General features: G+C 55.7%; 112 protein-coding genes, 2 tRNA genes, 1 other RNA gene and 1 pseudogene (1 of these 116 cut by a window edge). 59 read left to right on the top strand and 57 right to left on the bottom strand.

All coding sequences use genetic code 11. The annotated features are described in order from the left end of the window. Positions 1 to 1609, top strand: the 3' portion of a protein-coding gene (locus tag FFS28_RS16900; protein ID WP_137903522.1) for a glycerone kinase. It extends 32 nt beyond the left edge of the window; the window shows 1609 of its 1641 coding nt (coding positions 33–1641); its start codon lies beyond the left edge, outside the window; the stop codon is at positions 1607 to 1609. Positions 1610 to 1653: 44 nt separating this feature from the next. Here FFS28_RS16900 and ahr read toward each other — a convergent pair whose 3' ends face one another. From ahr to pepA, 5 genes are all read right to left on the bottom strand, one after another. Continuing rightward, positions 1654 to 2673 carry an NADPH-dependent aldehyde reductase Ahr gene (gene ahr / locus FFS28_RS16895; protein WP_006178803.1) on the bottom strand — a complete coding sequence of 340 codons (1020 nt, stop codon included), beginning with the start codon at positions 2671 to 2673 and terminating at the stop codon, positions 1654 to 1656. A gap of 83 nt (positions 2674 to 2756) precedes the next feature. Beyond that, complete coding sequence (locus tag FFS28_RS16890) at positions 2757 to 3260, bottom strand: GNAT family N-acetyltransferase (protein ID WP_042322128.1); 504 nt, start codon at positions 3258 to 3260, stop codon at positions 2757 to 2759. Between the two features lie 123 nt (positions 3261 to 3383). Beyond that, positions 3384 to 6239 carry a valine--tRNA ligase gene (locus FFS28_RS16885; protein WP_101736893.1) on the bottom strand — a complete coding sequence of 952 codons (2856 nt, stop codon included), beginning with the start codon at positions 6237 to 6239 and terminating at the stop codon, positions 3384 to 3386. Continuing rightward, positions 6239 to 6682 carry a DNA polymerase III subunit chi gene (holC, locus tag FFS28_RS16880; RefSeq protein WP_006178800.1) on the bottom strand — a complete coding sequence of 148 codons (444 nt, stop codon included), beginning with the start codon at positions 6680 to 6682 and terminating at the stop codon, positions 6239 to 6241. Before holC ends, FFS28_RS16885 begins: the two co-directional genes overlap by 1 nt. 118 nt (positions 6683 to 6800) lie before the next feature. After that, positions 6801 to 8312, bottom strand: coding sequence for a leucyl aminopeptidase (pepA, locus tag FFS28_RS16875; RefSeq protein ID WP_137903521.1), 1512 nt, complete (start codon positions 8310 to 8312; stop codon positions 6801 to 6803). Between the two features lie 265 nt (positions 8313 to 8577). Here pepA and lptF point away from each other — a divergent pair, with 265 nt between their 5' ends. The 5 genes from lptF to mtgA all read left to right on the top strand — a co-directional run bounded on the left by lptF (position 8578) and on the right by mtgA (position 14841). Beyond that, positions 8578 to 9678, top strand: a complete 1101-nt coding sequence (lptF, locus tag FFS28_RS16870) for an LPS export ABC transporter permease LptF (RefSeq protein ID WP_137903520.1) — start codon at positions 8578 to 8580, stop codon at positions 9676 to 9678. Beyond that, positions 9678 to 10760, top strand: coding sequence for an LPS export ABC transporter permease LptG (gene lptG / locus FFS28_RS16865; RefSeq protein WP_137903519.1), 1083 nt, complete (start codon positions 9678 to 9680; stop codon positions 10758 to 10760). Before lptF ends, lptG begins: the two co-directional genes overlap by 1 nt. A gap of 137 nt (positions 10761 to 10897) precedes the next feature. After that, on the top strand, positions 10898 to 13234 hold the full coding sequence (arcB, locus tag FFS28_RS16860; RefSeq protein WP_006178795.1) for an aerobic respiration two-component sensor histidine kinase ArcB: 2337 nt from the start codon (positions 10898 to 10900) through the stop codon (positions 13232 to 13234). Between the two features lie 231 nt (positions 13235 to 13465). Continuing rightward, the gene (elbB, locus tag FFS28_RS16855; RefSeq protein WP_137903518.1) at positions 13466 to 14119 is read left to right on the top strand and encodes an isoprenoid biosynthesis glyoxalase ElbB; all 654 of its coding nucleotides are present in this window, start codon (positions 13466 to 13468) and stop codon (positions 14117 to 14119) included. Further along, positions 14116 to 14841, top strand: a complete 726-nt coding sequence (mtgA, locus tag FFS28_RS16850; protein ID WP_137903517.1) for a monofunctional biosynthetic peptidoglycan transglycosylase — start codon at positions 14116 to 14118, stop codon at positions 14839 to 14841. The genes elbB and mtgA overlap by 4 nt, the downstream gene beginning before the upstream one ends. 39 nt (positions 14842 to 14880) lie before the next feature. Here mtgA and npr read toward each other — a convergent pair whose 3' ends face one another. From npr to FFS28_RS16795, 11 genes are all read right to left on the bottom strand, one after another. Beyond that, positions 14881 to 15153, bottom strand: coding sequence for a PTS phosphocarrier protein NPr (gene npr, locus FFS28_RS16845; protein ID WP_003861872.1), 273 nt, complete (start codon positions 15151 to 15153; stop codon positions 14881 to 14883). Beyond that, positions 15150 to 16004: an RNase adapter RapZ gene (gene rapZ, locus FFS28_RS16840; protein ID WP_006178792.1), complete on the bottom strand. Its 855-nt coding sequence runs from the start codon at positions 16002 to 16004 to the stop codon at positions 15150 to 15152. The genes npr and rapZ overlap by 4 nt, the downstream gene beginning before the upstream one ends. A gap of 45 nt (positions 16005 to 16049) precedes the next feature. After that, positions 16050 to 16541 carry a PTS IIA-like nitrogen regulatory protein PtsN gene (gene ptsN / locus FFS28_RS16835; RefSeq protein WP_137903516.1) on the bottom strand — a complete coding sequence of 164 codons (492 nt, stop codon included), beginning with the start codon at positions 16539 to 16541 and terminating at the stop codon, positions 16050 to 16052. A gap of 82 nt (positions 16542 to 16623) precedes the next feature. Then, the gene (gene hpf / locus FFS28_RS16830; RefSeq protein ID WP_006178790.1) at positions 16624 to 16911 is read right to left on the bottom strand and encodes a ribosome hibernation promoting factor; all 288 of its coding nucleotides are present in this window, start codon (positions 16909 to 16911) and stop codon (positions 16624 to 16626) included. Positions 16912 to 16933: 22 nt separating this feature from the next. Further along, complete coding sequence (gene rpoN / locus FFS28_RS16825; RefSeq protein WP_137903515.1) at positions 16934 to 18367, bottom strand: RNA polymerase factor sigma-54; 1434 nt, start codon at positions 18365 to 18367, stop codon at positions 16934 to 16936. Positions 18368 to 18414: 47 nt separating this feature from the next. Next, positions 18415 to 19140 (bottom strand): LPS export ABC transporter ATP-binding protein, encoded by a 726-nt coding sequence (lptB, locus tag FFS28_RS16820; RefSeq protein ID WP_006178788.1) that lies wholly within the window; start codon positions 19138 to 19140, stop codon positions 18415 to 18417. A 6-nt stretch (positions 19141 to 19146) separates the two neighbouring features. Beyond that, positions 19147 to 19701, bottom strand: coding sequence for a lipopolysaccharide ABC transporter substrate-binding protein LptA (gene lptA / locus FFS28_RS16815; protein ID WP_006178787.1), 555 nt, complete (start codon positions 19699 to 19701; stop codon positions 19147 to 19149). Beyond that, positions 19670 to 20245, bottom strand: a complete 576-nt coding sequence (lptC, locus tag FFS28_RS16810; protein WP_006178786.1) for an LPS export ABC transporter periplasmic protein LptC — start codon at positions 20243 to 20245, stop codon at positions 19670 to 19672. Before lptC ends, lptA begins: the two co-directional genes overlap by 32 nt. After that, on the bottom strand, positions 20242 to 20808 hold the full coding sequence (gene kdsC, locus FFS28_RS16805) for a 3-deoxy-manno-octulosonate-8-phosphatase KdsC (RefSeq protein WP_058609399.1): 567 nt from the start codon (positions 20806 to 20808) through the stop codon (positions 20242 to 20244). The genes lptC and kdsC overlap by 4 nt, the downstream gene beginning before the upstream one ends. Before the next feature lie 14 nt (positions 20809 to 20822). Then, positions 20823 to 21809, bottom strand: a complete 987-nt coding sequence (kdsD, locus tag FFS28_RS16800; RefSeq protein WP_006178784.1) for an arabinose-5-phosphate isomerase KdsD — start codon at positions 21807 to 21809, stop codon at positions 20823 to 20825. A gap of 13 nt (positions 21810 to 21822) precedes the next feature. Continuing rightward, entirely contained in the window at positions 21823 to 22800 is a 978-nt protein-coding gene (locus FFS28_RS16795) for a calcium/sodium antiporter (RefSeq protein ID WP_006178783.1), read from the bottom strand. Positions 22801 to 23030: 230 nt separating this feature from the next. On the opposite strand from FFS28_RS16795, the gene mlaF reads away from it, so the two are divergent. The 7 genes from mlaF (at position 23031) to murA (ending at position 27823) form a co-directional block, all read left to right on the top strand. After that, a complete protein-coding gene (gene mlaF, locus FFS28_RS16790) occupies positions 23031 to 23843 on the top strand; it encodes a phospholipid ABC transporter ATP-binding protein MlaF (RefSeq protein WP_006178782.1) in 813 nt (270 codons plus the stop codon). A 7-nt stretch (positions 23844 to 23850) separates the two neighbouring features. After that, positions 23851 to 24633 (top strand): lipid asymmetry maintenance ABC transporter permease subunit MlaE, encoded by a 783-nt coding sequence (mlaE, locus tag FFS28_RS16785; RefSeq protein ID WP_006178781.1) that lies wholly within the window; start codon positions 23851 to 23853, stop codon positions 24631 to 24633. 4 nt (positions 24634 to 24637) lie between these two features. Beyond that, the gene (mlaD, locus tag FFS28_RS16780; RefSeq protein WP_006178780.1) at positions 24638 to 25186 is read left to right on the top strand and encodes an outer membrane lipid asymmetry maintenance protein MlaD; all 549 of its coding nucleotides are present in this window, start codon (positions 24638 to 24640) and stop codon (positions 25184 to 25186) included. Positions 25187 to 25204: 18 nt separating this feature from the next. Continuing rightward, positions 25205 to 25840, top strand: a complete 636-nt coding sequence (mlaC, locus tag FFS28_RS16775) for a phospholipid-binding protein MlaC (protein WP_006178779.1) — start codon at positions 25205 to 25207, stop codon at positions 25838 to 25840. Continuing rightward, entirely contained in the window at positions 25840 to 26133 is a 294-nt protein-coding gene (gene mlaB / locus FFS28_RS16770) for a lipid asymmetry maintenance protein MlaB (RefSeq protein WP_058609401.1), read from the top strand. Before mlaC ends, mlaB begins: the two co-directional genes overlap by 1 nt. A gap of 126 nt (positions 26134 to 26259) precedes the next feature. Then, entirely contained in the window at positions 26260 to 26514 is a 255-nt protein-coding gene (gene ibaG / locus FFS28_RS16765; RefSeq protein ID WP_042322109.1) for a BolA family iron metabolism protein IbaG, read from the top strand. A gap of 49 nt (positions 26515 to 26563) precedes the next feature. Then, positions 26564 to 27823, top strand: a complete 1260-nt coding sequence (murA, locus tag FFS28_RS16760; RefSeq protein ID WP_006178776.1) for a UDP-N-acetylglucosamine 1-carboxyvinyltransferase — start codon at positions 26564 to 26566, stop codon at positions 27821 to 27823. A 79-nt stretch (positions 27824 to 27902) separates the two neighbouring features. Here the strand turns inward: murA and sfsB are convergent, their stop codons facing one another. Both sfsB and ispB read right to left on the bottom strand, forming a co-directional pair. Next, positions 27903 to 28175 carry a DNA-binding transcriptional regulator SfsB gene (gene sfsB, locus FFS28_RS16755; protein ID WP_042322106.1) on the bottom strand — a complete coding sequence of 91 codons (273 nt, stop codon included), beginning with the start codon at positions 28173 to 28175 and terminating at the stop codon, positions 27903 to 27905. A gap of 232 nt (positions 28176 to 28407) precedes the next feature. Further along, positions 28408 to 29379 carry an octaprenyl diphosphate synthase gene (gene ispB / locus FFS28_RS16750; protein ID WP_137903514.1) on the bottom strand — a complete coding sequence of 324 codons (972 nt, stop codon included), beginning with the start codon at positions 29377 to 29379 and terminating at the stop codon, positions 28408 to 28410. 257 nt (positions 29380 to 29636) lie between these two features. On the opposite strand from ispB, the gene rplU reads away from it, so the two are divergent. The 4 genes from rplU to cgtA all read left to right on the top strand — a co-directional run bounded on the left by rplU (position 29637) and on the right by cgtA (position 32478). Then, the gene (gene rplU / locus FFS28_RS16745; protein WP_003025032.1) at positions 29637 to 29948 is read left to right on the top strand and encodes a 50S ribosomal protein L21; all 312 of its coding nucleotides are present in this window, start codon (positions 29637 to 29639) and stop codon (positions 29946 to 29948) included. A 19-nt stretch (positions 29949 to 29967) separates the two neighbouring features. Then, positions 29968 to 30225, top strand: a complete 258-nt coding sequence (gene rpmA / locus FFS28_RS16740) for a 50S ribosomal protein L27 (protein WP_004385076.1) — start codon at positions 29968 to 29970, stop codon at positions 30223 to 30225. Positions 30226 to 30320: 95 nt separating this feature from the next. Then, positions 30321 to 31286: a DMT family transporter gene (locus FFS28_RS16735; RefSeq protein ID WP_006178773.1), complete on the top strand. Its 966-nt coding sequence runs from the start codon at positions 30321 to 30323 to the stop codon at positions 31284 to 31286. Positions 31287 to 31302: 16 nt separating this feature from the next. Further along, complete coding sequence (gene cgtA / locus FFS28_RS16730; protein ID WP_006178772.1) at positions 31303 to 32478, top strand: Obg family GTPase CgtA; 1176 nt, start codon at positions 31303 to 31305, stop codon at positions 32476 to 32478. Positions 32479 to 32512: 34 nt separating this feature from the next. On the opposite strand, the gene pmrB is transcribed toward cgtA, so the two are convergent. The 3 genes from pmrB to dacB are packed head-to-tail and all read right to left on the bottom strand — an operon-like array spanning position 32513 to position 35651. Beyond that, on the bottom strand, positions 32513 to 33556 hold the full coding sequence (pmrB, locus tag FFS28_RS16725; protein WP_137903513.1) for a two-component system sensor histidine kinase PmrB: 1044 nt from the start codon (positions 33554 to 33556) through the stop codon (positions 32513 to 32515). Continuing rightward, a complete protein-coding gene (gene pmrA / locus FFS28_RS16720) occupies positions 33553 to 34215 on the bottom strand; it encodes a two-component system response regulator PmrA (RefSeq protein ID WP_137903512.1) in 663 nt (220 codons plus the stop codon). The genes pmrB and pmrA overlap by 4 nt, the downstream gene beginning before the upstream one ends. Before the next feature lie 2 nt (positions 34216 to 34217). Continuing rightward, on the bottom strand, positions 34218 to 35651 hold the full coding sequence (gene dacB, locus FFS28_RS16715; RefSeq protein WP_006178769.1) for a serine-type D-Ala-D-Ala carboxypeptidase: 1434 nt from the start codon (positions 35649 to 35651) through the stop codon (positions 34218 to 34220). 248 nt (positions 35652 to 35899) lie between these two features. Between dacB and greA the strand changes: the two genes are divergently transcribed. Next, positions 35900 to 36376 (top strand): transcription elongation factor GreA, encoded by a 477-nt coding sequence (gene greA, locus FFS28_RS16710; RefSeq protein ID WP_006178768.1) that lies wholly within the window; start codon positions 35900 to 35902, stop codon positions 36374 to 36376. Between the two features lie 151 nt (positions 36377 to 36527). On the opposite strand, the gene yhbY is transcribed toward greA, so the two are convergent. Further along, positions 36528 to 36821 (bottom strand): ribosome assembly RNA-binding protein YhbY, encoded by a 294-nt coding sequence (gene yhbY, locus FFS28_RS16705; RefSeq protein ID WP_003861814.1) that lies wholly within the window; start codon positions 36819 to 36821, stop codon positions 36528 to 36530. 127 nt (positions 36822 to 36948) lie between these two features. Between yhbY and rlmE the strand changes: the two genes are divergently transcribed. The 6 genes from rlmE (at position 36949) to FFS28_RS16675 (ending at position 42543) form a co-directional block, all read left to right on the top strand. Continuing rightward, positions 36949 to 37575 carry a 23S rRNA (uridine(2552)-2'-O)-methyltransferase RlmE gene (rlmE, locus tag FFS28_RS16700; protein WP_006178766.1) on the top strand — a complete coding sequence of 209 codons (627 nt, stop codon included), beginning with the start codon at positions 36949 to 36951 and terminating at the stop codon, positions 37573 to 37575. A gap of 102 nt (positions 37576 to 37677) precedes the next feature. Further along, on the top strand, positions 37678 to 39612 hold the full coding sequence (gene ftsH, locus FFS28_RS16695; protein WP_006178765.1) for an ATP-dependent zinc metalloprotease FtsH: 1935 nt from the start codon (positions 37678 to 37680) through the stop codon (positions 39610 to 39612). A gap of 99 nt (positions 39613 to 39711) precedes the next feature. Next, positions 39712 to 40560: a dihydropteroate synthase gene (folP, locus tag FFS28_RS16690; RefSeq protein WP_137903511.1), complete on the top strand. Its 849-nt coding sequence runs from the start codon at positions 39712 to 39714 to the stop codon at positions 40558 to 40560. Continuing rightward, a complete protein-coding gene (glmM, locus tag FFS28_RS16685) occupies positions 40553 to 41890 on the top strand; it encodes a phosphoglucosamine mutase (RefSeq protein ID WP_137903510.1) in 1338 nt (445 codons plus the stop codon). The genes folP and glmM overlap by 8 nt, the downstream gene beginning before the upstream one ends. A gap of 224 nt (positions 41891 to 42114) precedes the next feature. Next, a complete protein-coding gene (gene secG / locus FFS28_RS16680; RefSeq protein ID WP_006178762.1) occupies positions 42115 to 42447 on the top strand; it encodes a preprotein translocase subunit SecG in 333 nt (110 codons plus the stop codon). 9 nt (positions 42448 to 42456) lie between these two features. After that, a tRNA-Leu gene (locus tag FFS28_RS16675) sits at positions 42457 to 42543 on the top strand. A 189-nt stretch (positions 42544 to 42732) separates the two neighbouring features. Here the strand turns inward: FFS28_RS16675 and argG are convergent. Next, a complete protein-coding gene (gene argG / locus FFS28_RS16670) occupies positions 42733 to 44079 on the bottom strand; it encodes an argininosuccinate synthase (protein ID WP_006178761.1) in 1347 nt (448 codons plus the stop codon). A 286-nt stretch (positions 44080 to 44365) separates the two neighbouring features. Here argG and FFS28_RS16665 point away from each other — a divergent pair. The 12 genes from FFS28_RS16665 to mtr all read left to right on the top strand — a co-directional run bounded on the left by FFS28_RS16665 (position 44366) and on the right by mtr (position 58107). Continuing rightward, a tRNA-Met gene (locus tag FFS28_RS16665) sits at positions 44366 to 44442 on the top strand. A 207-nt stretch (positions 44443 to 44649) separates the two neighbouring features. Beyond that, entirely contained in the window at positions 44650 to 45102 is a 453-nt protein-coding gene (gene rimP, locus FFS28_RS16660) for a ribosome maturation factor RimP (protein ID WP_014833432.1), read from the top strand. Positions 45103 to 45130: 28 nt separating this feature from the next. Beyond that, a complete protein-coding gene (nusA, locus tag FFS28_RS16655; RefSeq protein WP_006178759.1) occupies positions 45131 to 46633 on the top strand; it encodes a transcription termination factor NusA in 1503 nt (500 codons plus the stop codon). Between the two features lie 24 nt (positions 46634 to 46657). Then, positions 46658 to 49345, top strand: coding sequence for a translation initiation factor IF-2 (gene infB / locus FFS28_RS16650; protein ID WP_006178758.1), 2688 nt, complete (start codon positions 46658 to 46660; stop codon positions 49343 to 49345). Positions 49346 to 49491: 146 nt separating this feature from the next. Further along, on the top strand, positions 49492 to 49896 hold the full coding sequence (gene rbfA, locus FFS28_RS16645; RefSeq protein WP_003024988.1) for a 30S ribosome-binding factor RbfA: 405 nt from the start codon (positions 49492 to 49494) through the stop codon (positions 49894 to 49896). Next, positions 49896 to 50846 (top strand): tRNA pseudouridine(55) synthase TruB, encoded by a 951-nt coding sequence (truB, locus tag FFS28_RS16640; protein ID WP_137903509.1) that lies wholly within the window; start codon positions 49896 to 49898, stop codon positions 50844 to 50846. The genes rbfA and truB overlap by 1 nt, the downstream gene beginning before the upstream one ends. Positions 50847 to 51001: 155 nt before the next feature. Then, positions 51002 to 51271, top strand: coding sequence for a 30S ribosomal protein S15 (rpsO, locus tag FFS28_RS16635; protein ID WP_002434239.1), 270 nt, complete (start codon positions 51002 to 51004; stop codon positions 51269 to 51271). Positions 51272 to 51513: 242 nt separating this feature from the next. Next, positions 51514 to 53649 (top strand): polyribonucleotide nucleotidyltransferase, encoded by a 2136-nt coding sequence (pnp, locus tag FFS28_RS16630; RefSeq protein ID WP_006178755.1) that lies wholly within the window; start codon positions 51514 to 51516, stop codon positions 53647 to 53649. Between the two features lie 107 nt (positions 53650 to 53756). Next, positions 53757 to 54641 (top strand): lipoprotein NlpI, encoded by an 885-nt coding sequence (nlpI, locus tag FFS28_RS16625; protein WP_006178754.1) that lies wholly within the window; start codon positions 53757 to 53759, stop codon positions 54639 to 54641. Between the two features lie 108 nt (positions 54642 to 54749). After that, on the top strand, positions 54750 to 54830 hold the full coding sequence (yrbN, locus tag FFS28_RS16620) for a protein YrbN (RefSeq protein ID WP_097397692.1): 81 nt from the start codon (positions 54750 to 54752) through the stop codon (positions 54828 to 54830). After that, positions 54823 to 56721 carry a DEAD/DEAH family ATP-dependent RNA helicase gene (locus tag FFS28_RS16615; protein ID WP_137903508.1) on the top strand — a complete coding sequence of 633 codons (1899 nt, stop codon included), beginning with the start codon at positions 54823 to 54825 and terminating at the stop codon, positions 56719 to 56721. Before yrbN ends, FFS28_RS16615 begins: the two co-directional genes overlap by 8 nt. A gap of 141 nt (positions 56722 to 56862) precedes the next feature. After that, complete coding sequence (mtr, locus tag FFS28_RS16610) at positions 56863 to 58107, top strand: tryptophan permease (protein WP_137903507.1); 1245 nt, start codon at positions 56863 to 56865, stop codon at positions 58105 to 58107. Positions 58108 to 58193: 86 nt separating this feature from the next. Here mtr and FFS28_RS16605 read toward each other — a convergent pair whose 3' ends face one another. The 3 genes from FFS28_RS16605 to ubiU all read right to left on the bottom strand — a co-directional run bounded on the left by FFS28_RS16605 (position 58194) and on the right by ubiU (position 61161). Then, the gene (locus tag FFS28_RS16605; RefSeq protein ID WP_058609409.1) at positions 58194 to 59201 is read right to left on the bottom strand and encodes a luciferase-like monooxygenase; all 1008 of its coding nucleotides are present in this window, start codon (positions 59199 to 59201) and stop codon (positions 58194 to 58196) included. A gap of 78 nt (positions 59202 to 59279) precedes the next feature. Then, complete coding sequence (locus tag FFS28_RS16600; RefSeq protein ID WP_137272615.1) at positions 59280 to 60158, bottom strand: U32 family peptidase; 879 nt, start codon at positions 60156 to 60158, stop codon at positions 59280 to 59282. A gap of 7 nt (positions 60159 to 60165) precedes the next feature. Continuing rightward, a complete protein-coding gene (ubiU, locus tag FFS28_RS16595; RefSeq protein WP_137903506.1) occupies positions 60166 to 61161 on the bottom strand; it encodes a ubiquinone anaerobic biosynthesis protein UbiU in 996 nt (331 codons plus the stop codon). A gap of 220 nt (positions 61162 to 61381) precedes the next feature. Here ubiU and ubiT point away from each other — a divergent pair, with 220 nt between their 5' ends. Both ubiT and FFS28_RS16585 read left to right on the top strand, forming a co-directional pair. Beyond that, positions 61382 to 61906, top strand: a complete 525-nt coding sequence (gene ubiT / locus FFS28_RS16590; protein ID WP_042322351.1) for a ubiquinone anaerobic biosynthesis accessory factor UbiT — start codon at positions 61382 to 61384, stop codon at positions 61904 to 61906. After that, the gene (locus FFS28_RS16585; RefSeq protein ID WP_006178747.1) at positions 61900 to 62403 is read left to right on the top strand and encodes a GNAT family N-acetyltransferase; all 504 of its coding nucleotides are present in this window, start codon (positions 61900 to 61902) and stop codon (positions 62401 to 62403) included. The genes ubiT and FFS28_RS16585 overlap by 7 nt, the downstream gene beginning before the upstream one ends. On the opposite strand, the gene FFS28_RS16580 is transcribed toward FFS28_RS16585, so the two are convergent. Further along, on the bottom strand, positions 62390 to 62677 hold the full coding sequence (locus tag FFS28_RS16580; RefSeq protein ID WP_006178746.1) for a GIY-YIG nuclease family protein: 288 nt from the start codon (positions 62675 to 62677) through the stop codon (positions 62390 to 62392). The genes FFS28_RS16585 and FFS28_RS16580 overlap by 14 nt on opposite strands. A gap of 57 nt (positions 62678 to 62734) precedes the next feature. Between FFS28_RS16580 and FFS28_RS16575 the strand changes: the two genes are divergently transcribed. Continuing rightward, entirely contained in the window at positions 62735 to 63169 is a 435-nt protein-coding gene (locus FFS28_RS16575; RefSeq protein WP_006178745.1) for a YhbP family protein, read from the top strand. Here FFS28_RS16575 and FFS28_RS16570 read toward each other — a convergent pair. After that, the gene (locus tag FFS28_RS16570) at positions 63149 to 63667 is read right to left on the bottom strand and encodes a type 1 glutamine amidotransferase domain-containing protein (protein ID WP_006178744.1); all 519 of its coding nucleotides are present in this window, start codon (positions 63665 to 63667) and stop codon (positions 63149 to 63151) included. The two genes, FFS28_RS16575 and FFS28_RS16570, sit on opposite strands and share 21 nt — an antisense overlap. Before the next feature lie 127 nt (positions 63668 to 63794). Between FFS28_RS16570 and FFS28_RS16565 the strand changes: the two genes are divergently transcribed. Further along, on the top strand, positions 63795 to 64439 hold the full coding sequence (locus FFS28_RS16565; RefSeq protein ID WP_137903505.1) for an NAD(P)H-binding protein: 645 nt from the start codon (positions 63795 to 63797) through the stop codon (positions 64437 to 64439). Positions 64440 to 64479: 40 nt separating this feature from the next. Continuing rightward, the gene (locus FFS28_RS16560) at positions 64480 to 65517 is read left to right on the top strand and encodes a permease (RefSeq protein ID WP_137903504.1); all 1038 of its coding nucleotides are present in this window, start codon (positions 64480 to 64482) and stop codon (positions 65515 to 65517) included. 50 nt (positions 65518 to 65567) lie between these two features. Here FFS28_RS16560 and dolP read toward each other — a convergent pair whose 3' ends face one another. From dolP to FFS28_RS16540, 4 genes are read right to left on the bottom strand one after another with little or no spacing between them, the layout of a single operon-like run. Further along, positions 65568 to 66143 carry a division/outer membrane stress-associated lipid-binding lipoprotein gene (gene dolP / locus FFS28_RS16555; RefSeq protein WP_058609413.1) on the bottom strand — a complete coding sequence of 192 codons (576 nt, stop codon included), beginning with the start codon at positions 66141 to 66143 and terminating at the stop codon, positions 65568 to 65570. A gap of 9 nt (positions 66144 to 66152) precedes the next feature. Further along, on the bottom strand, positions 66153 to 66743 hold the full coding sequence (gene diaA, locus FFS28_RS16550; protein ID WP_006178740.1) for a DnaA initiator-associating protein DiaA: 591 nt from the start codon (positions 66741 to 66743) through the stop codon (positions 66153 to 66155). A gap of 20 nt (positions 66744 to 66763) precedes the next feature. Continuing rightward, a complete protein-coding gene (locus FFS28_RS16545; RefSeq protein WP_088208472.1) occupies positions 66764 to 67159 on the bottom strand; it encodes a YraN family protein in 396 nt (131 codons plus the stop codon). Beyond that, complete coding sequence (locus tag FFS28_RS16540; protein WP_137903503.1) at positions 67117 to 69270, bottom strand: penicillin-binding protein activator; 2154 nt, start codon at positions 69268 to 69270, stop codon at positions 67117 to 67119. The genes FFS28_RS16545 and FFS28_RS16540 overlap by 43 nt, the downstream gene beginning before the upstream one ends. A 61-nt stretch (positions 69271 to 69331) precedes the next feature. Between FFS28_RS16540 and rsmI the strand changes: the two genes are divergently transcribed. Together rsmI and FFS28_RS16530 are read left to right on the top strand one after the other, a co-directional pair. After that, entirely contained in the window at positions 69332 to 70195 is an 864-nt protein-coding gene (gene rsmI / locus FFS28_RS16535) for a 16S rRNA (cytidine(1402)-2'-O)-methyltransferase (RefSeq protein WP_125915257.1), read from the top strand. Between the two features lie 3 nt (positions 70196 to 70198). Then, positions 70199 to 71179, top strand: a complete 981-nt coding sequence (locus FFS28_RS16530) for a Fic family protein (protein ID WP_137903502.1) — start codon at positions 70199 to 70201, stop codon at positions 71177 to 71179. 25 nt (positions 71180 to 71204) lie between these two features. On the opposite strand, the gene FFS28_RS16525 is transcribed toward FFS28_RS16530, so the two are convergent. The 10 genes from FFS28_RS16525 to kbaZ form a co-directional block, all read right to left on the bottom strand. Continuing rightward, on the bottom strand, positions 71205 to 72377 hold the full coding sequence (locus FFS28_RS16525) for a MalY/PatB family protein (protein WP_137903501.1): 1173 nt from the start codon (positions 72375 to 72377) through the stop codon (positions 71205 to 71207). A 12-nt stretch (positions 72378 to 72389) separates the two neighbouring features. Next, entirely contained in the window at positions 72390 to 73961 is a 1572-nt protein-coding gene (gene malX, locus FFS28_RS16520) for a maltose/glucose-specific PTS transporter subunit IIBC (RefSeq protein WP_137903500.1), read from the bottom strand. Positions 73962 to 74080: 119 nt separating this feature from the next. Beyond that, positions 74081 to 74953, bottom strand: coding sequence for a tagatose-bisphosphate aldolase subunit KbaY (gene kbaY / locus FFS28_RS16515; RefSeq protein WP_101736919.1), 873 nt, complete (start codon positions 74951 to 74953; stop codon positions 74081 to 74083). A gap of 12 nt (positions 74954 to 74965) precedes the next feature. After that, positions 74966 to 76114, bottom strand: coding sequence for an SIS domain-containing protein (locus FFS28_RS16510; protein ID WP_137903499.1), 1149 nt, complete (start codon positions 76112 to 76114; stop codon positions 74966 to 74968). 245 nt (positions 76115 to 76359) lie between these two features. Continuing rightward, entirely contained in the window at positions 76360 to 77493 is a 1134-nt protein-coding gene (gene nagA / locus FFS28_RS16505; RefSeq protein ID WP_137903498.1) for an N-acetylglucosamine-6-phosphate deacetylase, read from the bottom strand. Then, positions 77490 to 77924 carry a PTS galactosamine/N-acetylgalactosamine transporter subunit IIA gene (agaF, locus tag FFS28_RS16500; RefSeq protein WP_006178729.1) on the bottom strand — a complete coding sequence of 145 codons (435 nt, stop codon included), beginning with the start codon at positions 77922 to 77924 and terminating at the stop codon, positions 77490 to 77492. Before agaF ends, nagA begins: the two co-directional genes overlap by 4 nt. A 16-nt stretch (positions 77925 to 77940) precedes the next feature. Continuing rightward, on the bottom strand, positions 77941 to 78819 hold the full coding sequence (agaE, locus tag FFS28_RS16495; protein ID WP_101736923.1) for a PTS N-acetylgalactosamine transporter subunit IID: 879 nt from the start codon (positions 78817 to 78819) through the stop codon (positions 77941 to 77943). Beyond that, positions 78809 to 79588 (bottom strand): PTS N-acetylgalactosamine transporter subunit IIC, encoded by a 780-nt coding sequence (gene agaW, locus FFS28_RS16490; RefSeq protein ID WP_006178726.1) that lies wholly within the window; start codon positions 79586 to 79588, stop codon positions 78809 to 78811. Before agaW ends, agaE begins: the two co-directional genes overlap by 11 nt. 10 nt (positions 79589 to 79598) lie before the next feature. Continuing rightward, the gene (gene agaV, locus FFS28_RS16485; protein WP_137903497.1) at positions 79599 to 80072 is read right to left on the bottom strand and encodes a PTS N-acetylgalactosamine transporter subunit IIB; all 474 of its coding nucleotides are present in this window, start codon (positions 80070 to 80072) and stop codon (positions 79599 to 79601) included. Positions 80073 to 80092: 20 nt separating this feature from the next. After that, positions 80093 to 81400, bottom strand: a complete 1308-nt coding sequence (kbaZ, locus tag FFS28_RS16480) for a tagatose-bisphosphate aldolase subunit KbaZ (protein WP_137903496.1) — start codon at positions 81398 to 81400, stop codon at positions 80093 to 80095. A gap of 239 nt (positions 81401 to 81639) precedes the next feature. Between kbaZ and FFS28_RS16475 the strand changes: the two genes are divergently transcribed. Then, positions 81640 to 82443 (top strand): DeoR family transcriptional regulator, encoded by an 804-nt coding sequence (locus tag FFS28_RS16475; protein WP_006178723.1) that lies wholly within the window; start codon positions 81640 to 81642, stop codon positions 82441 to 82443. Between the two features lie 92 nt (positions 82444 to 82535). On the opposite strand, the gene garD is transcribed toward FFS28_RS16475, so the two are convergent. Continuing rightward, the gene (garD, locus tag FFS28_RS16470; RefSeq protein WP_137903495.1) at positions 82536 to 84107 is read right to left on the bottom strand and encodes a galactarate dehydratase; all 1572 of its coding nucleotides are present in this window, start codon (positions 84105 to 84107) and stop codon (positions 82536 to 82538) included. A 412-nt stretch (positions 84108 to 84519) separates the two neighbouring features. Here garD and FFS28_RS16465 point away from each other — a divergent pair, with 412 nt between their 5' ends. From FFS28_RS16465 to FFS28_RS16410, 12 genes are all read left to right on the top strand, one after another. Further along, a complete protein-coding gene (locus FFS28_RS16465; RefSeq protein ID WP_006178718.1) occupies positions 84520 to 85854 on the top strand; it encodes an MFS transporter in 1335 nt (444 codons plus the stop codon). A gap of 15 nt (positions 85855 to 85869) precedes the next feature. Next, positions 85870 to 86640 carry a 2-dehydro-3-deoxyglucarate aldolase gene (gene garL / locus FFS28_RS16460; RefSeq protein ID WP_058609426.1) on the top strand — a complete coding sequence of 257 codons (771 nt, stop codon included), beginning with the start codon at positions 85870 to 85872 and terminating at the stop codon, positions 86638 to 86640. Positions 86641 to 86660: 20 nt separating this feature from the next. Continuing rightward, positions 86661 to 87551, top strand: coding sequence for a 2-hydroxy-3-oxopropionate reductase (garR, locus tag FFS28_RS16455; protein WP_006178715.1), 891 nt, complete (start codon positions 86661 to 86663; stop codon positions 87549 to 87551). A gap of 59 nt (positions 87552 to 87610) precedes the next feature. After that, positions 87611 to 88756: a glycerate 2-kinase gene (garK, locus tag FFS28_RS16450; RefSeq protein WP_137903494.1), complete on the top strand. Its 1146-nt coding sequence runs from the start codon at positions 87611 to 87613 to the stop codon at positions 88754 to 88756. Between the two features lie 32 nt (positions 88757 to 88788). After that, an RNA gene (gene rnpB, locus FFS28_RS16445) (RNase P RNA component class A) lies at positions 88789 to 89167 on the top strand. A 708-nt stretch (positions 89168 to 89875) separates the two neighbouring features. After that, positions 89876 to 90796 (top strand): transcriptional regulator TdcA, encoded by a 921-nt coding sequence (gene tdcA / locus FFS28_RS16440; RefSeq protein ID WP_006178710.1) that lies wholly within the window; start codon positions 89876 to 89878, stop codon positions 90794 to 90796. 100 nt (positions 90797 to 90896) lie between these two features. Beyond that, the gene (tdcB, locus tag FFS28_RS16435) at positions 90897 to 91886 is read left to right on the top strand and encodes a bifunctional threonine ammonia-lyase/L-serine ammonia-lyase TdcB (RefSeq protein WP_088208484.1); all 990 of its coding nucleotides are present in this window, start codon (positions 90897 to 90899) and stop codon (positions 91884 to 91886) included. Positions 91887 to 91896: 10 nt separating this feature from the next. After that, positions 91897 to 93228: a threonine/serine transporter TdcC gene (tdcC, locus tag FFS28_RS16430; protein ID WP_006178708.1), complete on the top strand. Its 1332-nt coding sequence runs from the start codon at positions 91897 to 91899 to the stop codon at positions 93226 to 93228. A 30-nt stretch (positions 93229 to 93258) separates the two neighbouring features. Continuing rightward, complete coding sequence (tdcD, locus tag FFS28_RS16425; protein ID WP_137903493.1) at positions 93259 to 94467, top strand: propionate kinase; 1209 nt, start codon at positions 93259 to 93261, stop codon at positions 94465 to 94467. A 15-nt stretch (positions 94468 to 94482) separates the two neighbouring features. Next, complete coding sequence (pflB, locus tag FFS28_RS16420) at positions 94483 to 96777, top strand: formate C-acetyltransferase (RefSeq protein WP_137903492.1); 2295 nt, start codon at positions 94483 to 94485, stop codon at positions 96775 to 96777. A gap of 274 nt (positions 96778 to 97051) precedes the next feature. Next, positions 97052 to 98383, top strand: coding sequence for an SLC5/6 family protein (locus FFS28_RS16415; RefSeq protein WP_137903491.1), 1332 nt, complete (start codon positions 97052 to 97054; stop codon positions 98381 to 98383). Positions 98384 to 98404: 21 nt separating this feature from the next. Beyond that, positions 98405 to 99706: an L-cysteine desulfidase family protein gene (locus tag FFS28_RS16410; RefSeq protein ID WP_137903490.1), complete on the top strand. Its 1302-nt coding sequence runs from the start codon at positions 98405 to 98407 to the stop codon at positions 99704 to 99706. Positions 99707 to 99794: 88 nt separating this feature from the next. Here the strand turns inward: FFS28_RS16410 and FFS28_RS16405 are convergent, their stop codons facing one another. Continuing rightward, complete coding sequence (locus FFS28_RS16405; RefSeq protein WP_137903489.1) at positions 99795 to 100496, bottom strand: pirin family protein; 702 nt, start codon at positions 100494 to 100496, stop codon at positions 99795 to 99797. A gap of 104 nt (positions 100497 to 100600) precedes the next feature. Here FFS28_RS16405 and FFS28_RS16400 point away from each other — a divergent pair, with 104 nt between their 5' ends. Beyond that, positions 100601 to 101503, top strand: a complete 903-nt coding sequence (locus FFS28_RS16400; protein ID WP_006178698.1) for a LysR family transcriptional regulator — start codon at positions 100601 to 100603, stop codon at positions 101501 to 101503. Between the two features lie 40 nt (positions 101504 to 101543). Here FFS28_RS16400 and FFS28_RS16395 read toward each other — a convergent pair whose 3' ends face one another. The 13 genes and pseudogenes from FFS28_RS16395 to FFS28_RS16340 all read right to left on the bottom strand — a co-directional run bounded on the left by FFS28_RS16395 (position 101544) and on the right by FFS28_RS16340 (position 109367). Further along, the gene (locus FFS28_RS16395) at positions 101544 to 101801 is read right to left on the bottom strand and encodes a DUF805 domain-containing protein (protein ID WP_502704970.1); all 258 of its coding nucleotides are present in this window, start codon (positions 101799 to 101801) and stop codon (positions 101544 to 101546) included. Beyond that, positions 101795 to 101891 (bottom strand): annotated as a pseudogene (locus FFS28_RS21985) (DUF805 domain-containing protein); the annotation flags it as partial. The gene FFS28_RS16395 and the pseudogene FFS28_RS21985, both read right to left, overlap by 7 nt. A gap of 150 nt (positions 101892 to 102041) precedes the next feature. Continuing rightward, positions 102042 to 102407: a DUF805 domain-containing protein gene (locus FFS28_RS16390; protein WP_137903487.1), complete on the bottom strand. Its 366-nt coding sequence runs from the start codon at positions 102405 to 102407 to the stop codon at positions 102042 to 102044. Positions 102408 to 102513: 106 nt separating this feature from the next. Beyond that, positions 102514 to 103500 (bottom strand): glutathione S-transferase family protein, encoded by a 987-nt coding sequence (locus tag FFS28_RS16385; protein WP_006178695.1) that lies wholly within the window; start codon positions 103498 to 103500, stop codon positions 102514 to 102516. A 70-nt stretch (positions 103501 to 103570) separates the two neighbouring features. After that, the gene (locus tag FFS28_RS16380; protein ID WP_006178691.1) at positions 103571 to 103963 is read right to left on the bottom strand and encodes a DoxX family protein; all 393 of its coding nucleotides are present in this window, start codon (positions 103961 to 103963) and stop codon (positions 103571 to 103573) included. A 280-nt stretch (positions 103964 to 104243) separates the two neighbouring features. Continuing rightward, positions 104244 to 104540 (bottom strand): YqjK-like family protein, encoded by a 297-nt coding sequence (locus FFS28_RS16375; RefSeq protein WP_006178688.1) that lies wholly within the window; start codon positions 104538 to 104540, stop codon positions 104244 to 104246. Next, entirely contained in the window at positions 104537 to 104935 is a 399-nt protein-coding gene (locus FFS28_RS16370; protein WP_006178687.1) for a phage holin family protein, read from the bottom strand. Before FFS28_RS16370 ends, FFS28_RS16375 begins: the two co-directional genes overlap by 4 nt. A 2-nt stretch (positions 104936 to 104937) precedes the next feature. After that, entirely contained in the window at positions 104938 to 105243 is a 306-nt protein-coding gene (locus FFS28_RS16365) for an ElaB/YgaM/YqjD family protein (RefSeq protein WP_006178686.1), read from the bottom strand. 29 nt (positions 105244 to 105272) lie between these two features. Further along, on the bottom strand, positions 105273 to 105641 hold the full coding sequence (locus FFS28_RS16360) for a DUF1090 domain-containing protein (RefSeq protein WP_042322076.1): 369 nt from the start codon (positions 105639 to 105641) through the stop codon (positions 105273 to 105275). 142 nt (positions 105642 to 105783) lie between these two features. After that, positions 105784 to 106167: an EnvZ/OmpR regulon moderator MzrA gene (mzrA, locus tag FFS28_RS16355; protein WP_102890155.1), complete on the bottom strand. Its 384-nt coding sequence runs from the start codon at positions 106165 to 106167 to the stop codon at positions 105784 to 105786. Between the two features lie 2 nt (positions 106168 to 106169). After that, positions 106170 to 106832: a DedA family general envelope maintenance protein YqjA gene (gene yqjA, locus FFS28_RS16350; protein WP_006178679.1), complete on the bottom strand. Its 663-nt coding sequence runs from the start codon at positions 106830 to 106832 to the stop codon at positions 106170 to 106172. A 343-nt stretch (positions 106833 to 107175) separates the two neighbouring features. Beyond that, entirely contained in the window at positions 107176 to 107952 is a 777-nt protein-coding gene (gene exuR / locus FFS28_RS16345; RefSeq protein ID WP_006178678.1) for a transcriptional regulator ExuR, read from the bottom strand. Between the two features lie 116 nt (positions 107953 to 108068). Beyond that, positions 108069 to 109367 (bottom strand): MFS transporter, encoded by a 1299-nt coding sequence (locus FFS28_RS16340; RefSeq protein WP_006178677.1) that lies wholly within the window; start codon positions 109365 to 109367, stop codon positions 108069 to 108071. A 475-nt stretch (positions 109368 to 109842) separates the two neighbouring features. Between FFS28_RS16340 and uxaC the strand changes: the two genes are divergently transcribed. Continuing rightward, positions 109843 to 111255, top strand: coding sequence for a glucuronate isomerase (gene uxaC, locus FFS28_RS16335; protein ID WP_042322071.1), 1413 nt, complete (start codon positions 109843 to 109845; stop codon positions 111253 to 111255). A gap of 17 nt (positions 111256 to 111272) precedes the next feature. Further along, positions 111273 to 112760: a UxaA family hydrolase gene (locus tag FFS28_RS16330; protein WP_137903486.1), complete on the top strand. Its 1488-nt coding sequence runs from the start codon at positions 111273 to 111275 to the stop codon at positions 112758 to 112760. The last annotated feature ends 152 nt before the right edge of the window (positions 112761 to 112912 follow it).

The raw sequence follows: 112912 nt of genomic DNA, 5'->3' as shown, positions 1-112912 counted from the left end.
GCTGGTCAACGACGCTATTGAAGGCATACTGCTTTCGGCTCCGCACGCTAACCTCGTCAAACTGGATATCGATCCGGCTATTCGCGTAGTGGCTCGCGGCGACTGGGACAAAAGCCGCGTGGCGGTGATCTCCGGTGGAGGCTCAGGCCATGAACCGGCGCACGCCGGGTTTGTCGGCAAGGGGATGTTGACGGCGGCAGTGTGCGGCGACGTGTTTGCTTCGCCGAGCGTGGATGCCGTGCTGAATGCCATTGTGGCGGTGACGGGTGAGCAGGGCTGTTTGCTGATCGTAAAAAACTATACCGGTGACAGGCTGAACTTCGGCCTGGCGGCGGAGAAAGCGAAACGCTACGGGCTGAACGTTGAGATGGTCATTGTGGCGGACGATATCGCCCTGCCGGATAACAAACAGCCGCGCGGCATTGCGGGCACGGTGCTGGTGCATAAAATTGCGGGCTATGCGGCGGAGCAGGGCAAACCGCTGAGTGAAGTCCGGGAGATTGCGCAGCAGGCCTGCGATAACCTCTGGAGCCTGGGTGTGGCGATGCAAACCTGCAACCTGCCGGGCAGCGATGATGATGAAGAGGGGCGCATTAAGCAAGGCCATGTGGAGCTGGGGCTGGGTATTCACGGTGAGCCGGGGGCGTCCGTTGTCGACACGCAAAACAGCAAAGCGATTATCGAGATGCTGGTGACGCCGCTTATCGCGAAGGCGGGCGAGGGGCGCTTTGCGGTGCTCATTAACAACCTTGGCGGCGTCTCGGCGCTGGAGATGGCGCAATTAACCAAAGAGCTGGCGCATTCAGCCCTTAAAGAAAGCATCGACTGTCTGATTGGGCCCGCGCCGCTGGTGAGTGCGCTGGATATGAAGGGATTTTCGCTGACGCTGCTCAAGCTCAACGATCTGTTCGAAAAAGCGCTGCATGCCGATGTTGAAACGCTCGGCTGGCAGAAACCGGTGGCGTTTGCGCCAGTGCGTACCGTTGCGCACAGCGCCCTTCACGATCGCGTGGAATATACCCCGTCAGCGAACCCGCAGGTCGGGAAGGCTGTCTCCTCGGTCACGAGCACGCTGATACAACTGGAGAACCACCTCAATGCGCTGGATGCAAAAGTGGGCGACGGTGATACCGGCTCCACCTTTGCGCAGGGCGCCCGGGATATTGCGCAATGTCTGGAAGAGAACACACTTCCGCTGAACGACCTGCCGACCCTGTTCTCGCTGGTGGGCGAGCGCCTTGCCACGGTGATGGGCGGATCGAGCGGCGTATTGATGTCGATATTCTTTACCGCTGCCGGGCAGAAGCTGGATGAAGGCCAGGCATTACCGGAAGCGCTGCTGAGCGGCCTGGGGCAGATGAAGCAGTATGGTGGTGCGGATCTGGGCGATCGCACCCTGATCGACGCGCTGCAACCGGCGCTGGAGGCGCTGCTGAAAGGCGATCTTCAGGCCGCGGCGCAGGCCGCACAGCAGGGCGCGGAGGCAACGGCCAAAATGGCGAAAGCCGGCGCGGGGCGCTCGTCGTATGTTAATCAAGAGAATCTGGATGGCGTGATGGACCCGGGGGCGGTAGCGGTGGCGGAGGTGTTTAAAGCCCTGGCGCAGTAGTGAAAATGCCCGGTGGCGCGATGCCGCCACCGGGCTCATTTACATTAAAAATCCGCTTTCAACACCACGCGGTAGCGGGCTTTGCCGTCGCGCACGTGCTGAATGGCTTCGTTGATTTTCGACATCGGATACAGTTCGGTGGTTGGCGCCACTTTAGTGCGTCCGGCAAACTTCATCAGCTTGCGCAGTTCAAAAGGCGTACCGGTGGCGGAGCCTGAAACGCTGCGATCGCCGCCAATCAGCGTAAACGCCGGGACAGGTAGCGGCTTCATCACCGCGCCAACGGTGTGGAAGTTGCCGCCGTAGGCCAGCGCTTCAAAGTACGGCTGCCAGTCGAGATCGACGTTGACGGTGTTAATGATCAGATCAAACTGGCCCGCCAGCGCGTTCAGCGCCTGCGGATCGCGGCTGTTTACGACTTTATCCGCGCCCATCGCCAGCACTTCTTGCTCTTTTGACGGGTTAGAGCTGAACGCCGTCACTTCGCAGCCCATGGCGTGCAGCAGCTTGATGGCGATATGGCCCAGACCGCCGATACCAATCACGCCCACGCGGCTGGTGGCGGTGATGTGGTGCATCAGCAGCGGTTTAAATACCGTAATACCGCCGCACAGCAGCGGGCCTGCGGATTCGATATCAATGCTGTCCGGCAGCGGGATCACCCATTGCCAGTCGGCGCGCAGTTTATCGGCGAAACCACCTCTGTTCACGATGGTTGGCACAGCGCCTTCAAGGCAGTTGATCTGGTTGCCGCTGATACAGGCATCACAGTGACCGCAGCTGCGTGCGGTCCAGCCGATGCCAACGCGCTGGCCAACCTTCAGCCCTTTATCCTGCGCGGCGGTACCGAGCGCGACCACGCGGCCAATCACTTCGTGACCGGCGACCAGCGGATACTGCGAGAAGCCCCATTCGTTGTCGATCATGGAGAGATCCGAGTGGCAGATCCCGCAATAATCCACCTGTACCTCGACGTCTTCAGCTTTCAGTTCGCCCGCATCGTACTCGTACAGTTCAAGTTCTGCACCCGCCTGCGGTGCGGCGTAGCTTTTTATCTTCGACATCGTGTTTCCCCCGTTATGGTGTGAACTGAGAGTGTAGAGCATTCAGTTTACAGCCGCTTAACAGAAGGCGGCAGGAACGGGAATTACAGACTTTTCAGCATTCTGACTTCGCAATCAACGTGGCCGGTGCAGCCCAGCGGCGCATCGATATGCTCGAAGCCCAGATGTTCATACAGGCCAATGGCCTCTTTGAGGAACGCGGTGGTTTCAAGATAACAGCGGGTGAAGCCTTCTGCGCGGGCGTGTTCAAGCGCAACCAGCGCCAGCTTTTTCGCCAGCCCCTGGCCGCGAATGGTGGGCAGAAAGTACATCTTCTGCAGCTCACAGATATCCGGCTCGCTGCAGGTCAAAGGCGCCACGCCGCCACCACCCACGACTTTGCCTGCCTGCTCAATGATCCAGTAGGCGTGGCCCGGCTGGCTGTAAAGCTGGAACAGTTCGTCAAGATTGGGGTCGGCTACGGTGTAGCCTTTATCGGCCGTAAGGCCATATTCGGCGGAAACGGTGCGGATAACGGCGGCGATAGCCGGGTTGTCCTGTTCAGTGATACGACGCATCGTCGTCGCGACGGGGGCAATCACGCTCATAGCATTACTCATGACAAAAATTGACACACAGGTGCTGTTAATAGCACTGGAGCAAGGGGAGTGCAAGCGAGGAGTTTTCAGGAAGGAAACCCCTTACGCCCTGAAGCGTAAGGGGTAAAAGCATTACAGGGCTGCAATAACCGCCTGCTGCTCAATCAGTTTGGTCTTCGCATCTGCGAAAGCAACCAGACGCTCACGCTCTTTAGCGATGACCGCTTCCGGCGCGCGGGCGACAAAGCCTTCGTTCGCCAGTTTGCTTTCGATTTTGCCGATTTCCACGTCGACTTTTGCCACTTCCTTCGCCAGACGCGCCAGCTCGGCGTCTTTGTCGATAAGACCCGCCATCGGGATCAGCAGCTCGGCACCGTCGATGATTTTGGTCACAGAAACCGGACCTTTGTCATCGGCAGGCAGCACTGTGATGCTTTCCAGACGCGCCATGGTTTTCAGGAAGGTGCTGTTTTCGTTCACGCGACGAACGGCAGCCTCGCTGCAGCCGCGCAGCAGCAGTTCCAGCGGTTTGCTCGGGGCGATGTTCATTTCTGCACGAACGTTACGCACGGCAACAATCGCCTGCTTCAGCCATTCGGTATCGGCAGCGGCGGCTTCATCAACGCGCGCAGCATCGAATTCCGGGAACGGCTGCAGCATGATGGTGTCGGCATCAATGCCTGCAATCAGCTTCACGCGCTGCCAGATGGTTTCGGTAATGAACGGGATGACCGGATGCGCCAGGCGCAGCAGTCCTTCCAGTACGGTGATCAGCGTGTTGCGCGTGCCACGCAGCTCGGCTTCGGATCCGCCGTTCATCACCGGCTTCGCCAGCTCCAGATACCAGTCACAGAACTGGTTCCAGGTGAATTCGTACAGGATGCCTGCCGCGATGTCGAAGCGGTAGCTGTCCAGCGCCTCACGGAAGGCTTTCACCGTCTGGTTGAATTCCGCCAGGATCCAGCGGTCAGCCAGCGACAGCGTCATTTCGCCGCCGTTAAAGCCGCAATCCTGATCTTCGGTATTCATCAGCACGAAACGGCTGGCGTTCCACAGCTTGTTACAGAAGTTACGGTAACCTTCCAGACGCTTCATGTCCCAGTTGATGTCGCGGCCGGTAGAGGCCAGCGCCGCCAGGGTGAAACGCAGGGCATCGGTACCGTGAGACTCAATCCCGTTCGGGAACTGCTTCTCGGTGCGCTTGCGGATCTTCTCGGCCAGCTGCGGCTGCATCATGTTGCCGGTACGTTTTTCCAGCAGCTCTTCCAGCGAAATACCGTCGACCATATCCAGCGGGTCGATAACGTTACCCTTGGATTTGGACATCTTCTGGCCTTCGTCGTCACGGATGAGGCCGGTCATGTAGACGGTATGGAACGGAACCTGAGGCTTGCCGTTTTCATCTTTGATGAAGTGCATGGTCATCATGATCATGCGGGCGATCCAGAAGAAGATGATGTCGAAGCCGGATACCATCACGCTGGTTGGGTGGAACTGACGCAGCGCGTCGGTATTTTCCGGCCAGCCGAGGGTAGAGAAGGTCCAGAGCGCGGAGGAGAACCAAGTATCCAGCACGTCTTCGTCCTGACGCAGGGCAACGTCAGCGCCCAGGTTGTTTTCCTGACGCACTTCGTCTTCGGTGCGGCCAACGTAGACGTTGCCTTCGTTGTCATACCATGCCGGAATACGGTGGCCCCACCACAGCTGACGGGAGATACACCAGTCCTGAATGTCACGCATCCAGGAGAAGTACATGTTTTCGTACTGCTTCGGCACGAACTGAATGTCGCCATTCTCAACCGCCTCAACGGCCGGTTTCGCCAGCACGTCGGCACGCACGTACCACTGGTCCGTCAGCATAGGTTCGATTACCACGCCGCCACGGTCGCCGTACGGCACGGTCAGATCGTGAGGCTTGATCTCTTCCAGCAGGCCCAGCGCGTCAACGGCAGCGACGATGGCTTTACGCGCGGCAAAACGCTCCAGCTTCTGGAACTCGGCCGGGATATCGCTTGAGTAAACGTCAGATTCTTCGCCTTTCGTGTCAAAGACCTGCGCGCTTTCGCGGATGTCACCGTCGAAGGTCAGGATGTTGATCATCGGCAGGGCGTGACGACGGCCCACTTCGTAGTCGTTGAAGTCGTGCGCCGGGGTGATTTTCACGCAGCCGGTGCCTTTTTCCATGTCGGCGTGTTCGTCGCCCACAATCGGAATACGGCGGTTAACCAGCGGCAGGACCACGAATTTACCGATCAGATCTTTGTAACGTGGATCTTCCGGGTTAACGGCCACGCCGGTATCGCCCAGCAGGGTTTCCGGACGGGTGGTAGCGACCACCAGGTAATCTTTACCGTCTGCGGTTTTTGCGCCGTCGGCCAGCGGATAGCGGATGTGCCACATCGAGCCTTTCGACTCGCGGTTTTCCACTTCCAGGTCAGAGATGGCGGTGCGCAGTTTCGGGTCCCAGTTCACCAGGCGTTTGCCACGGTAAATCAGGTCCTCTTTATACAGACGGACAAACACTTCTTTCACGGCGTTGGAGAGGCCTTCGTCCATGGTGAAGCGCTCACGCTCCCAGTCCACGGAGTTGCCGAGACGACGCATCTGACGGGTAATGGTGCCGCCGGATTCTGCCTTCCACTGCCAGATTTTGTCGATGAACGCGTCGCGACCGTAGTCGTGGCGGGTTTTACCTTCTTCAGCGGCAATTTTACGTTCAACCACCATCTGGGTCGCGATACCCGCGTGGTCAGTCCCCGCCTGCCACAGGGTGTTTTTACCCTGCATGCGCTGGTAGCGGATCATGGTGTCCATGATGGTTTGCTGGAAAGCATGACCCATATGCAAACTGCCGGTGACGTTCGGCGGCGGGATCATGATGCAGAAGGACTCTTTGCTTTCATCGCCGTTAGGCTTGAAATAGCCCTGCTGTTCCCAGTGCTCGTAAAGCGGCTGTTCGATATCGCGTGGGTTATATGTCTTTTCCATTATTTCCAGGTTGCCGTATTCAGGTTAAAACCGGCCAGGCGGTACGCTTTATAGCGTTCGCGCGCCAGTTGTTTCAAAGATTCTTCGTGAGGGACAAAGTCTACCACTTCTGTGAAAGCGGTGGCAAAATCTGCAAAGTCTATCCGCAGGCTGATAAGAATATCGCGCGCGCTACTGTTGCGCTTTTGCGGCCAGGCAATTTCAACCGGCGCACCGCCGCGTGGCCCTTCACCCGATAAGTTGTGCGGGACAAAACTTTCCGGCGGGCGTGCCCACAGCGCTTCATCAAGGCGAATCGCCTGCTGCTCATCTTCACAGGCAATCAACACGCGTTTGCCTGCGCGCCAACGTTCTGCGGCAATGTCACACACCAGTTGTTCTACGGCGCTGAGGCCGTCCTGTTGGGTGTCATTGTCCAGAAGGTAGAACGTTGCATTCTTCATATATGGGGCTTCTTGTCGTGGATTTAAATGCAAAGCCGGGTGGCGCTACGCTTACCCGGCCTACGGTTGAGCGACGTTGTAGGCCGGGTAAGGCGAAGCCGCCACCCGGCGTTTAACATCACTCGTCGCCGTTAAAACCCGCGCGGTTCAGCAGGAACTGCGACAGCAGCGCGACCGGACGACCGGTTGCGCCTTTGGCCTTACCGGAGCGCCACGCGGTGCCTGCGATGTCCAGGTGCGCCCAGTTGTACTTGCGGGTGAAGCGCGAGAGGAAGCAGCCTGCGGTAATCGCTCCGCCAGGACGGCCGCCGATGTTCGCCATATCGGCAAAGTTGGATTCCAGCTGATCCTGGAACTCGTCGGCCAGCGGCAGTCGCCATGCGCGGTCGCCAGCCTGCTCGGACGCCCCGATCAGCTCGTGCGCCAGCGGGTTATGGTTCGACATCAGGCCGGTGATGTGGTGGCCCAGCGCGATGACGCAGGCACCGGTCAGGGTTGCCACGTCGATAACCGCTTCCGGCTCGAAGCGTTCCACGTAGGTCAGCACGTCGCACAACACCAGACGGCCTTCGGCGTCGGTGTTGAGCACTTCAACGGTCTGGCCGGACATGGTGGTCAGCACGTCACCTGGACGATAGGCGCGGCCACCAGGCATGTTTTCACAGCCCGCCAGTACGCCGACAACGTTAATCGGCAGCTGGAGTTCGGCGACCATCCGCATGACGCCGTATACCGCTGCCGCGCCGCACATATCGTACTTCATCTCGTCCATGCCTTCGGCAGGCTTGATGGAGATACCGCCGGAGTCAAAGGTCAGGCCTTTACCCACCAGCACCACAGGACGCGCGTCCTCGGACGGGTTGCCTTTATATTCGATGACCGACATCAGGGACTCATTCTGGGAGCCGTTACCGACCGCCAGATATGAATGCATGCCCAGCTCTTTCATCTGCTGTTCGCCGATGACGCGGGTAATGACGTTTTTACTGTAAGCATCTGCTAACTGACGAGCCTGAGAGGCGAGGTATGCAGCGTTGCAGATGTTTGGTGGCATATTGCCCAGATCTTTTGCGGCTTTGATCCCGGCGGCAATTGCCAGACCGTGCTGGATAGCGCGCTCGCCGCTGGTCAGCTCGCGGCGGGTCGGGACGTTAAAGACCATTTTACGCAGCGGGCGACGCGGCTCGCTTTTATTGGTCTTCAGCTGATCAAAGCTGTAGAGGCTCTCTTTTGCGGTCTCGACGGCCTGGCGTACTTTCCAGTAGGTGTTGCGGCCTTTAACGTGCAGTTCGGTCAGGAAGCAAACGGCTTCCATCGAGCCGGTATCATTCAGCGTATTTATTGTTTTTTGAATGACCTGCTTATACTGACGCTCATCCAGCTCGCGTTCTTTACCGCAGCCAATCAGCAGAATACGTTCAGACAGTACGTTCGGCACATGGTGCAGCAACAGCGTCTGCCCAGGTTTGCCTTCCAGTTCGCCACGGCGCAGCAGGGCGCTGATATAGCCGTCACTGATCTTATCGAGTTGCTCGGCGATCGGGGAGAGTCGGCGTGGTTCAAAGACGCCCACAACGATGCAGGCACTCCGCTGTTTCTCCGGGCTACCGCTTTTTACACTGAACTCCATGCACTACGCTCCTGAATCTTAAAGACAACGACGGCTGCTACGGATAGAATTGAAACCTTTCGTAACTCATGTCCGCGGTTGTGGTGACTTCGTGTTAATCTTACGTTACTACGGTTTCGACACGTCATGTAATGAGCTGTATCGCGATTCCGCCGGGTTTTTTAATCTTAGCGATGATTTCGACGACTCAAGAGAATAAATGACGTTTAAGCCATGAAACAAGCTAAATTCCTGCAAAAGACGAGTTTTTACGGGCGTATTTAAAGTGATAATCATAAGATATCTGGTGCGGGAGACGCTGAAGAGCCAACTGGCGATCCTCTTTATCCTTCTTCTGATCTTTTTCTGTCAGAAGCTGGTCAAGATCCTCGGCGCGGCGGTTGACGGCGAAATCCCAACGAATCTGGTGCTTTCCCTGCTGGGGTTAGGCGTGCCGGAAATGGCGCAGCTGATCCTGCCGTTAAGCCTTTTCCTCGGCCTGCTGATGACGCTCGGTAAGCTCTATACCGAAAGTGAAATTACGGTGATGCACGCCTGCGGCTTGAGTAAAGCCGTGCTGGTGAAGGCGGCCATGGTGCTGGCACTGTTCACCGGTATTATTGCTGCTGTGAATGTGATGTGGGCGGGGCCCGCCTCCTCCCGGCATCAGGATGAGGTGCTGGCCGAAGCGAAAGCCAACCCGGGACTCGCCGCGTTAGCGCAAGGGCAGTTCCAGCAGGCCAGCGACGGCAACTCTGTGCTGTTTATCGAAAGCGTGGATGGCAACCGATTTAACGATGTCTTCCTTGCTCAGCTGCGCCCGAAAGGTAACGCTCGCCCCTCTGTGGTGGTGGCGGACTCAGGCCAGCTGTCGCAGCGTAAAGATGGCTCTCAGATCGTGACGCTCAATAAAGGCACACGTTTTGAAGGCACGGCGATGCTGCGCGACTTCCGCATTACCGATTTCCAGAACTATCAGGCGATTGTCGGTCATCAGACCGTTGCGCTCGACCCCACTGATACCGAACAGATGAATATGCGTACCCTGATCGCGACAGACAGCGACCGCGCGCGCGCTGAGCTGCACTGGCGTATCACTCTGGTCTTCACAGTGTTTATGATGGCGCTAATGGTGGTGCCACTGAGTGTGGTGAACCCACGTCAGGGGCGCGTGCTCTCCATGCTGCCCGCCATGCTGCTTTACCTGGTGTTCTTCCTGTTACAAACCTCGATTAAGTCTAACGGTGGCAAAGGTAAGATTGATCCAGCCATCTGGACCTGGGTGGTCAATGGGCTGTATCTGTTGTTGGCAGTGGGGCTTAATGTATGGGATACGGTGCCTGTGCGCAGGATCCGCGCCCGTTTTACGCGTAAAGGAGCCATCTAATGCAGGCATTTGGCGTTCTTGATCGCTATATCGGTAAAACGATTTTTACCACCATCATGATGACGCTTTTCATGCTGGTGTCGCTCTCGGGCATTATCAAATTTGTCGATCAGCTGAAAAAAGCCGGACAGGGCAACTATGACGCGTTGGGCGCGGGGATGTATACCCTGCTCAGCGTGCCAAAAGACGTGCAGATCTTCTTCCCGATGGCGGCTCTGCTGGGGGCGCTGCTGGGTCTGGGGATGCTGGCACAGCGCAGCGAGTTGGTCGTGATGCAGGCGTCAGGCTTCACCCGTATGCAGGTTGCGCTGTCGGTGATGAAAACCGCGATTCCGCTGGTGCTGCTGACCATGGCGATTGGCGAGTGGGTCGCGCCGCAGGGCGAACAGATGGCGCGTAACTATCGTGCGCAGGCCATGTACGGCGGCTCGCTGCTTTCAACGCAGCAGGGGCTGTGGGCGAAAGATGGCAACAACTTCGTCTATATCGAACGTGTGAAAGGTGACGACGAGCTGGGCGGGGTGAGTATTTACGCGTTCAACAACGAGCGCCGCCTGCAGTCGGTTCGTCACGCCTCGTCGGCGAAGTTCGACCACGAGCACAAACAGTGGCGTCTTTCGCAGGTGGATGAATCAAACCTGACCGATCCGAAGCAAATCACCGGTACGCAGACGGTCACTGGCACCTGGAAAACCGACCTGACGCCGGACAAGCTGGGCGTGGTGGCGCTTGATCCTGATGCGCTCTCCATCAGCGGCCTGCATAACTACGTCAAGTACCTGAAGTCGAGTGGCCAGGATGCCGGGCGCTATCAGCTCAATATGTGGAGCAAAATCTTCCAGCCGCTGTCGGTGGCGGTAATGATGCTGATGGCCTTGTCATTTATCTTTGGCCCGCTGCGTAGCGTGCCGATGGGCGTGCGTGTGGTCACCGGGATCAGCTTTGGTTTCGTGTTCTACGTGCTTGACCAGATCTTTGGTCCGTTGACGCTGGTATACGGCATCCCGCCCATCATCGGTGCGCTGCTGCCAAGCGCCAGCTTCTTGCTGATCAGTCTCTGGATGTTGCTGAGACGCTCCTGATAACGCGGCTTTCTCGCTCCCGGATCCCCGGGAGCGAAGCTAATCTCCTGTTTCACCCCGCACTTTTTCTCACAACCTTCCACGCCTCGCCGCGAATTTGAGTATTATTGAGCCATAACGTCGTGAAGGGATCCTCTATGAAGCAAATTCGAATGCTGGCCCAGTATTACGTCGATCTGATGATGAAGCTCGGGCTGGTGCGTTTCTCCATGCTGCTGGCTTTGGCACTGGTCGTCCTGGCAATTGTGGTGCAAATGGCCGTGACCATGGTTCTGCATGGCCAGGTCGAGAGCATCGACGTCATCCGCTCCATTTTCTTTGGCCTGTTAATTACGCCGTGGGCGGTCTATTTCCTCTCTGTGGTGGTGGAACAACTGGAGGAGTCTCGCCAGCGCCTGTCAAAGCTGGTTGATAAGCTGGAGGAGATGCGCGAGCGCGATCTTAAGCTCAACGTCCAGCTCAAAGACAATATCGCCCAGTTAAATCAGGAAATTACTGACCGCGAGAAGGCCGAAGCCGAGCGTCAGACCACGCTTGAGCAGCTCAAAATTGAGATGAAGGAGCGCGAAGTTACGCAGATCCAGCTCGAGCAGCAATCCTCTTTCCTGCGCTCTTTCCTTGATGCCTCGCCGGATCTGGTGTTCTACCGAAACGAAGATAAAGAGTTCTCCGGCTGTAACCGCGCGATGGAGCTGCTGACCGGGAAAAGTGAAAAACAGCTGGTGAACCTGAAGCCGCAGGATGTTTACTCCGAAGAGGCGGCCGCCAAGGTGATGGAGACCGACGAAAAGGTGTTCCGCCACAACGTTTCACTGACCTACGAACAGTGGCTGGACTACCCGGACGGGCGTAAGGCCTGCTTTGAGATCCGCAAGGTGCCGTACTACGACCGCGTGGGTAAACGTCACGGTCTGATGGGCTTTGGTCGCGATATCACCGAGCGTAAGCGCTATCAGGACGCGCTGGAGCGCGCCAGCCGCGATAAGACCACCTTTATCTCCACCATCAGCCACGAGCTGCGTACGCCGCTCAACGGTATTGTGGGGCTGAGCCGTATTTTGCTCGACACCGACCTGACCGCTGAGCAGGAAAAATACCTTAAAACGATCCACGTTTCGGCGGTTACGCTGGGCAATATCTTCAACGATATTATTGACATGGATAAGATGGAGCGTCGCAAGGTGCAGCTCGATAACCAGCCGGTAGACTTCACCGGCTTCCTGGCAGACCTGGAAAACCTCTCCGGCCTTCAGGCGCAGCAAAAAGGGCTGAGCTTCGTGATGGAGCCAACCCTGCCGTTGCCGCATAAAGTGGTGACGGACGGCACGCGCCTGCGGCAGATCCTGTGGAACCTCATCAGCAACGCGGTGAAATTTACCCCGCACGGGGGCCGGGTCGCGGTGCGTATTCGCAATGAAGAAGGGGATATGCTGCGCTTTGAGGTAGAAGACTCGGGGATCGGCATCCCGCAGGAGGAGCAGGATAAAATCTTTGCTATGTATTATCAGGTCAAAGACAGCCAGGGCGGCAAGCCCGCGACGGGTACCGGCATTGGTCTGGCCGTCTCAAAACGACTGGCGAAGAGCATGGGAGGGGATATCACCGTCTCCAGCCAGCCGGGTAAAGGCTCGACCTTCACCCTGACGGTCCATGCGCCAGCGGTGGCCGAAGAGGTCGAAGACACATTTGAGAGTGACGATATGCCGCTGCCGGCGCTGCACGTTTTACTGGTGGAAGACATCGAGCTGAACGTGATTGTCGCCCGCTCGGTGCTGGAGAAACTCGGTAACAGCGTGGACGTCGCCATGACCGGTAAAGCCGCGCTGGAGATGTTCACACCGGGGGAATATGACCTCGTTCTGCTGGATATCCAGCTGCCGGACATGACCGGCCTGGACATCTCCCGCGAGCTGACTCGCACCTATGCGGCGGAAGATCTGCCTCCGCTGGTTGCGCTGACGGCGAACGTGCTGAAGGATAAAAAAGAGTACCTCGATGCCGGTATGGATGATGTGCTCAGCAAGCCGCTGGCGGTGCCTGCCCTGACCGCCATGATCAAGAAGTTCTGGGATACCCGAGATGAAGAGGAGAGCACCATGACGTCTGTTGATAGCGCGAAAGCCCAAACGATACTGGATACTGCCATGCTGGAGCAGTATATCGATTTGGTCGGACCTAAGCTGATTACCGATGGCCTGGCCATATTTGAGAAAATGATGCCGGGCTATCTGAGCGTGCTCGAGTCCAACCTGACCGCGCGGGATCAAAAAGGCATTGTCGAGGAAGGGCATAAAATCAAAGGTGCCGCCGGTTCGGTCGGCCTGCGCCATCTGCAGCAGCTCGGCCAGCAGATCCAGTCGCCGGATCTTCCTGCCTGGGAAGATAATGTGGCTGAATGGGTTGAAGAGATGAAACAGGAGTGGCAAAACGATGTGGCGGTGCTGAAAGCCTGGGTGGACGCCAGAAAAAAATGACCCCGGCTTAACCGGGGTGCGCGAATACTGCGCCAACACCAGGGAAATCGTGGCTGCGCCGGATTTTTTGTGTTGTTTTCGCATGGACGCCGCCTGAATATTTAGGCCGCACGCAGATAAGATAGCAAATCTTAAATGATTTGTTACATGAATCAGTGAAATGTGTGAAGCATAGCGTTTTAATCAAAATTATTAATGTGCTTCAGTACGTTGCAAAGAAGGATCCTCAAGATGAAAAAAATAGGTGTCGTGCTGAGTGGCTGCGGTGTTTACGACGGTTCGGAGATCCATGAAGCGGTATTAACCCTTCTGGCGCTCTCCCGCCAGGGCGCGGAGGTGGTCTGCTTCGCGCCGGATAAAAGCCAGGCGGATGTGATCAATCATCTCACCGGCGAACCGATGGCGGAAAGCCGTAACGTGCTGATTGAAGCGGCGCGCATCGCCCGCGGGGATATTCATCCGCTGGGGCAGGCAGACGCGTCACAGCTCGACGCATTAATCGTGCCGGGAGGCTTTGGTGCGGCCAAAAATCTCAGCACCTTTGCTGCCCAGGGGGCAGAGTGCCATGTTGATCCCGATTTACGCTCCCTCGCCAGGGCAATGCATGCGGCGGGTAAACCGCTGGGCTTTATCTGTATTGCGCCCGCGATGCTGCCGAAAATCTTTGATTTCCCGCTGCGTCTGACCATCGGGACCGATATCGATACGGCCGACCTTATCGAAGAGATGGGGGGCGAACATGTTCCTTGCCCGGTGGACGACATTGTGGTCGATGAAGAGAACAAGATTATCACCACGCCCGCGTACATGCTGGCGCAGAGTATCGCTGAGGCCGCCACGGGCATTGATAAGCTGGTGGACCGGGTGCTGGTTCTGAGCGAATGAAGCGCAAATGGGGAGCAGGCGCATGGGTGAAACGCATCCTGGTGCGCATCGTGGTGGTGCTGGCGGTATTCTGGGGTGGCGGGATTGCCCTGTTCAGCATCGTACCGGTGCCTTTCTCCGCCGTCATGGTCGAACGGCAGCTGAGTGCCTGGCTCACCGGGGATTTTGGCTACGTTGCACACGCTGACTGGGTGAGCACGGAGTCGATTTCGCCGTGGATGGGGCTGGCGGTGATGGCGGCAGAAGATCAGAAATTCCCGGAGCACTGGGGTTTTGACGTGGCGGCGATCGAAAAGGCGCTTGCTCATAACGAACGCCATGAGAACCGGGTGCGCGGCGCATCGACGATATCGCAGCAAACCGCGAAAAATCTCTTTTTGTGGGATGGCCGCAGTTGGGTGAGAAAAGGGCTGGAGGCCGGGCTGACGCTGGGCATTGAAACGGTCTGGAGTAAAAAGCGCATTTTGACCGTCTATCTCAATATCGCAGAATTCGGTGACGGCGTGTTTGGCGTGGAGGCCGCTTCACAACGTTATTTCAATAAGCCCGCGAGCCGGTTAAGTATGTCTGAAGCAGCGCTGCTGGCTGCCGTCCTGCCGAATCCGATCCGCTTTAAAGCAAACGCGCCGACAGGGTATGTGCGCAGCCGTCAGGCGTGGATCATGCGGCAGATGCGCCAGCTGGGTGGGGAAGGGTTTATGGAGCGTAACAAGCTTATGTAGGGCGGGGCAGCATCGCGCCACCCGCCTTTGCGCTGAGGGTTAGTCTTCGTCAAACCCAGCGTTAAACAGGGCAATCACCGCGGCCAGCGCTTCTTCTTCCTGCGGGCCGGTGGCCTCCACCTCAATCTGACGACCTTTGGCAGAATCCAGCATCAGCAACGCAATCACGCTGTTGGCTTCTGCCTCGGTCCCCTCATCGTTGCGCAGCAACACCTCTGCGTCAAAGCCCTGCATCAGTTCAAACAGCTTCATCGCCGGACGGGCGTGCATACCCAGCTTATTGGTGATCTCAACGGTCTGTTTTACGGTCATGTTTTACGTTTTTCCAGCGTGCGATGACGGGACTGAACGTTCTTGCCGCGTGAGCGGAAGTAATCGGCCAGCTGCTCGGCAATATAAACCGAGCGATGTTTACCGCCGGTACAGCCAATCGCCACCGTCAGGTAGCTACGGTTGTTGGTCTCCAGCATAGGTAACCATAGCTCAAGGTAGCTTCGCGTCTGGTAGATAAAATTGTGAACTTCTGTGTGTCTGTCGAGGAACGCCGCGACGGGCTTATCCAGACCGGTCATTGGACGCAGCTTGGGATCCCAGTGGGGGTTCGGCAGGAATCGCACGTCGAAGACATAATCCGCGTCGATCGGAATACCGTGCTTAAAGCCGAAGGATTCGAATACCATTGTCAGTTCACGCTCGCGTTTGCCCAGTAGACGGGTACGCAGCATCTCTGCCAGCTCGTGGACGGACATTTCGGAGGTGTCGACAATCAGATCGGCGCGGGAGCGCAGCGGCTCCAGCAGGTCGCTCTCCTGATCGATGGCGCTTTCCAGGGAGAGATTTTTACTGGAGAGTGGGTGCAAACGACGCGTGTCGCTGTAGCGACGGATCAGCGTGTTACGGTCGGCGTCAAGGAACAGCAACTGAGGCGAGAAAGCCTCCGGCAGGTTGCTCATCGCCTGCTCAAACACTTCCGGCGACTCTGGCATGTTGCGGACGTCGATACTCACTGCCGCCGAGATCTGCCTGTCCGCGAGCGTTTGAGCCAGCTCGGGCAAGAGCACCACCGGCAGGTTATCTACGCAGTAAAAGCCCATATCTTCCAGCGCGCGCAGGGCGACGGATTTCCCCGACCCTGAACGACCGCTGACGATCATCAACACCATGTTCCGTTTCTCCTCAGGGCAACAGATGTGAAGGCCATCTCCCGGTTATGCATCATCCTGATTGCCTTCTGCTTCAGTGATAATTTGATACAGCTCCTCATCACTTTGGGCTGAGCGCAGTCGACGGCAAATGGTTTTATCGGCCAGCCGCTTAGCAACCAGTGACAGCGTATGCAGATGGGTTTTCGTCTGATCGGCTGGCACCAGCAGGGCGAAGAGGAGATCGACCGGCTGATTATCAATGGCATCGAACGCGATGGGCGTTTCGAGCTGCACAAACACGCCGACGGCACGCAGGGTGTCTTCTTCCAGCTTGCCGTGCGGGATCGCGATGCCGTTGCCGATACCGGTACTGCCCATTTTTTCACGGGTCAGAATCGCTTCAAATACCAGCTGCGGCGGCAGGCCCAACTGCTTTGCGGCCAGCTCACTGATAATCTCCAGCGCACGTTTCTTGCTCTGGCAGTGAACGCCACTGCGGGTACATTCCTGGATCAGGACATTGCTCAATTGAAGAGCGGAATCGTTGTTCATCATAATTTCACCTAAGCGCTAACTGTACAAATGGCCTGTTGTGTTTCACAACAGGCCTTCCTGCACCCGTTAACTGCCCGGACAATTAGTGTTGTTTCAGTTTATCTTTATGTTTATTGAGCTGTCGTGCAAGCTTATCAATCAAGCCGTCGATAGCCGCGTACATGTCTTGCCCTTCCGCACTCGCATGCAGTTCACCCCCGTTTACGTGCAGGGTGGCATCCGAGATATGAGTCACTTTCTCCACTTTCAACACAATATAGACCTGGTTGATCCTTTCGAAATACTGCTCTAATTTCGCGAACTTCGTGTTCAGGAAATCGCGCAGGGCCTCAGTAATTTCGACGTTTTGTCCAGTGATGTTGAGCTGCATAGTGTCTTCCTTATCGGTTGAGTCAGACCAGTTGTTTACGCTGGTTAGACGGCGGAATGGATAAAGACTCTCGGTACTTCGCAACGGTACGACGAGCCACCATAATACCCTGATCGGAGAGAAGGGTGGTCAACTTACTGTCGCTCAGTGGCTTCGCGGGGTTTTCCGCGGCGATCAACTTCTTCACCAGTGCACGGATTGCCGTTGACGAGGCTTCGCCGCCGCCTTCGGTATTCACATGGCTGGAGAAGAAATACTTAAGCTCAAAAATACCGCGTGGGCTGTGCAGATACTTCTGCGTGGTCACACGGGAAATGGTTGATTCATGCATCTCGACGGCCTGGGCGATATCCGCCAGCACCATCGGCTTCATAAATTCTTCGCCCTGTTCGAAGAACGCCTGCTGCTGCTCGACAATACAGCGGCTTACGCGCAGTAGCGTATCATTTCGGCTCTCCAGACTTTTGATTAACCATCGCGCTTCCTGAAGGTTGCTACGAATATATTGATTGTCGGAGTCGTTGCGAACGCTGGTGCACATGGAGGCGTACTGCTGGTTAATTTGCAAACGAGGGATGCTGTCTGAATTCAGTTCAACCACCCAGCGACCGTTATGCTTTCGCACCAGCACATCAGGGATCACGTATTCCGGTTCGCTGGTCTGGATCGACTGGCCGGGGCGCGGATCGAGGGACTGAATGACATTCACCGCCTCTTTCAGCACCTCTTCTTTCAGACGCGTGACGCGCATCAGCGAACGGAAGTCATGGTTGGCGAGCAGATCCAGATGATCGCTGATGATTAAGCGGGCTTCGTCGATCCACGGCGTCTCTTTGGCGAACTGCGAAAGCTGGATAAGCAGGCAGTCGCGCAGATCTTTCGCCGCCACACCGACCGGGTCGAAGCGCTGGATGCGCTTTAACACGGCTTCAATTTCTTCCAGCTCAACGTCTTCGTCGCCGATGCTTTCCAGAATGTCGTCCAGCGTGACGGTCAGATAGCCTGTGTCATCCACGGCATCGACAATGGAGGTCGCAATGGCGCGATCGGTATCGGAGAACGGCGTAAGCTCCACCTGCCACATCAGGTAATCCTGCAGAGACTGGGTGGTTTCGCCCTGGTAGACCGGCAGCTCGTCGTCCTGGTAGTCTGCACGCGTTCCGGAAGGGGTACCGGCGGTGTAGAGTTCATCCCAGCTGGCATCCAGCGGAAGCTCGTCCGGCATCTCTTTTTGTTCGAGCGCCTCAACGGTGTCGAGCATTTCTGCGTCTTGCGTTTGCTGGGTGTCTACCTCGTCATGAAGATCGGTTTGCTCCAGCAACGGATTGCTGTCCAGCGCCTGCTGGAGCTCCTGCTGAAGTTCTAACGTGGACAGCTGCAGCAGACGGATCGCCTGCTGGAGCTGCGGCGTCATCGCCAGTTGCTGGCTCAGCCTTAATTGCAAACCTTGCTTCATATTCAGAGCATTTTTCTCCGGTTCGGCGCTACGTTGCCTCTACCCTATCAGAGTCTGAAGTCTTCCCCAAGGTACACGCGCTTAACATGCTCATCCTGGAGGATTTGCTGCGGCGTACCGTGGGCAATCAGATGGCCCTGGCTAACAATGTAGGCGCGTTCGCAGACGGCCAGCGTTTCACGGACGTTATGGTCAGTGATGAGTACGCCAAGCCCGCTATCGCGCAGGTGCTCAATAATGCGTTTGATATCAATAACGGAAATGGGGTCAACGCCCGCGAAAGGTTCATCAAGCAGGATGAATTTCGGGTTAGCGGCCAGCGCACGTGCAATCTCAACGCGGCGACGTTCACCGCCAGAGAGCGCCTGACCGAGGCTGTCGCGAAGATGTTCAATGTGGAACTCTTCCATCAGCTCGTTCGCGCGGTCGGTGCGCTGCTCGCTGGTCAGATCGTCACGGATCTGCAGCACGGCCATCAGGTTATCGAAGACGCTTAAGCGACGGAAGATTGACGCTTCCTGCGGCAGGTAGCCGATACCACGGCGCGCACGCGCGTGCAGCGGCAGCAGGCTGATGTCTTCATCGTCGATGATAATGTTACCTGCATCGCGCGGCACAATACCGACCACCATGTAGAAGGTGGTGGTTTTACCTGCACCGTTAGGGCCAAGCAGGCCCACAATTTCGCCGGAGTTGACGGTCAGACTGACATCTTCGACGACGCGGCGGCCTTTATACGCTTTCGCGAGGTTTTTAGCAGTTAATGTTGCCATAACGAATTAGTTACTCTTCTTCTGTGCCGGGGCCTGGCCTTTGCCTTTATCCTGCAGCTGCGAAGGCACAAGCACGGTGGTGACGCGTTTCCCTTTCTCGCTGGTGGCCTGCATTTTCTGCTCTTTCACCAGGTAGGTGATCTTGTCGCCGGTAATGTTGCTGTCCAGCTGTTCCAGATAGGCGTTACCGGTCAGGATAACCAGATCCTTCGCCAGCTCGTAATGCATATGCGAGGCGCGGCCTTTTACCGGTTTGCCGTTGTCCTGCATCTGGTAGAAGGTGGCAGGGTTACCGTAACCATCAATGATCTCTTTACCCTGCTCGCCGCCAGGGCGGGTGACCACCACTTTGTCGGCGTTAATTTTAATGGTGCCCTGGGTCATGACGACGTTGCCCGTAAAGGTGACGACGTTACCCTGCATATCAAGCGACTGGGCGTCAGACTCGATATGGATCGGCTGTTCGGTATCGCCAGTCACAGCGAGCGCGGGAAGACTGGCGGCCAGCAGTGCGCTGGCGATAAGTACTTTAAGGCTGAGTTTGTTTGTTTTGAATTTCATAGGAGGTTCTAACCTTTTCAATCAGCTCGGCGTTTTTGCTGCGTAAGTTCCCGCGCATTCTCAAACCGCTGGAATTAAATGTCGTGCCGTACAATGTGACCAGATCCTGAGATGTCACGTCCTGGGTAACCAGGTTGATCTGGGCGTTATCCGTGGTAATTCTGCGCAGTTGAGCATCAGCGGTCAGGGCGATGACCTCAACATGGCCATACAGATAAAGCATACGGTCATTCGTCAGTTTTGCGCGGTCAGACTTGATTGACCACGTCGGGACTTTATCCGTATCAAAAGTGGTCATCACCGGTTTGGTAAACCACGAGACCCCATCATCTGAAAAATATTCAACGTGCTGGGCAATCAGGCGATAGTTCAGCGCACCTTCCGGGCTATATACCACGGTATCGCTGTGATCGCTTTTGTAGGTTGGATCGCTTGTGTTGACCGTATCCGGTTGCGTATCGTCACGGTCAGCGAGATTCACGCCAATCAGTACCAGTACGACAAGCGTCAGCAGAATGATAACCCAACGTCTGGTTTTACTCATATCGATTGCCCTTTGGCCTCATCAAGCTTGCCCTGCGCCAGCAGAAGCAGATCGCAGACTTCACGTACGGCACCGCGGCCACCGTTAATGTGAGTAACATAGTCAGCGCGCGGAATAAGCAGCGGATGGGCGTCGGCAACGGCGATACTCAGCCCCACCTCTGACATGACCGGCCAGTCAATCAAATCGTCGCCCACGTAGGCAACGTTTTCCGGCGCGACAGCCAGTTTCCCCAGTAAATCCCTGAAGGCCATCATTTTGTCAGACTGCCCCTGATAGAGGTGGGTAATCCCCAGCGTTTCGCAGCGATCTTCTACCAGTTTAGCTTTCCGTCCTGTGATGATAGCAACTTCAATGCCCGACGTGAGGGCACAGCGAATGCCGTAGCCGTCGCGTACGTTAAATGCTTTCAGCTCTTCGCCGTTATTGCCCATATAAATCAGGCCGTCGGAGAGCACACCGTCCACATCGAGGATCAACAGGCGAATATTTTCCGCCTTTGCCATCATGTGGGTACTGACCGGGCCATAACAGGTTGCAAGGGATGCACCCGCATTACTCATTGTCTTATCCTTCATTACACTACGCCCGCGCGCAGCAGATCATGCATATGTACCACACCCAGCAGTTGGTCGCCATCGGCAACCATCACTGAGGTAATATGACGGGACTGCATCAGGTTGAGCACTTCAACCGCCAGCGTGCCGGGACGCACGCGGATGCCGCCTGACGTCATGACGTCGGCAATGCCCAGCGTGCGGACATCCACACCCATATCAAACACGCGGCGCAAGTCGCCATCGGTGAAGATCCCCTGGATTTTCATCAGGTCATCGCAGATAACCGTCATCCCCAGATTTTTTCGCGTGATTTCCAGTAACGCATCGCGCAGCGAGGCCTCTTTGCTTACGTGAGGGATCTCGTCGCCGGTGTGCATAATATCGTTGACCCGCAGCAGCAGCTTACGCCCCAGCGCGCCTCCGGGATGAGAAAGGGCGAAATCTTCGGGCGTAAAGCCGCGTGCTTCCAGTAGCGCAACGGCAAGCGCGTCGCCCATGACTAACGCCGCGGTGGTGCTAGAGGTCGGTGCCAGACCCAGCGGGCAGGCTTCTTTCGGCACTTTCACGCACAGGTGGATATCGGCGGCGCGCGCCATGCTGCTCTCCGGACGGCTGGTCATGCAAATCAGGGGCACCTGCAGCCGCTTCAGAACCGGGATCAGCGCTAAAATCTCGTTGGACTCGCCCGAGTTCGACAGGGCGATCACGACGTCCTGCGGCGTGACCATACCCAGGTCGCCGTGTGCGGCCTCACCAGGATGGACAAAAAAGGACGAGGTGCCGGTGCTGGCAAAGGTCGCCGCCATTTTGCGCCCAATGTGGCCGGATTTGCCCATACCCATCACCACGACTTTACCGGCACAGTAGAACATCTTCTCACAGGCCAGACTAAAATCCTGATTAATGTACTGATCTAACTGCGCCAGGCCTTCACGTTCAATCTCCAGAACGTCTTTACCTGCTTTCTGAAAGTCAAAACCCGGCTGCAATTCTATTTGCGACATAATGCGTTTCCGTTTACCCAGAGAGAAGAGGCGAAAGCCAGTACAGCATCGCCATCCATACGATAAAACCACCCGTCAGCAGCGCGCCTGCGCCTTTACCAATCTGTCGTTGCTTGCGCCAGCAGAGCAGGGCAAATATCACGCTCACCAGCAGCATCACGCCGTAATCGCGCGAGAAGACCATCGGGTTAAACGGCCCCGGCGCAATCAGCGCCGGCAAACCCGTGACAATCGCGATATTGAAAATGTTCGAGCCGATGATATTGCCTATCGCGATATCATCTTCGCCTTTACGCGCGCCCGCAATGGCGGTGGCGAGTTCCGGCAAGCTGGTCCCGATGGCGATCACCGTCAGGCCAATTGTCAGTTCGCTCATCGCGAAGTAATTTGCCAGCACGGTCGCGTTATCCACCACCATACGCGTGGCCATTGGCATGATGATCAGCGCGACGCCCAGCCACAGCAGGGCGACGGGTAACGTCCCCTCACGCGGCAGTTCAGCGACGTGCTCACGCGTGAGGGTGTCATTTCCTTGTTTCTCGGCGTTACGGGCAATTTTAACGCTATACAGCAGCCAAATCGCGGCCAGCGCGAGCAGGAAAATGCCGTCATCAATGCTCAACACACCGTCGTGCAGCACGTAGCCAGCCAGCAGGCTTACGACTAACATTAGCGGCAGTTCGCGGCGCAGAACATCAGAATGTACGCGAAATGGATGCAGCAGGGCGGCTAAGCCTAAAATGAGTAAAATGTTGACGATGTTTGAGCCAATCGCCGTGCCAATCGCCAGATCAACCTGGCCATGCAGCGATGCCGAGACCGAAACGATGATTTCCGGAAGAGAGGTTCCGACGCTAACCACCGTCATCCCAATGACGATAGGCGGGACGCCCATCAACCGGCACAGGATTGATGCGGCAAACACCAAACGGTCAGCACTGTAGACCACCAAAAGTAAACCAATAATTAACAGTGCTGTTGCTAAAAGCATCAAAAGTCCTTTCTTCAGGTATACTCGCCGGTCCACCGCGCAAAAATTATTGTGGGCGCTGCATACAGTCTGAGGCGTAACGAATTCCTAATTTTGACTTTATGCGCCGGAAAAGTAAAACAAATGCCAGCTTTCGCTAACCTCCACGGCTAATATTCTGTAAAAATGTGGGGTTTAGGGCTGATTTAGGCTTCATGCAAACGTGAAGCACGGTAAGAAAGGAACCATAAATGAGCCAAACGATGGCGAATTTAGTCGATGTCCGTGGCGTCAGTTTCTCTCGCGGCAACCGATTGATATTTGAAGATATTTCTCTGACTGTCCCGCGAGGCAAGATCACTGCCATCATGGGGCCATCCGGGATCGGTAAAACGACGCTGCTGCGGTTGATCGGTGGGCAAATTCCACCTGACGGCGGCGAAATCCTCTTCGACGGTGAAAACGTCCCGGCGATGTCACGTTCGCGTTTGTATACTGTCCGCAAACGGATGAGCATGCTTTTTCAGTCCGGGGCGCTGTTCACCGATATGAACGTCTTTGATAACGTAGCCTATCCGCTGCGTGAGCATACGAGCCTGCCGCCTGAGTTGCTGAAAAGCACGGTGATGATGAAGCTTGAGGCCGTTGGGCTTCGCGGAGCCGCCAAATTAATGCCGTCGGAGCTGTCTGGTGGGATGGCCCGCCGTGCCGCATTAGCGCGCGCTATCGCCTTAGAGCCTGATTTGATCATGTTCGACGAGCCGTTTGTCGGACAGGACCCCATTACCATGGGCGTGCTGGTGAAGTTAATTTCTGAGTTAAACAGCGCGCTCGGTGTAACCTGCATCGTGGTGTCACACGACGTGCCGGAAGTGCTGAGCATTGCTGATTACGCCTACATAGTGGCAGACAAAAGGATCGTCGCGCACGGCAGCGCTCAGGCGCTGCAGGAAAATTGCGATCCGCGCGTGCGGCAGTTCCTCGACGGTATTGCGGACGGGCCTGTCCCGTTCCACTATCCGGCGGGTGATTATCGTGACGATTTACTGGGAATAGGGAGTTAAGCCACTCATGCTGTTAAATGCGTTGGCCGCTCTTGGACACCGTGGCATAAAAACCATCAGGACGTTCGGGCGTGCCGGATTGATGTTATTCAACGCGCTGGTCGGCAAACCGGAATTCCGCAAGCATGCGCCGCTGCTGGTGCGGCAGCTCTATAACGTCGGCGTACTGTCGATGGTTATCATCATCGTTTCCGGTCTGTTTATCGGCATGGTGCTTGGGCTGCAGGGTTACCTGGTTTTGACGACCTACAGTGCGGAAACGAGCCTCGGGATGCTGGTGGCCCTGTCCCTGCTGCGTGAGCTCGGGCCGGTGGTGGCCGCGTTGCTGTTTGCCGGACGTGCCGGCTCGGCATTAACCGCCGAAATTGGCCTGATGCGCGCCACCGAGCAGCTCTCCAGCATGGAGATGATGGCGGTCGATCCGCTGCGCCGCGTGATCTCTCCCCGCTTCTGGGCGGGAGTCATTTCGTTACCGCTGCTGACTATTCTTTTTGTCGCCGTCGGGATTTGGGGCGGTTCGCTGGTCGGCGTGCACTGGAAAGGGATCGACGCCGGGTTCTTCTGGTCCGCGATGCAGGACGCCATCGACCTGCGGATGGATCTGATCAACTGCCTGATTAAGAGCCTGGTATTTGCCGTTACGGTTACCTGGATTGCGTTGTTCAATGGTTACGACGCAATCCCTACGTCGGCGGGCATTAGCCGCGCGACAACACGTACTGTCGTTCATTCGTCGCTGGCCGTACTGGGTCTGGATTTTGTGCTCACCGCACTGATGTTTGGGAATTGAGTTCATGCAAACGAGAAAAAATGAAATTTGGGTCGGCGTATTTCTGCTTCTGGCGCTTCTGGCAGCACTCTTCATCTGCCTGCGAGCGGCGGATATCACCTCTATCCGGACTGAACCGACTTACCGTGTTTATGCCACCTTCGATAACATCGGCGGCCTGAAAGCGCGTTCACCGATCCGCATCGGTGGCGTGGTGATTGGCCGCGTGGCGGATATCACGCTTGACGAGAAAACCTATCTGCCGCGCGTCGCGATGGATATCGAAGAGCGTTACAACCACATTCCCGATACCAGTTCGCTTTCCATTCGTACCTCGGGGCTGCTGGGTGAACAATATCTGGCACTTAACGTTGGTTTCGAAGATCCCGAGCTGGGAACGACTATCCTTAAAGATGGCAGCGTGATTCAGGATACGAAATCCGCCATGGTGCTGGAGGATATGATTGGTCAATTCCTTTACAACAGTAAAGGGGATGATAAAAAGTCTGACGCTGCCCCTGCGCAGAGTGAGGACCCTACCAATGTCGCACCGACGCCTGGTGCAGCGAATTAATATCAGGAGAAGTCATTCATGTTTAAACGACTATTAATGGTTGCCATGCTGGTCATCGCCCCTCTTACCGCAGCCCACGCGGCGGATCAGAGCAACCCGTACAAACTGATGGATGAGGCCGCGAAGAAAACCTTCGATCGTCTTAAAAACGAACAGCCAAAAATTCGCGCCAACCCTGACTATCTTCGCGATGTGGTCGATCAGGAACTGCTGCCGTACGTGCAGATCAAATACGCGGGTGCGCTGGTGCTGGGTCGCTATTACAAAGATGCTACCCCTGCGCAGCGTGAAGCCTACTTTGCCGCATTCCGTGAATACCTGAAGCAGGCATATGGTCAGGCGCTGGCGATGTACCACGGCCAGACGTACCAGATCGCCCCGGAGCAACCGCTGGGTGATGCCACGATTGTGCCTATTCGTGTCACTATCATCGATCCCAATGGCCGTCCGCCGGTTCGCCTGGATTTCCAGTGGCGTAAAAACAGCCAGACCGGTAACTGGCAGGCCTATGACATGATCGCCGAAGGCGTAAGCATGATCACCACTAAACAGAACGAGTGGAGCGATCTGCTGCGCACCAAGGGCATTGATGGCCTGACTGCACAGCTTCAGTCTATCTCTCGTCAGAAAATTTCCCTGGACGAGAAGAAGTAATGACGCAGCAACTTAGCTGGTCGCGTGAAGGTGAAACGTTGAAGCTTAAGGGTGAGCTGGACCAGGATCTGCTCAACCCGCTTTGGGACGCGCGCGATGACGCGATGAAGGGCGTGACGCTGATTGATTTGAACAGCGTCACCCGCGTGGATACCGCCGGTGTTGCGATGCTGGCACATCTTGTCGCCGTAGGGAAAAAGCACGGAACGCAAGTCCGGCTTGCTGGCGCGAGCGACAATGTTGTGACCCTTGCGCAGCTCTACAATTTGCCCGACGACGTTTTACCTCGCTAACATTTTCAGTGCGTTACTTCCGAAAGCCCCGACAGTTTCACCGTCGGGGCTTTTTGCTTGTTTAAGACAACGCCACTTTGCTCTAAGATGTTGGGCTTGTTTTCACAATCAGATGATAAAGACCCCATGGAAAATAATGAAATCCAGACTGTGCTGATGAATGCACTCTCCCTTCAGGAAGCCCACGTCTCTGGCGATGGCAGTCACTTCCAGGTTATTGCTGTGGGTGAGATCTTCGACGGTATGAGTCGTGTGAAGAAACAGCAGGCTGTGTATGCGCCGCTGATGGAATACATTGCGGACAACCGCATCCACGCCCTGTCGATTAAAGCGTTCACCCCGCAAGAGTGGGCACGCGATCGCAAACTAAACGGTTTCTAAGCTGCGGGCGACAGCCCGCAGCACGGTTGAATTTATAAGAGAGCAAACAATGGACAAATTTCGTGTACAGGGGCCAACGCGTCTCCAGGGCGAAGTCACTATTTCCGGCGCCAAAAACGCCGCGCTGCCTATCCTCTTTGCGGCGCTGCTCGCCGAAGAGCCGGTAGAGATCCAGAACGTACCGAAGCTGAAAGATATCGACACGACCATGAAGTTGCTTGCTCAACTGGGTACTAAGGTGGAGCGCAATGGTTCCGTCTGGATCGACGCCAGCCAGGTTAACAACTTCTCCGCGCCCTATGATCTGGTGAAAACCATGCGTGCCTCCATCTGGGCGCTTGGTCCGCTGGTGGCGCGTTTTGGCCAGGGACAGGTTTCCCTGCCGGGCGGCTGCGCGATTGGTGCTCGTCCGGTCGATCTGCACATCTTTGGCTTAGAGAAGCTGGGCGCAGAGATCAAGCTTGAAGAAGGTTACGTTAAGGCATCCGTGAACGGTCGTCTGAAAGGCGCGCACATCGTCATGGACAAAGTGAGCGTGGGCGCAACGGTGACCATTATGTCTGCGGCAACGCTGGCGGAAGGCACCACCATCATCGAAAACGCCGCACGCGAGCCGGAAATTGTGGATACCGCAAACTTCCTCGTGGCGCTGGGCGCGAAAATTTCAGGTCAGGGCACCGATCGCATCACCATTGAGGGCGTAGAGCGCCTGGGCGGCGGCGTGTACCGCGTGCTGCCGGACCGTATCGAAACCGGTACCTTCCTGGTGGCCGCTGCGATTTCCGGCGGGAAAATCACCTGCCGCAATGCACAGCCAGATACTCTGGACGCCGTGCTGGCGAAACTGCGTGATGCGGGCGCCGATATCGAAATTGGTGAAGACTGGATCAGCCTGGACATGCACGGCAATCGCCCTAAAGCGGTCAACGTGCGTACCGCTCCGCACCCGGCTTTCCCGACCGATATGCAGGCGCAGTTCACCCTGCTGAACCTGGTGGCCGAAGGGACGGGCTTTATTACCGAGACCATCTTTGAAAACCGCTTTATGCACGTACCGGAACTGATCCGTATGGGCGCGCATGCGGAAATCGAAAGCAATACGGTGATCTGCCACGGCGTTGAAAAACTGTCTGGTGCGCAGGTGATGGCAACCGATCTGCGTGCGTCTGCAAGCCTGGTGCTGGCAGGTTGTATTGCGGAAGGGACTACCGTTGTCGATCGTATCTACCATATCGATCGCGGCTATGAGCGTATTGAAGATAAACTGCGCGCGCTGGGTGCAAATATCGAGCGTGTGAAGGGCGAGTAATCGTTCCGGCAGCCCCCTGCCAGAGATGGTCGGGGGATTGCTGTTCCTGTCAAAATGCGCGTGTTACCTCAACAGCGCTTCACGTCGTTTTTTTCTGGCGCATCATGCGCGTTCTGTCGATAAACTCATGGGTAACGGGATCGTGGTAGCGTGAAGGCCAGATTACCCACGGCTGGGTGTCCAGCGCGGTGGCGATAATCAATTCACCCTTAGGCCATGGTCGGGTCAGTGCGTTCGCCAGTGTGGAAGAACTGAGCCCGTTGCGACGCGACTCTGCAGCCAGAGATGTCCCTTTTTTGCGAAGTGCTGCAATAATATCAGCCGAATGCCAGTCGATAAATTTCGTATCCATTGAAGCTGTCCTTGTGTTCATGTTCACCCATGCCATTTCTCCTGAAATGACGGGGTTACTATACCGTCTTCGAACAGCGGTTCTAAAAAGTTCGAGTTACTGGAAGCAATATTCAGAATAAGACATGACTTTATTCATGCGGCCTGTAAACCGATGATTTAACGTGAAAATGGAGTTTTTAAGAACGTACTGGAAGCTCCCTGCGCGGCGGCAGGGAGCCCGGGGAAGAGGATTAACGATCGCGCTGAACGGCAATGTGGGCAAGGCCAATAAGCGCATCGCGCCATGGGCTGTCCGGGATCACCTTAAGTGCTGCAATGGCTTTATCGGCTTCTTCTTCGGCACGCTGACGCGTCCATTCAAGTGAACCGCTGATCGCCATGGCTTCCAGGACAGGTTCCAGAAGATGTCGACCATTTCCCTGCTCGATCGCTTCACGGATCATTTTTTCCTGCTCGGGTGTACCGTTGCGCATGGCGTGTAGCAGCGGGAGGGTCGGTTTGCCTTCGTTCAGGTCGTCGCCGACGTTTTTGCCCAGCGTCTCGCCATCGGCACTGTAGTCCAGTAGATCGTCAATCAGCTGGAACGCGGTGCCAAGATAACGGCCATAGTCCTGCAGCCCTTTTTCCTGGACATCGGTGCAGCCGCCGAGGATGCCGGAACACTGAGCCGCGGCTTCAAACAGACGCGCGGTCTTGCTGTAAATCACGCGCATGTAGCTCTCTTCGGTAATGTCCGGATCGTTGACGTTCATCAGCTGCAGCACTTCGCCTTCGGCGATCACGTTCACCGCTTCAGACATCACTTCCAGCACCTTCAGCGAGCCGAGGCTGGTCATCATCTGGAAAGCACGGGTATAGATAAAATCACCCACCAGTACGCTTGCCGCATTGCCAAATGCGGCGTTAGCCGTGGCTTTGCCGCGACGCATGTCAGATTCATCCACAACGTCATCATGAAGGAGCGTGGCGGTGTGGATAAACTCGATCAGCGCCGCGATCGTCACATGGGCATTTCCCTGATAGCCAACGGCTCTTGCGGCCAGAATGGCAATCATCGGGCGAATGCGTTTACCGCCGCCGCTGACGATGTAATAGCCCAACTGATTGATCAGTTGAACGTCAGAGTTGAGTTGTTCCAGGATTGCTGCATTCACACCCGCCATATCTTGCGCGGTTAACTCGTTGATTTTATCTAAATTCATCGCAAAAGCCGGGCTTTTTATCCTGTTTATCCCACGGGATGTGGGTTCACAAAGGGTTTCGGTTTATCAATAGTATCGCTGATTGTACTGAAAAAACGGCGCAGATAAACGTTACCGTACGTGTTGTGTTTTTTTTCTTCATCTATTGATGGTAGCACTTGTCAAAGGCTCGCGTTTTGCGTAATATTCGCGCCCTATTGTGAATATTTATAGCGCACTCTGAATCATACGAGGATGTGCGCGGAAGCGGAGTTTATATGTACGCGGTTTTCCAAAGTGGTGGTAAACAACACCGAGTAAGCGAAGGTCAGACCGTTCGCCTGGAAAAGCTGGACATCGCAACTGGCGAATCTGTTGAATTCGCTGAAGTTCTGATGATCGCAAACGGTGAAGAAGTCAAAATCGGCGTTCCTTTCGTTGATGGCGGCGTTATCAAAGCTGAAGTTGTTGCACACGGTCGTGGCGAGAAAGTTAAAATCGTTAAGTTTCGTCGTCGTAAGCACTACCGTAAGCAGCAGGGCCACCGTCAGTGGTTCACTGATGTGAAAATTACTGGCATCAGCGCCTAAGACCTGAGGAGAGATTTAAATGGCACATAAAAAGGCTGGCGGCTCCACACGTAACGGTCGCGATTCAGAAGCTAAACGCCTTGGCGTTAAGCGTTTCGGTGGCGAATCCGTTCTGGCGGGTAGCATCATCGTTCGTCAACGTGGTACCAAATTCCACGCTGGCAACAACGTAGGTTGCGGTCGTGACCACACTCTGTTTGCTAAAGCAGACGGTAAAGTGAAATTTGAAGTTAAAGGCCCGAACAACCGTAAATACATCAGCATCGTTGCTGAGTAAGGTTTTCTCGGTCCGGTAACGGATTAAAGCCCCGCAACGTGTTGCGGGGCTTTTTACATTGGAAACCCGGAAAATTTTCTGTAGGGAAAACGGGCATGAAGCAGCAGGCCGGCATTGGTATTCTTTTGGCGCTGACCACCGCGATGTGTTGGGGTGCATTGCCAATTGCAATGAAGCAGGTTCTGGAAGTGATGGAGCCGCCGACGGTGGTGTTTTATCGCTTTTTGATGGCGAGTATTGGCCTCGGTGCCATTCTGGCGATCAAGGGCAAGCTTCCGCCGCTGCGCCTCTTCCGTAAACCGCGCTGGCTGGTATTACTGGCTATCGCGACGGGCGGGCTGTTCGGGAACTTCATTCTGTTCAGCTCTTCCCTGCAGTATCTTAGCCCCACGGCGTCGCAGGTGATTGGTCAACTTTCACCGGTGGGCATGATGGTCGCCAGCGTCTTCATCCTCAAAGAGAAGATGCGCGGGACGCAGATTGTGGGGGCGAGTATGTTGCTCTGCGGGCTGGTGATGTTCTTCAACACCAGCCTGATTGAGATTTTCACCCGGCTGACGGATTACACCTGGGGTGTGATTTTTGGCGTGGGTGCAGCAACGGTCTGGGTGAGTTACGGCGTCGCGCAAAAGGTGTTATTGCGTCGCCTGGCCTCACAGCAGATCCTCCTTTTGTTGTACACTTTGTGTACAATAGCACTGTTGCCGTTAGCAAAACCGGGTGTGATTACCCAACTGAGCGACTGGCAGCTGGCGTGTCTCATTTTTTGTGGGCTAAACACGCTGGTCGGTTATGGCGCGCTGGCCGAAGCAATGGCGCGCTGGCAGGCAGCGCAGGTGAGCGCATTAATCACGCTGACTCCGCTGTTTACGCTGTTATTTTCAGATTTGTTATCAATGGCCTGGCCCGATGTTTTCGTCAGACCGATGCTCAACCTGTTGGGCTATCTCGGTGCGTTTGTCGTGGTTGCGGGCGCGATGTATTCCGCCATTGGTCATCGTCTCTGGGGGCGCTGGCGCAAAAATGAAGCGGTTGTAACGATCCCCCGCTCAGGCGAATGATTTACGGAGAAGTAAAATGAAGTTTGTTGATGAAGCGACGATTCTGGTCGTTGCAGGTGATGGCGGTAACGGTTGTGTCAGCTTCCGCCGTGAAAAATATATTCCACGTGGCGGCCCTGACGGCGGCGACGGCGGAGATGGCGGCGATGTGTGGCTTGAGGCGGATGAAAACCTCAACACGCTGATCGACTACCGTTTCGAAAAATCTTTCCGCGCTGAACGTGGTCAAAACGGCCAGAGCCGTGACTGTACCGGTAAACGCGGTAAAGACGTGGTCATTAAAGTGCCTGTCGGGACCCGCGTTATCGATCAGGGTACCGGAGAAACCATGGGTGACATGACCAAACATGGTCAGCGCCTGATGGTGGCTAAAGGCGGATGGCACGGTCTGGGCAACAGCCGTTTTAAATCCTCCGTGAACCGTGCTCCTCGTCAGAAAACCATGGGTACGCCGGGTGACACACGCGATCTGCAGCTTGAACTGATGCTGCTGGCTGACGTGGGTATGCTGGGTATGCCAAATGCGGGTAAATCAACCTTCATTCGTGCCGTGTCTGCCGCGAAGCCGAAAGTGGCAGATTATCCCTTCACCACGCTGGTCCCAAGCCTGGGCGTTGTCCGCATGGACCACGAAAAGAGCTTCGTGGTAGCGGATATTCCGGGCCTGATCGAAGGCGCGGCAGAGGGCGCGGGTCTGGGGATTCGCTTCCTGAAGCACCTTGAGCGTTGCCGTGTCCTGCTGCATATCATCGATATTAACCCTATCGATGAATCCGATCCGGTGGATAACGCCCGTATTATTATTGGCGAGCTGGAAAAATACAGCGAAAAACTGGCAGGCAAGCCGCGCTGGCTGGTCTTTAACAAGATCGACCTGATGGACAAAGCGGAAGCTGAAGCCAAAGCGAAAGCCATTGCTGAAGCGATGGGTTGGGAAGATAAATACTACCTGATCTCTGCGGCAAGCCAGATTGGCGTGAAAGATCTCTGCTGGGATGTGATGAACTTTATCATCGAAAACCCAATCGTTCAGGCTGAAGAAGTGAAACAGCCAGAAAAAGTTGAATTCATGTGGGATGACTACCACCGCCAGCAGCTCGAAGAGCAGGAAGCGGAAGAAGATGATGAAGACTGGGACGATGACTGGGATGAAGATGACGAAGAAGGCGTCGAGTTCATCTACAAGCATTGATTCCTGCAAGAAGCCCCTGTTAAGGGGCTTTTTTTTATCCTAACCTCGAAGGCAGCCAGCAACTGGCAATTAAGCCGCCTTGTGGGCCGTTCTCCAGCGTTAAATGACCGTGGTGGAGCTGAACGATACGCTGCACGATGCTCAGCCCCAGGCCGCTTCCACCGTAACGCTGGTCAAGACGTCTGAACGGTTCGGTGATTGACTGCCGATGCGCTTCATCGATGCCGGGCCCCTCATCAATTACGCTGACCTGCGTTCCCCCGTCCCGCTCGGTGAGCCTCACCTCGATAGTTGTCCCCACAGGGCTGTAGCGGGCGGCGTTCTCAAGCAGGTTCCTCAGCATCAGACGCAGCAGGACAGGGTCTCCCTGCACCGTAAGCGCGCTGTCAGCGGGCCATATCACTTTGTGCTCTTTGGCTTCATGCTCAAGGCCCAGCGGGGCGATGATGGTTTCAGTCCAGTTGACGGTATCGTAATGCCCGCTGGCCATCGCCTGCCCTGCACGGGCCAGCATCAGCAGTTGTTCTACGGTATGCATGAGCTGGTCGATGCGGCTTATCAGCGGGGCAGCCTGAGGCGAGCCGGATTGCGCCATCAGCTCCAGATGCAGCCGGATACCGGCAAGCGGCGTTCGCAGTTCGTGGGCCGCGTCAGCGGTGAACAGGCGCTCCTGCTGGATAGTGTGATCCAGACGCGCCAGCAGCTGATTTAATGAAGTCGTGACCGCGCCAATCTCTTCCATATCAGAATACATGGGCAGAGGGGTGAGATTATCCGCCGAGCGGTTGGCGAGGCTGACGCGCAGTTTATTGAGCGGTCGGGTTATCCAGGTCACCGCCCAGAACGAAAACAGAAGGGTAAAGCCCACCATGACTAGCGAGGGGACCAACAGCGAAGCAATGGCCTCGCGGATCTCTTTTTCGACGTGGCTGTTACGCGCTTTCGCCGACAGGGTTTCACTGACCAGAAAGCCAATCTGCTCGCGGCTCTCATGCCACAGCCAAATCACGCTGATCAACTGGAAAAATAACAGGATAACCGCCAGCAACACCATTAATCGCCGACGCATGCTGTTCATTTCTGACTCTCAAGGCGATAGCCTACGCCGCGCACGGTTTTAATTCTGTCCCTGCCGAGCTTGCGCCGCAGGTTATGGATGTGAACTTCAAGGGTGTTAGAACCTGGATCGTCCTGCCAGGAGTAAATGTCTTGCTGCAGCGTTTCACGGTGCACCGTCTGCCCGCTGCGCATGATCAGGCGGGTCAGGAGGGCGAACTCTTTTGGCGTGACTTCAACGGGCTGAGACTGGCACAGCACCTGCTGGGTTTGCAGATTGAGTGTGATGTCTCCGTCGGTCAGCAGATTATCGCTGTGCCCCTGATAGCGGCGGATAAGCGCCCGCACGCGGGCCTGAAGCTCTGCGAGCGCAAAGGGTTTCACCAGATAGTCATCTGCGCCCGAGTCGAGGCCGTTAATGCGGTCTTCAATGGCGTCGCGCGCCGTGAGGATCAGCACCGGATTTTCAACGCCCCGGCGACGCCACTGGCTTAACAGCGTGGCACCGTCTTTATCTGGCAGGCCCAAATCAAGGATCACCAGGCTGTACTCGCCGCTCTGGATCAGGGCGTCCGCTTCTGCTGCCGTCGCGGCACAATCGAGCGCATAGCCCTCATTGGCCAGCGCGAGCGCCAGCCCTTCCTGCAATAACAGATCGTCTTCAACTATGAGAAGTTTCATCGCTAGTTATTCTGGTAGATGTCCTTATAAAGCCTGCTTTCGAAGCGCACCAGAGGAATTCGACGATTACGCTGGTCTGCTGGTTCGACGGCATAGCCGGAAAGATACTGTACGAACGCCATGCGTTGTCCACTGGCGGTCGTGATAAAACCTGCCAGGTTATACACGCCCTGCAGCGAGCCTGTTTTAGCCGAGACCTTTCCATCCACTCCCGCCGCATGAAGCCCGGCGCGGTACTGAAGGGAGCCATCATGCCCGGCAAGAGGCAGCATCGTAATAAAGTTTAGTTCAGTGTCGTGCTGTGCAATGTACTGCAGCACCTGCATCATGGTCGCGGGGGAGATCAGGTTATGGCGTGACAGCCCTGAACCATCGACGGCAATCGTATTGCCAAGGTCGATCCCCGCCTGCTGGCGCAGGATCTGCCGTACAGCGTCAGACCCCGCACGCCAGGTACCCGGCACGCCGAAACGCGCATGGCCAATCATGCGGAACACCGTATCCGCGATCATATTGTCCGATTTTTTCAGCATAATCCTAAGCAGATCGTGCAGCGGCGCGGACTGTTTGCTGGCGATGACGTTACCCGGCTGATTAACCTGCGTCTGGCGCAGCAGGGTGCCAGAATAGGTAATTCCGGCCTGTTTGAGTTCGTCTTTAAGAATGGCGCCTGCGTAACCCGCACCGTCCTGAATAGCAAAGGCCAGCGGCAGCGGGTCGGCACGCTGCGTCAGGCAGCCGGTGAGCGTATAGCGGTTTAAATCACCCGGGACGACATCCAGCTCGCAGTACTGCGCATCCGGCGATCCTTTTGCCAGTGTACGCACCTGGCTGAACATCGTGACCGGGTAGTAAGAGGCGACACGAATAAAGGCTAAATCATTCGGCTTTGGTGCGCTGTAAAGCGACACGGAGAAACAGTTACGGTCAACGATAGCCGCGGCCGGCGGGGCGCTAAAGCACTGCGTCATATCGTTCCACGGCCAGCCTGGGGCTTTATCATGGCTGGCAAAAATCGAGGTGTCGATCAGTACGTTGCCATCGATCTTTTGCACGCCAGATTTTTTCAGCACCGCCACCATGTTGCGAATATCCTGGCGCTTGAACGTGGGGTCGCCGCCGAACCGGGCGATAAGATCGCCTTTCAGCTCGCCACCGTCGATGTTACCTTTGGTCTCAAGGGTGGTGGTAAAGCGGAAGTCAGGACCAAGCTGAAGCAGCGCGGCGAGGGCGGTGATCACCTTTTGGGTACTGGCAGGCAGCGCCATCTGTTGACTGTGATAGTCAATATCGGGTGCCTGTGCTCCAACCTTCTGCACCATCAGCGCAAGGTTAGCCCCTGCGGGCAGCTGGTTAATGTACTCATCAACATTCGCGGCCTGAACGGTGAACGTGATACTGGTAGTCAATCCGATGATAAATCTGGAAAATCGCATAGTCTCGCGCTAACAACCCGAAAACAAACCGTCATACTACGGTGCATGGCACTGCAAAGTAAACGATGACCCATAGTGAACTTCGCGGTAAAATGCGTATCAAATTGAAAAATTGCTGCTGACCTGGGACTTTGTTCCCGGGTCGGTTTTCTTTTTGCTTCTGGCCCGCTCATGGTTGGATGTACATGGGCGCAGGGGCCGGAGCAGGTGACGCTGCTCCCAACAGGAATGTTCAAGAGGTATAACAAATGCAAGCTATTCCGATGACCTTACGTGGCGCAGAAAAACTGCGCGAAGAGCTGGATTTCCTTAAATCCGTACGTCGCCCTGAAATCATTGCTGCTATCGCGGATGCGCGTGAGCACGGCGACCTGAAAGAAAATGCTGAATACCACGCCGCGCGTGAGCAGCAGGGCTTTTGCGAAGGCCGTATTAAAGATATCGAAGCGAAGCTGTCTAATGCGCAGGTTATCGATATCACCAAAATGCCAAACAATGGTCGCGTGATTTTCGGCGCTACCGTTACCGTGCTGAACCTGGACAACGACGAAGAGCAGAAATACCGCATCGTTGGGGATGACGAAGCTGACTTTAAGCAGAACCTCATCTCGGTAAACTCGCCGATTGCGCGCGGTCTGATTGGCAAAGAGCAGGACGATGTTGTCGTCATCCGCACCCCGGGTGGTGAAGTGGAATACGAAATTATTAAGGTTGAATACCTGTAATTCGCATCTCCGATAAGATGTTGATACATTGTAAAGATAAGAAAAAGGCCGCATAGCGGCCTTTTATCAACTTAAGTAGCGTGGCATTTTGCTCACCTGCTGACAGAAATCCCTCGTTTTACACAGAAAATGTGTTCGATTCAGGATATCCTTAGCGTGGCAGCGAGATTTTACGCTCTTTAGATGGGCGATAGAGCACCAGCGTTTTACCGATGACCTGTACATTACAGGCGCCGGTTTCGCGCACGATGGCTTCCACGATCAGGTTTTTAGTGTCTCTGTCTTCAGAGGCGATTTTCACCTTGATCAGCTCGTGGTGTTCCAGCGCTTGTTCAATCTCGGCAAGCACCCCTTCGGTCAAACCATTGTTGCCAAGCATAACTACCGGCTTGAGCGGATGTGCCAGACCTTTAAGGTGCTGTTTTTGTTTAGTACTCAGATTCATCGTATATTTTTGCTTACGTTGGGATTGAAAACGGTTCATTCTACCGCCATCTCCCTAATATCGCCAAATAGCTGCGTAGAAATTTACGTCACAGGCAAGCAACGATGAACCAGGACGGAAATGTTAAATGACAGGTAAAAAGCGTTCTGCCAGCTCCAGCCGCTGGCTACAGGAACACTTTAGCGATAAATATGTTCAACAGGCGCAGAAAAAGGGGTTGCGTTCCCGCGCCTGGTTTAAACTTGATGAAATACAGCAAAGTGACAAACTTTTTAAGCCGGGAATGACGGTTGTCGATCTCGGTGCAGCACCTGGCGGATGGTCTCAGTATGCGGTTACGCAAATCGGCGGAACGGGCCGAATCATCGCATGCGATCTTTTACCAATGGATCCTATCGTTGGTGTGGACTTCCTTCAGGGCGACTTTCGTGATGAATTAGTACTGAAAGCGTTACTTGATCGTGTAGGTGACAGTAAGGTCCAGGTTGTCATGTCTGATATGGCACCAAATATGTGTGGAACACCGGCGGTGGATATCCCCCGCGCCATGTATCTGGTGGAGCTAGCGTTAGAAATGAGTCGTGATGTACTAGCGCCTGGTGGTAGTTTTGTTGTGAAGGTGTTTCAGGGCGAAGGTTTCGAGGAGTATCTTAAGGAAATTCGCTCCCTGTTTGCGAAGGTCAAAGTTCGTAAGCCGGACTCTTCCCGGGCTCGTTCTCGAGAAGTGTATATTGTAGCGACCGGGCGAAAATGATAACCGGTGGATTTCAAACGAAAGTTTGAATGACACTGGATATAGAGTATCCTGACGCTGTTTTTAACACAGTTGTAATATGAGGTTAATCCCTTGAGTGACATGGCGAAAAACCTAATACTCTGGCTGGTCATTGCCGTTGTGCTGATGTCAGTATTCCAGAGCTTTGGGCCCAGCGAGTCGAATGGCCGCAAGGTGGATTATTCTACCTTCCTGCAGGAGGTCAATCAGGACCAGGTTCGCGAAGCGCGTATCAACGGACGTGAGATCAACGTTACCAAGAAAGATAGTAACCGTTACACGACCTACATCCCGGTGAACGATCCTAAGCTGCTTGATAACCTTCTGACTAAAAACGTCAAAGTGGTTGGTGAGCCGCCAGAAGAACCAAGCCTGCTGGCTTCTATCTTCATCTCCTGGTTCCCGATGCTGCTTCTTATTGGCGTCTGGATCTTCTTTATGCGTCAGATGCAGGGCGGCGGTGGCAAAGGTGCCATGTCGTTCGGTAAGAGCAAGGCGCGTATGCTAACGGAAGACCAGATCAAGACCACCTTTGCCGACGTTGCAGGTTGTGACGAAGCGAAAGAAGAGGTGGGCGAGCTGGTTGAATACCTGCGCGAGCCGAGCCGTTTCCAGAAGCTGGGCGGTAAGATCCCGAAAGGCGTGCTGATGGTTGGCCCTCCGGGTACCGGTAAAACCCTGCTGGCGAAAGCCATCGCAGGCGAAGCGAAGGTGCCGTTCTTTACTATTTCAGGTTCTGACTTCGTTGAAATGTTCGTGGGTGTCGGTGCATCTCGTGTGCGTGACATGTTCGAGCAGGCCAAGAAAGCAGCACCGTGCATTATCTTCATCGATGAAATCGATGCCGTAGGCCGCCAGCGTGGCGCAGGCCTGGGCGGCGGTCACGATGAACGTGAACAGACGCTGAACCAGATGCTGGTTGAGATGGACGGCTTTGAAGGTAACGAAGGTATCATCGTTATCGCGGCAACTAACCGTCCGGACGTTCTTGACCCTGCGCTTCTGCGTCCAGGTCGTTTCGACCGTCAGGTTGTGGTCGGTCTGCCGGATGTTCGCGGTCGTGAACAGATTCTGAAAGTTCACATGCGTCGCGTACCGCTGGCACCTGATATCGACGCGGCAATTATCGCACGTGGTACCCCGGGCTTCTCCGGTGCGGACCTGGCGAACCTGGTCAACGAAGCGGCGCTGTTTGCTGCTCGCGGCAACAAGCGCGTCGTGTCCATGGTCGAGTTCGAAAAAGCGAAAGACAAAATCATGATGGGTGCGGAACGTCGCTCCATGGTGATGACAGAAGCGCAGAAAGAGTCCACGGCATATCACGAAGCAGGCCACGCGATTATTGGTCGCCTGGTACCGGAACACGATCCGGTGCATAAAGTGACGATTATTCCGCGTGGTCGTGCGCTGGGCGTGACGTTCTTCCTGCCGGAAGGCGATGCAATCAGCGCCAGCCGTCAGAAGCTGGAAAGCCAGATTTCGACCCTGTACGGTGGTCGTCTGGCGGAAGAGATTATCTACGGTGTGGAACATGTTTCGACCGGTGCGTCCAACGATATTAAAGTGGCGACAAACCTGGCGCGTAACATGGTGACTCAGTGGGGCTTCTCCGACAAACTCGGTCCGCTGCTGTATGCAGAGGAAGAGGGTGAAGTATTCCTGGGCCGTTCCGTCGCGAAAGCCAAACATATGTCCGATGAAACTGCACGTATCATCGACCAGGAAGTGAAAGCGCTGATCGAACGTAACTACGCTCGCGCACGTCAGATCCTGAACGACAATATGGACATTCTGCATTCGATGAAAGATGCGCTCATGAAATATGAGACCATCGATGCTCCGCAGATTGACGACCTGATGGCACGTCGCGAAGTGCGTCCGCCAGCGGGCTGGGAAGACCCAGGCGCTTCCAACAATTCTGACAACAATGGCACCCCGCGTGCACCGCGTCCGGTCGATGAACCGCGTACGCCAAACCCGGGTAACACCATGTCAGAACAGTTGGGCGACAAGTAAGTCACTGCTGTTGATGCGTTTGTCTTAACTTCAAACCCTGGAGCTTGCTCCGGGGTTTTTCTTTTTCGCTAAACCATATAGATACCAGGGATTTTTGCCATGAAACTTTTCGCCCAGGATTCGCATCTTGAACTCTCACATCCTCATGTGATGGGTATCCTGAATGTTACCCCTGACTCCTTCTCCGACGGCGGTACGCACAACACGCTTATTGAGGCGGTTAAGCACGCGAATTTGATGATCAATGCGGGTGCCACCATCATTGATGTTGGCGGGGAGTCCACGCGTCCGGGGGCGGCGGATGTTTCAGTAGACGAAGAGTTAGCGCGCGTGGTGCCGGTGGTTGAGGCGATTGCGCAGCGTTTTGAAGTATGGATTTCCGTCGACACATCAAAGCCTGAAGTGATTCGCGAAGTGGCGAGAGTGGGTGCTCACATCATCAATGACATTCGCTCGCTGACCGAACCGGGCGCGCTGGAGGCGGCGGCAGAAACCGGTTTACCGGTGTGCCTGATGCATATGCAGGGGCAGCCGAAAACGATGCAGGAAGCGCCTAGTTACGACGATGTCTTTGCCGATGTAAATCGCTTCTTTATTGACCATATCGCACGCTGTGAACGTGCCGGCATCCCAAAAGAGAAATTGCTGCTCGACCCGGGGTTCGGTTTCGGTAAAAATCTCTCACACAACTATGCACTGCTTGCACGCTTGTCCGAATTCCATCATTTCGGCCTTCCGCTGCTGGTTGGTATGTCGAGAAAGTCGATGATCGGACAATTGCTGAATATCGGACCGAGTGAGCGCCTCAGCGGCAGCCTCGCTTGTGCGGTAATTGCAGCGATGCAGGGAGCACACATTATTCGCGTCCATGACGTAAAAGAAACAGTAGAAGCCATGCGCGTGGTTGAAGCCACCCTGGCAGCCAAGGAAAACAAACGCTATGAGTAATCGTAAATATTTTGGTACCGATGGTATCCGTGGACGCGTTGGCGATGCTCCAATCACTCCTGATTTTGTTCTGAAGCTGGGTTGGGCGGCAGGTAAGGTGCTGGCGCGTCACGGCTCGCGTAAGATTATCATCGGTAAAGATACCCGTATTTCAGGCTATATGCTGGAATCAGCGCTGGAAGCAGGTCTGTCGGCTGCGGGGCTTTCCGCCTCCTTTACTGGCCCAATGCCGACGCCTGCCGTAGCCTATCTGACTCGCACCTTCCGCGCGGAAGCGGGGATTGTCATTTCAGCTTCGCACAACCCATTCTATGACAACGGCATCAAGTTCTTCTCCATCGATGGCACTAAGCTGCCGGATGAAGTTGAAGAAGCCATTGAAGCCGAAATGGAAAAAGAGATCACCTGCGTGGACTCCGCAGAGCTGGGTAAAGCGAACCGCATTGTCGATGCCGCTGGTCGCTATATTGAGTTTTGCAAAGGCACCTTCCCGAATGAACTGAGCCTTGCCCACCTTAAAATCGTGGTGGACTGCGCCAACGGTGCGACCTACCACATTGCGCCAAACGTTTTCCGCGAGCTGGGTGCAAAAGTCATCACCATCGGCTGCGAGCCGGATGGCCTGAACATTAACGAAGAAGTCGGCGCGACGGACGTGCGTGCGCTGCAGGCGCGCGTGCTGGCTGAAAAAGCTGACATCGGAATTGCGCTGGATGGTGACGGCGATCGCGTGATCATGGTCGACCACGAAGGCAACAAGGTCGATGGCGATCAGATCCTCTACATCATTGCCCGCGAAGGGTTGCGCCAGGGCCAACTGCGCGGCGGTGCGGTCGGCACGCTGATGAGCAACATGGGTCTTGAGCTGGCGCTGAAACAGCTGGGTATCCCGTTTGTTCGCGCGAAAGTGGGGGACCGCTACGTGCTGGAGAAACTGCAGGAGAAAGGCTGGCGCATTGGCGCAGAAAACTCAGGTCACGTGATCCTGCTCGACAAAACCACCACCGGTGACGGCATCGTGGCGGGGCTGCAGGTGGTTGCGGCGATGGCGCGCAACCATATGAGCCTGCACGATCTGTGCAGCGGCATGAAGTTGTTCCCACAGATCCTCGTCAATGTGCGTTTTACCGCCGGTAAAGGCGATCCACTCGAAAATGAACAGGTAAAAGCGGTGATGGCGGAGGTTGAGGAAGCGCTCGGTAATCGTGGTCGCGTACTGCTGCGTAAGTCCGGTACCGAGCCTTTGATCCGGGTAATGGTGGAAGGTGAGGACGAAGCGCAGGTCACCGAGTTTGCGCACCGAATTGCTGATGCGGTGAAAGCAGCATAATTATTACGATTAAGTGATTAAAAAGGCGGCGTTTGCCGCCTTTGTTTTAAGCAGATAATGTCTTTTTGCTGTTTTTTTCCGCAGTTGGTAAAATGCGTCGAAAATGCCCTTGCGAAGGTCATTCGCTTTGGTTAGTATTCACACCCGCTTCAGTGGGAAACACGAAATCCTGCTAATTGGTCGAAGCATTGGTATGCGGCAAATCCGCAAGGAACAGGTTGATTATGTACGAAGCTCTTTTAGTTATTTTCCTTATTGTAGCCATCGCTCTTGTAGCGCTGATCATGCTGCAGCAAGGTAAAGGCGCTGATATGGGAGCCTCCTTCGGAGCAGGCGCTTCCGGTACGCTGTTTGGTTCAAGTGGTTCTGCGAACTTCATGACCCGTACAACTGCGATTCTGGCTACGCTGTTCTTCATCATCAGTCTGGTGCTGGGCAATATCAACAGCAACAAGACCAGTAAAGGAAGCGAGTGGGAAAATCTGAGTGCTCCGTCTAAAACTGAGCAGACTCAGCCAGCTGAACCGGCTAAGCCGACCAGCGACATCCCACACTAAGTACTCAGTACCGAGGTGGTGGAATTGGTAGACACGCTACCTTGAGGTGGTAGTGCCCTAACGGGCTTGTGGGTTCGAGTCCCATCCTCGGTACCAATATTCCAGAAGAAAGACGTCGAAAGACGTCTTTTTTTTCGTCTGTAGATCGTGTGTCTTCGATCTTTCGTAGGGCGGATAAACCTTGCGCCACCCGCTATATTGCCCGGTGGCGCTGCGCTTACCGGGCCTACGAAAACCCAAATAAAAAAGGCGCCCGCTGGGCGCCTTTTGCATCTCTTGTCAGCGTTACTTCTTATCGCTGTGTTCCAGGTTTTCAACCTGCGGCAGGCCGTTGCCAGAGCTGGCTGAGAGCAAACCATTCTCAACGTAGTTGAACAGCTTCTCACGCGTATCGGTGATGTCCAGGTTACGCATGGTCAGCTGACCAATACGATCGTCCGGAGAAAATACTGAATCACCTTTCTCCATGGTCAGGCGCTCTGCTTTATAGGTCAGGTTGTCAGAGACGGTGTTGAGGATCGAGTAGTCGTTACCGCGACGCAGTTCCAGCGTCACTTCCCCGGTGATGGCACTCGCCACCCAACGCTGCAGGGCATCACGCAGCATCAGCGCCTGCGGATCGAACCAGCGACCCTGATACAGCAGTTTACCCAGCTGACGGCCATGAGAGTGATACTGCTCAATGGTATCTTCGTTATGAATGCCGGTCAGCAGACGCTCATAGGCAATGTGCAGCAGCGCCATCCCCGGGGCTTCATAGATGCCACGGCTTTTCGCTTCGATAATACGGTTCTCAATCTGATCGCTCATGCCCAGACCGTGACGTCCGCCGATACGGTTCGCTTCCAGCATCAGCTCGACATCGTCAGAGAAGGTTTTGCCGTTCAGGGCAACCGGATGGCCGCGCTCGAAACGTACTGTCACTTCTTCAGCCTGGATTTTGACGTTTTCGTCCCAGAACTTCACACCCATGATTGGGTTGACGATTTTCACGCTGGAGTTCAGGAACTCCAGATCTTTTGCTTCGTGCGTGGCACCCAGCATGTTGGAGTCGGTGGAGTAGGCTTTTTCGACCGACATCTTGTAGTCAAAGCCGCAGGCGATCATGAATTCTGACATTTCATGACGGCCGCCCAGTTCATCGATAAAATCAGTATCCAGCCATGGCTTGTAGATCTGCAGCTCGGCATTGGTCAGCAGGCCATAACGATAGAAACGTTCGATATCGTTGCCTTTATAGGTACTGCCGTCACCCCAGATGTTCACACCATCTTCTTTCATGGCGGCAACCAGCATGGTGCCGGTGACGGCACGGCCCAGCGGGGTGGTGTTAAAATAGGTCAGGCCGCCAGTGGTATTGTGGAACGCGCCACACTGAATGGCAGCAATGCCTTCTGCCACCAGTTGCTTACGGCAGTCAATCAGACGGGCGTTCTCTGCACCGTACTCCATGGCACGACGTGGGATAGCATCATAATCTTCCTCGTCCGGCTGACCCAGGTTCGCAGTATATGCATACGGAACCGCTCCCTTTTGTCGCATCCACAGCAGCGCAGCACTGGTATCCAGGCCGCCCGAAAAAGCGATGCCAATACGTTGTCCTACCGGGAGATGCTTGAGAATCGTCGTCATAAAATAAAACCCTGCTTGATTGACTGAGAAGAGATCGCTTTCGCTCTCGATGCATGTTTATGCAAAATAAGTGAGTATTCATTTAATCATCTTTTGACGATGACCGGAAGAGACGTGTGCATTTTTTGTAAAAATTTCCCTCTCTTTACGCGACGTTATGTTGGGTTGACAGGTGGGGGTCACTATCAATATACTGAACGCCGATTTTACGTCCCGTCTTCGGTACCAAATCCCAGCATTATTTGCAAATTCTCCTCAAAACGCGTAGAATTTGCCACGTTTCAGGCGCGGGGTGGAGCAGCCTGGTAGCTCGTCGGGCTCATAACCCGAAGGTCGTCGGTTCAAATCCGGCCCCCGCAACCACTTTCCCATAAAGTTCTTTTTCAAATATACTGTGAAGACTCAGAGCCTTCGTAGCTGGATTTGAAAAAATTCTTTCGGAGAGTGCTCCAGGCCACAGTTGTGGCTATAGGGTTCAGTTATCTAAAGCCCCGATTTTTCGGGGTTTTTTGTTATCTGACTACAGAATAACTGGGCTTTACGCCCTTTTTTTATGTCTTGGGGGTGGGCTTGTCCACATTAGAGCAAAAATTAACAGAGATGATTACTGCACCGGTCGAAGCACTGGGCTACGAACTGGTCGGCATCGAATTCGTTCGCGGCCGCACATCGACGCTGCGCATCTATATTGATAGTGAAGATGGCATCAATGTTGATGATTGTGCTGATGTTAGCCACCAGGTGAGTGCGGTTCTTGATGTTGAAGACCCAATTACCGTTGCGTACAACCTGGAAGTTTCCTCACCCGGCCTCGATCGTCCGATGTTCACGGCCGAGCACTATGTGCGCTTTACCGGTGAAGAAGTGGCTCTCGTTCTGCGTATGGCCGTACAGAACCGCCGTAAATGGCAGGGAATTATCAAAGCTGTTGATGGTGAAATGATCACGGTTACAGTCGAAGGCAAAGATGAAGTGTTCGCGCTGAGTAATATCCAGAAGGCGAACCTGGTTCCCCACTTTTAACAGTCTGGATTGAGGTGAAAAGCCCGCGATGAACAAAGAAATTTTGGCTGTTGTTGAAGCCGTCTCCAACGAGAAATCACTGCCGCGTGAGAAGATTTTCGAAGCGCTGGAAAGTGCACTGGCTACAGCAACCAAGAAAAAATACGAACAAGAGATCGATGTTCGCGTAGAAATCGATCGTAAAAGCGGTGACTTCGATACATTCCGTCGTTGGGTGATTGTTGAAGAAGTTACCCAGCCGACTAAAGAGATCACCCTGGAAGCGGCGCGTTACGAAGACGAAAGCCTGAACGTGGGCGATTACGTTGAAGATCAGATTGAATCTGTTACCTTCGACCGTATCACCACGCAGACCGCGAAGCAGGTTATCGTCCAGAAAGTACGCGAAGCCGAGCGCGCGCTGGTTGTTGATCAGTTCCGCGATCAGGAAGGCGAAATCATCACGGGTGTGGTGAAGAAAGTGAACCGCGACAACATCTCTCTGGAGATCAAATCCGAAGGGATGCCGGGTAACGCTGAAGCCGTTATCCTGCGTGAAGACATGCTGCCGCGTGAAAACTTCCGCCCAGGCGACCGTATCCGCGGTGTGCTGTATGCCGTTCGCCCTGAAGCGCGTGGCGCACAGCTGTTCGTGACCCGTTCTAAACCAGAAATGCTGGTAGAACTGTTCCGTATTGAAGTGCCGGAAATCGGCGAAGAAGTTATCGAAATCAAAGCAGCGGCTCGCGATCCTGGTTCACGTGCGAAAATCGCGGTGAAAACCAACGATAAGCGTATCGATCCGGTTGGTGCTTGTGTGGGTATGCGCGGCGCGCGCGTTCAGGCGGTTTCTACCGAACTGGGCGGCGAGCGTATCGATATCGTTCTGTGGGACGATAACCCGGCGCAGTTCGTGATCAACGCAATGGCGCCGGCTGATGTGGCGTCTATCGTGGTTGACGAAGATAAGCACACCATGGATATCGCGGTAGAAGCGGGCAACCTGGCGCAGGCGATTGGCCGTAACGGTCAGAACGTACGTCTGGCGTCACAGCTGAGCGGCTGGGAACTCAACGTGATGACCGTTGATGACCTGCAGGCCAAGCATCAGGCTGAAGCCCACGCGGCGATCGATACCTTCACCAAATACCTGGACATTGACGAAGATTTCGCCACCGTTCTGGTTGAAGAAGGTTTCTCTACGCTGGAAGAACTGGCCTATGTGCCAATGAAAGAGCTGCTGGAAATTGACGGTCTGGATGAAGCGACCGTTGAAGCCCTGCGTGAACGCGCTAAAAACGCACTGACCACCCTGGCGCTGGCTCAGGAAGAAAGCCTTGGCGATAACAAGCCGGCTGATGACCTGCTGAATCTGGAAGGTCTTGATCGTGCGATTGCGTTCAAGCTGGCTGCCCGTGGTGTTTGTACGCTGGAAGATCTCGCTGAGCAAGGCGTTGATGACCTGGCCGATATCGAAGGTTTAACCGACGAGAAAGCCGGCGAACTCATCATGGCCGCACGTAATATTTGCTGGTTCGGCGACGAAGCGTAATAAACTGTAGCAGGAAGGAACAGCATGACTGATGTAACTGTAAAATCGCTGGCTGCCGAGATTCAGACCTCCGTGGACCGCCTGGTACAGCAATTTGCTGATGCAGGGATCCCGAAGTCCGCTGATGACTCGGTGACCGCGCAAGAAAAACAAACCTTGTTAGCGCACCTGAACCGTGAACACGGTTCTACGCCTGACAAGTTAACGCTGCAGCGCAAAACGCGTAGCACGTTGAATATCCCTGGTACCGGTGGCAAAAGCAAATCGGTACAAATCGAAGTCCGCAAGACGCGCACCTTTGTAAAACGTGATCCGCAAGAGGCCGAACGCCTTGCTGCGGAAGAGCAGGCACAGCGTGAAGCGGAAGAACAAGCTCAGCGTGAGGCAGAAGCAACTGCCAAACGCGAAGCAGAATTAAAAGCTGAACGTGAGGCCGCAGAAAAAGCGAAACGCGACGCAAGTGATAAAGTGAAGCGTGAAGCTGCGGAAAAAGACAAAGTGAGCAATCAACAGACCGACGATATGACAAAAACCGCCCAGGCTGAAAAAGCCCGCCGTGAAAATGAAGCTGCCGAACTGAAGCGTAAAGCGGAAGAAGAAGCACGCCGCAAGCTGGAAGAAGAAGCGCGTCGTGTGGCAGAAGAAGCACGCCGTATGGCAGAAGAAAACGAGAAAAACGGTGTGAATACCGCTGAGCCATCTGAAGACAACAGCGATTATCACGTTACTACTTCCCAGCACGCACGCCAGGCTGAAGATGACAACGACCGTGAAGTTGAAGGTGGTCGTGGCCGTACTCGCAGCACCAAAGCCGCGCGTCCAGCGAAAAAAGGCAACAAGCACGCTGAATCTAAAGCTGACCGTGAAGAAGCGCGTGCAGCGGTTCGCGGCGGTAAAGGCGGTAAGCGTAAAGGTTCCGCTCTGCAGCAGGGCTTCCAGAAGCCAGCGCAGGCCGTTAACCGTGACGTTGTGATCGGCGAAACCATCACCGTTGGCGATCTGGCGAACAAGATGGCGGTTAAAGGCTCTCAGGTCATCAAAGCGATGATGAAACTGGGCGCAATGGCGACCATCAACCAGGTCATCGACCAGGAAACCGCACAGCTGGTTGCCGAAGAGATGGGCCACAAAGTTATCCTGCGTCGTGAAAACGAGCTGGAAGAAGCAGTCATGAGCGACCGTGACACGGGTGCAGCGGCTGAACCGCGCGCGCCGGTTGTGACCATCATGGGTCACGTTGACCACGGTAAAACCTCTCTGCTTGACTACATTCGTTCTACTAAGGTTGCCTCCGGCGAAGCGGGTGGTATTACCCAGCACATCGGTGCTTACCACGTAGAAACCGAAAACGGCATGATCACCTTCCTGGATACCCCGGGCCACGCAGCGTTTACCTCAATGCGTGCTCGTGGTGCTCAGGCAACGGATATCGTTGTACTGGTTGTCGCAGCTGACGATGGCGTGATGCCACAGACCATTGAAGCTATCCAGCACGCGAAAGCGGCGCAGGTGCCTCTGGTTGTTGCGGTCAACAAAATCGATAAGCCAGAAGCCGATATGGATCGCGTTAAGAACGAGCTCTCCCAGTACGGCGTTATGCCGGAAGAGTGGGGCGGCGAAGCGCAGTTCATCCCTGTTTCTGCAAAAGCCGGTACCGGTATCGACGACCTGCTGAACGCCATCCTGCTGCAGGCTGAAGTTCTGGAGCTGAAAGCGGTTCGTAAAGGTATGGCGAGCGGCGCGGTTATCGAATCCTTCCTGGATAAAGGTCGTGGTCCGGTAGCGACCGTTCTGGTTCGCGAAGGTACCCTGAACAAGGGTGACATCGTACTGTGTGGTTTCGAATACGGTCGCGTTCGTGCGATGCGTAACGAACTGGGTCAGGAAGTGCTGGAAGCGGGTCCATCCATTCCAGTGGAAATCCTGGGTCTGTCCGGTGTTCCGGCCGCGGGTGACGAAGTGACCGTTGTACGTGACGAGAAGAAAGCGCGTGAAGTGGCTCTGTACCGTCAGGGTAAATTCCGTGAAGTGAAACTGGCTCGTCAGCAGAAATCTAAACTTGAGAACATGTTCGCGAACATGACCGAAGGCGAAGTTCACGAAGTGAACATCGTACTGAAAGCCGACGTTCAGGGTTCTGTGGAAGCGATCTCCGACTCCTTGCTGAAACTGTCTACCGACGAAGTGAAAGTGAAGATCATCGGTTCTGGCGTAGGTGGTATCACCGAAACCGACGCGACCCTGGCTGCAGCGTCCAACGCTATCCTGGTTGGCTTCAACGTTCGTGCTGACGCTTCTGCGCGTAAAGTTATCGATGCGGAAAGCCTGGATCTGCGTTACTACTCCGTCATCTATAACCTGATCGACGAAGTGAAAGCGGCAATGAGCGGCATGCTGTCTCCTGAGCTGAAACAGCAGATCATCGGTCTGGCTGAAGTGCGTGACGTGTTCAAATCACCGAAATTCGGTGCGATCGCGGGCTGTATGGTTACCGAAGGTAACATCAAACGTCACAACCCAATCCGTGTACTGCGCGACAACGTGGTTATCTATGAAGGCGAGCTGGAATCCCTGCGCCGCTTCAAAGATGACGTTAACGAAGTGCGTAACGGCATGGAATGTGGTATCGGCGTGAAGAACTACAACGACGTTCGCGTTGGCGATATGATCGAAGTGTTCGAGATCATCGAAATCCAACGTACCATCGCGTAATCGTCGTCGGTTTTTGGGCCGCCACGGTGTTGGCGGCAACCCAAAATCCTTTGATGATTAATTCGCGTAGGCCGGGTAAGCGAAGCGCCACCCGGCAATAATTTCAAAAGGGGCTTTTAGCCCCTTTTTTGTCTGGAGAATTTATTATGGCGAAAGAATTTGGTCGCCCTCAGCGCGTAGCGCAGGAAATGCAGAAAGAGATCGCGCTCATTCTGCAACGCGAAATTAAAGACCCACGCGTCGGCATGATGACCACCGTGTCCGGTGTTGAAATGTCACGTGACCTGGCCTATGCCAAAGTGTTCGTGACCTTCCTGAACGATCAGGACGAAGCGGCAGTGAAAAACGGCATTAAAGCCCTGCAGGAAGCCTCTGGTTTCATCCGCTCTCTGCTCGGCAAAGCGATGCGCCTGCGTATCGTGCCTGAGCTGACCTTCTTCTACGACAACTCGCTGGTTGAAGGTATGCGTATGTCGAACCTGGTGACCAGCGTGGTGAAACATGACGATGAACGTCGTGTTAACCCAGCGGACGACAGCAAGGAGGACTGATGAGTCGTCCTCGTCGTCGTGGTCGCGACGTGCATGGCGTGCTGCTGCTGGATAAACCCCAGGGCGCATCCAGCAACGACGTGCTGCAAAAAGTGAAGCGTCTTTTTAACGCCAACCGTGCGGGCCACACTGGCGCGCTGGATCCGCTGGCAACCGGTATGCTGCCGGTTTGCCTGGGGGAGGCGACAAAGTTTTCTCAGTACCTGCTGGATTCCGATAAGCGTTATCGCGTTATCGCGAAGCTCGGCCAGCGCACGGATACCTCCGATGCCGATGGTCAGGTGGTGGAAGAGCGCCCCATAACCTTTAGCGCCGAACAGCTGGATGCCGCGCTGGAGAGCTTCCGCGGCGACACCATGCAGGTGCCGTCGATGTATTCGGCGCTGAAATATCAGGGCAAGAAGCTCTACGAATACGCGCGTCAGGGCATTGAGGTGCCGCGCGAGGCACGCCCGATCACGGTGTATGAGCTGCTGTTTATCCGCCACGAGGGCGATGAGCTGGAGCTGGAAGTCCACTGTTCGAAAGGGACCTATATTCGGACCATCATTGACGATCTCGGTGAAAAGCTGGGCTGCGGTGCGCACGTGATTTACCTGCGTCGTCTGGCCGTCAGTAAATATCCGGTTGAACGCATGGTGACCCTTGAGCATCTTCATGCGCTGGTTGAGCAGGCGCACGCGCAGGAAATTTCCCCTGCCGAGCTGCTCGATCCGCTGCTGATGCCGATGGATAGCCCGGCGGCCGATTTCCCTGTCGTTAACCTTCCTTTAACGTCTTCCGTGTACTTTAAGAACGGAAACCCGGTTCGTACAACGGACGCGCCGGCTGAAGGCCTGGTTCGCGTGACCGAAGGTGAGGAAGGGAAGTTTATCGGCATGGGTGAAATGGATGGCGAAGGGCGCGTTGCGCCGCGCCGTCTGGTGGTTGAATACCCGGTCGAAGGCTAACGGCGATAACGGCTCACCTTGCGATAAGCAGGGGAGACGAGTAGAATATCGCCGCTTAACGGTCTGCAAATTGTTTAACAATCTGCGGGTCGTACACTGGGATTGCTGAATTAGAGATCGGCATCCTTAAATTCTTTATATGTTGGAGTTTGAAAATGTCTCTAAGCGTTGAAGCTAAAGCTAAAATCGTTTCTGAGTTTGGTCGTGGTACTAACGACAGCGGTTCTACCGAAGTTCAGGTTGCACTGCTGACTGCACAGATTAACCACCTGCAGGGTCACTTTGCAGAGCACAAAAAAGATCACCACAGCCGTCGTGGTCTGCTGCGCATGGTTTCTCAGCGTCGTAAACTGCTCGACTACCTGAAGCGTAAAGATGTTGCACGCTACACCTCGCTGATCGAGCGTCTGGGTCTGCGTCGCTAAGTCTTGCGAGTTTCAGAAAAGGGGGCCTGATGGCCCCTTTTTTCAACCAGACGGCAGCAATTCAATGGAAACTATTGTATTGTTGCTATAAATGATCTTCATTGCAGAGGTTCGCGCGGCTAATGAGAGGCTTCACCCATGGGGGTGTCGGTTGTCATTAGTCGCGAGGATGCGAAGAAGGTCGGGTTAAATCGTCAGCACACCGGTGGTGTGCTGTCACACATTTAAGAAAGGATAGAATTTTGCTGAATCCGATCGTTCGTAAGTTCCAGTATGGTCAGCACACCGTCACGCTGGAAACCGGCATGATGGCGCGTCAGGCTACTGCTGCCGTAATGGTAAGCATGGATGACACCGCGGTGTTCGTTACCGTTGTGGGCCAGAAAAAAGCTAAACCAGGTCAGGACTTTTTCCCACTGACCGTAAACTACCAGGAGCGTACCTACGCTGCCGGTAAAATCCCGGGTGGTTTCTTCCGTCGTGAAGGCCGTCCAAGCGAAGGCGAAACCCTGATTGCGCGTCTGATTGACCGCCCGGTTCGTCCGCTGTTCCCGGAAGGCTTCGTTAACGAAGTTCAGGTTATCGCCACCGTTGTTTCCGTTAACCCACAGGTTAACCCGGACATCGTTGCAATGATCGGCGCATCCGCTGCTCTGTCACTGTCTGGTATTCCATTCAACGGCCCAATCGGTGCTGCACGCGTAGGTTACATCAATGACCAGTACGTGCTGAACCCAACGCAGGAAGAGCTGAAAGAAAGTAAGCTGGACCTGGTCGTTGCCGGTACCGAAGCCGCGGTTCTGATGGTTGAATCCGAAGCAGAGCTGCTGAGCGAAGACCAGATGCTGGGCGCTGTGGTCTTCGGCCACGACCAGCAGCAGATCGTTATCCAGAACATCAACGACCTGGTGAAAGAAGCCGGTAAACCACGTTGGGACTGGCAGCCAGAAGCGGTTAACGACGCGCTGAATGCACGCGTAGCGGCACTGGCAGAATCTCGTCTGAGCGACGCATACCGCATCACCGACAAACAGGAGCGCTATGCTCAGGTTGATGTGATCAAATCTGAAGTGACCGCGACCCTGGTTGCTGAAGACGAAACGCTGGACGCTAACGAAATTGGCGAAATCCTGCACGCAATCGAGAAAAACGTTGTTCGTAGCCGCGTACTGGCAGGCGAACCGCGTATCGATGGTCGTGAAAAAGATATGATCCGTGGTCTGGACGTGCGTACTGGCGTTCTGCCGCGTACCCACGGTTCCGCACTGTTCACCCGTGGCGAAACTCAGGCGCTGGTTACCGCCACGCTGGGTACTGCCCGTGATGCACAAAACATCGACGAACTGATGGGCGAACGTACCGACAGCTTCCTGTTCCACTATAACTTCCCTCCGTACTCCGTAGGCGAAACCGGTATGGTGGGCTCACCGAAGCGTCGTGAAATTGGTCACGGTCGTCTGGCGAAGCGCGGCGTGCTGGCAGTGATGCCAGAAGCTGACAAATTCCCGTACACCGTTCGCGTAGTGTCAGAAATCACCGAATCTAACGGTTCCTCTTCTATGGCTTCCGTGTGTGGTGCCTCTCTGGCGCTGATGGATGCAGGCGTGCCGATCAAAGCCGCTGTTGCGGGTATCGCGATGGGTCTGGTGAAAGAAGGCGACAACTTCGTTGTTCTGTCTGACATTCTGGGTGATGAAGACCACCTGGGCGATATGGACTTCAAAGTCGCGGGTTCCCGCGAAGGTATCTCTGCACTGCAGATGGATATCAAAATTGAAGGCATCACCAAAGAGATCATGCAGGTTGCTCTGAACCAGGCTAAAGGTGCGCGTCTGCACATCCTGGGCGTGATGGAACAGGCGATCAACGCGCCGCGTGGCGATATTTCTCAGTTCGCGCCACGTATCCACACCATCAAGATCAATCCAGACAAGATCAAAGACGTTATCGGTAAAGGCGGTTCTGTTATCCGTGCCCTGACCGAAGAGACTGGCACCACTATCGAAATCGAAGATGACGGTACTGTGAAGATCGCAGCGACCGACGGCGAGAAAGCGAAATTCGCTATCCGTCGCATCGAAGAAATTACGGCAGAAATCGAAGTGGGCCGCGTCTATGCAGGTAAAGTGACCCGTATCGTTGACTTTGGCGCATTCGTTGCCATCGGTGGCGGTAAAGAAGGTCTGGTACACATCTCTCAGATCGCTGACAAGCGTGTTGAGAAAGTGACCGATTACCTGCAGATGGGCCAGGAAGTTCCGGTTAAAGTTCTGGAAGTTGACCGCCAGGGCCGTATCCGTCTGAGCATTAAAGAAGCAACCGAGCAGTCTCAGCCTGCTGCGCCAGAAGCACCGGCAGCAGAACAGCAAGGCGAGTAAGGTTGCCATTTGCCCTCCGCGTTGCGGAGGGCCTATTACCAGGCAGGACGCCTTGTTAGCAGCCGGGGGACAGGACGTCATCCAATAGTTGTCTTCGGGAGTGGGAAATGAAGCCTTTTTTGCGCTGGTGTTTCGTTGCGACAGCTTTAACGCTGGCAGGATGCAGCAACTCTGCCTGGCGTAAGAGCGAAGTCCTCGCAGTGCCATTGCAACCGACTTTGCAGCAGGAAGTGATTCTGGCACGCATGGAACAAATTCTTGCCAGTCGGGCTTTAACCGATGACGAACGCGCACAGCTTTTATATGAGCGCGGAGTGTTGTATGATAGTCTCGGTCTGAGGGCATTAGCGCGAAATGATTTTTCACAAGCGCTGGCAATCCGACCTGATATGCCTGAAGTATTCAATTACTTAGGCATTTATTTAACGCAGGCAGGCAATTTTGATGCTGCCTATGAAGCGTTTGATTCTGTACTTGAGCTTGATCCAACTTACAACTACGCGCACTTGAATCGCGGTATCGCATTGTATTACGGCGGTCGTGACAAGTTAGCGCAAGATGATCTGCTGGCGTTTTATCAAGACGATCCTAATGATCCTTTCCGCAGCCTGTGGCTTTACATCGTTGAGCAGAAGCTCGATGAGAAGCAGGCAAAAGAAGCACTAAAACAGCGCTTCGATAAATCGGACAAGGAACAGTGGGGATGGAACATTGTCGAGTTCTACCTGGGCAACATTAGCGAAGCAACGCTGATGGAACGCCTCAAGGCGGACGCAACGGATAACACCTCGCTCGCTGAGCATCTCAGTGAAACCAACTTCTATTTAGGTAAGTACTACCTAAGTCTGGGGGAAAAGGACAGCGCTACGGCACTGTTCAAATTAGCGGTTGCTAACAACGTACACAACTTCGTTGAGCACCGTTATGCATTGTTGGAATTATCGCTCTTGGGCCAGGAGCAAGACGACCTGGCAGAATCGGACCAGCAATAGCTGACGACATAAACATCAGCCCGTAATCTTTTTGATTGCCATCACCTTAACTGGTGAGGGCGTTGTTGTTCGTCAATACACCTACTTTGAGCCGGTTCACACTTTTCAATGAAAATTGCTAATCATTTTCACGATGAGCTAAGTAGACTGGCCGCCATTAATATCGAGGCACTTGTACTACATGGCTGAATTCGAAACCACTTTTGCAGATCTGGGCCTGAAGGCTCCTATCCTTGAAGCCCTTACCGATCTGGGTTACGAAAAACCATCTCCGATCCAGGCAGAATGTATTCCGCATCTGCTCTCTGGTCGTGACGTGCTGGGCATGGCCCAGACTGGTAGCGGTAAAACCGCAGCATTCTCGCTGCCGCTGCTGCACAACATTGATCCGGACCTGCGTGCACCGCAGATCCTCGTCCTTGCTCCAACCCGTGAACTGGCTGTTCAGGTTGCTGAAGCGATGACTGAATTCTCTAAACATATGCGCGGCGTAAACGTGGTAGCCCTGTACGGCGGCCAGCGTTATGACGTGCAGTTACGCGCCCTGCGCCAGGGTCCACAGATTGTTGTCGGTACGCCGGGCCGTCTGCTGGATCACCTGAAGCGCGGTACCCTTGATCTCTCTAAACTGAGCGGTCTGGTACTGGATGAAGCAGATGAAATGCTGCGTATGGGCTTCATCGAAGACGTAGAAACCATTATGGCGCAGATTCCGGAAGGTCATCAGACCGCTCTGTTCTCTGCCACCATGCCAGAAGCTATCCGTCGTATTACCCGTCGCTTCATGAAAGATCCGCAGGAAGTACGCATTCAGTCCAGCGTAACCACTCGTCCGGACATCAGCCAGAGCTACTGGTCTGTATACGGCATGCGTAAAAATGAAGCGCTGGTTCGCTTCCTGGAAGCAGAAGATTTTGATGCGGCGATTATCTTCGTTCGTACCAAAAACGCGACCCTGGAAGTGGCTGAAGCCCTGGAACGTAGCGGCTACAACAGCGCAGCGCTGAACGGTGACATGAACCAGGCCCTGCGTGAGCAGACTCTAGAGCGTCTGAAAGACGGTCGTCTGGATATCCTGATTGCAACTGACGTGGCAGCACGTGGTCTGGACGTTGAGCGTATCAGCCTGGTTGTAAACTACGACATCCCGATGGACTCTGAGTCTTACGTTCACCGTATCGGCCGTACCGGTCGTGCGGGTCGTGCTGGCCGTGCACTGCTGTTCGTTGAAAACCGCGAGCGTCGTCTGCTGCGTAACATTGAACGCACCATGAAGCTGACCATTCCAGAAGCTGAGCTGCCAAACGCAGATCTGCTGGGCAAACGCCGTCTGGAAAAATTCGCCGCCAAAGTTCAGCAGCAGCTGGAAAGCAGCGATCTGGATCAGTACCGTGCGCTGCTGTCGCAGATCCAGCCTACCGCTGAAGGCGAAGAATTGGATATCGAAACCCTGGCTGCAGCACTGCTGAAAATGGCACAGGGCGAACGTACCCTGATCGTTCCACCAGATGCGCCTATGCGTCCTAAGCGTGAGTTCCGTGACCGTGACGACCGTTTCGAACGTCGTGGCGACCGTAACGACCGCAATGACCGTGGCCCACGTGGCGACCGTCCAGAGCGTGGTGGTGAAGACCGTCCACGTCGTGAGCGTCGTGATGCGGGTGATATGGAGCTGTATCGCATTGAAGTGGGCCGTGATGATGGCGTTGAAGTGCGTCACATCGTTGGCGCGATCGCTAACGAAGGCGACATCAGCAGCCGTTACATCGGTAACATCAAGCTGTTCGGTACCCACTCTACCATCGAACTGCCGAAAGGCATGCCGGGCGAAGTACTGCAGCACTTTACTCGTACTCGCATCCTGAACAAGCCGATGAACATGCAGCTGATGGGCGATGCACAGCCTCGCACTGACCGCGGCGGCGAACGTCGTGGCGGTGGCCGCAGCTTCGGTGGCGAGCGTCGTGAAGGCGGTCGTCCAGAAGGTCGCGGTGGTGAAGGTCGTCGTTTCTCTGGCGAACGCCGTGAAAACCGTGGCCCACGTCGTGACGAAGGCGCAAGCCGTCGCCGTGACGCGTAAGCCTTACGTTTCAGACGTAAAGTAAAATATACAGCCCCGATCAACGCGATCGGGGCTTTTTTTATTTCCTTTGTACTCTTGTACTGGTACAGTGCTGCACATTAAACTGCGAACCACATTTTTGACTGGAGTAAAGGCTGTATGGCGACACTAACCACCACCCAAACGTCACCTTCGCTGCTTGGCGGCGTGGTGATCATCGGCGGAACCATCATTGGTGCTGGGATGTTCTCCCTGCCGGTGGTCATGTCCGGTGCGTGGTTTTTCTGGTCGCTGGCGGCGCTGGTCTTTACCTGGTTCTGCATGCTGCATTCCGGGCTGATGATCCTGGAGGCTAACCTGAACTATCGCGTGGGCTCCAGCTTCGACACCATCACCAAAGACCTGCTGGGCAAGGGCTGGAACCTGATCAATGGCCTCTCGATTGCGTTCGTGCTCTATATCCTGACCTACGCGTACATCTCCGCGAGTGGTTCAATTCTGCACCATACGTTTTCAGAGATGTCGCTGAACGTTCCAGCACGCGTGGCCGGATTCAGCTTTGCGCTGGTCGTGGCGTTTATCGTCTGGTTAAGCACCAAAGCGGTGAGCCGCATGACGGCGATCGTGCTGGGCGCGAAGGTGATTACCTTCTTCCTGACTTTCGGCAGCCTGCTAGGCCATGTCACCCCCGCGACGCTGTTTAACGTGGCGGAAGTGAACACCTCCTATACGCCATACCTGCTGATGACGCTGCCGTTCTGTCTGGCCTCGTTTGGCTATCACGGCAACGTGCCGAGCCTGATGAAATACTACGGTAAAGATCCGCGCACCATTGTGAAGTGCCTGATCTATGGCACGCTGCTGGCACTGGGGCTGTATGTGATTTGGCTGCTGGGGACGATGGGTAACATCCCGCGCCCGGAATTTATCGGCATTGCACAGAAGGGCGGTAATATTGATGTGCTGGTCCAGGCTCTGAGCGGCGTACTGAACAGCCGCAGCCTGGATCTGCTGTTGGTTGTGTTCTCTAACTTTGCGGTGGCCAGCTCCTTCCTGGGCGTCACCCTGGGTCTGTTTGATTACCTGGCGGATCTGTTTGGCTTTGACGATTCGGCGACGGGACGCTTCAAAACCGCGCTGCTGACTTTCCTGCCGCCGGTTGTCGGCGGTCTGCTGTGGCCGAACGGTTTCCTGTACGCCATTGGCTATGCAGGGCTGGCAGCAACCATCTGGGCGGCAATCGTTCCGGCGCTGCTGGCACGCAAATCCCGTAAGCGCTTTGGCAGCCCGACGTTCCGCGTCTGGGGCGGTAAGCCGATGATTGCGTTGATTCTGGTGTTCGGGGTAGGCAACGCGGTGGTACACGTATTGTCGAGCTTCAATTTGTTGCCGGTGTATCAGTAAGTTTTTTGTGCCGGATGACGGCTACGCCTTATCCGGCCTATGCGATCCCGTAGGCCCGGTAAGCAACGCGCCACCGGGCGAAAAGGCTACCCCACCAACTCTTCTTTTACCTGCATCGCCAGGTCAAACGAATGCAAACGCGCCTGGTGATCGAAGATCTGGCCGTTAACCATAATCTCATCCGCCTGGGTTTCACGCAGCACCGCTTCCAGCCCGTGACGCACTTTCGCCTTATCCCCCACCAGAGACATACTCAGCGCCTGCTGAACGCCATACTGCTCGGAGGCGGACCACAGCTGATGCATGTTCTCCACCGGCGGCGGTAGCTGGCCGGTTTCGCCGCGACGCAGCTTCATGAAGGCCTGCTGCATGGAGGTGAACAGGAATTCCGCATCGCGGGTACTGTCGGCGGCAATGATGTTGATACACACCATCGCGTACGGTTTCTCCAGACGCGCGGACGGTTTGAAGTGGGTGCGGTACAGATGCAACGCCTGGTGCAGCATATCTGGCGCGAAATGCGAGGCGAACGCAAACGGCAGCCCAAGCTGTGCCGCGAGCTGGGCGCTATACAGGCTGGAGCCCAGGAGCCAGACCGGGATTTTTTCGCCGTAGCCCGGCACCGGACGCACGTGCGGGTTCGGATCGCGCGCGTCGAACCAGTCCACCAGTTCGGCGACATCGCGCGGGAAGTTGTCGATATCACCGCTCATGTGGCGGCGCAGCGCGCGCATCGTTGGCTGATCGCTTCCCGGCGCGCGGCCAAGCCCCAGATCAATACGGCCAGGATAGAGCGTATTCAGGGTGCCAAACTGCTCAGCAATCACCAGCGGGGCGTGGTTAGGCAGCATCACGCCGCCCGAGCCGAGGTGCAGCGTCGTCGTATTGGCCGCCAGATAGCCAATCAGCACGGACGTGGCGGCGCTGGCGATGCCGACCATATTGTGATGTTCGGCCAGCCAGTAGCGGTGATAGCCGCGCTTTTCGGCCAGCTGAGCGAGCGCGAGCGAATGCGAAAAGGCTTCTCGTGCCGAGGAGCCCTGTGGGATCGGCGCCAGATCCAGCACCGAGAACGGAATGGTTTTGTCAGTCATAACAGCTCACTTTGTCGACGGTGAATCTTTCATACTGCATTAAAGTTTACTAACCGTTGTTAACAAAGTGAGCCTTTTTTAGGCCTGAAGTTCCAGCCCGGCCAGACGTTTCCAGTAGCCGTTACAGTCGCTGTTGGACGTAAGCGGCAGCGGCGAGGCGCCGTTTTCGTTGGCGCGGAACGCGTCGAGCATCGCAAAGACGCCGGTATCCAGCGGTGACAGGCGCACCATATCCACCAGTCCGTTCATCGATGCCAGCTCGTTGCCGAGGTTATACACATAGCCGCTCATGGTCTGAATGCCGTTGAGGACAAAGACCTGCTGATTTTCCTGGGACAGCATGCTGCGCCCGTTCGGGTATTTAATGCAGCAGGTTTCGCACTCATCTTTCGGACGATCTTCTGAACGGGCAGTAAAGCAGCGGGCAGAGTAGGCCAGCGGCAGATGGCCGTAGCTCAGTACCTCTACTTCAAACTGATGGCGAATACCCAGCTCGTCGCACTGTTTCAGCAGATTGTCCAGCCAGTCGCGGGAAAGCTCAACCGGCATGCACCAGCGCGTCATCCCCTGTTTAAGCAGCAGGCGCAGCGTCACCGCGTTATAGCAGTTCAGCGCATGGCCGGCGACAAACGGCAGCTTGCGCTCGGCGCACAGGTTCACCACGCCCAGGTCGCTGGCCTCCACCAGAAACTCGCCGTTTTCAACGTAGCGCTTCAGCTCGCCTAACTCCGACGAGGCCTGCACCAGCGCGAGGGTTGACAGCACAACCTGTTTACCGCTTCCTGCGAGGCTTTTCGCCATATCCAGCCAGTCGCCCACTTTGGTGGCCCGGCGCTTGCTGCACACCGCTTCGCCGAGGTAAATCACATCGGCGCTGCTGTTTGCCGCCTGCTGGTAGAAATCTTCCAGCGTCTCTTTTGGCCAGTAGTAAAGCACCGGCCCTAATGAATATTTCATGGTTATCTCACTGCCATTTACGGTGATAGGCGCCAAGCGTGGTCTGCGTGCCTTCTGACATCGATCCGAGCGTCTCCATCCAGGCGGGCTGGGCGGTGTAGTTCTGCGGACCGGCCATGCAGCGGTCAATCGCCTGACGCCACACTTTCGCCACCTGGCTTACGTAGGCCGGGCTGCGCTGGCGACCTTCAATTTTTACCGAGGCGATATTCGCCGCCAGCAGTTCCGGCAGCAGCTCCAGCGTGTTGAGGCTGGTCGGCTCTTCAAGCGCGTGATAACGCTCGCCGTCTACCAGATAGCGGCCTTTGCACAGCGTCGGGTAGCCCGCGTTTTCACCGTCCTGATAACGGTCGATCAGCACCTCGTTGAGACGAGATTCCAGCCCCTGCGGCGTTTGCTGCCAGCGAACGAAGCGGGCAGGAGAACAGGCTCCGACGGTATTCGGAGACTCACCGGTTAAATAGGACGAGAGATAACAACGCCCTTCAGCCATGATGCACAGGCTGCCGAAGGCAAACACTTCCAGCGGCACCGGCGTGACGCGTGCGAGTTGCTTCACCTGATGGATAGAGAGCACGCGCGGCAGAACCACGCGGGCAACGTCAAAGTGACGATGGTAGAAACGCACCGCCTCCTCGTTGGTGGCAGATGCCTGAACAGAGACGTGGCGCTCAATATGCGGATAGCGTTCTGCCGCATACTCAAGCATGGCGAGATCGGCCAGGATTAAGGCATCGGCGCCCAGTTGGGCAGCCATGTCCACCGCGCGCTGCCAGCGGGCGTAGCCATCAGGATGCGCAAAGGTGTTGATGGCGATATGCAGCTTGCGGCGGTGCTGGTGGACGAAGTTGACGGCTTCCTGAAGCTTTTTCTCCGTAAAGTTTAGGCCAGCGAAATGACGGGCGTTGGTATCATCCTTAAGCCCAATGTAGACCGCGTCGGCCCCATTTTCGATGGCCGCCTTAAGCGCCGGAAGGTTTCCGGCAGGGCAGAGCAGCTCCATAAATTATCCCGATGTTGACGATCGCAGCGATCGCAAAATTGTTAACGAGCTGGGATTTTAATTAACCTATACGCGACAATTTTTGATTTAAGGCAGCTAATGGCGTATTGATGACACCAATAATGAGGTAAGGCGGACGCCGGTTTGTTGATTTACGCCGCTATGTTCTCGTCGGGATATGGCAAAATAACAGGATTATAGACATCAGGGAGTAATGCTCGTGCTGGATAAACTGCGTTCGCGTCTCGTACAATTTGGCCCATCAATGCTGAGCGTGCCGGTCAAACTGGCCCCGTTCGCGCTCAAGCGCCAGGTGCTGGAGCAGGTCCTGAGCTGGCAATTCCGCCAGGCGCTGCAGGACGGCGAGCTGGCGTTCCTTGAAGGCCGCTGGTTAAGTATTGAGGTCCGCGATATCGGGCTGCGCTGGTTTACCTCCGTTGAGAACGACCAGCTGATCGTGCGTGAATCTGCCGAAGCGGATGTGAGCTTTAGCGCCTGTGCCAGCGATCTGCTGATGATCGCCGCGCGCAAACAGGATCCGGATACGCTGTTCTTCCAGCGCCGTCTGGTGATTGAAGGTGACACGGAACTGGGTCTGTACGTCAAAAATTTAATGGATGCCATTGAGCTGGAGCAGATGCCAAAAGCGCTGCGCATGATGTTGATGCAAATGGCAGATTTCGTTGAGGCCGGGCTGAAAACCCCGCCGGACGGTAAACACACTTCAGTAGGTGAGCCATGCTGATTCGAGTCGAAATTGGGATTGATGCTCCGGGTATTGACGCGCTGCTGCGCCGCTCCTTTGAGAGCGATGCCGAAGCCCAACTGGTTCAGGATCTCCGTGAAGACGGCCTGATTACGCTGGGGCTGGTCGCCACCGATGACGAAGGTCAGGTGGTGGGCTATGTCGCATTCAGTCCGGTGGTGGTTCAGGGCGAAGAGCTACAGTGGGTAGGAATGGCCCCGCTGGCGGTCGATGAGCGTTATCGCGGCCAGGGGCTGGCGCGCCAGATGGTCTATGAAGGGCTGGATTCGCTGAATGAGTTCGGCTACGCGGCGGTGGTGACGCTTGGCGATCCGGCGTTCTATGGCCGTTTAGGCTTTGAGCAGGCGGCGCATTACGATCTGCGCTGCCGCTGGCCGGGCACCGAATCCGCCTTCCAGGTACATCGTCTGGCGGATGACGCGCTGAACGGCGTTAATGGTCTGGTGGAGTATCACGACCATTTCAATCGCTTTTAATCAGGCTTTCGCGTAGCGCCTCGAAGGAGCCGTCTCCACTGACGAGACGCTCTTTCTGGCGCTTCGTCAGCTGCTTAATGCGGTACTCCAGCCTGAGTGCCAGCGAACGGTCGCCAACGGCGGCAGAAAACGCGAGCCGCAGTTCCCCTTTTCCCCGCAGGGCTTTAGCCCCTTTCCCCGTCTGATGTTGGATAAAACGCCGCGCCACATCGGTGGTGATCCCGGTGTAGAGCGCGTTATCAGCGGTTCGGACAAGATAAAGAAACCAGCACACGGTATTCAGATTCAGTATGTTAAGGTGAAACGCACCTTAGCATGAGAGAGAGTAAAAATGGAAACACTGGCCGCCATAAACCGCTGGCTTGCGAAGCAGCATGTTGTCACCTGGTGTGTCTACGACGAAGGGGAGATGTGGTGCGCGAACGCGTTCTACTATTACGACCCGGAGCGGGTGGCGTTTTACGTCCTCAGCGAAGACAAAACGCGTCATGCCCAAATGACGGGCCAGCAGGCGAAGGTGGCCGGCACGGTAAACGGCCAGCCGAAAACGGTGGCGCTGATCCGCGGGCTTCAGTTCAAAGGGGAAATTCGCCGTCTGGAAGGAGAGGAAAGCGACGCGCAGCGTAAACGCTACACGCGACGCTTCCCGGTTGCCGCTGCGCTAAAAGCCCCGGTGTGGGAAATCCGCCTTGATGAGCTGAAATTTACCGACAACACGCTGGGCTTTGGCAAAAAGCTGCACTGGTTACGCGCCGAGCAGGCGTAACGCTTCGCGGTTAAACGCTGGCAGATCGTCCGGCGTACGGCTGGTGATCAGCTGATCTTTATCGTTGACCACCTCCTGATCGTAGAACTCGGCACCCGCGTTTTTCAGATCGATAACGATCGGTTTCACGGCGGTGAGCTTACGTCCGCGCACGACATCAGCGCTGATCAGCAGCTGAGGCCCGTGGCAAATGGCAAAGACCGGCTTGCCGGTGGCGACGAAATCGCGGGTGAACGTGACGAAACGATCGTCTCCGCGCAGGGAATCCGGTGAATGGCCGCCTGGTAACAGCAGGGCATCGAAATCTGACGGGCTGACGTTATCAATGGATTCGTCAATGGTCACGCTGGCTTCGCCCTTGTGGCCCTTCACGGTTTTACCCGCTTCTTTCTCGATGGTAACGACCTCGTGGCCCGCCTTGCGGAATGCCTCTGCTGGCGACGTGAATTCTGAATCTTCAAACTCGTCGGTAATCAAGACTGCGATTTTTTTACCCATGGTTCCTCCGTTGTTATCGCTTCAGACTGTTTTTTTCCCGTTTGTGGTAAATACTTACCGTACAGACTTTTAAGTGTGGTCGAGCAGGCCAGAATCGCAAACGGACTATTCTGTAAAGGGGAAGAGGATGAGCCAGGTATTGATAACAGGCGCAACCGGGCTGGTGGGCGACCATCTGCTGCGGCTGTTGATTCAGGAGCGAAGGGTAAACTATATCGCCGCGCCTACGCGTCGCCCGCTGGCCGATATCTCAGTCATCTTTAATCCTCACGATCCGCAGCTTACCGATGCGCTGGGGCAGGTGCAGGACCCCATAGATATCGCCTTTTGCTGTCTCGGCACCACGCGGCGCGAGGCGGGCAGCAAAGAGGCGTTCGTGCATGCCGACTACACGCTGATTGTCGATACGGCCCTGACGGCCAAAAAACTGGGGGCGAAGCATTTTGTGGTGGTCAGCTCAATGGGTGCCAACGCCAGCTCGCCTTTTTTCTACAGCAAGGTAAAAGGCAAAATGGAGGAGGCGCTGATCGCTCAGGAGTGGGAGTATCTGACCATTGTCCGGCCTTCGATGCTGCTCGGGCACCGTGACGAGCGACGGTTCAACGAATCCTTTTTTGCCCCGCTGTTTAAAATCCTGCCCGGCAACTGGAAATCCATCGAGGCAAGAGACGTCGCCCGCGCCATGTTAAAAGAAGGCCTGTCGCCCTCTAAGAAAGGTGTGAATATTATCCCCTCAGCAAAACTGCGTGAAATCGCGCAGGGCGAGGCGTAAACTCCCCCGGCTTATTCAATAACACTCTCCGGGGAATGCTATGACTGGTCAGTCTTCATCTCAGGCGGCAACACCTGTTCAATGGTGGAAGCCCGCACTCTTCTTTCTTGTGGTCATCGTTGGCCTTTGGTACGTGAAGTGGCAGCCTTACTACGGTAAAGCCTTCACCGCTGCCGACACGCACAGTATTGGTAAATCCATCCTCGCACAGGCCGATGCCAGCCCGCTACGGGCGGCGTGGGACTACGCCATGGTCTATTTCCTTGCCGTCTGGAAAGCGGCGGTATTAGGGGTGCTCCTCGGCTCGCTGGTTCAGGTCCTTATCCCGCGTAACTGGCTGGTGAAAACCTTAGGCCAGCCGCGCTTTCAGGGCACGCTGTTGGGGACGATTTTCTCCCTGCCGGGCATGATGTGCTCCTGCTGCGCTGCGCCGGTTACCGCCGGTCTGCGTCGCCAGCGCGTCTCAATGGGCGGGGCGCTCGCGTTCTGGATGGGAAACCCGCTGCTTAATCCGGCCACGCTGGTGTTCATGGGCTTTGTCCTCGGCTGGCATTTTGCCTTTATCCGCCTGGTCGCCGGGCTGTTGACCGTGCTGGTGGTCGCCACGCTGGTGCAGCAACTGGTGAAGGACAAGACGGTAGAAACAGCGTCCGTTGAGCTGGAGATGCGCGAGCCGCAGGGCGGGTTCTTCGCTCGCTGGGGCAAAGCGCTGTGGCAGCTCTTCTGGAGCACTATCCCGGTTTATATCCTGGCGGTACTGGTTCTCGGCGCGGCGCGCGTCTGGCTGTTCCCCCATGCGGATGGGGCTATCGACAACACGCTGATGTGGGTGATTGCGATGGCGGTGGCAGGATGCCTGTTTGTGATCCCAACGGCGGCAGAAATTCCGATTGTCCAGACCATGATGCTGGCCGGAATGGGCACCGCGCCCGCGCTGGCGCTGCTTATCACGCTACCTGCGGTAAGCCTGCCCTCGTTCGTTATGCTGCGTAAGTCATTCCCTGCGAAAGCGCTGTGGCTGACGGCGGGGCTGGTGGCCTTGAGTGGGATAATTGTGGGAAGTATTGCGCTGCTGTAAAAAAAAGCCCGGTGGCGCTAGCGATTACCGGGCCTGGGGGCAGGTTTAGGTTACTTGATGTAAGTAAACGCGGTGGTGACGTGTTTCACGCCGCTCACCCGGCTGGCGATATCCGCTGCCGCTTTCCCTTCACGTTCGGTCACAAGACCCAGCAGGAACACTTCGCCATTCTCGGTGGTCACTTTCACGTTAGAGGATTTGACCTGGTCAGAGCCCAACAGCTGGGAACGTACTTTGGTGGTGATCCAGGTATCTGACGATGCGGTACCAAGGCTGATTGGCTGCCCCTGACGCACTTCGTTAAACACTTCGGTTGTCCCTTCTACGCCCATCGCAATCTGTTTAGCACGTGAAGCGAGTTCAGTGGTTGGCGCCTGTCCTGCCAGCAGGACTTTGCCCTGATAGGCCGTCACGTTGATGCGCGCTTCTTTCTTAATCTGTTCGTCTTTGGACAGCGCACTGTTGACGCGCAGCTCCAGCGTGCCGTCATCAACCTGTGTGCCGACGGTGCGCGGATCGGTCGCCGCTTTGGTACCCACGGCGGCGGTACCGACGACGGCCGCCGCGATACAACCCTGGAGTAGCAGTGCAGACATAAGGACTGCAAGGGTCGATAAAGCCTTCATGAAAACTCCTTAATCATCCTGGTGAGGGAAAAGCGTGTTATCGATCAGATCGCATAAGCAGTTCACCGTCAGCATGTGCATTTCCTGAATGCGGGCGCTGCGGTGAGAAGGAATGCGGATTTCCACATCCTGCGGCCCAAGGAGACCGGCCAGTTCGCCGCCGTCATAGCCGGTTAATGCCACGATGGTCATGTCACGGGTGACGGCCGCTTCAACGGCTTTGACGATGTCACGGCTGTTGCCGCGGGTTGAAATCGCCAGCAGCACATCTCCGGCATGGCCTAAGGCGCGCACCTGCTTTGCGTAAATTTCGTCATGCAGACGGTCGTTTGCAATCGCAGTTAAGACCACATTATCGGTATTTAGTGCAATGGCGGGTAAACTTGGGCGTTCGGTTTCAAAACGATTGATCATGCTGGCAGCAAAATGCTGTGCGTTGGCGGCCGAGGTTCCATTACCACAACAGAGGATTTTGTTGCCGTTGAGCAAGGACTGCACCAGCGTCATCGCGGCGCGGGAAATCGCGTCCGGGAGAGCTTCCGCCGCGGCAATCTGCGTTTGAATGCTTTCTGTGAAGCACACTTTAATTCTATCGAGCACGTTATCCCTTTAAATCGTAATTATGCGTCTTCGCCAAAAGCGTTTTTAAGCCAGTCGATCTCATTTCCGGTGAAGGCTACCACATCAAACCGGCAATCCACAGTATCAAAACTCCCATTATGGCGGGCGAGCCACAAGTGGGCAGTCTGTAATAATTTATGTTGTTTGGCGAGCGTCACGCTGGCGGCAGCACCGCCAAAACGGGACGACTGTCGATAGCGCACTTCAACAAACACGGTGACCGGGCCGTCTTTCATAATCAGGTCGATTTCGCCGCCGCGTCCGCGAACGTTGGCGGCGATGAAGCGCAGTCCTTTGCCTTCAAGCCAGCGACGCGCTTTTACCTCCCACGCGTCGCCGGTCTCTTTACGGCTTAACTGGCCGGGACGATTTGCCCCTGCTGGTATTTGAGCCATGATAACTTCCTGTTAATCACGCAGTCCTGCGTTGCCGTCAGATCGCCGGTGTTACCGTTCAGCTCAAAGCCCGGTACCTGACGCATCTGGGTAAAGTTGTTGGCCAGCGCCCACGCATCAACGCCCATGGCATACAGACGTGCCAGGGAGTAGTCGTTACGTACTGCGCCGAGCGCCTGCTGCATCAGCGCAGGGTTGCTGCCTGCCAGCATCGGGATTTCGCTGTACTGCAGGCCGTCCATCTCCAGACGGAAATCCGGGCCTGCGGTGCCCTGCGCGCTGCGGGAGCTGGCGTAGAGCGTCGCCCCGCTCTGGCTGCCGTTACGCATGGCGATCATCGGCTTGATGAAGGCAATCTCTTCCGGCGTGGCAACGATGTAAGCCGCATCGACCTTACCGCCACCGCTGATTTGTGCGTCCGTTGGCGGTGCCGGAATGGTCAGGCCGCCGATGGTCACACCCTGCTGCTGTGGCAGGCTGGAGGCGACCGGGCTGCCGTTCAGCGCGATGCCTGCGCCGCCGTTTACCCCAGCTCGCAATTCACCGGCTGAGCCAAATTTCTGCTGCAGCACGACGCCGCCGCCCAGTTTTTGCCACTCGTCGGCAAAGGCGGTAGCGACACGGTCGCCCAGCGCGCTACGCGGGATCAACAGCAGCGGGGCCTGTTTGCCCTGCTCGTGAATATGCCGCGCCGCATCGCGTGCTTCGTCTTCCGGTGAGAGGGCGAAATAGCAGATATTGGCACGGTTTTGCACCTGCTCCGGCTGGTTAAGCGCCAGCACATTCAGCGGGGTGTTGCTCTTCATCAGCTCTTCTACGTTGTTTTTCAACAGCGGGCCGACAACGATGCTCGCGCCGTCCTGCTGCACCTGCGCCAGAACCTGGTCGAGCGGCTGGGCGCTGGTATCGTAGATTTTCAGCTCTGCGCCCGGGTTAGCGCCGGGCGTTGCTACGGTCTGCTGCTGCGCGGCAGGCTGTTGCTCTGGCTGAGTGGCCTGCGGTTGCGCCGTAGTTGTCGCCTCGGTCGCTGGCGCGGCTGGCGTTTCAACAGGGGGCTGGGCCGCCGGGGCCGGTGCCGCTGTCTCAGCCGGTGGCGTCGTCGGTGCCGTAACCGGGTTTTGCAGGGTCCCCTGAGCCGGAGCTTGCGCTGTGGTCAGGTCGCTGGTCTCTGCCGCGGACGGGCTGATCACGTCACTGACGTTCGCCGCCTGGGCTGCCTGATCCGGCACCGCGCTGCCTGACACTGTCGTTGTGCCGTTCTTCGCGGCTTCAAAACCTTGCTGGATCGCGCGGCCAAACACCGCCGCCTGACCGTTCAACGGCAGGAGCAGGGCAATCTTGCTGGTGGAGGCTGGCTTAAAGTTCTGCACGTTGACCAGTTGCCCGGGCAGCATTTTGGCCCCCGGGTTTTGCGGATAACGTGTTTGCCAGTCGGTAATGCCTGCTTTCAGCATGTTCGGATCGCTGCGGTTGGTGAACCACATCTGCTGCAGATCCAGCCAGCCCTGCAGCACGTTTTCGTCTGCATTGATGACCATCGCCCGGGCCTGATCCTGGGTCATGGAGGCGAGCGCCTGCCAGGTGGCATCGATATTTTTCTGTTTGTCGGCCCCGCTCAGCAACGGCTCCTGGGCAATCAGCGCGCGCAGCAGCGTCAGGGACGGACGGCCTTGCTCCGCGGTGATACCGGCCTGCCAGAAGCGGGCCTGCTGGTTTTTATCCAGCGCACCCACGTCAATGTTACCGAGGATTTTCTTCGCTGATTCGTAATCTTTCAGCGCCACTTTCAGCTCGGCAGACAGTAAACCCTGCTCACGACGCTGGGTGTCGGTCAGATCTTGCGGCAGCTGGTTGAACAGTTCGGCGGCCTGCTGGGTTTTACCCTCTTTCAGCAGTGCACGAATGGCGAGTAATTGCCAGTTGGTCTTGGTATCATTCGAGCTCTGCGACATTTGTTGCAGATAAAAGCCAGAATCAGCCTGAGCCGAACCCTGCATGTGGGCCGTGCTCTGGTCGGGTGCCTGGGTGCCACAGCCTGCGAAGATCAGGGCGGCCAGCAGGAGAGGCACGCTGCGTGCGGCTTTTGTTCTTATAAACGTTAACGGTACCATACTGTATCCAGTGATTTTTTTACGCAATGCTCAATATTAAATCGGCAATCCGGACTAAACAATGAAACAACACGAAACGGCAGATAATTCTCAAGGCCAGCTTTATATTGTACCTACTCCTATCGGGAATTTGTCTGATATTACCCAACGTGCACTTACCGTATTGCAAGCCGTTGATTTAATTGCTGCTGAAGACACCCGACATACCGGTTTACTGCTGCAACACTTCGCCATTAGCGCCCGGTTGTTTGCCCTGCACGATCATAATGAGCAACAAAAAGCAGAAACGCTGGTGGCAAAGCTGAAAGAGGGGCAGAACATTGCACTCGTCTCCGACGCCGGCACGCCGCTGATCAACGATCCGGGCTACCATCTGGTGCGTACCTGCCGTGAAGCGGGCATCCGCGTGGTCCCTCTGCCAGGCCCATGCGCGGCCATTGCGGCGTTAAGCGCGGCCGGTTTACCGTCCGACCGTTTCTGCTACGAAGGCTTTCTGCCCGCGAAATCCAAAGGCCGTCGCGATGTGTTAAAAGATCTGGAAGCCGAGCCGCGTACGCTGATTTTCTACGAATCTACCCATCGTCTGCTGGAAAGCCTGGACGATATGGTCACCGTCTGGGGCGAATCCCGCTATGTGGTGCTGGCGCGTGAACTGACCAAAACCTGGGAGACCATCCACGGCGCGCCGGTGGGCGAACTGCTGGCATGGGTCAAAGAGGACGAAAACCGCCGCAAGGGCGAAATGGTTCTGATAGTCGAAGGCCATAAAGCGCAGGAAGATGCACTGCCCGCCGATGCGCTGCGCACCCTGGCGCTGCTGCAGGCTGAACTGCCGCTCAAGAAAGCCGCCGCGCTGGCTGCAGAGATTCACGGCGTGAAGAAAAATGCGCTGTATAAGTATGCGCTGGAGCAGCAGGGGGAGTAACACATGAGCCGCTATCAGCCTCCTTTTACGATTACGCCCTCTATCCTCAATCAGGTTATTGAGATCGGCGAACTACTGGGGCACTGGGCGGCGCATTCTGGCAGAACATCCCCTCTGCTACGCAAAGAGAATCGCATTCGGACCATTCAGGCATCCCTGGCGATTGAGCATAACTCGCTAACGACCGGGCAGGTAACGGCGATTATGGACGGGAAACGTGTACTTGCACCTGAGAAGGATATTCAGGAGGTGCGCAACGCTATCCTTGCCTACGAGAAACTGCCCGACTGGAAACCCTGGCGTCTCAACGATCTGCTCAGCGCGCATCGGGTGTTGATGTCTGGTCTGGTCGATAAACCCGGTAAACTGAGGCAGGGTGATGTGGGGATCTACCGTGGAACGCAGCTGGTTCATATGGCCCCGCCCGCTTCGCAAATGCAACGTCTTATCAACGATCTCCTCTGCTGGCTGGAGCAAACCGACATCCATCCCCTGATAGCCAGCTCTGTGTTTCACTACGAGTTTGAATTTATACATCCCTTTTCCGATGGCAATGGCCGTATGGGACGGTTGTGGCAAACGCTTATCCTGAGCCACTGGCGGGCTGAACTTGCCTGGTTGCCTGTCGAGACGTTGATCCATTTCCAGCAATCACGTTATTACGAAATCCTGGGCCAGTGCGATCGTGCGAGCGATTGCACCGCTTTTATCGAGTTTATGCTGCGGAATATGGCGGATACGCTGCGTGAAGGTATTGCCGTTCCGACAGAGGTGTCGGAACAAATGTCGGAACAAATGTCGGAAAAAGAGATCGCGATTCTGCACCTTCTTACCGCCCATCCTCAGATGACCGCCGCGATGCTGGCATCCGCGTTAGGCGTGAGTTCCCGCACCGTTGAGCGTTATCTCCGTACGTTACAACACAAAAATAAAGTGAAGCGTGAAGGTGCCAGAAAAGGAGGCAGCTGGCAGGTCATAGCCTGACCTGACCAGCCGACGCGGGTCGATATCAGTAATGCTTCAGCATGCGGTCGATGGACTGCTCCAGCCAGTCGCGCTGGGTGCCGAAGTTAATCCGCAGGTAGTTTTCGCCGTTTTGTACGTAGTGGGTGCCATCCTCGATAACGACGCCCGCCTGCCGGGCGAAATGCCGGGTCAACTCGGTGGCACTCCGATCGTCGGCGCTGACGTCTATCCAGGCGAGATACGACGACTCCGGGTTCATCATTTTCCATGCCGGGAAGTGGGTCTGGAGGGCATCTGCCAGATAACGTGCATTGCCGCGCAGATAATTGTTCAGCGCGTCAAGCCACGGCAGGCCGTGCTGATAGGCCAGAATAATTCCCCATACGCCGAAGATGTTGGGTGAGGTGATGGAGTTCTTCTCCAACTGCTGGCGGAAGCGCTGGCGCAGAGAATCATCCGGGATAATGGAATAAGAGGTTTTCAGCCCCCCCAGATTGAACGCCTTATTCGGCGAGGTCAGAACGATCAGATTGTCCTGCGCAGCGCAGCCGGCTGTCAGACAGCTAACAAACCTGCCGTCGAGAATGTGTTCCGCGTGCACCTCGTCGACCACCAGAAGAGTGCCGTAGCGTTGACACAGCTCGGAGACCTGGCGGATCTCATCTGCCCGCCAGATCCTTCCGGAGGGGTTATGCGGCGAGCAGAAGAACCACAGCCGGGGTCGGTGCGTTTTAAGCTGCTCCTCCACCCGGTTAAAATCCAGGTAATAGCGGTTGTCGTCCACGCGCAGCGGGTTAGCAAGTACTTGCACGCCCTGACGCTGCGTTGCCATCGCAAACGGGTCGTATACCGGTGTGTTCATCATCACGCAGTCACCGGGCTCGCAGAATGCCTGTACCGTGTAATGCAGCGTGGAGACGGTGCCGTAGGTTAACGTTACCCACGCTTTCTCAACTTCTACCTGATGGCGCTGGCGCTGGAAGGCGATAACGGCATCGTAGAATTCGTCGAAGCACCAGGTATAGCCAAAGGTGCCGTGCTCCACGATGCGCTGAAAGCCTTCAATCACGGCGGGCGGTGAGGTGAAATCCATATCCGCAATCCACAGCGGGATAAACCCCTCAGGCACATCACCGAAGCGTGAACAGACAAAGGCGTGATCCCATTTGCGGCATCTATCGCTTTTGCGCTCTATGATTTTGTCAAAATCAAACACAACTACCCCCTGTTAAATTAAGGCTTCAATGCCGGTTTTCACGCTCTGGACCTGCGGGCCGATAATCACCTGCACGCTGTGTGCGTCGAGCACCACGACGGATAACGCCCCGGCCGTTTTAAGCGCCTGTTGATCCACAAGCCCCATATCCTTCACCACCAGACGCAGGCGGGTAATGCAGTTGTCGAGGGACTCAATATTCTCTTTACCGCCGAGCGCACGCAGGATAAGCCCATGATCGTATTTCGATTTTCCGCGCGCCCGGGTGTTGGCCTCTACGGCCTGCAGCGCCCCCTGGGTATCCACTTCTCGCCCTGGCGTTCTAATGTCGTGCTTGAGGATGTACCAGCGGAAGACGAAGAAGTAGATGGCGAACCAGGCGATGCCTACCGGGAACAGCAGATACCATTTGGTCGACATGCCCTGCATTACACCGAAGATCAGCAGGTCCAGAATGCCGCCGTCGGTGTTGCCGATGGTGACACCCAGCAGGGCCATAACCATCAGCGCCAGACCAGACATCACGATATGGAAGGCGTAAAGCGCCGGCGCGATAAACAGGAACAGGAACTCAATCGGTTCTGAAATACCGGTGACAACGGAAACCAGCACGCCGGAGAGCAGCAGCCCTTTGATGACCGGGCGATTCTCCGGGCGTGCGGTGCGGTAGATGGCATACGCCACCGCCGGGAGCCCGAAGATAAAGGTCGGCATAAAGCCCTGCGACAGGAATGCGGTGACGTGCGGGCTAAACGGCAGTCCGGCCTTGAGTTCGGCGTAGAAGATATTCAGCGCACCGGCCACTTCATGACCATTGACCATCTCAATGCCGCCCGCTGGGGTGAAACGCACCATTGCCAGCAGGATATGGTGCAGGCCAAAAGGCTTGAGCAGCAGCACGCCCACGCCGTACAGGAACGGGCCGAAAACGCTGGTGCTCTGAATGATATGGCCAATTCCGGCAATGCCCAGCGCCACGTATTCCCACAGCAGGGGAATGAACAGGCCGACCAGCGAGAGGGTCAGCGCGGTAATAATGGGCACAAAGCGGATGCCGCTAAAGAAAGCGAAGGCGTCGTGTAATACCGTGTCCTGAAAACGCTCATGCAGAAAATAGGTAATTACCCCAACCACGATCCCACCCAGCACACCCATCTCCAGGGTTTGGATCCCCAGCACAATGGATTGCCCCACCTGCCTCATGGTGGCCGCATCGGCAAGCTGGTGGGTTGCGGTCAGGTAATAGTTAATGCTCATGTTCATCAGCATGTAGCCCACGAACCCGGCAAACGCGCCCACGGCCTTGTTGCGTTTGGCAAGCCCCATCGGGATCGCCATCGCGAACATCAGGGGAAGATAGGTAAAGGCGAAACCGCCGACCATGGCAATAAAACCAAAGGTGAGCTGCGTGAGCTCGCCACCCAGAAAAGGGAAACTTTTAATGGTTGAAGGGCTGGTGACGGAACTGCCGATCCCCAGCAGCAGGCCCATAAAGGCCAGCAGCGAGACCGGGAACATAAAGGTCTTTCCCAGACTTTGAAAAAACGCCCACGCTTTCGATTTAAACGACTTTTCCTGTGTCATGTAGGGACTCCTCGGAATTTTTTTATGGTAAAGGAAGGCGCTGTCCGGCTTAAGGACGCGCCTTCATATTTGCGAGGCTTATAGTTATTTTCAGAGAGCGATGTTATTTACGACGGGATTCAGGCATCAGCCGTAAGCAGCAGTCGGTTGGCCGAGCCGCACACGTTGATTTTGCTTCTGACCACCTCTTTCATGGCGTCCATGCCGACGCGCATGTAATAGCGCGGATCGTTGCCCTGCGGGTTGTCGGCAAACCAGGCTTTAACCGCATCAGAAAAGGCAATTTTTAGCTCGGTAGCCACGTTGACTTTGCAAATGCCCAGCTCGATGGTGCGGCGTACATATTCATCCGGCACATCACTCGCGCCATGGAGCACCAGCGGAACGCTCACCACGTCGCGGATCTCCGCCAGGCGCTGGAAGTCAATTTTTGGCCGTTTGGTGTACAGACCGTGGGCCGTTCCGATGGCGACGGCGAGGCTGTCCACGCCCGTCAGTTCAACGAAGCGTTTCGCTTCCTGCGGGTCGGTCAGAAATGCGCTCTCGGCATCCACGCTCATGTCATCTTCCACGCCGCCCAGTCGCCCCAGTTCGGCCTCGACGCTGCAGTCGTTGAGGTGGCAGAAATCGACAACCGATTTCACCAGCTTCACGTTCTGTTCAAACGGGTAGTGGCTGCCGTCGATCATGGCGCTGCGCACACCGGCGTTCACCTTGCGACGAATATCGTCCAGTGATTCATGGTGATCGAGATGCAGCGCCAGCGGCATGTCATAGCTGAGGGAGTAAGCGCTACAGAGGGCGTAGATCTCTTCGAGCGCAATGTGCTTGAAGGTGCCCGGCGTGCCCGCGAGGATCACCGGTGATCGCATTTCGCTGCACACTTCAAGGATCGCCTGGATCGTTTCGGCGTTATGAATGTTGAATGCCGGTACGGCGTAGCCCTTGGCCTGCGCGTCCTGCAGAAGGTATTTGGTTGAGATGATACTCATAATGCGATCCTCTTAAGCCTGCCACGGATGAATAACCACGCCCTGCACCACACGGTTGACCGTGCCGCTGGCAGACGGGGTATCTGGCGTGTTGCCCACGCGAATGGACTGGGTGAGCGCAAAGACCTGGGCGTACATCAGGAAGCAGAACGCCTGTTCCATGTCGTTAAACGCGCGGGAAGGCGGCAGCAAAATATGCGGACCAGCCTCAATAATGGGATCTGTTTCGGCTGCGATCGCCACCACGCGCATCGCCTGACGATCGCGGCGCAGCTCGGCCAGCAGATCCAGATCGTAGCGGCGGGTATACGGATGGCTGGAGATGAAGACCACCACCAGCGTTTCGTTATTTACCAGGGATTTTGGCCCGTGGCGGAAGCCGGTTGGGGAATCGTAAAAGGCCGCCAGCTCGCCTGCGGTCAGCTCCAGCACTTTCAGCGCCGACTCGCGTGCTACGCCCTGCAGGCCGCCGCTCCCCAGATAGACGATCCGCTTCCATGGCTCGTTGCCAAAAACGCCGCCGCTAAAATCGCCCAGCGAGGAGAGGATCGCCTGACAGCGATCGGCGACGGCGCGGAATGCCTGACTGTTAAAGACTTCTGGCATGAACACCGCCAGGCAGCTCGCCATCATGGTGGTGATGCTGCTGGTCATCGCGAACCCGCGATCGTGCGTTTCGGCAGGCATCAGCAGGGCAAAGGCGTTATCACCGTCGACCGCGTTCTGGTAGAGGCTTCCCGCCTCGTTGCAGGTAATGGTCAGGTGATAGCACTCCGGCACGAACTGGTTAGCCAGCTGTACAGCTGCGACGCTTTCCGGGCTATTGCCCGAGCGGGCAAAGGAGACCAGCAGCAGCGGATGTGCGGCGCTGAAGTAGTCCATTGGGTTAGTGACCAGGTCGGTTGTGGGTACGGCGGTAATGTTTTTCCCGGTGTGGCTGGCGATCCACGGCGCAACGATATCGCCGATAAAGGCGGAGGTGCCTGCGCCTGTCAGTACGATCCGAAGATCGCGCTTGCGCAGCAGCGGTTGAAGAAAACCGTCAATTGAGGCGCGCAGGCTATCGATGTTGTTCAGCGATCGGATCCAGCTTGATGGCTGCTGGCGGATCTCTTCTTCAGTCCATGTGCCGGTCGTGGCGGTGGGGATAGTTTCTGGCATAACTCAGTCCTTAGTCGTGTGAATTCCACATCAGACGCTGGCAAACGTGTCGCTATCTTTCGTTTCGTTTCACTTGTTCACTTTAGCAGTTGAATAAAATTTATAGAAAAGAAATCGAAAGTTCAATGCGAAAGAAGAAATAAAACGAAAAGTGTGATCGAAAAGGAAAAGCAAAAAATGAAGGAAAGGAAAAGAAAGGCCTTACGAGGGGGTGTCGTAAAGCCAAAAAGGGGCAAAGTGAAAGGTCAGAGGGAGAGAGCCTGACCCTGGATCCAGATCGTCTGGAGGTGTAAACCGCCGTCCAGCGCGATAATATTGGCGCGCTTGCCCGGGGCGAGCGATCCGAGCTGCCCGTCAATGCCCAGCAAGCGGGCAGGGTGCAGGGAGGCCATATGAATCGCCTCTTCTGCCGTTACGCCCGTATGTTCAACCATGTTGCGTACGGCAGCATCCAGCGATAGCGTACTGCCCGCCAGCCCACCTGACGCCGTACGCACCACGCCGCTGCGTAGAGTAACGTCTTCACCGCAAAGCCGATAACGGCCATCGGGCATACCGGCCGCCTGCATGGCGTCGGTAATCAACACCATGCGATCTTTTGCGCAGCAGCAGCACAGGCGCATGGCGCCGGGGTGAACGTGGTGCCCGTCGGCAATCAGCTCCAGCCACGCCCGCTCGTCCGTTAGCCCGGCACCCACCATACCGGGTTCCCTGTGATGTAACCCCGTCATGCCGTTATAGCAGTGGACCAGCCCGTCTGCCCCTGCGTCAAAGGCGGCAAGCGTCTGCCCGTAGGTGGCGGCGCTGTGGCCCAGCATCACGCGGATGCCTCGCTGCTTCAGATGGCGAATCGCCTGCAGCGCACCCGGTTTTTCTGGTGCCAGTGCCACCACTTTGAGGGTGTGTTGCGAGACCGCCATCAACGCGTCCAGCTCGGCGATATCCAGTTCGCGAAACAGTCCGGGCGGGTGCGCCCCTTTATTCTGCGGCGTAAAGTACGGCCCCTCCAGATAACTGCCCAGCACCAGCGCGCCGGGACCACCGGCCAGACAGCGCCGGGCAATCCGCATAAGCGCACCGTGAATGGCCTCCAGCGGCGCGGTGACGGTGGTGGGCAGAAACGCCCCCACGCCTTCACGCGCTTTATGCCGGGCTAACGTATCCAGCGTGCCGGGCGCCTCATCCATCACATCCACCCCCGCGCCGCCGTGAACGTGAGTATCGATATAGGCCGGACAAAGCAGTTCGGCATCGCGCGCGGTCACGCCCGTCGGTATGGGGTCGATGGCAACGATCACGTCTTTTTCAATGCGCAACTGGTGGTCGTCCAGCCAGCCCCCTTCGGTGAGTAGCCGCCGTGCGCGCAGTACCTGGCTCATATCCCTTCCTCGGCAGGCGCTTCCTCGCGACAGCGGCCAAGTTCATCCACCAGGCTCGTCAGGCCGCGGTGTCCGCACTCCAGCGCCTGAAGGCGGAACGCTTCGCTGCTCAGTCCCTCGCGCTCCAGCACCATCTCCAGCAGAAGCTGCAGATTCGTGCCGGTGATGACTTCGCTGCCGGGCCGCTGCATCGCCAGCGTAGAAGCCACGCGAAACGGCGTACCGCCCAGCAGGTCGGTAAGGAACACAATGTCGAATTGCCCGTCCAGTTCACTCACCGCCTGCTCGAGCTGAGCGGTCAGCCGCGCTGTCGTGGAAGACGCGGGAAAATCAATGGCGATAAACTGTGGCTGTTCGCCGAGGATCTGCTTCATCGCCTGCTCAAGCCCGCTGGCAAAGCCGCCATGACCCGTCAAAATAATGCCTAACATCGCAACCTCTTCGCGTTTACAGGAAGTGACAGAATTTACCGACAACGCCCAGGACCACGGTGATACCAATCAGGCGCAGCGGGCTCCAGCCACGGCGTACCAGCCAGAACATGGTCAGGGTATAGACCAGCGGCAGAAATGCGGGCATCAGCTTGTCGATAACGTCGGTTTGCAGTTTGACCACCGCATCCCCGGCCTTAATTTCAAGGGTGGTATTGAGGCGTACGTAGGTTGCTACCAGCGCGCCAATCACCGTCATCCCGACGATAGAGGCCGCGTGGCCCACCTTTTTGGTGTTGGCTTTAATCAGCGGAATGGCGGCAACGCCCATTCGGTATGCGTAGTGCGCCAGGCCAAAGCGCAGGCCGAGATGCACCACGTTGAACAGTACGATAAAGACCACCGCGCCAAGAATGGAGCCTTGCAGCGCCAGGCTGGCACCAATACCGCCGCAGATGGGCAGCAGGGTGAGCCAGAACATGGCATCGCCGATGCCGCCGAGCGGGGCGCCCACGGCAATCTTGGTGCTTTGAATGCTGTTCACATCCTGCTTGGAACGCTCCATCGCCAGGATAATGCCGATCACAAAGGTCACCAGGAACGGGTGGGTATTGAAGAAGCCCATATGGCCTTTCATGGCGCGCGCCAGGTCCCGTTTGTTGGTGTGAATTTTTTTCAGCGCGGGCAGCAGGCCATACAGCCAGCCGGAAGCCTGCATACGTTCATAGTTGAACGACGCCTGTAACAGCATCGAACGCCAGGCCACGCGGTTAATATCTTTTTTTGTCAGCTCAGCCCCGATCTGCTGGTCTTCGTAGACGTTTTCGTTTACGCCGGTGAGCAGCGACGTTTCGCTTTCGGTGACGTCCGGCAGGGTAGTGTGATTAGATGCCATCTTCGAATTCCTCTTTCTGGGCTGCGGGCGCCGTCGGTTCAGGGGATTTACGCAGCAGGTCGATCAGGGCCATCGCCAGCGCCGCTGCCGCAATGGCCAGCACCGGGAGCTTCAGCCAGGCCGCCGCCACGAAACCGATAATGAAGTAAGGGATGTAGACGTTTTTCATCATGATCTTCAGCAGCACGGCAAAGCCGATAGCCGGCATGATGCCGCCCGCGACGCCGAGGCCGTCGATCAAACGCTCCGGCAGGACATCAATGGCGGTTTTTGCGTGTTCCGCACCAAAGTAGATGGGCAGAAACGCGCACAGAAAGTAGAAGACCCCGAGCGCCAGCAGCGCCAGATAGTTAACCCGTTCAATGCCGTCGGTGTCCGCATTGGCCGCCATGCGATCGCAGCGCGACATCACACCGGACATAACCGAGAACAGGAAGGTTATGCCCATCTGTACCGCCACGGCGAAGGGCACGGCGACCCCAACGGCCACGTCCGGCTTCACGCCAGTGGTAATCGCGAACGTGGTACCGACAATGGTGCCGATAATCACGTTCGGCGGCTGCGCGCCTGCCAGCGGTGCCAGCCCCATCCAGACCAGCTCTAACGTACCGCCGGTCAAAATACCGGTGTGGAGATCGCCCAGAATCAGGCCGACCAGCGGCCCAAGCACCACCGGGCGGTGCATGTGTGTTAACCCGTTAAACATATCCAGGCCTGCGATAAAGGCGAGAATGCCTAACGCAAATGCCTGCAACAGACTGATTTCCATTGTGAATCCCTCAGAGCAGTTTAAAGAGATCCAAAGCAGTTTCTGTTGGAACGCCCTGAACGAAGCATTCCACCCCGGCGGTTTTCAGGCCGTTGAACGCGGCGATATCGTTCGCGTCTACAGACACCGTTTTGGCAACTTGCTGTTTGCCATTGGCATAGTGCATATTTCCGACGTTGATACGGGTGATGGGCACGCCGCCTTCTACCAGCGTCAGAAAATCAGCGGGGGTTTTGCAAACCAGCAGAATTTTCTGGCGGTCGGCGGCGCGGTGAATGTTGTCGATCGTTTTTTGCAGCGACCAGAAGCGCACGGCAATGCCTTCTGCGAGCACCATTTCCATCAGGTTTTGCTGAACCGGATCCCCTGCAACCTCGTCATTAGCCACCAGCACCAGGTTTGCCCCCGCAAACCCAACCCACTGCACGCCTACCTGACCGTGGATCAGGCGTTCATCGATGCGGCATAAAACAATGTTTGGCATAGCGTGTTCCTCTTTTTTAATTATGCGTGTTGAGTCGTTACGCCTTCGCAGGCGGCATGGTACTGCTGGAGTATGTCCTGAATGTGGTCAATGATGAGGTCCCGTGGCGTCGACTTGAGAGCACCCTCGCGAACTTTGCTGTACTGCAACGGCAGATATTGGCTGATAAGCGGCAGGGGGATTGGTTCGTCTGCCAGATTACGCACCAGCCGCGCGAAGGCATCGTCTATCTGGCCGTCTGGCCAGTAGTAGCGCACGCGGTCGGAATAGCTGTAGCCACGTGCCAGACGCCGTGCGTTGCCGTCGCCGTGGTAGTGGCTTTGCCAGTATTCCGGGCGGTCGAGCATGACGTTTTCCAGCACCTGACGCAGGCCAGAGCTGGCTTTGGCGGGTAATAACTCTTCTTCTATCGCGGCCAGAGAGAACAAGGCTTCACGCAGGGCAAAGGTGAGCGCCGGGCCGACTTTGAGGATCGCGAAGTGACCGTTCACTAATTGTCGCAGGGCCTGCGGCGTCTGGTAATCGGTGGAGTGTGCCTCAAACACCAGGGTGTCGTAAGCCTCTACCATTTTACTGAGCGCGACGGCTTTTTGCGGCTGATAATCACACACCTGGGTGTGGTCGAATTCGACGCCGGGCTGCACCACCAGGCCAATGATGCGTGGCCAGAGAGCGTTTAATCCTTCCTTTTCGAACGCGTGACGGTGCGCCTCAAGCGTGGCGCGTGCTGCCTCGGGCGTGGTGACGTCCAGCTCGCTTAATGTTTCATGCGCACCACCGGGCACCGGCACTTCCGTGCCGATGACATAGACCAGGTCAGCGGAGCCAAACCGCGCGCGGCAGGTCTCTTCGGCAATTTTTGCCAGACGCGCCGCGCGTTCGGCAACAATGGCATCGGTTAGCGGGACCGGATCGTCTTCGCAGGACATGCTGCAATCGAGGTGGATCTTTTTAAAACCGGCTGCGACATAGCACCTGATCAGATCGTCGGCATTGGCCATTGCCTGATCCGCAGGCAGGCTTTGCCAGCGGTTTGGCCCCAGATGGTCGCCGCCGAGGATCAGCTGTGACGACGGGAAGCCAAGAGACTCCGCCAGTTGGCAGACAAACCCGTGAAAATCGGCGGGCGTCATGCCGGTATAGCCGCCAAACTGATCCACCTGGTTCGAGGTGGCTTCGATCAGCAGCGGTGTCTGGTGCAATTGGGCGTAACGAATTGCGGCTTCAAGGACCAGCGGATGTGCGGAACAGACGGCATAAATCCCGTTTGCATTCCCCCGTTTATGTTGCTTCACCATTTCTGTCAGATGTTTCACTTTCCTCTCCATTTCGGATGGTGATGGTGTCAATCTTTCGTTTTGTTTCATTTGATACTGCATCATGGTGGTATAAAAATAAAACGAAAGATAATAGTTTTCCGATCTGTTTCACAAAAGAAACATAATGAAAGGTTTCAGCGCGAAAAGTGCTGACGCCACGGGGCCGTGGCGGGGTTGCATTTTCGTAAAAGAAAGGCGTTAATAGATAAAACGAAATGAAACGAAAGTTTATTGATTAAGGAGCTCGCATGAGCAGCACCGATTCTTCCGCAGAGAAGCGCATCACCGGGACCAGTGAAAGGCGAGAACACATTATTCAGCGGTTGCGGGCGCAGGGAAGCGTGCAGGTGAACGATCTCTCCTCTTTATACGGCGTGTCGACGGTGACCATCCGCAACGACCTGGCGTTTCTTGAGAAGCAGGGGATTGCGGTTCGCGCCTATGGCGGCGCACTCATTTGCGAAGGCACTGCCGCCGGGGTCGAGCCTTCCGTTGAGGACAAAAGCTCGCTGAACACGGCGGTGAAACGCAGCATCGCCCAGGCCGCGGCCGGGCTGGTGAAGCCGGGGCATCGCATTATTCTGGACTCCGGTACCACCACCTTTGAAATCGCCCGCATGCTGCGCCAGCATACGGATGTGATTGCCATGACGAACGGTATGAACGTTGCGAATGCCCTGCTGGAAGCGGATGGGGTAGAACTGCTGATGACCGGTGGACACCTGCGACGCCAGTCGCAATCTTTCTATGGCGACCAGGCGGAACAGTCGTTGCAGAACTACCATTTCGACCTGCTGTTCCTGGGGGTTGATGCCATCGATCTGGATCGCGGCGTGAGCACGCACAACGAGGACGAGGCCCGCCTGAACCGTAAAATGTGCGAAGTGGCCGAGCGTATTATTGTCGTGACTGACTCAAGCAAGTTTAACCGCTCCAGCCTGCATAAAATTATCGATACGCAGCGGATTGATATGATTATCGTTGACGAAGGGATACCGGTTGAAAGCCTGGAGGGGCTGCGTAAGAGCGGGATTGAGGTGGTGCTGGTTTAAAGGGCTTCCTAACCCTCTCCGACGGGGAGAGGGAACCGTTCGGTGCGATTTTCACCCTCTCCTTTGGGGAGAGGGCAGGGTGAGGGGCATAATCACGTCACCGGCGCCGGGTTAAATACCGCCAGCTGATTGTGTAGTCCCCATTGGTCGGAGAAGGTTTTCTTACGTCCACTCGCCACATCCAGAATAAAGTGGAACAACTTCCAGCCCACCTCCTCAATGCTCTCTTCCCCGGTCGCGATAGTGCCCGCGTTGATATCCATTAAGTCATACCAGCGGTTTGCCAGCTCGGTGCGGGTCGCCATTTTGATCACCGGTACTGCCATCAAGCCGTACGGCGTGCCGCGCCCGGTGGTGAAGACCTGTACCGTAATGCCTGACGCCACCTGCTGCGTGCCGCAGACGAAATCGCTGGCGGGGGTTGCCGCATAGATCAGGCCGCGTTTGGTCGGGCGCTGGCCCGGCGAAAGCACTTCGACAATCGCGCTCTGGCCCGATTTCGCAATCGAACCGAGGGCTTTTTCCACCACGTTTGCCAGACCGCCTTTTTTATTGCCCGGCGAGGGGTTGGCGCTGCGATCGGTTTTGCCCATATCAAGATAGTTATCGTACCAGGCCATCTCTTCCAGCAGACGTTTGCCGACCTCTTCATTGACGGCGCGCGGCGTGAGCAGATGAATGGCATCGCGTACTTCGGTAACTTCGGAGAACATCACCGTCGCCCCGCAGCGTACTAACAAATCGGACGCATAGCCGACCGCCGGATTAGCGGTCACGCCGGAGAACGCGTCGCTGCCGCCGCACTGGGTGCCCACTACCAGCTCGGAAGCCGGACAGGTTTCGCGCTGGCGCATGTTCAGTTTGTCGAGATGACGCTCTGCCACCTGAAGAATGTCGTCAACCATTGAGCGAAAGCCGACGTGGTGCTCGTCCTGCAGGCGCAGGATGCTGGCGTCGTCGACCGCAATGGCTTTGACATCTTCGGTGCCCTGGAGCAGGCGCTCAGGCTGGAGTTTTTCACAGCCCAGACCAATCACCATAACCTCGCCGCCAAAGTTGGGGTTCAGGGCGATATTGTGAATAGTACGAATCGGGACCACGGCAGCGGGGGCGTTGATGGCTACGCCGCAGCCGTAGAGATGGTTCAGACCCACCACGCCGTCGACGTTGGGGTATTTCGGCAGCAGGTCGCGCTCAATGATCTTCACCACGTAATCCACCACGCCCGCCACGCAGTGCACGCTGGTGGTAATACCGAGCAGGTTTTTGGTGCCGACGCTGCCGTCCGCATTGCGGTAGCCTTCAAAGGTATAGCCTTCCAGCGGCGGCAGCGGCTCCGGTACGCGGGTCGCCAGCGGCAGGGTGTTCAGTGGCGGCGCGGTTGGCAGCTCAACCAGGGACTCCTCAATCCAGCTTCCCTGGGCAATGGCTCGCGCCGCGTAGCCAATCACTTCGCCGTAACGCACGATTTCACCGTTAGCCGGGATATCCACCAGTGCGACTTTATGCCCCTGAGGAATATGCTCAATTAATTCCAGCCCGTCCGGGAAACGCGTCCCCGCTTTTAAGCCGTTGTCGTTGACAATAATCGCCACGTTATCGGTATCGTGAACTTTAATATAGAACGCCGTCGGCGATGCTTGTCGAATTTCAATGTCGGCCATTGTTCAGTATTCTCCAGCAAAGTGTCTGATAATAAATGCAGCCAGATGAGTATTTATTTTCTTATTGTCGAAATAAAGACGCTGCTTTCTAAATAAAGAATGTCAGGACCTGGGATATAAAAATGTGATCAAGATCACCTCGTCAGGCGAGAGAACACGCCACCCGGCAGGTTATCGATGATTCTGTGCATCAGCGCCCAGTACGTTGTGCATATGCTCAAAACATTATTGAAAATTGCCGTAATAATTGAGCGTTAATCCAATGTGATGCCATTGGACGGTGGCTATACTGAATCACGATTTCATTGCGTCTGGTTAATTACCTGATATGAGCTGCTATCGATAAATAATCAGGAGAGACTCTTCCTAAAATTATAAATATAAAACTCCCGATGTGCCCGAGGAAATAAACATGATACTGGATACGACCGTAGAATCGAGAAAGGGTATGCCTACCCGCTATTTAATTCTGCTTATTATTTTTATCGTGACGGCCATTAACTACGCTGACCGTGCCACGCTGTCGATTGCCGGTACGGAAGTGGCGAAAGAGCTGCAGCTTAGCGCCGTCTCAATGGGGTATATTTTCTCCGCATTCGGCTGGGCCTACCTGCTGATGCAAATCCCCGGCGGCTGGCTTCTCGATAAGTTTGGCTCCAAAAAGGTCTATACCTATAGCCTGTTTTTCTGGTCGCTGTTCACCTTCCTACAGGGCTTTGTGGACGTTTTCCCCCTGGCCTGGGCAGGCGTGTCGATGTTTGTCATGCGTTTTATGCTCGGCTTCTCTGAAGCGCCGTCCTTCCCGGCGAACGCCCGTATTGTGGCGGCCTGGTTCCCGACCAAAGAGCGCGGGACGGCCTCCGCGTTGTTTAACGCCGCGCAGTATTTCTCGCTGGCGATCTTCTCTCCGCTGCTGGGCTGGCTGACCTTCGCCTGGGGCTGGGAACATGTGTTCACCGTGATGGGCGCGATCGGTTTTGTCCTGACGGGCATCTGGGTGAAGTTTATCCATAACCCGACCGACCATCCGCGGATGTCCGCGCAGGAGCTGAACTTCATTACTGAAGGCGGCGCCGTGGTGGATATGGATCATAAAAAGCCGGGCGCGCAGGTTGCCAGCGGGCCTAAGCTCCATTACATCAAACAGTTATTGACCAATCGCATGATGCTGGGCGTGTTCTTTGGTCAATACTTTATCAACACCATCACCTGGTTCTTCCTCACCTGGTTCCCGATTTATCTGGTGCAGGAAAAAGGCATGTCGATTCTGAAAGTGGGCCTGGTGGCCTCTATTCCGGCGCTGTGCGGGTTTGCCGGTGGCGTGCTCGGCGGAGTGTTCTCGGACTATCTGATTAAGCAGGGCAAGTCGATCACCCTGGCGCGTAAGCTGCCGATTGTGCTGGGCATGCTGCTGGCGTCCTCCATCATCCTGTGTAATTACACCGATAACACCACGCTTGTGGTAGCGCTGATGGCGCTGGCCTTCTTCGGTAAAGGATTTGGTGCACTCGGTTGGCCGGTCATTTCCGACACCGCACCAAAAGAGATTGTCGGCCTGTGCGGTGGGGTGTTTAACGTCTTTGGTAACGTGGCGTCTATCGCGACGCCGCTGGTCATTGGTTATCTGGTCAGCGAGCTGCATTCGTTCAACGCGGCGCTGGTATTCGTGGGCTGTTCAGCGTTGATGGCGATGGTTTGCTACCTGTTTGTGGTAGGCGACATCAAACGTATGGAATTGCAGAAATAAGCAAAGGTATAAGCGATGAGTAACGATATCTTCCCGAACAAATTTAAAGCGGCCCTCGCGGCACACCAGATCCAGATTGGCTGCTGGTCTGCGCTGGCGAACCCCATCAGTACCGAAGTGCTGGGTCTTGCCGGTTTCGACTGGCTGGTGTTAGACGGCGAACATGCGCCGAACGACATCAGCACCTTTATCCCGCAGCTGATGGCGCTGAAAGGCAGCCAGAGCGCGCCGGTGGTACGTGTCCCGACTAACGAGCCGGTGATCATCAAACGTTTGCTGGATATCGGTTTCTACAACTTCCTGATCCCGTTTGTGGAAAGTGAAGAAGAGGCGGTGCAGGCCGTGGCCTCTACCCGCTACCCGCCGGAAGGCATCCGCGGCGTGTCCGTTTCACATCGCGCCAATATGTTTGGCACCGTGCCGGATTACCTCGCGCAGTCCAACAAGAACATCACCATCCTGGTGCAGATCGAGAGCCAGCAGGGCGTTGATAGCGTGGATGCTATCGCGGCGACCGACGGCGTGGACGGCATCTTCGTCGGCCCAAGCGATCTGGCGGCTGCATTCGGCCACCTCGGCAATGCCGGACACCCGGAGGTGCAGCGCGCCATCCAGCACATCTTTGCCCGCGCCAAAGCACACGGCAAACCGTGCGGCATCCTGGCACCGGTTGAGGCAGACGCCCGCCGTTACCTGGAGTGGGGGGCAACCTTCGTCGCCGTGGGTAGCGATCTCGGCGTGTTCCGCTCGGCCACGCAGAAATTAGCGGACGCTTTTAAAAAATAACCATCATCGAGGAAAAGATTATGACGCTGAAAGTCGGATTTATTGGCCTGGGGATCATGGGCAAGCCCATGAGCAAAAATCTCATCAAAGCCGGTTACTCACTGGTGGTTTCTGACCGTAATCCGGAGTCGGTGGCTGAGGTTATTTCGGCCGGGGCAGAAGCTGCGACCACGGCCAAAGCCATTGCCGAACAGTGCGATGTCATCATTACGATGCTGCCCAACTCCCCGCACGTCAAAGAGGTGGCGCTGGGTGAGAACGGCATTATTGAGGGCGCGAAGCCGGGCCTGGTGGTGATCGACATGAGTTCTATCGCCCCGCTGGCGAGCCGCGAGATCAGCGAAGCGCTAAAAGCGAAGGGCGTCGATATGCTGGATGCGCCGGTAAGCGGCGGTGAGCCAAAGGCCATCGACGGCACGCTTTCCGTCATGGTCGGCGGTGATAAGGCCATCTTCGACAAATACTACGACCTGATGAAAGCGATGGCCGGTTCCGTAGTGCATACCGGTGAAATCGGGGCGGGCAACGTCACCAAGCTGGCAAACCAGGTGATTGTCGCGCTGAACATCGCCGCGATGTCTGAAGCCCTTACGCTGGCAACCAAAGCCGGCGTTAACCCGGACCTGGTGTATCAGGCGATCCGTGGCGGCCTTGCGGGCAGTACCGTGCTGGATGCCAAAGCGCCGATGGTAATGGATCGTAATTTCAAGCCGGGCTTCCGTATCGATCTGCACATTAAAGATCTGGCGAACGCGCTGGATACCTCGCACGGCGTGGGCGCGCAGTTGCCGCTGACCGCCGCGGTGATGGAGATGATGCAGGCGCTGCGCGCCGACGGTCTGGGCACCGCCGACCATAGCGCGATTGCGTGCTACTACGAAAAGCTGGCGAAGGTGGAAGTCTCTCGCTAATGACGTCCTGCCCGGCGGCGCTACGCCTGCCGGGCGTTGTGTAGTAACAGGCTACAACTATGAAAATCGTAATCGCGCCAGACTCGTATAAAGAAAGCCTTTCTGCCACCGAGGTAGCACAGGCGATTGAAAAAGGATTTCGGGAAATCTTCCCCGATGCACTTTATGTTTCTGTGCCTGTTGCTGACGGTGGAGAAGGGACAGTCGAAGCGATGATTGCCGCGACCCGGGGCACAGAACAGCATGCCGTGGTCACTGGCCCGCTGGGCGAGAAGGTCAATGCCTGCTGGGGGATGTCTGGCGATGGCGGCACCGCCTTTATCGAGATGGCGGCGGCCAGCGGCCTGGCGCTGGTGCCTCCCACGCGGCGTAACCCGTTGGTGACCACCTCGCGCGGCACGGGCGAGTTGATCCTCTGTGCGCTGGATAAAGGCGCACGCAACATTATTATCGGCATCGGCGGAAGTTCAACCAACGACGGCGGGGCGGGTATGATGCAGGCGCTGGGCGCGAAGCTCACCGACGCGAACGGCACGGAAATTGGCTATGGCGGCGGCAGCCTGATGGCGTTGAACAGTATCGATCTTACGGGCCTGGATGCCCGGCTCAAAAGCTGCACGATCCGCGTCGCCTGTGACGTGACGAACCCGCTGGTGGGCGAAAAGGGCGCGTCGCGGATCTTTGGCCCACAGAAAGGGGCGACCGAGGGGATGATCCTCGAACTCGACGCCAACCTTAGCCATTATGCCGACGTGATTAAAAAATCCCTGCGCATCGATGTTAAACAGGTACCGGGCGCGGGGGCCGCAGGCGGAATGGGGGCGGCGCTGATGGCCTTCCTCGGCGCAGAGCTGAAGAGCGGCATTGAGATTGTCACCCAGGCACTCAACCTTGAAGAACATATACACGACTGTACCTGGGTGCTGACGGGGGAAGGGCGCATCGACAGCCAGAGCATTCATGGCAAGGTGCCGGTGGGCGTGGCGAACGTCGCCAAAAAATACCATAAGCCGGTGATCGGCATTGCCGGAAGCCTGACGCAGGACGTCGGCGTGGTGCATCAGTATGGCATCGACGCGGTGTTCAGCGTGCTGACCAGTATTGGCTCGCTGGAGGAGGCGTTTCGCGGGGCTTATGACAATATTTATCGCGCCTCGCGCAATATCGCCGCCACTTTGCAGGTGGGGATGCGCACGCAAGGGTGACAGCGAGACGCAAACCCTCTATACTTCGCGCCGAAGCTGACCAGACAGTCGCCGCTTCGTCGTCGTCCCCTTTCGGGGGGAGACGGGCGGAGGGGAGGAAAGTCCGGGCTCCACAGGGCAGGGTGCCAGGTAACGCCTGGGGGGGAAACCCACGACCAGTGCAACAGAGAGCAAACCGCCGATGGCCCGCGCAAGCGGGATCAGGTAAGGGTGAAAGGGTGCGGTAAGAGCGCACCGCGCGGCTGGCAACAGTCCGTGGCACGGTAAACTCCACCCGGAGCAAGGCCAAATAGGGGTTCACATGGTACGGCCCGTACTGAACCCGGGTAGGCTGCTTGAGCCAGTGAGCGATTGCTGGCCTAGATGAATGACTGTCCACGACAGAACCCGGCTTATCGGTCAGCTTCAACTTCTTAAAGAACCCCGCCTCGGCGGGGTTTTTGCTATGTACACTAAATGATTTGCTATCTGTCGGTCGTTGGCCAGCTAAGCGCGTACCACCCATAACCCCGGTAAACGACATCAATTCTCATATTTGCGACATTAAGCACATTTCACTCCCAACGACGTTTTGCTGGCAGCTCATCACCCGTAGACGATCGCAATCACAAAATTTCACGCTAAAAAAGTGACGATTCGCAGTGTTGTTATGATGTGAATATTGTTGCCTGAATGAGGGTGAAAGTTTTCGTAGTTGAAATGTATATATTGAAATTCAATACATTTGCCATGTGAATATGTGACCCGCTCCACTCTTTACTTTGGCAGCAATCATTCGTTATCGCTTTATTTGATAAAATACAGGAATGTTTTAATAAAATAATGGTTACTTAGTAGTCTTTAATTGCTTGAAATATCGCCTTTCTTGCCGCTTATATATCCAAAAAATTCACCTCAGTTATCACCATAAAATATTTTTATTACCTGCGATTTTGTTGATCAATATCAGCCAAATAGCGCGTTTATTTTTGTTTAAATGATTGAATAAAAAGAAATTTAAGGAGTTTTTATTATGAGTGGTGAAAGCGCGTAAAGGCAAATTGTGAGTAACAGCACATACCCCCTGAAACAATATTGGGTAGAATTCGCCCCGTCATAGGGAAATAAGCGCAGAATATTATGAACACTATTATTCTACCGAAAACACAGCATCTCGTGGTATTTCAGGAAGTCATTAAAAGTGGCTCCATAGGTTCTGCTGCAAGACAACTGGGATTGACGCAACCCGCGGTCAGCAAAATCATCAGCGATATCGAATCCTACTTCGGCGTCGAAGTGATGGTTCGTAAAAATACCGGCGTAAAGCTTACTGCCGCAGGCCAGGTGTTGCTGTCGTACTCAGAGTCGATCACCCGAGAGATGAAGAACATGGTGAGCGAAATTAACAGCCTCAGCTTTAGCACCGTCATGGACGTTTCATTCGGCTATCCGTCGCTCATCGGCTTCACCTTCCTGTCGGAGATGATCAAAAAGTTCAAGGAAGTGTTCCCGAAAGCGCGGGTATCCATGTATGAAGCGCAGCTCTCCTCTTTCCTGCCCGCCATTCGCGATGGTCGGCTGGATTTTGCTATCGGCACGCTGAGCGACGAGATGCTGCTGCAGGATCTTCACGTGGAGCCGCTGTTTGAGTCCGAGTTTGTGCTGGTCGCCAGCAAATCACGAACGTGCACCGGCTCGACTACACTGGCATCGCTCACGCATGAACAGTGGGTGATGCCGCAAACCGATATGGGCTACTACAAAGAACTTCTGACTACCCTGCAAGACAACCACATCAGCATTGAAAATATCGTCCAGACCGATTCGGTCGTCACCATTTATAACCTTGTCCTTAATGCCGATTACCTGACGGTTATTCCTCGCGACATGATTGCGCCGTTCGGTTCTGACCAGTTTATTATGCTGCCGGTTGAAGATGAATTACCCGTGGCACGTTACGCCGCGGTATGGTCCAAAAATTACAGTATTAAAAAATCCGCCTCGGTATTAGTCGAACTGGCGAAACAATATTCGTCAATGAATATCGAACGACGACGATGAAATCGTAACAACAGTTTAAAAAACACCCGGAGCGTGTCGTTTTAGCGCTCTGATACCCTGAGTTTGCCTGAAAACAATCAATTATTATAACGAGGATATTATGCACATTACCTACGACCTCCCGGTGACCATCGAAGATATTCAGGATGCCAGAAAACGCCTGGCCGGTAAGGTTTATAAAACCGGTATGCCGCGTTCAAATTATCTCAGCGAACGTTGCAAGGGTGAAATTTTTCTGAAATTTGAAAATATGCAGCGCACCGGCTCTTTTAAAATTCGCGGTGCGTTTAATAAACTCAGTTCGCTTACGGAGGCGGAGAAACGTAAAGGCGTGGTGGCGTGTTCCGCCGGAAATCATGCTCAGGGCGTGTCGCTCTCCTGCGCCATGCTCGGTATCGATGGCAAAGTGGTCATGCCGATGGGCGCACCGAAATCCAAGGTCGCCGCCACGCGCGACTACTCCGCCGAGGTGGTGCTCCACGGCGAAAACTTCAACGATACCATCGCGAAAGTGAGCGAAATCGTTGAGATGGAAGGGCGCATTTTTATCCCGCCTTATGACGATCCTAAGGTCATTGCCGGGCAGGGAACGATTGGCCTGGAAATTCTTGAAGATCTCTATGATGTGGATAACGTGATTGTGCCTATTGGCGGCGGCGGATTAATTGCCGGCATTGCTACGGCCATTAAATCCGTTAACCCAACCATTAATATTATCGGCGTGCAGTCAGAAAACGTTCACGGTATGGCGGCGTCCTGGCAAGCCGGAGAAATCATTAATCACCGTGTAACCGGCACATTAGCCGACGGCTGCGATGTCTCTCGCCCGGGTAAATTAACGTTCGACATTGTTCGTGAATTAGTCGATGACATTGTGCTGGTCAGCGAGGATGACATTCGCAACAGCATGATTGCACTTATTCAGCGAAATAAAGTGGTGACAGAAGGGGCGGGCGCGCTGGCCTGTGCCGCCTTATTAAGCGGCAAACTGGACCACTATATTCAGGGCCGCAAAACGGTGTGCATTATTTCCGGCGGCAATATCGATCTTTCCCGCGTTTCGCAAATTACCGGCTTCGTTGACGCATAAAGGATGACCTATGAGCAACACAGAAAGCATTATCGTTGGCCAGACAAAAACGTCCGCATGGCGTAAGTCTGATACCACCTGGACGCTGGGCCTGTTTGGTACCGCCATTGGCGCAGGCGTGCTGTTCTTCCCGATCCGTGCAGGCTTTGGCGGGCTGATCCCAATCCTGCTGATGTTGGTGCTGGCCTATCCCATCGCCTTTTACTGCCACCGCGCGCTGGCGCGTTTGTGCCTGTCCGGGAGCAACGTCTCCGGGAACATTACGGAAACGGTGGAAGAGCATTTCGGCAAGACCGGTGGGGTGGTGATCACCTTCCTCTACTTCTTTGCGATTTGCCCGCTGCTGTGGATTTACGGCGTCACCATTACCAACACCTTTATGACCTTCTGGGAAAACCAGCTGCAGCTCCCGGCGCTTAACCGTGGCTTTGTGGCGCTGTTCCTGCTGCTGCTGATGGCCTTTGTGATCTGGTTTGGTAAAGACCTGATGGTGAAGGTGATGAGCTTCCTGGTGTTCCCGTTTATCGCCAGTCTGGTGCTGATCTCCCTGTCGCTGATCCCCTACTGGAACTCGGCGGTGATCGACCAGGTCAACCTGAGCGATATCGCCTTTACCGGGCACGACGGCATTCTGGTGACGGTCTGGCTGGGGATCTCCATCATGGTCTTCTCCTTTAACTTCTCGCCTATCGTCTCCTCGTTTGTGGTCTCCAAACGCGAAGAGTACGAGCCGGAGTTTGGCAAAGCGTTCACCGAGCAGAAATGTTCCAAAATCATCAGTCGCGCCAGCCTGCTGATGGTCGCCGTGGTGATGTTCTTTGCCTTTAGCTGCCTGTTCACGCTCTCCCCACAGAACATGGCGGAAGCCAAAGCGCAGAACATTCCGGTGCTCTCTTATCTGGCGAACCACTTTGCTTCGATGTCGGGCAGCAAATCGACCTTCGCGACGGTACTGGAATACGGTGCTTCTATCATCGCGCTGGTGGCGATCTTCAAATCCTTCTTCGGCCACTACCTGGGCACCCTGGAAGGGCTGAACGGCCTGATCCTGAAGTTCGGTTACAAGGGTGACAAGAAGAACGTCTCGGTCGGCAAACTGAACACCATCAGCATGGTATTCATCATGGGGTCAACCTGGGTGGTGGCCTACGCCAACCCGAACATTCTCGACCTTATTGAAGCCATGGGTGCGCCAATCATCGCCTCACTGCTGTGCCTGCTGCCGATGTATGCCATCCGCAAGGCACCGGCGCTGGCGAAATATAAAGGCAGAGCGGAGAACATTTTCGTTACTGCGGTCGGCCTGCTGACCATTCTGAATATCGTTTACAAACTGTTCTAACCCAAAGCTCAGGATGAGCGGAGTCACACCATGATTGAATTTCCGGTTGTACTGGTCATTAACTGCGGATCGTCTTCGGTTAAGTTTTCAGTACTCGACGCAGCACACTGCGATGCCCTGATGACGGGCATTGCAGACGGCATCAACACTGAGAACGCCTGTATCTCGGTGAACGGCGGTGAGCTGGTCAAACTGGCTCACCAGGATTACGAAGGGGCGCTGGCGGCCATCGCCCTTGAGCTGGAGAAGCGCGATCTGATGAGCAGCGTGGCCTTGATTGGCCACCGCATTGCCCACGGTGGCGATCGCTTCAGCGAATCCACCCTTATCACCGAAGAGGTCATCGAGCAGATCCGCCAGGTGTCTCCGCTGGCGCCTTTGCACAATTACGCCAACCTGAGCGGCGTGGAAGCGGCTGAACGCATGTTCCCGGGCGTGCAGCAGGTTGCGGTGTTTGATACCAGCTTCCACCAGACGCTGGCACCGCACGCCTGGCTCTATGGGCTGCCGTATCGCTATTTCGAAGAGCTGGGCGTGCGCCGCTACGGCTTCCACGGCACCTCGCACCGCTACGTTAGCGGGCAGGCGCATACGCTTCTCGGGCTTTCGCCTGACGACAGCGGGCTGGTTATCGCCCACCTGGGCAATGGGGCATCCATCTGCGCGGTGCGTAACGGTGAAAGCGTCGATACCTCTATGGGCATGACGCCGCTGGAAGGGTTGATGATGGGCACGCGCTGCGGCGACGTGGATTTTGGCGCGATGGCGTGGATTGCCCGGCAGACGGATCAATCGCTCGACGATCTGGAACGGATGGTTAACAAAGAGTCCGGTCTGCTGGGGATCTCCGGAATATCGTCCGACCTGCGAACGCTCGAAAAAGCCTGGCATGAAGGCCATCAGCGGGCGCAGCTGGCGATACACACCTTTGTGCACCGTATCGCGCGGCACATTGCCGGGCACGCGGCGTCGCTGCACCGGCTGGACGCTGTGATCTTCACCGGTGGAATCGGCGAGAACTCAACGCTTATCCGCGCGCTGGTGGCTGAACGGCTCAAGGTCTTTGGCATCACGCTGGACGACGCCAAAAACGCCCTGCCGGGAAGCGCAGGCGAGCGCATTATTTCCACCGACGCGTCCCGTGCGGCCTGCGCGGTGATCCCGACCAACGAAGAAAAAATGATCGCGCAGGATGCCCTCCGTCTTGGGAAGGTCACATCGGCTGCGGCTTATGCCTGATAAAGCGAGAAGAGAATGAAAGTAACTATCGATACGCGCGTTGCGCCCTACAGCGACGCATGGGCCGGGTTTCGCGGTGAAGAATGGAAAGACGCCGTTAACGTGCGCGATTTTATTCAGCATAACTACACCCCTTATGAAGGTGATGAGGCTTTCCTCGCGCAGGCGACGCCTGCAACGACGGCGCTGTGGCAGAAGGTGATGGTCGGCATTCGTCAGGAGAATGCCACCCACGCCCCGGTGGATTTTGACACCAATATTGCTACCACCATTACCGCGCATGGGCCGGGCTATATCGACGAAGATCTGGAGACGATCGTCGGCCTGCAAACTGATAAACCCCTCAAGCGCGCCCTGCATCCGTACGGTGGGATCAACATGATCCGCAGCTCTTTCGAGGCCTACGGGCGCGAAATGGATCCGCAGTTTGAGTACCTGTTTACCGATCTGCGCAAAACCCATAACCAGGGTGTATTTGATGTGTACTCCCCGGAGATGATGCGCTGCCGAAAATCGGGCGTGCTGACGGGATTGCCGGACGGCTACGGACGCGGGCGGATCATCGGTGATTATCGTCGCGTGGCGCTGTACGGCATCAGCTATCTGGTGCGCGAGCGCGAGCTGCAGTTCGCCGATCTGCAGGGAAAACTTGAGCGCGGTGAAGATCTGGAGGCGACGATCCGCCTGCGCGAAGAGCTGGCGGAACATAAACGCGCGCTGCTGCAGATCCAGCAGATGGCGTCGGGCTATGGCTTTGACATCTCCCGCCCGGCGATGAACGCTCAGGAGGCGGTGCAGTGGGTCTACTTTGCTTATCTGGCGGCGGTAAAATCCCAGAACGGCGGGGCGATGTCGCTGGGGCGCACGGCTACGTTCCTGGATATCTACATTGAGCGGGATATGCAGGCAGGCCGCCTGAGCGAAATGCAGGCGCAGGAGCTGATCGACCACTTCATTATGAAGATCCGCATGGTGCGCTTCCTGCGCACGCCGGAGTTCGACACGCTCTTTTCCGGCGATCCTATCTGGGCCACGGAGGTGATCGGCGGTATGGGGCTGGATGGCCGCACGCTGGTCACCAAAAACAGCTTCCGCTACCTGCACACGCTGCACACCATGGGGCCTGCGCCGGAGCCGAACCTGACGATCCTCTGGTCTGAACACCTGCCGATCGCGTTCAAGAAATATGCCGCGCAGGTGTCGATCGTCACCTCTTCGCTGCAGTATGAAAACGACGATCTGATGCGCGCTGACTTCGACAGCGACGATTACGCGATAGCCTGCTGCGTCAGCCCGATGGTGATCGGCAAGCAGATGCAGTTCTTCGGGGCGCGTGCCAACCTCGCCAAAACGCTGCTGTATGCGATCAACGGCGGCGTGGACGAGAAGCTGAAGATCCAGGTGGGGCCGAAAACCGATCCGCTGCTGGACGAGGTGCTGGATTACGACACCGTGATGGCGAGCCTCGATCACTTTATGGACTGGCTGGCGGTACAGTACATCAGCGCGCTGAATCTCATTCACTACATGCATGATAAGTACAGCTACGAAGCCTCGCTGATGGCGCTGCACGATCGCGATGTCTATCGCACCATGGCCTGCGGCATCGCCGGGCTGTCGGTGGCGGCGGATTCGCTGTCAGCCATCAAGTACGCCACGGTGAAGCCGGTGCGCGACCACACTGGCCTGGCGGTGGATTTTGTGATTGAAGGCGACTATCCGCAGTACGGTAACAATGACGATCGGGTGGACAGCATCGCCTGCGATCTGGTCGAGCGCTTTATGAAGAAGATTCAGGCGCTGCCAACCTACCGTAACGCCGTGCCGACCCAGTCGATCCTGACCATCACATCGAACGTGGTCTACGGCCAGAAGACCGGCAACACGCCGGACGGCCGCCGCGGCGGGACACCGTTTGCACCGGGCGCCAACCCGATGCACGGGCGCGACAGGAAAGGGGCGGTGGCCTCGTTGACGTCGGTCGCGAAGCTGCCGTTTACCTACGCCAAAGACGGTATTTCGTACACCTTCTCGATTGTGCCGCAGGCGCTGGGCAAAGATGAAGGCGTGCGCAAAACCAACCTTGTGGGGCTGCTGGACGGGTACTTCCATCACGAAGCGGCCATAGAGGGTGGGCAGCATCTGAACGTCAACGTCATGAACCGGGAGATGCTGATGGATGCTATTGATCATCCGGAGAATTACCCGAACCTGACGATCCGCGTTTCAGGCTATGCGGTGCGGTTTAACGCCCTGACGCGCGAGCAGCAGCAGGACGTGATCTCCCGAACCTTTACCCAGGCGATGTAACCTGCGATGTCTCCAGCCCCCTCGATAACAGGGGGCTTTTTTTTCTTGATCGCCGTCACTTTTAGCAAAACAGGGCGAAAACCCTCCATTAAGAAGTAAAATTTCCTCCCGCTTACGTAAATCCCCATAAAAATTGTGACTTTTTTCTCTTCCTCTGCGGATATCATCTTTTCATTCTAAAAACACACACCTGCGGCAGTTCTGCTCATTATCGCTGATGAGAAAAAACCAAATAAAAATTAATTAGTTACCCTACAAAATAAGCGAGTGCCCAATGGAAACGGCAACAAAAAGCAGTGTGATTGTGAAAGACTCGTCCGCGGCAAGGCGGGCAGGTATGAGTGAAAGCGAATGGCGCGAGGCGATTAAATTCGACAGCACCGACACGGGGTGGGTCATCATGAGTATTGGGATGGCTATCGGCGCGGGGATCGTTTTTCTCCCGGTGCAGGTCGGATTAATGGGCCTGTGGGTGTTTTTACTTTCGTCGATCATTGGCTATCCGGCCATGTATTTATTCCAGCGTCTGTTTATTAATACGCTGGCTGAATCCCCGGAATGCAAAGATTACCCGAGCGTGATCAGCGGTTATCTCGGGAAAAACTGGGGCATATTATTAGGCGCGCTCTATTTCGTGATGCTGGTGATCTGGATGTTCGTCTATTCTACTGCCATCACCAACGACAGCGCCTCTTATCTGCACACCTTTGGTCTGACCGACGGCTTGCTCTCGGAAAACCCGTTCTACGGCTTATTCCTGATCTGCATTCTGGTCGCGATCTCGTCGCGCGGTGAGAAGCTGCTGTTTAAAGTCTCAAGCCTGATGGTGCTCACCAAGCTGTTTGTGGTGGCGGCGCTTGGGCTGTCGATGATCGGCCTCTGGCATTTAGCCAACGTGGGCATGCTGCCGCCGATGGGGCTGCTGATTAAAAACGCCATTATCACGCTGCCGTTTACCTTAACGTCGATCCTGTTTATTCAGACCTTAAGCCCGATGGTCATTTCGTATCGCTCACGTGAGAAGTCCGTTGAGGTCGCGCGCCACAAGGCTCTGCGGGCAATGAATATCGCCTTCGGCATCCTGTTTGTGACGGTCTTTTTTTACGCCGTCTCCTTCACCCTGGCAATGGGCCACGACGAAGCGGTAAAAGCTTACGAGCAGAATATTTCAGCTCTGGCGATTGCGGCGCAGTTTATCAGCGGTGACGGCGCGGGCTGGGTCAAAATCGTCAGCGTGATCCTCAATATTTTCGCCGTCATGACCGCGTTCTTCGGCGTGTATCTCGGCTTTCGCGAGGCGACGCAGGGCATTGTGATGAATATCCTGCGCCGCAAAATGCCGACAGACAAAATCAATGAACATACCGTGCAGCGCGGCATCATGCTGTTCGCCATTCTGCTGGCCTGGAGCGCCATTGTGTTAAATGCGCCCGTGCTGAGCTTTACCTCAATTTGCAGCCCCATTTTCGGCATGGTGGGCTGCTTAATTCCGGCGTGGCTGGTCTACAAAGTCCCGGCGCTGCACAAATATAAAGGCGTGTCGCTGGTGATTATCGTTATTACCGGACTGCTGCTGTGTGTTTCTCCTTTCCTCGCGTTTTCCTGAGGAGTGAATAAGGTTGTCACGATGTCTGAGCAAATGAATCCTTTATGGACGCAGTTTATTCGTGCGGTGCAGGAAGAAGTTAAGCCTGCCCTGGGGTGTACGGAACCTGTCTCTCTGGCGCTGGCCTGTGCGATTGCCGCTGAGCAGCTGGGCGCTGAGGTCACGAAAATTGAGGCGTGGGTATCGCCAAACCTGATGAAAAACGGTCTGGGCGTTACGGTGCCCGGTACTGGCATGGTCGGCCTGCCGATTGCGGCGGCGCTGGGGGCCATTGGCGGCAACGCGCAGGCCGGGCTGGAGGTGTTGAAAGATGCCACGCCTGAGGCGCTGGCGCGCGCCAAAGCCTTGCTGGAGGCCGGTCTGGTGCAGGTGAAACTGCAAGAACCGTGCGATGAGATCCTCTATTCCCGCGCCTGTGTTTACGCCGGAGAGGCCTCTGCGATGGTGACCATCGCAGGGGGGCATACGCGCGTTGTCGAGGTGGTGTGCCGGGGCGAAACGCGCTTTACGCTCGACGAGCCTCAGGACGAGGTGAACGCCGATCCCCTGTCGGTGCTTTCGGACACCACGCTTGCGCAGATTGTGGCGTTTGCCGAACAGGTTCCGTTCGGGGCGATCCGCTTTATTCTGCAAGCAGGGGAGTTGAACGATGCGCTCTCCCGCGAGGGACTGAGCGGTAAATGGGGGCTGCACATTGGCGCAACGCTCACTAAGCAACGCTCGCGCGGCTGGCTGGCGCAGGATGTCGGGTCGGATATCGTTATCCGCACCAGCGCGGCGTCAGATGCGCGTATGGGCGGGGCGACGCTCCCGGCGATGAGCAACTCGGGTTCCGGCAACCAGGGGATCGCCGCGACCATGCCTGTGGTGGTCGTGGCAGAGCACGTACAGGCCGATCAAGAGCGGCTTGCCCGGGCGCTGATGCTCTCGCACCTGTCGGCTATCTACATCCATCATCAGCTTCCACGTTTATCCGCGCTGTGTGCGGCAACGACGGCAGCAATGGGCGCTGCGGCCGGGATGGCGTGGCTGATGGGCGGAGGCTACCAGACCATTGCCATGGCGATCGGCAGCATGATCGGGGATGTCAGCGGGATGATCTGCGATGGCGCATCGAACAGCTGCGCGATGAAGGTCTCTACCAGCGTAGGCAGCGCCTGGAAAGCGGTGATGATGGCGCTGGATGAAACGGCCGTGACGGGCAACGAAGGGATTGTGGCGCACGACGTGGAGCAGTCTATCGCTAATCTGTGCGCGCTGGCGTGTCGTTCAATGCAGGCAACGGATCGGCAGATTATTGAAATAATGGCGAGTAAGGTGTAAAGAATTCCCCTCACCCCAACCCCTCTACCCAACGGGGCGAGGGGCTCGATCGTTCCCTCTCCTCTTTGGGGAGAGGGGAAAGGTTTAATTAAACCGGCAAATCAATCAGCAGTGCCCGCAGCGGCGTATCGGCAACCAGCGTAATATTCGCTTCGTCGCGAATAAACGCCCCGTCACCGCAGGTAAGCGCTTCTTTCTCTTCCGTATGCGTGACGGCATGCACCGTCCCGTGAATCGACTGCAGGTATGCACGCGGGCCGTGAAGCTGCACGCTAACCTGTTCGCCTTTCTTCAGCTCGATGTGGTGCAACCATACCTGCTGGCGCAGTTGCAGGCTGCCGTTGCTGCCGTCCGGGGAGGCAATCAGCTGCTGCTGACCGCCTTTCAGATCCAGCTTCTGCACCAGCGGATTTTCCCGCTGCGGGCAGGCATCTAACCACAGCTGCATGCGGGTCAGCGTGTTGTCTTTGCTGAGGTTGTGCTCGCTATAGCTAATGCCCGGCTGCGTTGAAATCAGTAAGGCTTCGCCAGCCTTCGCCTGGACATGATTGCCCTCGCTATCGCGGTATTCTGCCTCGCCTTCCAGGATCAGGTTCAAAATATCGACTTTCGGGTACGTACGCGGCTGGAAAGAGGCGCCAGGGGCGAGCACTTCCTGATTCAACACGCGCAGTGAGGCGTAACCGAGGAGTTTCGGGTCAAAGTAGTGTCCAAAGGAGAAGGTGTAGCGCGCCTGCAGCCAACCGAAATCGGCTTGTCCGCACTGTTTAGCTGTTCTTGTCGTAATCATAAACTTGACCTCTCTTTACACTAAAACAATGGTAAAGGTATGGACGCTGCATTGTTAGCCAGATATTCTGCCCGGTATGTTCAAATTTCCTGAATGAGAACGAGATGGCTAAAGAGAGAGCATTGACGCTTGAGGCGCTTCGCGTCATGGACGCAATAGACCGTCGCGGCAGCTTTGCCGCAGCGGCGGATGAGCTGGGGCGCGTTCCGTCTGCGCTGAGCTACACCATGCAGAAGCTGGAGGAAGAGCTGGACGTGGTGCTGTTCGACCGCTCCGGTCATCGAACAAAATTCACCAATGTAGGCCGTATGCTGCTTGAGCGCGGGCGCGTGCTGCTGGAAGCGGCAGACAAGCTGACAACCGATGCCGAAGCCCTGGCCCGCGGCTGGGAAACGCATCTGACGCTGGTCACGGAAGCGCTGGTCCCTACCGAGGCGCTGTTCCCGCTGGTGGAGCGTCTGGCGGACAAGGCCAACACCCAGCTGTCGATCATCACCGAAGTGCTGGCCGGTGCCTGGGAGCGTCTGGAGACGGGGCGAGCGGATATCGTGATCGCGCCGGACATGCACTTCCGTTCTTCCTCAGAGATTAACTCGAAAAAACTCTACAGCGTGATGAACGTCTACGTCGCGGCACCGGATCACCCGATCCACCAGGAGGCGGAGCCGCTCTCAGAGGTGACGCGCGTGAAATATCGCGGCGTGGCGGTCGCCGATACCGCACGCGAGCGCCCGGTGTTAACGGTGCAGCTGCTGGATAAACAGCCGCGCCTGACCGTCACGTCACTGGAAGATAAACGTCAGGCGTTGCTGGCAGGTTTAGGCGTTGCCACCATGCCGTATCCGTTTGTTGAAAAGGATATTGCCGAAGGGCGGCTGCGGGTTGTCAGCCCGGAGTACACCAGCGAAGTGGATATCATTATGGCGTGGCGACGCGACAGCATGGGCGAGGCGAAGTCGTGGTGCTTACGCGAAATCCCGAAGCTCTTTGCGCATTACAACAAATAAGCGTGTAGGCCCGGTAAGCGTCAGCGCCACCGGGCTTTTTTTATGCGTTGAGCTTAGGGTCAGGACCGAAGCGGTTTTCGCCTGCATAACCCTTTTGGGCCATGAAGAAGAGTAAAACCAGCCAGCCCAGCAGCGGGATTAAAATTAACAATAGCCACCACGCTGAACGTCCGGTGTCGTGCAGGCGACGAAAAGCCAGCGCAAACGCTGGAATCAGGATTGCAAGCTCGTAAAGTCTGTCGAGGCTTAAATCACCCAGTAAGTAATTCAGGTACGATACTAACGCTGAAACGATCATATTGATGAGTACGAACATCCAATACTCTTTGCGGCGTGCACGGCCTTTAAAGCCAAAATAATTTTTTAAAACGTTTAAATACCAACCCATAAGGTTTATCCCTTTATTAACCATATGCTCATTCATTGAGCGGCAAACATCATAGGTTGGTGATACATCAGGGTAAAGTGAGATGACGGCGTTTTCAGAATAACGAACATTTTAAGCGATCAATTATCCCGTTTCGTCACCGCAGAAAAATTATTGGCTCAATTTAGGATCCGGGCCAAAGCGGTTTTCGCCCTTTGTGCCGCGTTGGCAGTTGAAGATCAGAATGACGATCCAGCCCACCAGGGGGATCAACAGCAGTAGTAGCCACCAGGCTGAACGGTCGGTATCGTGCAGACGCCGGAACTGGACGGCCCAGGACGGCAGCAGAATAAAGATCCCATAGATTGACGTAAGAATGCCTTCCCCGCCGTCCCGCTGCCAGCCGAGTAATTTATCAACAATACCCAGCACCATGAGCAGGACGAAGTTCACCAGAATGAACATCCAGTACTCTTTGCGGCGGGCGCGGCCACCAAATCCAACGTAATTGCGCAGTACTTTTAAATACCAGTCCATTTTCCTTGCCTCATTAATCAGTCAATCACTTGTTTTCTAAGCGATCGAGGTAAGAATAGATGGATATTGTGAATTAAAAAAGGGCATCTATTGATGCCCTTCATATTTATCCAAAACGGACGTCACGCCCGTGCGGTTCATCCAGATCCTGCCATGGCCCAATTGAGATAATGCCCGTTGGGTTGATGGTCTTATGGCTGCGGTAGTAGTGGGTGCGGATATGGTCAAAATCGACCGTTTCAGCAATGCCTGGCGTCTGGTAGATATCGCGCAGGAAACCGTGCAGATTCAGGTAATCACCGATGCGATGTTTATCGCACTTAAAGTGGGTGACGTAGACCGGATCGAAACGGATCAGCGTGGTCCACAGGCGAATATCCGCCTCTGTCAGGCGATCGCCCGTCAGGTAGCGGTGCTGGCCGAGGATCTGCTCCAGGCGTTCCAGCGACTCGAACACTTTCCCGACCGCCTCATCGTAGGCTTCCTGGCTGGTGGCAAAACCGGCTTTATAGACGCCGTTGTTAACGTTGTCGTAGATCCAGCTATTCAGTTCGTCGATTTTATCGCGCAGTTCCACCGGGTAGTAGTCTCCGGCGAGCGCGCCGTGAGCATCAAACGCGGTGTTGAACATGCGGATGATCTCCGCAGACTCATTACTGACGATGGTCTGGTTTTTTTTGTCCCACAGGACCGGCACGGTGACGCGCCCGGTGTAGTGCGGATCGGCACGCAGATAGAGCTGGTACAGGAAATCGTGGTGATAAAGATCATCGCCGGTGGCTGCCGGGAAGTTGCTGTCGAACGTCCAGCCGTTTTCCATCATCAGCGGGTTAACAACCGACACCGGGATCAGCGACTCAAGGCCTTTCAGTTTGCGTACAATCAACGTGCGGTGCGCCCACGGGCAGGCGAGAGAAACATACAGATGATACCGATCTTTCTCGGCCGCAAAGCCGCCTTCGCCGCTTGGGCCGGGTGCGCCATCGGCGGTCAGCCAGTTACGGAAGGCGGAAACGGAGCGCTTAAAGCGTCCGCCGGTGGATTTGGTGTCATACCAGACATCCTGCCAGACGCCGTCTACGAGTTGTCCCATTTTTTTCTCCTCCGTCAGATAGCAAAAGCGAGGAGATGTCTCCTCGCTTTGTTCATTCAGTATAGCGTGCTTACCACTTCTTATTCAGAACGCGGTCGATGCTGTATGCGCCCGGGCCGGTGATGGCCAGCAGCAGGAAGCCGCCTGCGATGGTCAGGTTCTTCATGAACATCAGGGAGTTCACGCCTTCCGCAAAGTTGCTGTGGAAGATGAACGCCGTCAGCAGGGTGAAGCCTGCGGTGAACAGGGCGGTGGTACGGGTCAGGAAGCCAAACAGCACGGCCAGACCGCCACCAAACTCAAGAAGGATGGTCAGCGGCAGCAGGAACCCCGGAACGCCCATCGCTTCCATGTATTGTTGAGTGCCTGCATAGCCGGTGATTTTGCCCCAGCCTGCGGTGATAAACAGCACAGGCATCAAAATACGTGCGACCAGTACGCCAACATCTTCTAATTTTTTCATTTTACTCTCCAGGAAACCACATGCGCGGCATAACGTTATTTATGTGCAAATTCGGGTAGATACCGCGTCTTTGCTGTCGATGGAGAGGAGTGTAAACGGGGCGGAAAAGAATTGTTAGCTAGGAAAACTGTCAATCTTCTTCAAAGATATTGAGTAAAAAGAGGTGCGCGCTGGTGCCCTCACCCCAACCCTCTCCCACGGGGAGAGGGCGCAAAAACAAAAAACGGTAACCTGAGTTACCGTTTTGCTTTTACCTCGAAGCCGCCACCCGGCGAGAAGGCTACCGCAACTGCTGCTGGCGCAGCGTGGTCTTGACCAGACGCCAGGCGCTCCAGACACCAAAGCCGCGGCGGGCCCAGCGGATCAGCATATTGGGATGCCGAACCGTCCAGATAGCCATGACGCTACTGCCGACCAGCGCCCAGGAGCGCAGGCTCAGGACAGTATTCCAGCCACGGTCAAAACGACGCGTGGATGCTATCCAGTCACGACGGCTGGCGGACAGATCCAGCCGTTGCTGCTGGATCTGGCTCAACAGATACGCTTTTCGCTTTTGACGTTCGGCTGCGCTGCTCACGATTTGTCATCCTCCAGAAGCGAGCGATCGTTGGCTAGCTCCTGGCGAGTGTGGCGCATGAAGGTAGACGTGCGGGCTTTGTGAAGCGTCCAGACGCCACCGATCAAGGCCCCAACCAGCAGAACCACGGTCGTTGCAATCATCGCGTTAAGACGATACTGCGGATCGATGGCCCAGATGATCAATACCATCAGGCTCATCAGACCAAACGCGGCGAAGAGCATGGTAAGCCCGAGCATCAGTAGCATCTGGAAGAGGTTGGCTTTCTCTTCTTCCAGCTCGACTACCGCCAGGCGGACGCGCGTTTCGGCAATCCCGACCAGCGTCGTTAAAATACGCTGACCGATGCCGAGGACGTTATTAGCAGGCCCTTGTGCGTGACGTGGATCTTCCATAATCAACGACGCGTCAACAGGACACCCAGCACCACGCCAATCGCGGCACCAATACCTACGCCAGTCCATGGATTGTCACGCACGTATTCGTCAGCGCGCGCGGCAGCTTCACGCGTCTGTTTTGCCAGCACATCGCCGGTTTCACCCAGGCGGTAACGGCTCTCTTTCAGTGCTTTCTCGGCTTTGCTGCGCAGTTTGCTGACTTCATCTTTTGATTTGTCGGCAGAGGAGCTAAGCACCTCTTCCAGGGTGTCTGCCAGGGATTTCAGTTCAGCGCGTAGGTTTTCTGACGTCGTATCTTTTGACATGATTCTCTCCTGTTGAGATTTCCGTTAACTCAATATTCGCGAGCTTCCAGCGCTTTCAGGTCGTCCTGCGCCTCTTGCAGCTTTTTCTCACGCTTGGCAATTTTTTCCGCATCACCTTTCTCTTTCGCTTCCTGCAGGTCTTGACGGCGCTCGGCGATCTCGTCCTTTTGTTCAGCGATTTTTTTCTGATGATCGGCACGCAGTTTGCTGTCCGTGCAATTCTCTTTCACTTCGCTTAACGCTTTTTTCAGACCGTCAATACGGTGCTGATTATTATGCTTTTCGGCATAACTGATTTCGCGTTGAATGTCCTTTTCTTTCTCCTGACAGAGAGTGTTCGCGAAGGACGCTGTGCTTAAAGAAAAAAGGGCCAGAGCCAGAGTCATGCGGTATTTCATTATCGAAACCTTCCATTGTGTTACGGCGTGAGCCGTTTCCAGTTCATTGCGGAGAACATCTGAGGGGTGCTCCGCGTACTTAAGCATAGTAAGTAAACGGGGGATTCACCAAAGTTAGTGAAAAGATTCGGAATCCTGGTAATTAACCAAACCGATGCGAGGTATCGCGAAGACGTGATAACCACGCCGCTGGCTGGCTGTCATCATCCTGCTGCGCGATGATGTAACCGCGCGGCAGCGTTCGGTCGAGCACCGCTTTCGCGGCGGCGCTTTGCGCACTGGAATCAAACTTTATCAGCAGCACGTCGTTCTGCGGCGTAATGCTCTTAAAACGAATGCCGTTCGCATCCAGATGATGCCAGACGGAAAAACCGTCCGGCACGCTGGCACCCTGATTCACAGAACGTATCGCCAGCGTAGATTCCTGATTCTGCACCGCCGTCCATGCCAGGAACAGGGCGATGAACATCAATAACGCAATCATGGCCCAGGACAAGCGGCGAAGGGCGAGCGGAGAGATAGCCATAGTTAGCTCCTTGCCCCGTATTTCTTCTTCCACAGCACGACCAGCGAACCGACCAGACCGACAACCAGCAGCACAACCGGCAGCAGCATCAGGCAGGACATCAGCTGATCTTCATATTTCATGAATACCGGTGTTTTACCAAGGGCGTAGCCGAGCGTGGTGAGGATCAGCACCCACAGCAGGCCGCTCATCCAGTTGAAGAACTGGAAGCGCGTGCTGCTCAGCCCGGAAAGGCCGGCGATGGTCGGCAGCAGGGTGCGGACAAACGCGATAAAGCGTGCAATCAGCAGGGCAGATAGCCCGTGCTTATGGAAAAGGTGGTGCGCTCGCTGGTGGTAATGGGCCGGGAGGTGCGAGAGCCAGTTTTGTACGATGCGCGTGTTGCCCAGCCATCGGCCCTGAATATAGCTCACCCAGCAGCCGAGGCTGGCGGCAATAGTCAGAAGCAAGACGGTTTGCGGGAACGCCATGGCCCCTTTGGCACACAGCACGCCAACCAGAACAAGCAGGCTGTCGCCGGGTAAAAAGGCGGCAGGAAGCAATCCGTTCTCAAGAAACAGAATCATAAAGAGGACGAAATAGAGCATGCCAATCATGGAGGGATTGGCCAGCGTTTCAAAATCCTGCGCCCACAAGGCCTGCAGAAGTTGGGTCAAAAGTTCCATTCAGTGTTCCTGGAAATCGGTTAACGTCACGCCTGTTATCCGGGTAAAACAGCACGGCGACATTATTGTGATTTCATTGTGGTCGCTCGCGGACACATTACGATGTGGCCAACACTGTTCCCTGTTAATTGGCTGGTTAGCAAGCACTAACTTACAAAATAGCGAATTGAATCCAATTGTAACAAAGCCCAACCATCTGCGTCACAGAATTTGCAGGGATGAGATGATTTTGGCGTAACCCCTGGAGGGGCGCGAGGGGATTTACAAAGGCTGACACTCTATATATTTGCTTACCCACCTTTGGCGTAAGGCGCAACGAAGCGCCTGCCAGCGATAAGGCAAGCTATTTTGCCAGACTGGACGCCGTATCGAGATGAACGACAGGATTATCGGCAAAAAGATAGCGGTCTGCGTTAAATTCGAAGTCGTCACTGGTTTCGTTGAACAACATCTGCTTGGTATTTTCCAGATGCTGCCACATCGCCAGTTTGGCCGCGTGCGGGTCTTTGCGAATCAACGCTTTAAGGATTTGGTCGTGATCGTCGCACCAGTTATCGACGGTGCGGGAATCGATGTGATCGTGCAGTTTCTTCCAGTACGGGTTATGAACGCGCTGAGTCCACATTTTTTCAACGATTGCCGCCAGCGCCGTGTTCTGGGTTGCCAGGGCGACCTGCACGTGGAACTGTAAATCCCATTCAGAATCGCGGAAGCATTTTTCCTTACGCGCGTTATCCTGAATTTCCATCAGCTTCATGATGTCCTGCTTGGTCACCTGCGTGGCGGCAAATTCAGCGATGTTGCTCTCAATCAGCTGGCGGGCCTGCAGCAGTTCAAACGGACCGTAGTTGGCGAACTCCAGGCTTTCGTCCGGTGCCGGGGAGTGTTTTGCCTGATTCGAGATGACGTGAATGCCGGAGCCTTTGCGTACCTCAACATAGCCTTCGACTTCCAGCATGATGATTGCTTCGCGCACAACCGTGCGGCTCACGCTCTTTTCATCCGCGATAAAGCGCTCAGCGGGAAGTTTGTCACCGACAAGATACACCCCTTGCTCGATGCGATCTTTCAGTTCGGCAGCAAGTTGTTGATATAAACGTCGTGGTTCGGTGATTTCCATATGCGCTCCAGGCAGGGTACGGCGGATTATTTGTTATACCACTTCTGCGTGCCAGTCTCCAGATTTTGCCATCAAAAAAGCCGCCCGAAGGCGGCTTTTGCCGGGTGCCGCTCGCGCTAACTCTGCGTGGCTGGTCGTCCGAGCGACTCTTTTGCCAACTCATCTGCGGATTTGCTTTTCAGCACCGTCCAGATAACCACGGCCCCCAACAGGTCGAAGATAGCCAGCACCGCGAACAGTGGGCTAAAGCCAATGGTATCGGCCAGCGCACCCACGACCAGAGCAAACATTGTACTTGCTGTCCAGGCGGCCATGCCGGTAAGGCCGTTTGCCGTCGCCACTTCGTTACGGCCAAAGACATCAGAAGAGAGGGTGATCAGCGCGCCGGACAGCGACTGGTGAGCAAAACCACCGATGCACAGCAGGCCAATGGCAACGTACGGGCTGGTAAACAGGCCGATCATGCCCGGGCCAATCATCAGCAGCGCGCCCATGGTGACCACCATTTTACGGGAGACAATCAGGTTCACGCCAAACCAGCGCTGGAACAGCGGTGGCAGGTAGCCGCCCACGATGCAGCCGAGGTCGGCAAACAGCATCGGCATCCAGGCGAACATGGCGATCTCTTTCAGGTTAAAGCCGTAGACCTTGAACATGAACAGCGGGATCCACGCGTTGAAGGTCCCCCAGGCGGGTTCGGCCAGGAAGCGTGGCAGGGCAATACCCCAGAACTGGCGGGTACCCAGGATCTGCCAGACGGACATTTTTTTGCCGTTGTTGGTCTGATGCTGAGATTCCTGACCGCCGATGATGTAATCGCGTTCTTCTTCGGACAGTTTTTTCTGATCGCGCGGATGCTTATAGAAGACAAGCCACGCCATCGCCCATGCAAAGCTCAGCACACCGGAGATGATGAACGCCATCTGCCAGCTGTGCATCACGATAGCCCACACCACCAGTGGCGGTGCAATCATCGCCCCGATAGAGGAGCCAACGTTAAAGTAACCCACCGCAATGGAACGCTCTTTCGCCGGGAACCACTCGGAGCTGGCTTTCAGGCCCGCCGGGATCATCGCGGCTTCTGCGGCACCGACTGCACCACGTGCCAGCGCCAGGCCCCCCCAGCTGCCGGCCAGCGCCGTCGCGCCGCAGAACACGGCCCAGGCCACGGCGAAGAAGGCGTAACCGATTTTCGTACCCAGAATATCAAGGACATAGCCCGCCACAGGCTGCATGATGGTGTAAGCAGCGGAATAAGCAGCGATGATGTAAGAATATTGCTGCGTGGAGATATGTAACTCTTCCATCAACGTTGGTGCGGCCGCTGCCACGGTATTACGTGTCAGATAGCCCAGCACGGTGCCGAGCGTCACCAGTGCGATCATGTACCAACGTAACCCTTTAATTTTACGCATCTAAAACCTCATCGTTATGTTATTTCCGCACCGGGGCGCGGCAACCTCTCAACCGTGTTCGGGAGTGGCTGTTAACGGGAGGGGCGCTACCGGCGGTATTTCCCGGTACGGCCCGAACCTTGCCATAAGTAATCGTGCTTAAGTCGGTATCCGTACCGTAAATCCGGTGTATCTCTCACCGGGAATGCATTTAGTCGGCTTATCGTTTGCGACGGCGAAAAGATAACTTGTCATACAACTTTAAAAGGTGAGTGACATCACAAATGCTGGAATCTTTGTAGGGGCTTTCGCTCAGTCGTGGGAAGCCAGAACTGGCGCGGCTTACAGGCGGGTTTACTCCTTTGAGGGTAATTTATTTGTCGGCGTTTATTGATCTAACTCACGAAAAAACCTTCGGGTGCTGGAAATTGGTGTGATAACTTTGCAGCATCTGAACATACGCTTTCTGACGCTCCCGTTACAGAGGATGACGATAATGACCCCGTTTATGACCGACGATTTTCTGTTAGATACCGAATTTGCCCGTCGCCTGTATCATGACTATGCAAAAGACCAGCCGATTTTCGACTACCACTGCCATTTACCGCCGCAGCAGGTTGCCGAAAATTACCGCTTCAAAAACCTGTATGACATCTGGCTGAAAGGTGACCACTATAAATGGCGCGCGATGCGCACCAACGGCGTCGCGGAGCGTCTGTGTACGGGGGATGCCACTGACCGTGAGAAGTTTGACGCCTGGGCGGCAACCGTGCCGCACACCATCGGTAACCCGTTATACCACTGGACGCACCTCGAGCTGCGCCGTCCGTTTGGCATCACCGGCAAGCTGCTTTCTCCGGCTACCGCAGATGAAATCTGGGATGAGTGCAACGCGCTGCTGGCGCAGGATGCCTTCTCCGCGCGCGGCATCATGAAGCAGATGAACGTCAAAATGGTCGGGACCACCGACGACCCAATCGATTCGCTGGAACATCACGCCGTCGTGGCGAAAGACAGCACTTTCGATGTTAAGGTCCTGCCGAGCTGGCGTCCGGATAAGGCTTTCAACATTGAGCAGGCGACCTTCAACGACTATATGGCTAAGCTGGCGGACGTGTCCGATACCGACATCCGCCGCTTCGCTGACCTGCAAAGCGCGCTGACCAAACGTCTGGACCACTTTGCGGCGCACGGCTGTAAGGTCTCTGACCACGCGCTTGACGTGGTGCTGTTTGCCGAGTCAAACGAAGCCGAGCTGGACAGCATTCTGGCGCGTCGTCTGTCGGGTGAGACGTTAAGCGAACACGAAGTGGCGCAGTTCAAAACCGCGGTACTGGTGTTCCTCGGTGCGGAATATGCCCGTCGCGGCTGGGTGCAGCAGTACCACATTGGGGCGCTGCGCAACAACAACCTGCGCCAGTTCAAACTGCTGGGCGCAGACGTGGGCTTCGACTCCATTAACGACCGTCCGATGGCGGAAGAGCTCTCTAAGCTGCTCAGCAAGCAGAACGAACAAAACCTGCTGCCAAAAACCATTCTCTACTGTCTGAACCCGCGCGATAACGAAGTGCTGGGCACTATGATCGGCAACTTCCAGGGTGAAGGGATGCCGGGCAAGATGCAGTTCGGTTCCGGCTGGTGGTTCAACGATCAGAAAGACGGCATGGAACGTCAGATGACGCAGCTGGCGCAGCTTGGCCTGTTAAGCCGCTTTGTCGGCATGCTGACCGACAGCCGCAGCTTCCTGTCTTACACTCGCCACGAATATTTCCGCCGCATTCTGTGCCAGATGATTGGCCGTTGGGTACAGGCTGGCGAAGCTCCGGCGGATATCCAGCTGCTCGGCGAGATGGTGAAAAACATCTGCTTTAACAATGCGCGTGACTACTTCGCCATTGAACTGAACTAGTGCTGTCTGAGGTTGATATGCAATACATCAAAATCCATTCGCTGGATAACGTTGCCGTCGCACTGGCGGATCTGTCCGAAGGCACGGAAGTGACTTTCGATACGCAGTCGGTGACGTTGCGCCAGGCCGTTGGACGCGGGCATAAGTTTGCCCTGATCCCCATCGCCAAAGGGGAAAACGTCGTGAAGTACGGTTTGCCAATTGGTCATGCGCTGGCGGACATTGCGCCGGGTGAATATATTCATTCCCACAATACCCGCACCAATCTTAGCGATCTGGACGAGTACAGCTATCAACCGGATTTCCAGACGGAAGAGGCGCAGGCGGCAGATCGTGACGTACAGATCTACCGCCGTGCGAACGGCGAGGTAGGGGTCCGCAATGAGCTGTGGATCCTGCCAACCGTTGGCTGCGTAAACGGGATTGCGCGTCAAATCCAGACGCGTTTCCTGAAAGAGACCAATGACGCTGAAGGCACCGACGGCGTGCATCTTTTCAGCCACACCTACGGCTGCTCGCAGCTGGGTGACGATCACATCAATACCCGCACGATGCTGCAAAACATGGTGCGCCACCCGAACGCGGGGGCGGTGCTGGTGATTGGCCTGGGCTGTGAAAACAATCAGGTGGATGCCTTCCGCGAAACGCTGGGTGAGTTCGATCCTGAGCGCGTGCACTTCATGGTGTGTCAGCATCAGGATGACGAAGTGGAAGCGGGTCTGGAGCAACTTCACCAGCTGTATAAGGTGATGCGCCACGACAGACGTGAGCCGGGCAAGCTGAGCGAGTTGAAATTTGGCCTTGAGTGCGGCGGATCGGACGGGCTTTCGGGCATCACCGCCAACCCGATGCTGGGCCGTTTCTCGGACTATATGATTGCCAACGGCGGCACCACCGTGCTGACCGAAGTGCCGGAGATGTTCGGCGCTGAGCGTATTCTGATGAGCCACTGCCGCGACGAAGAGACCTTTGAAAAGACCGTCGCGATGGTGAACGACTTCAAACAGTATTTTATCGCCCACAACCAGCCTATTTATGAGAACCCGTCGCCGGGTAACAAGGCGGGCGGCATCACGACGCTTGAGGAGAAATCCCTCGGCTGTACCCAGAAAGCAGGCGCCAGCCAGGTGGTCGACGTTCTGCGCTATGGTGAACGCCTGAAAACGCACGGGTTGAATCTGCTGAGTGCGCCGGGTAACGATGCGGTGGCGACCAGCGCGCTGGCAGGAGCGGGTTGCCATATGGTGCTGTTCAGTACCGGTCGTGGTACGCCTTACGGCGGCTTTGTGCCGACGGTAAAAATTGCGACCAACAGCGAGCTGGCGGCGAAGAAGAAACACTGGATCGACTTTGATGCAGGACAGCTGATCCACGGTAAAGCGATGCCGCAGCTGCTTAATGAATTTGTCGATACCATCGTGGAATTTGCTAACGGCAAGCAGACCTGCAACGAGAAAAACGACTTCCGCGAGCTGGCGATCTTCAAGAGTGGAGTGACGCTTTAATCGGTGCGGCCTGATGCCCTCACCCTGGCCCTCTCCCACTGTACAGTCCGGGGACATAGCAGACAGGTGTTCGGGGACATGGTGAACACTTTTTAACATCCTTTACCCATGGTGATCGACTTTTTCTTCAGGTCGATCACCCCCACTTTCGT

This window comes from Enterobacter sp. 2VL (assembly GCF_005503595.1).
Lineage (GTDB): Bacteria > Pseudomonadota > Gammaproteobacteria > Enterobacterales > Enterobacteriaceae > Enterobacter > Enterobacter cancerogenus.
This window is presented reverse-complemented; position numbering and strand designations above follow the sequence as displayed.

Excerpts from the sequence above, each read along its gene's own strand:
- ahr (WP_006178803.1), bottom strand. The coding sequence starts at position 2,673 with ATGTCGAAGATAAAAAGCTACGCCGCACCGCAGGCGGGTGCAGAACTT.
- FFS28_RS16890 (WP_042322128.1), bottom strand. The coding sequence starts at position 3,260 with ATGAGCGTGATTGCCCCCGTCGCGACGACGATGCGTCGTATCACTGAA.
- FFS28_RS16885 (WP_101736893.1), bottom strand. The coding sequence starts at position 6,239 with ATGGAAAAGACATATAACCCACGCGATATCGAACAGCCGCTTTACGAG.
- holC (WP_006178800.1), bottom strand. The coding sequence starts at position 6,682 with ATGAAGAATGCAACGTTCTACCTTCTGGACAATGACACCCAACAGGAC.
- pepA (WP_137903521.1), bottom strand. The coding sequence starts at position 8,312 with ATGGAGTTCAGTGTAAAAAGCGGTAGCCCGGAGAAACAGCGGAGTGCC.
- lptG (WP_137903519.1), top strand. The coding sequence starts at position 9,678 with ATGCAGGCATTTGGCGTTCTTGATCGCTATATCGGTAAAACGATTTTT.
- arcB (WP_006178795.1), top strand. The coding sequence starts at position 10,898 with ATGAAGCAAATTCGAATGCTGGCCCAGTATTACGTCGATCTGATGATG.
- elbB (WP_137903518.1), top strand. The coding sequence starts at position 13,466 with ATGAAAAAAATAGGTGTCGTGCTGAGTGGCTGCGGTGTTTACGACGGT.
- mtgA (WP_137903517.1), top strand. The coding sequence starts at position 14,116 with ATGAAGCGCAAATGGGGAGCAGGCGCATGGGTGAAACGCATCCTGGTG.
- npr (WP_003861872.1), bottom strand. The coding sequence starts at position 15,153 with ATGACCGTAAAACAGACCGTTGAGATCACCAATAAGCTGGGTATGCAC.
- rapZ (WP_006178792.1), bottom strand. The coding sequence starts at position 16,004 with ATGGTGTTGATGATCGTCAGCGGTCGTTCAGGGTCGGGGAAATCCGTC.
- ptsN (WP_137903516.1), bottom strand. The coding sequence starts at position 16,541 with ATGATGAACAACGATTCCGCTCTTCAATTGAGCAATGTCCTGATCCAG.
- hpf (WP_006178790.1), bottom strand. The coding sequence starts at position 16,911 with ATGCAGCTCAACATCACTGGACAAAACGTCGAAATTACTGAGGCCCTG.
- rpoN (WP_137903515.1), bottom strand. The coding sequence starts at position 18,367 with ATGAAGCAAGGTTTGCAATTAAGGCTGAGCCAGCAACTGGCGATGACG.
- lptB (WP_006178788.1), bottom strand. The coding sequence starts at position 19,140 with ATGGCAACATTAACTGCTAAAAACCTCGCGAAAGCGTATAAAGGCCGC.
- lptA (WP_006178787.1), bottom strand. The coding sequence starts at position 19,701 with ATGAAATTCAAAACAAACAAACTCAGCCTTAAAGTACTTATCGCCAGC.
- lptC (WP_006178786.1), bottom strand. The coding sequence starts at position 20,245 with ATGAGTAAAACCAGACGTTGGGTTATCATTCTGCTGACGCTTGTCGTA.
- kdsC (WP_058609399.1), bottom strand. The coding sequence starts at position 20,808 with ATGAGTAATGCGGGTGCATCCCTTGCAACCTGTTATGGCCCGGTCAGT.
- kdsD (WP_006178784.1), bottom strand. The coding sequence starts at position 21,809 with ATGTCGCAAATAGAATTGCAGCCGGGTTTTGACTTTCAGAAAGCAGGT.
- FFS28_RS16795 (WP_006178783.1), bottom strand. The coding sequence starts at position 22,800 with ATGCTTTTAGCAACAGCACTGTTAATTATTGGTTTACTTTTGGTGGTC.
- mlaF (WP_006178782.1), top strand. The coding sequence starts at position 23,031 with ATGAGCCAAACGATGGCGAATTTAGTCGATGTCCGTGGCGTCAGTTTC.
- mlaE (WP_006178781.1), top strand. The coding sequence starts at position 23,851 with ATGCTGTTAAATGCGTTGGCCGCTCTTGGACACCGTGGCATAAAAACC.
- mlaD (WP_006178780.1), top strand. The coding sequence starts at position 24,638 with ATGCAAACGAGAAAAAATGAAATTTGGGTCGGCGTATTTCTGCTTCTG.
- mlaC (WP_006178779.1), top strand. The coding sequence starts at position 25,205 with ATGTTTAAACGACTATTAATGGTTGCCATGCTGGTCATCGCCCCTCTT.
- mlaB (WP_058609401.1), top strand. The coding sequence starts at position 25,840 with ATGACGCAGCAACTTAGCTGGTCGCGTGAAGGTGAAACGTTGAAGCTT.
- ibaG (WP_042322109.1), top strand. The coding sequence starts at position 26,260 with ATGGAAAATAATGAAATCCAGACTGTGCTGATGAATGCACTCTCCCTT.
- murA (WP_006178776.1), top strand. The coding sequence starts at position 26,564 with ATGGACAAATTTCGTGTACAGGGGCCAACGCGTCTCCAGGGCGAAGTC.
- sfsB (WP_042322106.1), bottom strand. The coding sequence starts at position 28,175 with ATGGATACGAAATTTATCGACTGGCATTCGGCTGATATTATTGCAGCA.
- ispB (WP_137903514.1), bottom strand. The coding sequence starts at position 29,379 with ATGAATTTAGATAAAATCAACGAGTTAACCGCGCAAGATATGGCGGGT.
- rplU (WP_003025032.1), top strand. The coding sequence starts at position 29,637 with ATGTACGCGGTTTTCCAAAGTGGTGGTAAACAACACCGAGTAAGCGAA.
- rpmA (WP_004385076.1), top strand. The coding sequence starts at position 29,968 with ATGGCACATAAAAAGGCTGGCGGCTCCACACGTAACGGTCGCGATTCA.
- FFS28_RS16735 (WP_006178773.1), top strand. The coding sequence starts at position 30,321 with ATGAAGCAGCAGGCCGGCATTGGTATTCTTTTGGCGCTGACCACCGCG.
- cgtA (WP_006178772.1), top strand. The coding sequence starts at position 31,303 with ATGAAGTTTGTTGATGAAGCGACGATTCTGGTCGTTGCAGGTGATGGC.
- pmrB (WP_137903513.1), bottom strand. The coding sequence starts at position 33,556 with ATGAACAGCATGCGTCGGCGATTAATGGTGTTGCTGGCGGTTATCCTG.
- pmrA (WP_137903512.1), bottom strand. The coding sequence starts at position 34,215 with ATGAAACTTCTCATAGTTGAAGACGATCTGTTATTGCAGGAAGGGCTG.
- dacB (WP_006178769.1), bottom strand. The coding sequence starts at position 35,651 with ATGCGATTTTCCAGATTTATCATCGGATTGACTACCAGTATCACGTTC.
- greA (WP_006178768.1), top strand. The coding sequence starts at position 35,900 with ATGCAAGCTATTCCGATGACCTTACGTGGCGCAGAAAAACTGCGCGAA.
- yhbY (WP_003861814.1), bottom strand. The coding sequence starts at position 36,821 with ATGAATCTGAGTACTAAACAAAAACAGCACCTTAAAGGTCTGGCACAT.
- rlmE (WP_006178766.1), top strand. The coding sequence starts at position 36,949 with ATGACAGGTAAAAAGCGTTCTGCCAGCTCCAGCCGCTGGCTACAGGAA.
- ftsH (WP_006178765.1), top strand. The coding sequence starts at position 37,678 with ATGGCGAAAAACCTAATACTCTGGCTGGTCATTGCCGTTGTGCTGATG.
- folP (WP_137903511.1), top strand. The coding sequence starts at position 39,712 with ATGAAACTTTTCGCCCAGGATTCGCATCTTGAACTCTCACATCCTCAT.
- glmM (WP_137903510.1), top strand. The coding sequence starts at position 40,553 with ATGAGTAATCGTAAATATTTTGGTACCGATGGTATCCGTGGACGCGTT.
- secG (WP_006178762.1), top strand. The coding sequence starts at position 42,115 with ATGTACGAAGCTCTTTTAGTTATTTTCCTTATTGTAGCCATCGCTCTT.
- argG (WP_006178761.1), bottom strand. The coding sequence starts at position 44,079 with ATGACGACGATTCTCAAGCATCTCCCGGTAGGACAACGTATTGGCATC.
- nusA (WP_006178759.1), top strand. The coding sequence starts at position 45,131 with ATGAACAAAGAAATTTTGGCTGTTGTTGAAGCCGTCTCCAACGAGAAA.
- infB (WP_006178758.1), top strand. The coding sequence starts at position 46,658 with ATGACTGATGTAACTGTAAAATCGCTGGCTGCCGAGATTCAGACCTCC.
- rbfA (WP_003024988.1), top strand. The coding sequence starts at position 49,492 with ATGGCGAAAGAATTTGGTCGCCCTCAGCGCGTAGCGCAGGAAATGCAG.
- truB (WP_137903509.1), top strand. The coding sequence starts at position 49,896 with ATGAGTCGTCCTCGTCGTCGTGGTCGCGACGTGCATGGCGTGCTGCTG.
- rpsO (WP_002434239.1), top strand. The coding sequence starts at position 51,002 with ATGTCTCTAAGCGTTGAAGCTAAAGCTAAAATCGTTTCTGAGTTTGGT.
- nlpI (WP_006178754.1), top strand. The coding sequence starts at position 53,757 with ATGAAGCCTTTTTTGCGCTGGTGTTTCGTTGCGACAGCTTTAACGCTG.
- yrbN (WP_097397692.1), top strand. The coding sequence starts at position 54,750 with ATGAAAATTGCTAATCATTTTCACGATGAGCTAAGTAGACTGGCCGCC.
- FFS28_RS16615 (WP_137903508.1), top strand. The coding sequence starts at position 54,823 with ATGGCTGAATTCGAAACCACTTTTGCAGATCTGGGCCTGAAGGCTCCT.
- mtr (WP_137903507.1), top strand. The coding sequence starts at position 56,863 with ATGGCGACACTAACCACCACCCAAACGTCACCTTCGCTGCTTGGCGGC.
- FFS28_RS16605 (WP_058609409.1), bottom strand. The coding sequence starts at position 59,201 with ATGACTGACAAAACCATTCCGTTCTCGGTGCTGGATCTGGCGCCGATC.
- FFS28_RS16600 (WP_137272615.1), bottom strand. The coding sequence starts at position 60,158 with ATGAAATATTCATTAGGGCCGGTGCTTTACTACTGGCCAAAAGAGACG.
- ubiU (WP_137903506.1), bottom strand. The coding sequence starts at position 61,161 with ATGGAGCTGCTCTGCCCTGCCGGAAACCTTCCGGCGCTTAAGGCGGCC.
- FFS28_RS16585 (WP_006178747.1), top strand. The coding sequence starts at position 61,900 with ATGCTGATTCGAGTCGAAATTGGGATTGATGCTCCGGGTATTGACGCG.
- FFS28_RS16575 (WP_006178745.1), top strand. The coding sequence starts at position 62,735 with ATGGAAACACTGGCCGCCATAAACCGCTGGCTTGCGAAGCAGCATGTT.
- FFS28_RS16570 (WP_006178744.1), bottom strand. The coding sequence starts at position 63,667 with ATGGGTAAAAAAATCGCAGTCTTGATTACCGACGAGTTTGAAGATTCA.
- FFS28_RS16565 (WP_137903505.1), top strand. The coding sequence starts at position 63,795 with ATGAGCCAGGTATTGATAACAGGCGCAACCGGGCTGGTGGGCGACCAT.
- FFS28_RS16560 (WP_137903504.1), top strand. The coding sequence starts at position 64,480 with ATGACTGGTCAGTCTTCATCTCAGGCGGCAACACCTGTTCAATGGTGG.
- dolP (WP_058609413.1), bottom strand. The coding sequence starts at position 66,143 with ATGAAGGCTTTATCGACCCTTGCAGTCCTTATGTCTGCACTGCTACTC.
- FFS28_RS16545 (WP_088208472.1), bottom strand. The coding sequence starts at position 67,159 with ATGGCTCAAATACCAGCAGGGGCAAATCGTCCCGGCCAGTTAAGCCGT.
- FFS28_RS16540 (WP_137903503.1), bottom strand. The coding sequence starts at position 69,270 with ATGGTACCGTTAACGTTTATAAGAACAAAAGCCGCACGCAGCGTGCCT.
- rsmI (WP_125915257.1), top strand. The coding sequence starts at position 69,332 with ATGAAACAACACGAAACGGCAGATAATTCTCAAGGCCAGCTTTATATT.
- FFS28_RS16530 (WP_137903502.1), top strand. The coding sequence starts at position 70,199 with ATGAGCCGCTATCAGCCTCCTTTTACGATTACGCCCTCTATCCTCAAT.
- malX (WP_137903500.1), bottom strand. The coding sequence starts at position 73,961 with ATGACACAGGAAAAGTCGTTTAAATCGAAAGCGTGGGCGTTTTTTCAA.
- kbaY (WP_101736919.1), bottom strand. The coding sequence starts at position 74,953 with ATGAGTATCATCTCAACCAAATACCTTCTGCAGGACGCGCAGGCCAAG.
- FFS28_RS16510 (WP_137903499.1), bottom strand. The coding sequence starts at position 76,114 with ATGCCAGAAACTATCCCCACCGCCACGACCGGCACATGGACTGAAGAA.
- nagA (WP_137903498.1), bottom strand. The coding sequence starts at position 77,493 with ATGAGCCAGGTACTGCGCGCACGGCGGCTACTCACCGAAGGGGGCTGG.
- agaF (WP_006178729.1), bottom strand. The coding sequence starts at position 77,924 with ATGTTAGGCATTATTTTGACGGGTCATGGCGGCTTTGCCAGCGGGCTT.
- agaE (WP_101736923.1), bottom strand. The coding sequence starts at position 78,819 with ATGGCATCTAATCACACTACCCTGCCGGACGTCACCGAAAGCGAAACG.
- agaW (WP_006178726.1), bottom strand. The coding sequence starts at position 79,588 with ATGGAAATCAGTCTGTTGCAGGCATTTGCGTTAGGCATTCTCGCCTTT.
- agaV (WP_137903497.1), bottom strand. The coding sequence starts at position 80,072 with ATGCCAAACATTGTTTTATGCCGCATCGATGAACGCCTGATCCACGGT.
- kbaZ (WP_137903496.1), bottom strand. The coding sequence starts at position 81,400 with ATGGAGAGGAAAGTGAAACATCTGACAGAAATGGTGAAGCAACATAAA.
- FFS28_RS16475 (WP_006178723.1), top strand. The coding sequence starts at position 81,640 with ATGAGCAGCACCGATTCTTCCGCAGAGAAGCGCATCACCGGGACCAGT.
- garD (WP_137903495.1), bottom strand. The coding sequence starts at position 84,107 with ATGGCCGACATTGAAATTCGACAAGCATCGCCGACGGCGTTCTATATT.
- FFS28_RS16465 (WP_006178718.1), top strand. The coding sequence starts at position 84,520 with ATGATACTGGATACGACCGTAGAATCGAGAAAGGGTATGCCTACCCGC.
- garL (WP_058609426.1), top strand. The coding sequence starts at position 85,870 with ATGAGTAACGATATCTTCCCGAACAAATTTAAAGCGGCCCTCGCGGCA.
- garR (WP_006178715.1), top strand. The coding sequence starts at position 86,661 with ATGACGCTGAAAGTCGGATTTATTGGCCTGGGGATCATGGGCAAGCCC.
- garK (WP_137903494.1), top strand. The coding sequence starts at position 87,611 with ATGAAAATCGTAATCGCGCCAGACTCGTATAAAGAAAGCCTTTCTGCC.
- tdcA (WP_006178710.1), top strand. The coding sequence starts at position 89,876 with ATGAACACTATTATTCTACCGAAAACACAGCATCTCGTGGTATTTCAG.
- tdcB (WP_088208484.1), top strand. The coding sequence starts at position 90,897 with ATGCACATTACCTACGACCTCCCGGTGACCATCGAAGATATTCAGGAT.
- tdcC (WP_006178708.1), top strand. The coding sequence starts at position 91,897 with ATGAGCAACACAGAAAGCATTATCGTTGGCCAGACAAAAACGTCCGCA.
- tdcD (WP_137903493.1), top strand. The coding sequence starts at position 93,259 with ATGATTGAATTTCCGGTTGTACTGGTCATTAACTGCGGATCGTCTTCG.
- pflB (WP_137903492.1), top strand. The coding sequence starts at position 94,483 with ATGAAAGTAACTATCGATACGCGCGTTGCGCCCTACAGCGACGCATGG.
- FFS28_RS16415 (WP_137903491.1), top strand. The coding sequence starts at position 97,052 with ATGGAAACGGCAACAAAAAGCAGTGTGATTGTGAAAGACTCGTCCGCG.
- FFS28_RS16410 (WP_137903490.1), top strand. The coding sequence starts at position 98,405 with ATGTCTGAGCAAATGAATCCTTTATGGACGCAGTTTATTCGTGCGGTG.
- FFS28_RS16405 (WP_137903489.1), bottom strand. The coding sequence starts at position 100,496 with ATGATTACGACAAGAACAGCTAAACAGTGCGGACAAGCCGATTTCGGT.
- FFS28_RS16400 (WP_006178698.1), top strand. The coding sequence starts at position 100,601 with ATGGCTAAAGAGAGAGCATTGACGCTTGAGGCGCTTCGCGTCATGGAC.
- FFS28_RS16395 (WP_502704970.1), bottom strand. The coding sequence starts at position 101,801 with ATGATCGTTTCAGCGTTAGTATCGTACCTGAATTACTTACTGGGTGAT.
- FFS28_RS16390 (WP_137903487.1), bottom strand. The coding sequence starts at position 102,407 with ATGGACTGGTATTTAAAAGTACTGCGCAATTACGTTGGATTTGGTGGC.
- FFS28_RS16385 (WP_006178695.1), bottom strand. The coding sequence starts at position 103,500 with ATGGGACAACTCGTAGACGGCGTCTGGCAGGATGTCTGGTATGACACC.
- FFS28_RS16380 (WP_006178691.1), bottom strand. The coding sequence starts at position 103,963 with ATGAAAAAATTAGAAGATGTTGGCGTACTGGTCGCACGTATTTTGATG.
- FFS28_RS16370 (WP_006178687.1), bottom strand. The coding sequence starts at position 104,935 with ATGGAAGATCCACGTCACGCACAAGGGCCTGCTAATAACGTCCTCGGC.
- FFS28_RS16365 (WP_006178686.1), bottom strand. The coding sequence starts at position 105,243 with ATGTCAAAAGATACGACGTCAGAAAACCTACGCGCTGAACTGAAATCC.
- FFS28_RS16360 (WP_042322076.1), bottom strand. The coding sequence starts at position 105,641 with ATGAAATACCGCATGACTCTGGCTCTGGCCCTTTTTTCTTTAAGCACA.
- mzrA (WP_102890155.1), bottom strand. The coding sequence starts at position 106,167 with ATGGCTATCTCTCCGCTCGCCCTTCGCCGCTTGTCCTGGGCCATGATT.
- yqjA (WP_006178679.1), bottom strand. The coding sequence starts at position 106,832 with ATGGAACTTTTGACCCAACTTCTGCAGGCCTTGTGGGCGCAGGATTTT.
- exuR (WP_006178678.1), bottom strand. The coding sequence starts at position 107,952 with ATGGAAATCACCGAACCACGACGTTTATATCAACAACTTGCTGCCGAA.
- FFS28_RS16340 (WP_006178677.1), bottom strand. The coding sequence starts at position 109,367 with ATGCGTAAAATTAAAGGGTTACGTTGGTACATGATCGCACTGGTGACG.
- uxaC (WP_042322071.1), top strand. The coding sequence starts at position 109,843 with ATGACCCCGTTTATGACCGACGATTTTCTGTTAGATACCGAATTTGCC.
- FFS28_RS16330 (WP_137903486.1), top strand. The coding sequence starts at position 111,273 with ATGCAATACATCAAAATCCATTCGCTGGATAACGTTGCCGTCGCACTG.